The organism is Anaeromassilibacillus sp. Marseille-P3371 (assembly GCF_900169665.1).
GTDB lineage: Bacteria > Bacillota > Clostridia > Oscillospirales > Acutalibacteraceae > Anaeromassilibacillus.
Genome location: NZ_LT835157.1, coordinates 3,285,740 through 3,401,082 on the forward strand (window position 1 = coordinate 3,285,740; position 115,343 = coordinate 3,401,082).

103 protein-coding genes and 3 pseudogenes (1 of these 106 cut by a window edge) are annotated in these 115,343 nt (G+C 50.7%); 48 read left to right on the plus strand and 58 right to left on the minus strand.

The window, feature by feature from the left end:
* The first annotated feature begins 340 nt into the window (after nucleotides 1–340).
* Both B9Y59_RS13835 and B9Y59_RS13840 read left to right on the plus strand, forming a co-directional pair.
* Entirely contained in the window at nucleotides 341–1,126 is a 786-nt protein-coding gene (locus B9Y59_RS13835) for a sulfite exporter TauE/SafE family protein (protein ID WP_085534163.1), read from the plus strand.
* Nucleotides 1,127–1,171: 45 nt separating this feature from the next.
* Nucleotides 1,172–1,723 (plus strand): SPASM domain-containing protein, encoded by a 552-nt coding sequence (locus B9Y59_RS13840; protein ID WP_085534161.1) that lies wholly within the window; start codon nucleotides 1,172–1,174, stop codon nucleotides 1,721–1,723.
* Between the two features lie 691 nt (nucleotides 1,724–2,414).
* Here B9Y59_RS13840 and B9Y59_RS16310 read toward each other — a convergent pair.
* The 7 genes and pseudogenes from B9Y59_RS16310 to B9Y59_RS13875 all read right to left on the minus strand — a co-directional run.
* Nucleotides 2,415–2,520 (minus strand): annotated as a pseudogene (locus B9Y59_RS16310) (YlxR family protein); the annotation flags it as partial.
* A 1,195-nt stretch (nucleotides 2,521–3,715) separates the two neighbouring features.
* A complete protein-coding gene (locus B9Y59_RS16660) occupies nucleotides 3,716–4,042 on the minus strand; it encodes a hypothetical protein (protein ID WP_330395908.1) in 327 nt (108 codons plus the stop codon).
* A gap of 271 nt (nucleotides 4,043–4,313) precedes the next feature.
* Complete coding sequence (locus B9Y59_RS13855) at nucleotides 4,314–5,414, minus strand: aldo/keto reductase (RefSeq protein ID WP_085534180.1); 1,101 nt, start codon at nucleotides 5,412–5,414, stop codon at nucleotides 4,314–4,316.
* Nucleotides 5,415–5,518: 104 nt separating this feature from the next.
* Nucleotides 5,519–6,268 carry an aldo/keto reductase gene (locus B9Y59_RS13860; RefSeq protein WP_085534182.1) on the minus strand — a complete coding sequence of 250 codons (750 nt, stop codon included), beginning with the start codon at nucleotides 6,266–6,268 and terminating at the stop codon, nucleotides 5,519–5,521.
* A 798-nt stretch (nucleotides 6,269–7,066) separates the two neighbouring features.
* Nucleotides 7,067–7,393 (minus strand): hypothetical protein, encoded by a 327-nt coding sequence (locus tag B9Y59_RS16665; protein WP_330395908.1) that lies wholly within the window; start codon nucleotides 7,391–7,393, stop codon nucleotides 7,067–7,069.
* 271 nt (nucleotides 7,394–7,664) lie between these two features.
* Nucleotides 7,665–8,765: an aldo/keto reductase gene (locus tag B9Y59_RS13870; RefSeq protein ID WP_085534180.1), complete on the minus strand. Its 1,101-nt coding sequence runs from the start codon at nucleotides 8,763–8,765 to the stop codon at nucleotides 7,665–7,667.
* 104 nt (nucleotides 8,766–8,869) lie between these two features.
* A complete protein-coding gene (locus B9Y59_RS13875) occupies nucleotides 8,870–10,000 on the minus strand; it encodes an aldo/keto reductase (RefSeq protein WP_085534669.1) in 1,131 nt (376 codons plus the stop codon).
* 256 nt (nucleotides 10,001–10,256) lie between these two features.
* Between B9Y59_RS13875 and B9Y59_RS13880 the strand changes: the two genes are divergently transcribed.
* From B9Y59_RS13880 to B9Y59_RS13895, 4 genes are all read left to right on the plus strand, one after another.
* Nucleotides 10,257–11,609 carry a replication-associated recombination protein A gene (locus B9Y59_RS13880; RefSeq protein WP_085534184.1) on the plus strand — a complete coding sequence of 451 codons (1,353 nt, stop codon included), beginning with the start codon at nucleotides 10,257–10,259 and terminating at the stop codon, nucleotides 11,607–11,609.
* A gap of 742 nt (nucleotides 11,610–12,351) precedes the next feature.
* The gene (locus B9Y59_RS13885) at nucleotides 12,352–13,287 is read left to right on the plus strand and encodes a helix-turn-helix domain-containing protein (protein ID WP_085534186.1); all 936 of its coding nucleotides are present in this window, start codon (nucleotides 12,352–12,354) and stop codon (nucleotides 13,285–13,287) included.
* Between the two features lie 185 nt (nucleotides 13,288–13,472).
* Entirely contained in the window at nucleotides 13,473–13,742 is a 270-nt protein-coding gene (locus tag B9Y59_RS13890) for a DUF6110 family protein (protein WP_085534189.1), read from the plus strand.
* A gap of 82 nt (nucleotides 13,743–13,824) precedes the next feature.
* Entirely contained in the window at nucleotides 13,825–15,900 is a 2,076-nt protein-coding gene (locus B9Y59_RS13895) for a heavy metal translocating P-type ATPase (RefSeq protein WP_085534191.1), read from the plus strand.
* Between the two features lie 227 nt (nucleotides 15,901–16,127).
* Here B9Y59_RS13895 and B9Y59_RS13900 read toward each other — a convergent pair whose 3' ends face one another.
* Nucleotides 16,128–16,367 (minus strand): FeoC-like transcriptional regulator, encoded by a 240-nt coding sequence (locus B9Y59_RS13900; RefSeq protein ID WP_054324526.1) that lies wholly within the window; start codon nucleotides 16,365–16,367, stop codon nucleotides 16,128–16,130.
* Between the two features lie 451 nt (nucleotides 16,368–16,818).
* The gene (locus B9Y59_RS13905) at nucleotides 16,819–17,214 is read right to left on the minus strand and encodes a cation transporter (RefSeq protein ID WP_085534194.1); all 396 of its coding nucleotides are present in this window, start codon (nucleotides 17,212–17,214) and stop codon (nucleotides 16,819–16,821) included.
* Between the two features lie 161 nt (nucleotides 17,215–17,375).
* Between B9Y59_RS13905 and B9Y59_RS16315 the strand changes: the two genes are divergently transcribed.
* From B9Y59_RS16315 to B9Y59_RS13920, 4 genes are all read left to right on the plus strand, one after another.
* Nucleotides 17,376–17,723, plus strand: a complete 348-nt coding sequence (locus tag B9Y59_RS16315; protein WP_242967328.1) for a TetR/AcrR family transcriptional regulator — start codon at nucleotides 17,376–17,378, stop codon at nucleotides 17,721–17,723.
* A 63-nt stretch (nucleotides 17,724–17,786) separates the two neighbouring features.
* The gene (locus B9Y59_RS16320) at nucleotides 17,787–17,990 is read left to right on the plus strand and encodes a hypothetical protein (RefSeq protein WP_242967329.1); all 204 of its coding nucleotides are present in this window, start codon (nucleotides 17,787–17,789) and stop codon (nucleotides 17,988–17,990) included.
* A 198-nt stretch (nucleotides 17,991–18,188) separates the two neighbouring features.
* Nucleotides 18,189–19,979, plus strand: a complete 1,791-nt coding sequence (locus B9Y59_RS13915; RefSeq protein ID WP_085534196.1) for an ABC transporter ATP-binding protein — start codon at nucleotides 18,189–18,191, stop codon at nucleotides 19,977–19,979.
* Complete coding sequence (locus B9Y59_RS13920; protein WP_085534198.1) at nucleotides 19,976–21,742, plus strand: ABC transporter ATP-binding protein; 1,767 nt, start codon at nucleotides 19,976–19,978, stop codon at nucleotides 21,740–21,742. Before B9Y59_RS13915 ends, B9Y59_RS13920 begins: the two co-directional genes overlap by 4 nt.
* Before the next feature lie 446 nt (nucleotides 21,743–22,188).
* Here the strand turns inward: B9Y59_RS13920 and B9Y59_RS13925 are convergent, their stop codons facing one another.
* From B9Y59_RS13925 to B9Y59_RS15915, 4 genes are all read right to left on the minus strand, one after another.
* The gene (locus tag B9Y59_RS13925; RefSeq protein ID WP_085534200.1) at nucleotides 22,189–22,878 is read right to left on the minus strand and encodes a glycoside hydrolase family 2 TIM barrel-domain containing protein; all 690 of its coding nucleotides are present in this window, start codon (nucleotides 22,876–22,878) and stop codon (nucleotides 22,189–22,191) included.
* Nucleotides 22,879–23,566: 688 nt separating this feature from the next.
* Nucleotides 23,567–28,405 (minus strand): beta-galactosidase, LacZ type, encoded by a 4,839-nt coding sequence (locus B9Y59_RS13930; protein WP_085534202.1) that lies wholly within the window; start codon nucleotides 28,403–28,405, stop codon nucleotides 23,567–23,569.
* 111 nt (nucleotides 28,406–28,516) lie between these two features.
* Nucleotides 28,517–34,513 (minus strand): discoidin domain-containing protein, encoded by a 5,997-nt coding sequence (locus tag B9Y59_RS13935; RefSeq protein ID WP_085534205.1) that lies wholly within the window; start codon nucleotides 34,511–34,513, stop codon nucleotides 28,517–28,519.
* Nucleotides 34,510–34,686 carry a hypothetical protein gene (locus tag B9Y59_RS15915; protein ID WP_158089047.1) on the minus strand — a complete coding sequence of 59 codons (177 nt, stop codon included), beginning with the start codon at nucleotides 34,684–34,686 and terminating at the stop codon, nucleotides 34,510–34,512. The genes B9Y59_RS13935 and B9Y59_RS15915 overlap by 4 nt, the downstream gene beginning before the upstream one ends.
* A 310-nt stretch (nucleotides 34,687–34,996) precedes the next feature.
* Here B9Y59_RS15915 and B9Y59_RS13940 point away from each other — a divergent pair, with 310 nt between their 5' ends.
* The 8 genes from B9Y59_RS13940 (at nucleotide 34,997) to B9Y59_RS13970 (ending at nucleotide 40,928) form a co-directional block, all read left to right on the plus strand.
* On the plus strand, nucleotides 34,997–35,416 hold the full coding sequence (locus B9Y59_RS13940) for a MerR family transcriptional regulator (protein WP_054324515.1): 420 nt from the start codon (nucleotides 34,997–34,999) through the stop codon (nucleotides 35,414–35,416).
* 338 nt (nucleotides 35,417–35,754) lie between these two features.
* A complete protein-coding gene (locus B9Y59_RS13945) occupies nucleotides 35,755–36,315 on the plus strand; it encodes a DUF3793 family protein (RefSeq protein WP_054324514.1) in 561 nt (186 codons plus the stop codon).
* Between the two features lie 80 nt (nucleotides 36,316–36,395).
* On the plus strand, nucleotides 36,396–36,803 hold the full coding sequence (locus tag B9Y59_RS13950; protein WP_054324513.1) for a flavodoxin: 408 nt from the start codon (nucleotides 36,396–36,398) through the stop codon (nucleotides 36,801–36,803).
* 458 nt (nucleotides 36,804–37,261) lie between these two features.
* The gene (locus tag B9Y59_RS13955) at nucleotides 37,262–37,552 is read left to right on the plus strand and encodes a FeoA family protein (RefSeq protein ID WP_242967330.1); all 291 of its coding nucleotides are present in this window, start codon (nucleotides 37,262–37,264) and stop codon (nucleotides 37,550–37,552) included.
* A gap of 21 nt (nucleotides 37,553–37,573) precedes the next feature.
* The gene (locus B9Y59_RS13960; protein WP_054324512.1) at nucleotides 37,574–37,798 is read left to right on the plus strand and encodes a FeoA family protein; all 225 of its coding nucleotides are present in this window, start codon (nucleotides 37,574–37,576) and stop codon (nucleotides 37,796–37,798) included.
* Nucleotides 37,799–38,101: 303 nt separating this feature from the next.
* Nucleotides 38,102–40,291 carry a ferrous iron transport protein B gene (gene feoB, locus B9Y59_RS13965; RefSeq protein WP_054324511.1) on the plus strand — a complete coding sequence of 730 codons (2,190 nt, stop codon included), beginning with the start codon at nucleotides 38,102–38,104 and terminating at the stop codon, nucleotides 40,289–40,291.
* A gap of 27 nt (nucleotides 40,292–40,318) precedes the next feature.
* The gene (locus B9Y59_RS15470; protein WP_143255322.1) at nucleotides 40,319–40,495 is read left to right on the plus strand and encodes a FeoB-associated Cys-rich membrane protein; all 177 of its coding nucleotides are present in this window, start codon (nucleotides 40,319–40,321) and stop codon (nucleotides 40,493–40,495) included.
* Nucleotides 40,496–40,538: 43 nt separating this feature from the next.
* Complete coding sequence (locus B9Y59_RS13970) at nucleotides 40,539–40,928, plus strand: metal-dependent transcriptional regulator (protein WP_054324510.1); 390 nt, start codon at nucleotides 40,539–40,541, stop codon at nucleotides 40,926–40,928.
* Between the two features lie 209 nt (nucleotides 40,929–41,137).
* On the opposite strand, the gene B9Y59_RS13975 is transcribed toward B9Y59_RS13970, so the two are convergent.
* The gene (locus tag B9Y59_RS13975) at nucleotides 41,138–42,505 is read right to left on the minus strand and encodes an MATE family efflux transporter (RefSeq protein ID WP_085534207.1); all 1,368 of its coding nucleotides are present in this window, start codon (nucleotides 42,503–42,505) and stop codon (nucleotides 41,138–41,140) included.
* A 326-nt stretch (nucleotides 42,506–42,831) separates the two neighbouring features.
* On the opposite strand from B9Y59_RS13975, the gene B9Y59_RS13980 reads away from it, so the two are divergent.
* The 5 genes and pseudogenes from B9Y59_RS13980 to B9Y59_RS14000 all read left to right on the plus strand — a co-directional run bounded on the left by B9Y59_RS13980 (nucleotide 42,832) and on the right by B9Y59_RS14000 (nucleotide 45,537).
* A complete protein-coding gene (locus tag B9Y59_RS13980; protein ID WP_085534209.1) occupies nucleotides 42,832–43,554 on the plus strand; it encodes a DUF434 domain-containing protein in 723 nt (240 codons plus the stop codon).
* Nucleotides 43,555–43,586: 32 nt separating this feature from the next.
* Nucleotides 43,587–43,796, plus strand: a pseudogene (locus B9Y59_RS16870) (TfoX/Sxy family DNA transformation protein); the annotation flags it as partial.
* Nucleotides 43,797–43,848: 52 nt separating this feature from the next.
* Nucleotides 43,849–44,631 (plus strand): SDR family oxidoreductase, encoded by a 783-nt coding sequence (locus B9Y59_RS13990; protein WP_085534213.1) that lies wholly within the window; start codon nucleotides 43,849–43,851, stop codon nucleotides 44,629–44,631.
* Nucleotides 44,628–44,990 (plus strand): MmcQ/YjbR family DNA-binding protein, encoded by a 363-nt coding sequence (locus B9Y59_RS13995; protein WP_085534215.1) that lies wholly within the window; start codon nucleotides 44,628–44,630, stop codon nucleotides 44,988–44,990. The genes B9Y59_RS13990 and B9Y59_RS13995 overlap by 4 nt, the downstream gene beginning before the upstream one ends.
* A complete protein-coding gene (locus B9Y59_RS14000) occupies nucleotides 44,983–45,537 on the plus strand; it encodes a hypothetical protein (RefSeq protein WP_085534217.1) in 555 nt (184 codons plus the stop codon). Before B9Y59_RS13995 ends, B9Y59_RS14000 begins: the two co-directional genes overlap by 8 nt.
* A gap of 1,113 nt (nucleotides 45,538–46,650) precedes the next feature.
* Here B9Y59_RS14000 and B9Y59_RS16325 read toward each other — a convergent pair.
* From B9Y59_RS16325 to B9Y59_RS14015, 3 genes are all read right to left on the minus strand, one after another.
* The gene (locus B9Y59_RS16325) at nucleotides 46,651–46,968 is read right to left on the minus strand and encodes a GNAT family N-acetyltransferase (protein ID WP_242967331.1); all 318 of its coding nucleotides are present in this window, start codon (nucleotides 46,966–46,968) and stop codon (nucleotides 46,651–46,653) included.
* A gap of 259 nt (nucleotides 46,969–47,227) precedes the next feature.
* Nucleotides 47,228–48,244: a hypothetical protein gene (locus B9Y59_RS14010; protein WP_085534219.1), complete on the minus strand. Its 1,017-nt coding sequence runs from the start codon at nucleotides 48,242–48,244 to the stop codon at nucleotides 47,228–47,230.
* 1,040 nt (nucleotides 48,245–49,284) lie between these two features.
* Nucleotides 49,285–49,821, minus strand: coding sequence for an O-acetyl-ADP-ribose deacetylase (locus B9Y59_RS14015; protein ID WP_054324533.1), 537 nt, complete (start codon nucleotides 49,819–49,821; stop codon nucleotides 49,285–49,287).
* Between the two features lie 211 nt (nucleotides 49,822–50,032).
* On the opposite strand from B9Y59_RS14015, the gene B9Y59_RS14020 reads away from it, so the two are divergent.
* The 3 genes from B9Y59_RS14020 (at nucleotide 50,033) to B9Y59_RS16330 (ending at nucleotide 52,217) form a co-directional block, all read left to right on the plus strand.
* Nucleotides 50,033–50,890 carry a DegV family protein gene (locus tag B9Y59_RS14020; RefSeq protein WP_054324505.1) on the plus strand — a complete coding sequence of 286 codons (858 nt, stop codon included), beginning with the start codon at nucleotides 50,033–50,035 and terminating at the stop codon, nucleotides 50,888–50,890.
* A gap of 329 nt (nucleotides 50,891–51,219) precedes the next feature.
* On the plus strand, nucleotides 51,220–51,543 hold the full coding sequence (locus B9Y59_RS14025) for a PadR family transcriptional regulator (RefSeq protein ID WP_054324504.1): 324 nt from the start codon (nucleotides 51,220–51,222) through the stop codon (nucleotides 51,541–51,543).
* A 17-nt stretch (nucleotides 51,544–51,560) separates the two neighbouring features.
* A complete protein-coding gene (locus B9Y59_RS16330) occupies nucleotides 51,561–52,217 on the plus strand; it encodes a permease prefix domain 1-containing protein (RefSeq protein WP_085534221.1) in 657 nt (218 codons plus the stop codon).
* Between the two features lie 177 nt (nucleotides 52,218–52,394).
* Here the strand turns inward: B9Y59_RS16330 and B9Y59_RS14035 are convergent, their stop codons facing one another.
* Complete coding sequence (locus B9Y59_RS14035) at nucleotides 52,395–52,931, minus strand: O-acetyl-ADP-ribose deacetylase (protein ID WP_054324533.1); 537 nt, start codon at nucleotides 52,929–52,931, stop codon at nucleotides 52,395–52,397.
* A 211-nt stretch (nucleotides 52,932–53,142) separates the two neighbouring features.
* Here B9Y59_RS14035 and B9Y59_RS14040 point away from each other — a divergent pair, with 211 nt between their 5' ends.
* The 3 genes from B9Y59_RS14040 (at nucleotide 53,143) to B9Y59_RS16335 (ending at nucleotide 55,270) form a co-directional block, all read left to right on the plus strand.
* On the plus strand, nucleotides 53,143–54,000 hold the full coding sequence (locus tag B9Y59_RS14040) for a DegV family protein (RefSeq protein WP_054324505.1): 858 nt from the start codon (nucleotides 53,143–53,145) through the stop codon (nucleotides 53,998–54,000).
* A 329-nt stretch (nucleotides 54,001–54,329) separates the two neighbouring features.
* Nucleotides 54,330–54,653 carry a PadR family transcriptional regulator gene (locus tag B9Y59_RS14045; protein WP_054324504.1) on the plus strand — a complete coding sequence of 108 codons (324 nt, stop codon included), beginning with the start codon at nucleotides 54,330–54,332 and terminating at the stop codon, nucleotides 54,651–54,653.
* Nucleotides 54,654–54,670: 17 nt separating this feature from the next.
* Entirely contained in the window at nucleotides 54,671–55,270 is a 600-nt protein-coding gene (locus B9Y59_RS16335; RefSeq protein WP_085534223.1) for a permease prefix domain 1-containing protein, read from the plus strand.
* Nucleotides 55,271–55,332: 62 nt separating this feature from the next.
* Here B9Y59_RS16335 and B9Y59_RS14055 read toward each other — a convergent pair whose 3' ends face one another.
* The gene (locus B9Y59_RS14055) at nucleotides 55,333–55,869 is read right to left on the minus strand and encodes an O-acetyl-ADP-ribose deacetylase (protein ID WP_054324533.1); all 537 of its coding nucleotides are present in this window, start codon (nucleotides 55,867–55,869) and stop codon (nucleotides 55,333–55,335) included.
* Between the two features lie 211 nt (nucleotides 55,870–56,080).
* Here B9Y59_RS14055 and B9Y59_RS14060 point away from each other — a divergent pair, with 211 nt between their 5' ends.
* From B9Y59_RS14060 to B9Y59_RS14085, 6 genes are all read left to right on the plus strand, one after another.
* A complete protein-coding gene (locus tag B9Y59_RS14060; protein WP_054324505.1) occupies nucleotides 56,081–56,938 on the plus strand; it encodes a DegV family protein in 858 nt (285 codons plus the stop codon).
* Between the two features lie 329 nt (nucleotides 56,939–57,267).
* On the plus strand, nucleotides 57,268–57,591 hold the full coding sequence (locus tag B9Y59_RS14065) for a PadR family transcriptional regulator (protein ID WP_054324504.1): 324 nt from the start codon (nucleotides 57,268–57,270) through the stop codon (nucleotides 57,589–57,591).
* Nucleotides 57,592–57,608: 17 nt separating this feature from the next.
* Nucleotides 57,609–58,244: a permease prefix domain 1-containing protein gene (locus B9Y59_RS14070; RefSeq protein ID WP_085534225.1), complete on the plus strand. Its 636-nt coding sequence runs from the start codon at nucleotides 57,609–57,611 to the stop codon at nucleotides 58,242–58,244.
* Nucleotides 58,245–58,249: 5 nt separating this feature from the next.
* On the plus strand, nucleotides 58,250–59,161 hold the full coding sequence (locus tag B9Y59_RS14075) for a DUF4097 family beta strand repeat-containing protein (protein WP_085534227.1): 912 nt from the start codon (nucleotides 58,250–58,252) through the stop codon (nucleotides 59,159–59,161).
* A gap of 150 nt (nucleotides 59,162–59,311) precedes the next feature.
* Nucleotides 59,312–59,677 carry a VOC family protein gene (locus tag B9Y59_RS14080; protein WP_085534229.1) on the plus strand — a complete coding sequence of 122 codons (366 nt, stop codon included), beginning with the start codon at nucleotides 59,312–59,314 and terminating at the stop codon, nucleotides 59,675–59,677.
* Entirely contained in the window at nucleotides 59,674–60,045 is a 372-nt protein-coding gene (locus tag B9Y59_RS14085) for a hypothetical protein (protein ID WP_085534231.1), read from the plus strand. Before B9Y59_RS14080 ends, B9Y59_RS14085 begins: the two co-directional genes overlap by 4 nt.
* 462 nt (nucleotides 60,046–60,507) lie before the next feature.
* Here B9Y59_RS14085 and B9Y59_RS14090 read toward each other — a convergent pair whose 3' ends face one another.
* From B9Y59_RS14090 to B9Y59_RS14105, 4 genes are all read right to left on the minus strand, one after another.
* Nucleotides 60,508–61,302: a DUF975 family protein gene (locus B9Y59_RS14090; RefSeq protein WP_085534233.1), complete on the minus strand. Its 795-nt coding sequence runs from the start codon at nucleotides 61,300–61,302 to the stop codon at nucleotides 60,508–60,510.
* Between the two features lie 121 nt (nucleotides 61,303–61,423).
* Nucleotides 61,424–63,277: a DUF975 family protein gene (locus B9Y59_RS14095; protein ID WP_242967332.1), complete on the minus strand. Its 1,854-nt coding sequence runs from the start codon at nucleotides 63,275–63,277 to the stop codon at nucleotides 61,424–61,426.
* 263 nt (nucleotides 63,278–63,540) lie between these two features.
* Nucleotides 63,541–64,014 (minus strand): hypothetical protein, encoded by a 474-nt coding sequence (locus tag B9Y59_RS14100; protein WP_143255323.1) that lies wholly within the window; start codon nucleotides 64,012–64,014, stop codon nucleotides 63,541–63,543.
* Between the two features lie 5 nt (nucleotides 64,015–64,019).
* Nucleotides 64,020–64,559, minus strand: coding sequence for a hypothetical protein (locus B9Y59_RS14105; protein WP_085534235.1), 540 nt, complete (start codon nucleotides 64,557–64,559; stop codon nucleotides 64,020–64,022).
* A 238-nt stretch (nucleotides 64,560–64,797) separates the two neighbouring features.
* Between B9Y59_RS14105 and B9Y59_RS14110 the strand changes: the two genes are divergently transcribed.
* Nucleotides 64,798–65,493 carry a YczE/YyaS/YitT family protein gene (locus B9Y59_RS14110; protein WP_054324492.1) on the plus strand — a complete coding sequence of 232 codons (696 nt, stop codon included), beginning with the start codon at nucleotides 64,798–64,800 and terminating at the stop codon, nucleotides 65,491–65,493.
* A gap of 752 nt (nucleotides 65,494–66,245) precedes the next feature.
* Here the strand turns inward: B9Y59_RS14110 and ilvC are convergent.
* From ilvC to B9Y59_RS14135, 5 genes are all read right to left on the minus strand, one after another.
* Complete coding sequence (gene ilvC / locus B9Y59_RS14115) at nucleotides 66,246–67,253, minus strand: ketol-acid reductoisomerase (RefSeq protein WP_085534237.1); 1,008 nt, start codon at nucleotides 67,251–67,253, stop codon at nucleotides 66,246–66,248.
* Nucleotides 67,254–67,363: 110 nt separating this feature from the next.
* Nucleotides 67,364–67,864, minus strand: coding sequence for an acetolactate synthase small subunit (gene ilvN / locus B9Y59_RS14120; RefSeq protein WP_054324491.1), 501 nt, complete (start codon nucleotides 67,862–67,864; stop codon nucleotides 67,364–67,366).
* 12 nt (nucleotides 67,865–67,876) lie between these two features.
* The gene (gene ilvB / locus B9Y59_RS14125) at nucleotides 67,877–69,499 is read right to left on the minus strand and encodes a biosynthetic-type acetolactate synthase large subunit (protein WP_085534239.1); all 1,623 of its coding nucleotides are present in this window, start codon (nucleotides 69,497–69,499) and stop codon (nucleotides 67,877–67,879) included.
* Nucleotides 69,500–69,722: 223 nt separating this feature from the next.
* A complete protein-coding gene (locus B9Y59_RS14130; RefSeq protein ID WP_085534241.1) occupies nucleotides 69,723–70,328 on the minus strand; it encodes a hypothetical protein in 606 nt (201 codons plus the stop codon).
* Nucleotides 70,329–70,339: 11 nt separating this feature from the next.
* On the minus strand, nucleotides 70,340–71,818 hold the full coding sequence (locus tag B9Y59_RS14135) for a CARDB domain-containing protein (RefSeq protein ID WP_158089048.1): 1,479 nt from the start codon (nucleotides 71,816–71,818) through the stop codon (nucleotides 70,340–70,342).
* A gap of 505 nt (nucleotides 71,819–72,323) precedes the next feature.
* On the opposite strand from B9Y59_RS14135, the gene B9Y59_RS14140 reads away from it, so the two are divergent.
* The 3 genes from B9Y59_RS14140 (at nucleotide 72,324) to B9Y59_RS14155 (ending at nucleotide 77,645) form a co-directional block, all read left to right on the plus strand.
* Nucleotides 72,324–72,794 (plus strand): sigma-70 family RNA polymerase sigma factor, encoded by a 471-nt coding sequence (locus B9Y59_RS14140; RefSeq protein ID WP_082402253.1) that lies wholly within the window; start codon nucleotides 72,324–72,326, stop codon nucleotides 72,792–72,794.
* Entirely contained in the window at nucleotides 72,791–75,661 is a 2,871-nt protein-coding gene (locus B9Y59_RS14145; protein ID WP_085534245.1) for an LCP family glycopolymer transferase, read from the plus strand. The genes B9Y59_RS14140 and B9Y59_RS14145 overlap by 4 nt, the downstream gene beginning before the upstream one ends.
* Nucleotides 75,662–76,871: 1,210 nt before the next feature.
* The gene (locus B9Y59_RS14155) at nucleotides 76,872–77,645 is read left to right on the plus strand and encodes a YdcF family protein (protein ID WP_054324481.1); all 774 of its coding nucleotides are present in this window, start codon (nucleotides 76,872–76,874) and stop codon (nucleotides 77,643–77,645) included.
* 445 nt (nucleotides 77,646–78,090) lie between these two features.
* Here the strand turns inward: B9Y59_RS14155 and B9Y59_RS14160 are convergent, their stop codons facing one another.
* The 6 genes from B9Y59_RS14160 to B9Y59_RS14185 all read right to left on the minus strand — a co-directional run bounded on the left by B9Y59_RS14160 (nucleotide 78,091) and on the right by B9Y59_RS14185 (nucleotide 81,839).
* The gene (locus tag B9Y59_RS14160) at nucleotides 78,091–78,417 is read right to left on the minus strand and encodes a helix-turn-helix domain-containing protein (protein WP_054324479.1); all 327 of its coding nucleotides are present in this window, start codon (nucleotides 78,415–78,417) and stop codon (nucleotides 78,091–78,093) included.
* 359 nt (nucleotides 78,418–78,776) lie between these two features.
* Nucleotides 78,777–79,316: a rubrerythrin gene (rbr, locus tag B9Y59_RS14165; protein ID WP_054324477.1), complete on the minus strand. Its 540-nt coding sequence runs from the start codon at nucleotides 79,314–79,316 to the stop codon at nucleotides 78,777–78,779.
* Between the two features lie 176 nt (nucleotides 79,317–79,492).
* A complete protein-coding gene (locus B9Y59_RS14170) occupies nucleotides 79,493–79,933 on the minus strand; it encodes a GNAT family N-acetyltransferase (protein WP_054324476.1) in 441 nt (146 codons plus the stop codon).
* Complete coding sequence (gene rsmI, locus B9Y59_RS14175; protein ID WP_085534248.1) at nucleotides 79,914–80,774, minus strand: 16S rRNA (cytidine(1402)-2'-O)-methyltransferase; 861 nt, start codon at nucleotides 80,772–80,774, stop codon at nucleotides 79,914–79,916. Before rsmI ends, B9Y59_RS14170 begins: the two co-directional genes overlap by 20 nt.
* The gene (locus B9Y59_RS14180) at nucleotides 80,771–81,529 is read right to left on the minus strand and encodes a tRNA1(Val) (adenine(37)-N6)-methyltransferase (RefSeq protein WP_085534250.1); all 759 of its coding nucleotides are present in this window, start codon (nucleotides 81,527–81,529) and stop codon (nucleotides 80,771–80,773) included. The genes rsmI and B9Y59_RS14180 overlap by 4 nt, the downstream gene beginning before the upstream one ends.
* 139 nt (nucleotides 81,530–81,668) lie before the next feature.
* Nucleotides 81,669–81,839: a DUF362 domain-containing protein gene (locus tag B9Y59_RS14185; RefSeq protein ID WP_054324474.1), complete on the minus strand. Its 171-nt coding sequence runs from the start codon at nucleotides 81,837–81,839 to the stop codon at nucleotides 81,669–81,671.
* Between the two features lie 89 nt (nucleotides 81,840–81,928).
* On the opposite strand from B9Y59_RS14185, the gene B9Y59_RS14190 reads away from it, so the two are divergent.
* Nucleotides 81,929–82,225: a hypothetical protein gene (locus tag B9Y59_RS14190; RefSeq protein ID WP_085534252.1), complete on the plus strand. Its 297-nt coding sequence runs from the start codon at nucleotides 81,929–81,931 to the stop codon at nucleotides 82,223–82,225.
* Between the two features lie 198 nt (nucleotides 82,226–82,423).
* Here B9Y59_RS14190 and B9Y59_RS14195 read toward each other — a convergent pair whose 3' ends face one another.
* From B9Y59_RS14195 to B9Y59_RS14215, 5 genes and pseudogenes are all read right to left on the minus strand, one after another.
* Nucleotides 82,424–82,759: a hypothetical protein gene (locus B9Y59_RS14195; RefSeq protein ID WP_082402251.1), complete on the minus strand. Its 336-nt coding sequence runs from the start codon at nucleotides 82,757–82,759 to the stop codon at nucleotides 82,424–82,426.
* A gap of 1,011 nt (nucleotides 82,760–83,770) precedes the next feature.
* A pseudogene (locus B9Y59_RS16340) lies at nucleotides 83,771–84,631 on the minus strand (PSP1 domain-containing protein); the annotation flags it as partial.
* 62 nt (nucleotides 84,632–84,693) lie between these two features.
* On the minus strand, nucleotides 84,694–85,572 hold the full coding sequence (locus B9Y59_RS14205) for a DNA polymerase III subunit (RefSeq protein WP_085534258.1): 879 nt from the start codon (nucleotides 85,570–85,572) through the stop codon (nucleotides 84,694–84,696).
* Nucleotides 85,569–85,892, minus strand: a complete 324-nt coding sequence (locus tag B9Y59_RS14210; protein WP_085534260.1) for a cyclic-di-AMP receptor — start codon at nucleotides 85,890–85,892, stop codon at nucleotides 85,569–85,571. The genes B9Y59_RS14205 and B9Y59_RS14210 overlap by 4 nt, the downstream gene beginning before the upstream one ends.
* A 185-nt stretch (nucleotides 85,893–86,077) precedes the next feature.
* Nucleotides 86,078–87,430 (minus strand): aminotransferase class I/II-fold pyridoxal phosphate-dependent enzyme, encoded by a 1,353-nt coding sequence (locus B9Y59_RS14215; protein ID WP_085534263.1) that lies wholly within the window; start codon nucleotides 87,428–87,430, stop codon nucleotides 86,078–86,080.
* Nucleotides 87,431–87,647: 217 nt separating this feature from the next.
* Here B9Y59_RS14215 and B9Y59_RS14220 point away from each other — a divergent pair, with 217 nt between their 5' ends.
* The 3 genes from B9Y59_RS14220 (at nucleotide 87,648) to B9Y59_RS14230 (ending at nucleotide 90,372) form a co-directional block, all read left to right on the plus strand.
* On the plus strand, nucleotides 87,648–88,919 hold the full coding sequence (locus B9Y59_RS14220) for an amidase domain-containing protein (RefSeq protein WP_085534265.1): 1,272 nt from the start codon (nucleotides 87,648–87,650) through the stop codon (nucleotides 88,917–88,919).
* A 174-nt stretch (nucleotides 88,920–89,093) separates the two neighbouring features.
* Nucleotides 89,094–89,672: a hypothetical protein gene (locus B9Y59_RS14225; protein WP_085534267.1), complete on the plus strand. Its 579-nt coding sequence runs from the start codon at nucleotides 89,094–89,096 to the stop codon at nucleotides 89,670–89,672.
* A gap of 142 nt (nucleotides 89,673–89,814) precedes the next feature.
* Nucleotides 89,815–90,372, plus strand: a complete 558-nt coding sequence (locus B9Y59_RS14230; protein ID WP_143255324.1) for a hypothetical protein — start codon at nucleotides 89,815–89,817, stop codon at nucleotides 90,370–90,372.
* 368 nt (nucleotides 90,373–90,740) lie between these two features.
* On the opposite strand, the gene B9Y59_RS15480 is transcribed toward B9Y59_RS14230, so the two are convergent.
* The gene (locus tag B9Y59_RS15480; RefSeq protein ID WP_143255325.1) at nucleotides 90,741–90,950 is read right to left on the minus strand and encodes a hypothetical protein; all 210 of its coding nucleotides are present in this window, start codon (nucleotides 90,948–90,950) and stop codon (nucleotides 90,741–90,743) included.
* A 672-nt stretch (nucleotides 90,951–91,622) separates the two neighbouring features.
* On the opposite strand from B9Y59_RS15480, the gene B9Y59_RS14240 reads away from it, so the two are divergent.
* The gene (locus B9Y59_RS14240; RefSeq protein ID WP_085534273.1) at nucleotides 91,623–91,952 is read left to right on the plus strand and encodes a DUF2500 family protein; all 330 of its coding nucleotides are present in this window, start codon (nucleotides 91,623–91,625) and stop codon (nucleotides 91,950–91,952) included.
* Between the two features lie 227 nt (nucleotides 91,953–92,179).
* Here the strand turns inward: B9Y59_RS14240 and B9Y59_RS14245 are convergent, their stop codons facing one another.
* From B9Y59_RS14245 to B9Y59_RS14255, 3 genes are all read right to left on the minus strand, one after another.
* On the minus strand, nucleotides 92,180–93,106 hold the full coding sequence (locus B9Y59_RS14245; protein WP_085534275.1) for a DUF7916 family protein: 927 nt from the start codon (nucleotides 93,104–93,106) through the stop codon (nucleotides 92,180–92,182).
* A gap of 111 nt (nucleotides 93,107–93,217) precedes the next feature.
* A complete protein-coding gene (locus tag B9Y59_RS14250; RefSeq protein ID WP_085534277.1) occupies nucleotides 93,218–94,912 on the minus strand; it encodes a phospho-sugar mutase in 1,695 nt (564 codons plus the stop codon).
* A gap of 226 nt (nucleotides 94,913–95,138) precedes the next feature.
* Nucleotides 95,139–95,606, minus strand: a complete 468-nt coding sequence (locus tag B9Y59_RS14255; protein ID WP_085534673.1) for a YfcE family phosphodiesterase — start codon at nucleotides 95,604–95,606, stop codon at nucleotides 95,139–95,141.
* A 146-nt stretch (nucleotides 95,607–95,752) separates the two neighbouring features.
* Here B9Y59_RS14255 and B9Y59_RS14260 point away from each other — a divergent pair, with 146 nt between their 5' ends.
* The 3 genes from B9Y59_RS14260 to B9Y59_RS14270 all read left to right on the plus strand — a co-directional run bounded on the left by B9Y59_RS14260 (nucleotide 95,753) and on the right by B9Y59_RS14270 (nucleotide 97,192).
* Complete coding sequence (locus B9Y59_RS14260) at nucleotides 95,753–95,932, plus strand: hypothetical protein (RefSeq protein WP_085534279.1); 180 nt, start codon at nucleotides 95,753–95,755, stop codon at nucleotides 95,930–95,932.
* Between the two features lie 55 nt (nucleotides 95,933–95,987).
* The gene (locus B9Y59_RS14265) at nucleotides 95,988–96,371 is read left to right on the plus strand and encodes a hypothetical protein (RefSeq protein WP_085534281.1); all 384 of its coding nucleotides are present in this window, start codon (nucleotides 95,988–95,990) and stop codon (nucleotides 96,369–96,371) included.
* Between the two features lie 275 nt (nucleotides 96,372–96,646).
* Entirely contained in the window at nucleotides 96,647–97,192 is a 546-nt protein-coding gene (locus B9Y59_RS14270; protein WP_054324801.1) for a RodZ family helix-turn-helix domain-containing protein, read from the plus strand.
* 162 nt (nucleotides 97,193–97,354) lie between these two features.
* Here the strand turns inward: B9Y59_RS14270 and B9Y59_RS14275 are convergent, their stop codons facing one another.
* The 3 genes from B9Y59_RS14275 to proB are packed head-to-tail and all read right to left on the minus strand — an operon-like array spanning nucleotide 97,355 to nucleotide 100,449.
* Nucleotides 97,355–98,329, minus strand: a complete 975-nt coding sequence (locus tag B9Y59_RS14275) for a hypothetical protein (RefSeq protein ID WP_085534283.1) — start codon at nucleotides 98,327–98,329, stop codon at nucleotides 97,355–97,357.
* A 34-nt stretch (nucleotides 98,330–98,363) separates the two neighbouring features.
* Nucleotides 98,364–99,608 carry a glutamate-5-semialdehyde dehydrogenase gene (locus B9Y59_RS14280; RefSeq protein WP_085534285.1) on the minus strand — a complete coding sequence of 415 codons (1,245 nt, stop codon included), beginning with the start codon at nucleotides 99,606–99,608 and terminating at the stop codon, nucleotides 98,364–98,366.
* A 40-nt stretch (nucleotides 99,609–99,648) separates the two neighbouring features.
* Nucleotides 99,649–100,449 (minus strand): glutamate 5-kinase, encoded by an 801-nt coding sequence (proB, locus tag B9Y59_RS14285; protein WP_054324803.1) that lies wholly within the window; start codon nucleotides 100,447–100,449, stop codon nucleotides 99,649–99,651.
* Nucleotides 100,450–100,868: 419 nt separating this feature from the next.
* On the opposite strand from proB, the gene B9Y59_RS14290 reads away from it, so the two are divergent.
* On the plus strand, nucleotides 100,869–102,164 hold the full coding sequence (locus tag B9Y59_RS14290; protein WP_054324804.1) for a cation:proton antiporter: 1,296 nt from the start codon (nucleotides 100,869–100,871) through the stop codon (nucleotides 102,162–102,164).
* Nucleotides 102,165–102,517: 353 nt separating this feature from the next.
* On the opposite strand, the gene mscL is transcribed toward B9Y59_RS14290, so the two are convergent.
* From mscL to B9Y59_RS14350, 12 genes are all read right to left on the minus strand, one after another.
* Nucleotides 102,518–102,931 carry a large conductance mechanosensitive channel protein MscL gene (mscL, locus tag B9Y59_RS14295; protein ID WP_054324805.1) on the minus strand — a complete coding sequence of 138 codons (414 nt, stop codon included), beginning with the start codon at nucleotides 102,929–102,931 and terminating at the stop codon, nucleotides 102,518–102,520.
* 631 nt (nucleotides 102,932–103,562) lie between these two features.
* Nucleotides 103,563–105,407, minus strand: a complete 1,845-nt coding sequence (locus tag B9Y59_RS14300) for a TasA family protein (RefSeq protein WP_085534287.1) — start codon at nucleotides 105,405–105,407, stop codon at nucleotides 103,563–103,565.
* Complete coding sequence (locus tag B9Y59_RS16875) at nucleotides 105,350–106,078, minus strand: IS3 family transposase (protein ID WP_085534290.1); 729 nt, start codon at nucleotides 106,076–106,078, stop codon at nucleotides 105,350–105,352. The genes B9Y59_RS14300 and B9Y59_RS16875 overlap by 58 nt, the downstream gene beginning before the upstream one ends.
* Nucleotides 105,966–108,200, minus strand: coding sequence for a polyribonucleotide nucleotidyltransferase (locus tag B9Y59_RS14310; RefSeq protein WP_082402290.1), 2,235 nt, complete (start codon nucleotides 108,198–108,200; stop codon nucleotides 105,966–105,968). Before B9Y59_RS14310 ends, B9Y59_RS16875 begins: the two co-directional genes overlap by 113 nt.
* A 151-nt stretch (nucleotides 108,201–108,351) precedes the next feature.
* Nucleotides 108,352–108,507: a hypothetical protein gene (locus B9Y59_RS15925; RefSeq protein ID WP_153802359.1), complete on the minus strand. Its 156-nt coding sequence runs from the start codon at nucleotides 108,505–108,507 to the stop codon at nucleotides 108,352–108,354.
* Nucleotides 108,508–108,535: 28 nt separating this feature from the next.
* Nucleotides 108,536–108,799: a 30S ribosomal protein S15 gene (gene rpsO / locus B9Y59_RS14315; protein ID WP_054324809.1), complete on the minus strand. Its 264-nt coding sequence runs from the start codon at nucleotides 108,797–108,799 to the stop codon at nucleotides 108,536–108,538.
* 158 nt (nucleotides 108,800–108,957) lie between these two features.
* Nucleotides 108,958–109,884 carry a riboflavin biosynthesis protein RibF gene (gene ribF / locus B9Y59_RS14320; RefSeq protein ID WP_085534292.1) on the minus strand — a complete coding sequence of 309 codons (927 nt, stop codon included), beginning with the start codon at nucleotides 109,882–109,884 and terminating at the stop codon, nucleotides 108,958–108,960.
* Nucleotides 109,885–109,982: 98 nt separating this feature from the next.
* On the minus strand, nucleotides 109,983–110,885 hold the full coding sequence (truB, locus tag B9Y59_RS14325) for a tRNA pseudouridine(55) synthase TruB (protein WP_085534294.1): 903 nt from the start codon (nucleotides 110,883–110,885) through the stop codon (nucleotides 109,983–109,985).
* On the minus strand, nucleotides 110,882–111,850 hold the full coding sequence (locus B9Y59_RS14330) for a DHH family phosphoesterase (protein ID WP_054324812.1): 969 nt from the start codon (nucleotides 111,848–111,850) through the stop codon (nucleotides 110,882–110,884). Before B9Y59_RS14330 ends, truB begins: the two co-directional genes overlap by 4 nt.
* 296 nt (nucleotides 111,851–112,146) lie before the next feature.
* On the minus strand, nucleotides 112,147–112,518 hold the full coding sequence (gene rbfA / locus B9Y59_RS14340; RefSeq protein ID WP_054324814.1) for a 30S ribosome-binding factor RbfA: 372 nt from the start codon (nucleotides 112,516–112,518) through the stop codon (nucleotides 112,147–112,149).
* A gap of 70 nt (nucleotides 112,519–112,588) precedes the next feature.
* Nucleotides 112,589–115,177, minus strand: coding sequence for a translation initiation factor IF-2 (gene infB, locus B9Y59_RS14345; RefSeq protein WP_085534296.1), 2,589 nt, complete (start codon nucleotides 115,175–115,177; stop codon nucleotides 112,589–112,591).
* A gap of 15 nt (nucleotides 115,178–115,192) precedes the next feature.
* Nucleotides 115,193–115,343: the 3' end of a L7Ae/L30e/S12e/Gadd45 family ribosomal protein gene (locus tag B9Y59_RS14350; protein WP_054324815.1), read on the minus strand. The gene runs 185 nt beyond the window's last position; 151 of the gene's 336 nt are visible here — the last part of the coding sequence; its start codon lies off the right edge, out of view; the stop codon is at nucleotides 115,193–115,195.

Sequence of the window (115,343 nt, forward strand, 5' to 3'; positions counted from 1 at the left end):
CCTTGGATGTGGTCCCCTTTGGGTACCGCCAGCACCGCGAGGTGATTGATGCAGTCCGGTTTGACCGTCCGCCAACCAGTACAGGTGCGGACGGCTTGTATACGATAGAGATGGTTGAGCAGATTTTACAGTCGGCTCGGACCATCGTGGGGTAATCGGAAGCGCGCAGGTCCAAGAAAGAGGGCCTACAGGGACATCTGTGGTTGGCATAGCAGACAGATAAGGACCTTGATGAAAAAGAGACCTGCGCGCTCCGCATGACACAAGGCGAAGCGGTTTCGCCTTGAACTTCCATAGGTTTCCGAAGGCGTTACAGCTTGACCGCCTTTGAGGAGAGACGATGGATGGTATCTATTTTCTGGTTGCTTTTTTAGCCAGCGTTTTAGGAAAGATCTGCGGCATGGGTGGAGGCGTGATGATCAAGCCGGTGTTGGATGCATGCCATACAGCCAGCGTTGCAGCCATTAATTTTTACTCAGGTTGTACCGTGTTGGGGATGAGCTGCTGGTCCGTCGGCAAGGCTGCTTGGAGGCGGGACAATCTACTGGATTTCCGCGTTTCCGTGCCTTTGGCCGCCGGAGCTGCCCTGGGAGGCCTATTGGGAAAAGAGATCTACTGCCAGCTGGCCAGCCTATATACAGACGCAGAGGTGATCGGCGGCGTACAGGCACTGTTCCTTTTTTTAGCAACCTTGGGGACTCTGCTCTACACCATCACAAAGGACCGCTTTCCCGCAAAACGGGTCCGGCATTGGTCCCTTTGCGTTGCCGTTGGATTGGGCTTGGGAATCCTGGGTTCATTTTTGGGAATTGGCGGAGGTCCGTTCAATATGGCTGTTTTGTATTACTTTTTTTCCATGTCCACAAAGACAGCCGCTCAGAACAGCCTATTTGTTATTTTAATCAGTCAAGGAGCGGGGACGCTCAAAACAATTCTAGCCGGGGATGTCCCGGACATCTTAATCCCCATTCTGGTTGGGATGATTCTGTGCGGGGTTGCCGGCAGCGAAGTGGGAGGTAGGCTGAACCGCAGGTTAAGCGAGGAGAATGTCACCAGGTTGTTTCAATGGTCCATGGTTCTTGTTTTAGGGATCAACCTATATAATATGTTCCGCTTCTTTGGATAGCTGCAAGCGATACCTGCCGGGAAGGAACTTCTTGGATGGCCGACTGTGGTTTGCTTTCGATCTCCAGCAGATGAACCGAGGGGGCTGCATCCCTGGTCGCTTACTTCGGAACGGTATGCACAGTATCTAAAGGATGCCTTTGATCTTTGGTACCAGCAGATCAAGAAAGGAGCGCGGCAATTCCACCAATACTTCGATAATCTATTGTTGATTTTGGATGGACAACCTCCACAAGTCTGTGCAATGGGAGGTCAATGTAGCCTGCAGTATGTGGTCGAAGCGGATGGAAGTGTCTATCCCTGTGATTTTTACATGCTGGATCACTATAAGCTGGGTAATTTCCTGACCGACACCCTGGAACAAATCGACCGGCAGCGGGAACAGCTCCGCTTTGTCGAACAGAGCCAATACCAGCCGGAGGAATGCCGGCAATGCCGTTGGTTTTCGCTCTGTCGGGGCGGGTGCCGTCGGGACCGGGATTTTTTTTCGGATGGTCTAGGCAAAAACTATCTTTGCGATGCCTACAAGTCCTTTTTTGAATATGCGTATCCGCGTTTGCTAGAGGTCTATTCTCGGCTGCTGTATTTTTCAAGATAAGCGGGCGCCAGCGCGATATATGGACGCCACGGGCAAGAATGTTACAGCAGATTGCAGAGCACATTCAAAGCCGGCGGAAACAGATCATGGGCTGGACCGGACGATGCGCGAAGGATGTGCAGGCCCATTCATGAACAGCAAGGAACAAATTGTTGCAAGTGGCAGATGTGCCGGCGCCTTCAGGTCCGGATAAAACCAGAGAACTTTGCCCACATATGCCAACCCGCCAGCTCTGTGCATTTTTCAAAGAAAAGCAGGCACTAAAAACCACCATAGAATCAGAACCCCCAGTTCGGTCTTGTACTGAACTGGGGGTTTATCATTCAGGGCAGCCACAGGCCGCAGGTGATTGAACTAGTAAACATACTCGTCCAGCCGTTTGGGAACATTCCTGCATTCTCTAAGTCGAGGGCAAGGCGTAACTCTCCTTGCTTCAACCATTTAACGCTTCCATAATTGTATGATCGGTTGGAGTTCCTGCTCGAGACATGGAGCGTCATATGCCATAATGGCCGTGAGCCTTAACGAAGGCCGGTGAGGCGTAAACAAAGCCCCGGCCGGTGTATAAGTCTCTCTGGGGCATCTGCTTCTCCTTTTTCCAGCAAGTTGTTTAGGCTTCTTGAGGCAGTCGAAATAGGAATATCACACAGTACCGCCTTGGCTCGGTGTTGCCTGGCATGTAAGAACCTTAGGGAAATCTCGCCTTCCGGCGAACGGACCACCTGGACCAGTTCTTTTTTCGGCTTGCTTTCTCCGCATCCTGCACACATACGCAGGGGGATTCGCTTTTGATGCATTTGCACATACCGCCCTTCCCGACTGTGATTTCTTAAACATACGCTGATGAATCTATATGAAAACAACCGCGGCTTGGGGAGGGATTCCCCAGCGCTATTGTTAAATGGATCGATCCACAATGTCCATTCCTCATTTTTATTCCGTTTTTAAAGATAGTCATGTCGGATACTACGAATCCAACAGGGTGGTTGACATTCCAGTTTCCTGCTATTACGTGGGGATCGAACATGTTCTTACCATCCTTTTTATATGGGTGTTTTTCCGCCTGTGAACGGATACGGTCCTGTTTGCAGCATGTATGGGCAAAATTATGAGAAAGCATCCAGTTGCATCAAATACGCCTTGTGCCAACATGTGATGTCCGTGAGAAGGGTGCTCCTTGTGTTGTTCTTCCATTAACCTTGGTAGCAGAAGCCTATGATACTCATATGTATTCGGTTTATCCTTCGGGTTCTCCACTTGTCATAACCAGCTGGATGGACAGGCATCCATTGCAAAGAGGTGAAACCAGGGATTTGGTTCTTAATCTTTCTACGCTTTCGAACCCTTGCCCTATCCGATAACGTGTTTGCTTACACCAGCCCCTTTCGCTTGCAATCCTTTTTTACCGTTCCTTTTCAACTCTCAATTTGACGTCTATGAGCCCTAGCCGCTCTATTGTAAGATCTTCACTGGGATGTAAAACAGAGAAAGGATTTCCTGGACGTCCCTTATGCTCAAATGAGGATTTACCTTCTATAAACTTTTCACTCAGTAGCAAACCACGCTGCAATCTGCGTCATCCCTCTTCTCCAATGGTTTCACTGAAACATGTTCATCCATATGCCTATGGACAATTTCCGCTCTCTCTTCTGGCGTCCATACGCTTTTATCCTATCCCTTTTTCACTGTATCCCGCTCTCTTATGAATCGTTTATTCCGAAATGAGGGAGACATCCTGGGAGTCCAGTCCCCCTTTATCTACAGATTCATGCGACGGACGATTTCCCGTCTATAAAAAGAACTCTATCCCCGACAAATTGCCGGGGATAGAGTTCTTTATTATCAAACGTTCTTGTGAAGAGGGTCACCCGAGCATTGTGTTTTTAAACGCTCCTTTTCCTCGAGAACGTTCGGGTGGGGACTTTCCAAAGCTGGTACTCTCCTTCCTTCGGGGCGACGGACACCTTTTGTGGTTCTTCTTTTGTTTCCCTTTTAGGCCGTACGTTGGCCGTTCATCCTCTGGGCGGACATCTGCGGTTGTTTAAACCGTACCAAACCAGTCCGGTTTAACGCCACCACGACGGCCGGGATAAGAATCCGCTGAATTACAATCCCGGGAATTGCATTCAAAAATGCACCCATTAGGAACATCCGCCAAGTAAAACCTTCGCTGGTAATCCCCAAGAACGCCATCTGAGCAATACCCCAGACAATCCTGCCAGCCAACATGGCGGCAACCAAACAGCGATAAAGTGCAATTACACCCTGCCAGCGGGAAAGTCCGTACACCAGCCCATAGGTCATTCGTTCAAATGCCATCGCAACTCCCGTAGGGAATAAAACCGGCGCGCCAAAGAGCGCATAACGCATCAACTGTCATTCCATATTGCCATCCGCAGATCAGGCCGCATAAGAAAACCGGGATATACATCGGAAGGAGCATGTTCCCAACCTGTGGAATTTACCCGATCAAAAACGGCAGCACCAATCCGATAGCAAGGAACAACGCTGCCAAAGTCACATTTTTTGTCGTCAGCCTGATCAATGTATTCCTTCCCTTGGAAAGGCTGTTTTGAATCTTACTTTCCAGCTATTCCCTCCCGCCAAAATAGGAACGAATGTCCTGCATTCTCCGTACCTGGCCCACATGGAAGGGGCAACGGGAGTCACAGTGGCCACACGCAATACAATCGGATGCTGTCTTTTCCAGATGGATATAGTGGTCTCTTGCCAATGTATCCCCCGCCTGCGCTAAGTCATAATATTTGTTGATGAGTCCGACATCCAACCCTGCTGGACACGGCTGACAATGGTTGCAATACACGCAAATTCCTGCCGCGTCATGCGGGGTAAACGTTCCCAAAATGGAGTAATCTCTTTCCTCTGGCGCCGCATTCAGAAATCCCAAAATGCGGTGCAGGTCGTTTTCATTACGCACGCCCGGCAGTACGGTCAATACGCCCGGTTTATCTAGCGCATACTGTATGCACTGGTATTCTGTCAACGCACGCTGAAAGGGAGACGTCTTTTCGTTCAGAAGTTGGCCCCCGCTGAACGCTTTCATCACGGAAATCCCCACCCCTTCCGCTTCACAGCGGCGGTACAGGGCCATCCGTTCATCCACACTGCCGATGGCAAACTCCCCGTGCCGGTAATCATAGGCAGGATTGATACTGAACATCATCATATCAATCAGACCAGTATCCAATACCATATTGGCAATCTTCGGCGTATGTGTAGAAAGCCCGAGGTGATGTACGACCCCCTCCTCTTTCAACTTCTGTAGAAACGTCCAGGTTCCTGCTGCACACACCTTCTCCCAATCTGCTGCTTCATCGATGCAGTGAATAAAACCAAAGTCGATATAATCGGTTTGTAGCGCCTTTAACTGCCAGTCCACCGACCGCTTGATCGTGTCCAGGTTCAGTGTCCAGCCGTACTTTCCGCTTCGATAATCCGCCCCAAAGTGAATTTGAAAGTAGACGTTTTCCCGGCAGCCAGCAACCGCTCTTCCATAGGCTGGGAAAGGTACTGCATCCGATGCCGCCATATCGAAATAATTGACACCGTTTTCAATCGCCAAACGTACAATCCTTTCAATTTCCGCTTCTCCAGCTGGTCCCAACGAACTGTTTCCCAGCCCAATGATGCTGATTTTCTCTCCACCATGTGGCAACTTGCGATATTCCATACGATTTCCTCCTCATCACAGCTCTCATTCGGTCCTCTTCGCTCTTATCTGTATACCGATTCCTCTTGGGGCGCCGCTTTGTATATACCCCCATCAAATTCCCTTTATCCCAATTCCTTCGCAAAACTGGCCATTGCCGCCGATATTTCAATCTGTTGGGGACAGACGGCCTCACAGCTCCGGCATGCGATACAGGCGCTGGGCCATTTATTCTGTGCAATTGCAGATAGTGCCATGGGTGCAATAAAACCACCCTCTGTGAAGTGGTGTTCGTTATACAGAGCAAGCAGGGATGGAATGTCCAATCCCTGCGGACAATGGCTGACACAATAGTGGCAGGCTGTACAGGGGAGTATGTTCTTCCTCACCATAGTATCTGCAATGCACAGCAATGCCTTCATCTCCTGGGGATTCAACGGTTTTTCTTCCTCAAACGTGCGGATATTTTCCTGCATCTGTTCCAGGTTGGACATGCCGGAGAGCACCATCGTCACACTGGGAATCGATTGTAGGAACCGAAATGCCCAGGCCGGGACAGGTTCCTCCGGGCGAAGATTGTGGAGTTTTTCGGTATCTTCTTTGGACAATGTAACCAATCGGCCGCCGCGCAAGGGCTCCATCACCCACACAGGGATGCCAAATTCCCGCAAAAGTTCCACTTTTGCTTGGGCATCCTGAAATTTCCAATCAAGGTAATTCAACTGAATCTGCCCAAATTCCATATCCGCCCCATATGCATGCAAAAAACGCTTCATCACGCCATAGCTGCCGTGTGCGGAAAANGTTGCATCAAATACGCCTTGTGCCAACATGTGATGTCCGTGAGAAGGGTGCTCCTTGTGTTGTTCTTCCATTAACCTTGGTAGCAGAAGCCTATGATACTCATATGTATTCGGTTTATCCTTCGGGTTCTCCACTTGTCATAACCAGCTGGATGGACAGGCATCCATTGCAAAGAGGTGAAACCAGGGATTTGGTTCTTAATCTTTCTACGCTTTCGAACCCTTGCCCTATCCGATAACGTGTTTGCTTACACCAGCCCCTTTCGCTTGCAATCCTTTTTTACCGTTCCTTTTCAACTCTCAATTTGACGTCTATGAGCCCTAGCCGCTCTATTGTAAGATCTTCACTGGGATGTAAAACAGAGAAAGGATTTCCTGGACGTCCCTTATGCTCAAATGAGGATTTACCTTCTATAAACTTTTCACTCAGTAGCAAACCACGCTGCAATCTGCGTCATCCCTCTTCTCCAATGGTTTCACTGAAACATGTTCATCCATATGCCTATGGACAATTTCCGCTCTCTCTTCTGGCGTCCATACGCTTTTATCCTATCCCTTTTTCACTGTATCCCGCTCTCTTATGAATCGTTTATTCCGAAATGAGGGAGACATCCTGGGAGTCCAGTCCCCCTTTATCTACAGATTCATGCGACGGACGATTTCCCGTCTATAAAAAGAACTCTATCCCCGACAAATTGCCGGGGATAGAGTTCTTTATTATCAAACGTTCTTGTGAAGAGGGTCACCCGAGCATTGTGTTTTTAAACGCTCCTTTTCCTCGAGAACGTTCGGGTGGGGACTTTCCAAAGCTGGTACTCTCCTTCCTTCGGGGCGACGGACACCTTTTGTGGTTCTTCTTTTGTTTCCCTTTTAGGCCGTACGTTGGCCGTTCATCCTCTGGGCGGACATCTGCGGTTGTTTAAACCGTACCAAACCAGTCCGGTTTAACGCCACCACGACGGCCGGGATAAGAATCCGCTGAATTACAATCCCGGGAATTGCATTCAAAAATGCACCCATTAGGAACATCCGCCAAGTAAAACCTTCGCTGGTAATCCCCAAGAACGCCATCTGAGCAATACCCCAGACAATCCTGCCAGCCAACATGGCGGCAACCAAACAGCGATAAAGTGCAATTACACCCTGCCAGCGGGAAAGTCCGTACACCAGCCCATAGGTCATTCGTTCAAATGCCATCGCAACTCCCGTAGGGAATAAAACCGGCGCGCCAAAGAGCGCATAACGCATCAACTGTCATTCCATATTGCCATCCGCAGATCAGGCCGCATAAGAAAACCGGGATATACATCGGAAGGAGCATGTTCCCAACCTGTGGAATTTACCCGATCAAAAACGGCAGCACCAATCCGATAGCAAGGAACAACGCTGCCAAAGTCACATTTTTTGTCGTCAGCCTGATCAATGTATTCCTTCCCTTGGAAAGGCTGTTTTGAATCTTACTTTCCAGCTATTCCCTCCCGCCAAAATAGGAACGAATGTCCTGCATTCTCCGTACCTGGCCCACATGGAAGGGGCAACGGGAGTCACAGTGGCCACACGCAATACAATCGGATGCTGTCTTTTCCAGATGGATATAGTGGTCTCTTGCCAATGTATCCCCCGCCTGCGCTAAGTCATAATATTTGTTGATGAGTCCGACATCCAACCCTGCTGGACACGGCTGACAATGGTTGCAATACACGCAAATTCCTGCCGCGTCATGCGGGGTAAACGTTCCCAAAATGGAGTAATCTCTTTCCTCTGGCGCCGCATTCAGAAATCCCAAAATGCGGTGCAGGTCGTTTTCATTACGCACGCCCGGCAGTACGGTCAATACGCCCGGTTTATCTAGCGCATACTGTATGCACTGGTATTCTGTCAACGCACGCTGAAAGGGAGACGTCTTTTCGTTCAGAAGTTGGCCCCCGCTGAACGCTTTCATCACGGAAATCCCCACCCCTTCCGCTTCACAGCGGCGGTACAGGGCCATCCGTTCATCCACACTGCCGATGGCAAACTCCCCGTGCCGGTAATCATAGGCAGGATTGATACTGAACATCATCATATCAATCAGACCAGTATCCAATACCATATTGGCAATCTTCGGCGTATGTGTAGAAAGCCCGAGGTGATGTACGACCCCCTCCTCTTTCAACTTCTGTAGAAACGTCCAGGTTCCTGCTGCACACACCTTCTCCCAATCTGCTGCTTCATCGATGCAGTGAATAAAACCAAAGTCGATATAATCGGTTTGTAGCGCCTTTAACTGCCAGTCCACCGACCGCTTGATCGTGTCCAGGTTCAGTGTCCAGCCGTACTTTCCGCTTCGATAATCCGCCCCAAAGTGAATTTGAAAGTAGACGTTTTCCCGGCAGCCAGCAACCGCTCTTCCATAGGCTGGGAAAGGTACTGCATCCGATGCCGCCATATCGAAATAATTGACACCGTTTTCAATCGCCAAACGTACAATCCTTTCAATTTCCGCTTCTCCAGCTGGTCCCAACGAACTGTTTCCCAGCCCAATGATGCTGATTTTCTCTCCACCATGTGGCAACTTGCGATATTCCATACGATTTCCTCCTCATCACAGCTCTCATTCGGTCCTCTTCGCTCTTATCTGTATACCGATTCCTCTTGGGGCGCCGCTTTGTATATACCCCCATCAAATTCCCTTTATCCCAATTCCTTCGCAAAACTGGCCATTGCCGCCGATATTTCAATCTGTTGGGGACAGACGGCCTCACAGCTCCGGCATGCGATACAGGCGCTGGGCCATTTATTCTGTGCAATTGCAGATAGTGCCATGGGTGCAATAAAACCACCCTCTGTGAAGTGGTGTTCGTTATACAGAGCAAGCAGGGATGGAATGTCCAATCCCTGCGGACAATGGCTGACACAATAGTGGCAGGCTGTACAGGGGAGTATGTTCTTCCTCACCATAGTATCTGCAATGCACAGCAATGCCTTCATCTCCTGGGGATTCAACGGTTTTTCTTCCTCAAACGTGCGGATATTTTCCTGCATCTGTTCCAGGTTGGACATGCCGGAGAGCACCATCGTCACACTGGGAATCGATTGTAGGAACCGAAATGCCCAGGCCGGGACAGGTTCCTCCGGGCGAAGATTGTGGAGTTTTTCGGTATCTTCTTTGGACAATGTAACCAATCGGCCGCCGCGCAAGGGCTCCATCACCCACACAGGGATGCCAAATTCCCGCAAAAGTTCCACTTTTGCTTGGGCATCCTGAAATTTCCAATCAAGGTAATTCAACTGAATCTGCCCAAATTCCATATCCGCCCCATATGCATGCAAAAAACGCTTCATCACGCCATAGCTGCCGTGTGCGGAAAACCCTAAGTGGCGGATTCGCCCAGCCTGTTTTTGTTTCATCAGATACGCAAAGATCCCGTATTTCGGATTTAAATATGCGTCAATATTCATTTCACAAACATTGTGGAATAGATAGAAGTCAAAATAGTCCACACCACATTTTTCTAACTGCTTTTCAAAGATTTCTTCCACTTTATCCATATTGGCTAGGTCATAACCCGGAAATTTGCTTGCTAAGAAATAGCTCTCCCGCGGATATTTCTGTAAGAGGCGCCCCAGCACCAACTCCGATTGGCCGTTGTGATAACCCCACGCTGTGTCATAATAGTTGATCCCGCTCTCCATAGCGTACGCCACCATCTGTTCCGCTGCCGCCTCATCGATTCGGGAATCGTCGCCATCGATCACGGGCAGGCGCATTGCGCCCATGCCGAGGGCAGAGAGTTTCCATCCCTGAAAGCTCTTATATAGCATCATCCACCCACTCCTTTTCCATCCAGCCGGCAGAAACCTTCTGTTTCCACCCTCTAATGTTGCCCCGATTATACCCCTTGGAGTGCACTCTAAGTCAAGTATTTTAGGCCATCTTTTAAAGATAAATTCTGTTTTCCTCACATGTACACCATATTATAAGGTTTTGTCTCATTTCGCTCTTTAAGCGAAACTTTGTTCTTGTTCTTTTTTACCCGAAGTGGTAGAATAGAAAAAACCGATTCGATGGAGGCACCCTATGGAACAGCAGACCTTATTTGAAAAGCAAGGCATGGACCGCCCCTTGGCCAGCCGCATGCGGCCGCATACTCTGGAGGAATTTGTCGGACAAGAACACCTACTGGGACCGGGTAAAATTTTACGGCAGCTGATCGACCAGGACCGCATTTCCTCCATGATTTTCTGGGGTCCTCCTGGGGTGGGAAAGACCACTCTGGCACGCATCATTGCCGGGCGGACACATGCCAATTTTATTGACTTCAGCGCAGTGACCAGCGGTATCAAGGAAATTCGGGAAGTGATGCAACGGGCTGAGGAAAACCGGCGTTTTGGGGAACGGACGATTCTGTTTGTGGATGAAATCCATCGCTTCAATAAAGCACAACAAGATGCCTTCCTCCCATTCGTGGAGCGTGGCAGCATTGTACTGATCGGCGCCACCACGGAAAACCCTTCCTTTGAGGTCAATTCGGCGTTGCTTTCCCGCTGCAAGGTATTCGTTCTACAAGCGCTAACCACGCAAAACTTGGAGGTCCTCCTTCGCCATGCACTGGAGGACACCCGCGGGTTTGGAGGGGAATCCATATCCATCTCAGAAGAGTTGTTGTCGGCAATCGCCCATTTTGCGAATGGCGACGCGCGCACGGCTTTAAACACCCTGGAAATGGCGGTCTTAAATGGGGAACGCACATCCGAAGGTGTAACCGTAGAGGCGGACATTTTGAGGCAATGCCTCTCAAGGAAGTCCTTGCTTTATGACAAAAATGGGGAGGAACACTATAACCTGATCTCTGCACTGCATAAATCCATGCGAAACAGCGACCCGGATGCTGCCATCTACTGGTTAGCTCGTATGCTGGAAGGCGGGGAGGACCCGCTTTATATCGCGCGGCGGCTGATCCGCTTTGCCAGCGAAGATGTGGGAATGGCCGACAGCCGTGCCATTGAAGTCGCTACAGCCGTTTATCAGGCGTGCCATTTTATTGGGATGCCGGAATGTTCCGTCCATTTGACCCATGCGGTAACGTACCTCTCCCTCGCGCCAAAGTCGAATTCGTTGTATATGGCTTATGAATCCGCCAAACGGGATGCACTGGAAAGATTGGATGAACCTGTCCCCCTCCAAATTCGCAACGCCCCTACCCGTCTGATGAAGGACCTTCACTATGGGCAAGGGTACCAATACGCCCACGATACAGAGGAAAAACTCACTTCCATGCAATGCCTTCCAGATTCTTTGGAAGGACGGACTTACTATATCCCAACCACACAGGGTTCTGAAGCGCGTGTACAGGAACGCCTACGACAAATCAAACAGTGGCGGGAACAAAAACGTCGGGAGGAAGAAGCGGGCGGCGATGGAACCAAGTGAATAGGATGGATTTTTCTTGCCAGCGCCGCGACCGGCTGTTCTGAGAAAAGCAACTGTCCTCCAAAAAGGATTGTTTACAGGGCTCCAAAAGTAAGCGCACGCTCTGATACAAAGCGCTCTGGACACCCCAACCCTGGCCGGTTGGTTAAATACATGCGCTTTTTAGCCGGATACTCGGATTGTCCTTCCATTGACTTCCCATCGCGTTTTTATCGTTTCTTCCTTGGATTTGCTGAAATGACAAGGCAACCATTTGAAAATCATCGATGGGGCAAAGAAAGTTACATGAATGTTGTTATCCAAATACAGGCCGTATCTGGCCACAAACAGTTCGATTTTCAGGGGTTCAATCCAGGAGATCTCCACGCGCTACGGAGCATTTGGTTTCGGAAATCTTTTCAGGTCTTACGTTTTGCCTTGCCGGGCGGGACTGCCTCTGGTTTGTCAGCCTTTGGGCCGTATGTTTTGTTTTCAAGGTTTTTGTGCACTTCATAGGGTTACAGGAAGAAAGATTTTCCTCCTATTATTGACAAATAAATCCTGTCTTTGGTATGATAAGAAAAGATTATGCCATAGCAAAAGCTGCTCTGATGGAGCGGCTTTTTTCGAACCATAAGTTAGCTAAGGCTAACTTATGGTAATTTTTCTTTCATCGAAGGGGATACCCACCCTTTCGTGCATAAACAGGTTCCGTTCCTTCTTCACTTTTTCTGCCCAGAAATAACAAGGGAGGTGCATCCACATGCTTGCTGAATATTCCGACGCATGGGCTAGTTCGCAAATGTACTCAGAAGAAATATACCGTTGTTCCCCCACAATCGGAGTGATTGTCCGGGAGTATTGTCTGGCCCAATATGAAGCCTCATACCCCGCGGGGATGCAGCCTGCACACCTTGAAGGGATCTTTTGTCAATCCGGCCAGCTTCAGGTGACAACCGCACAGGGAACCGTGACGACTGTGGAGGCCGGAGAACTTCTACTGGTCACTGATGCCGCTGCGGTCCGTAACTTTTCTTTTGACCGCGGCTGTTTTCGTTGCATCGCTGCTTTTTTTGACCATTCTGCCGCAGGGGAGTCCTTTGCGCGTGCCTGCGCACTGCTATCAGGAAGCCCCCTGCATTTGGAACAGGTGCAGGCATTGCTCAACGCTCACGATGGATGTACCGTAATCCGGAACACCACTTGGGGCGCCTCCTGCCTGGCATCCCTCTGCCAGCTTTCCAAGGAGCAGCGGGGCGCTTACTTTCTTCTGAAACTTTGGGAATTGTTCTATCTATTGTGTAGCTGGCAGGCTGCGGGAACCGTTCCCCACGAAACCGGATACTGCGACCATTATCAGGCAGACGTTGTCCGTAGCGTTCATGACTATATGCTGGCTCATTTTGACCAACATCTGACGGTACAGGAACTCGCCCGGCGGTTTCAACTGTCCCCGACCTTTCTGAAAAACTGTTTTCGCCGTCTTTATGGAACCCCTATCCACGCCTACCTCAAGCATTATCGTTTACAAACAGCAGCCCGTCTGCTGTGCACAACCTCTGAAAGCGTGTTGGCCGTGGCATCCTCTGTGGGTTATACTGGTACCAGCCAATTCGGGACTGCTTTTAAAGAGTACTACCACATGACTCCGGCACAATACCGAAGGTTATATCATCAAAAAAATGTCCAAAACCGGTGAGTTTTGTCTATTTCCGGCGGCAATTTCAGATAGACTGTGTTATATTTGAATTTCAAATGAATGCCGTGCGCTAGGAGGTGTCCAATTTGAAGCAGCACAAATTCTGGGCTTGGGGCGCTGTCATCTGTATGGTGATGGTTATCATCACAGGCTATCGGCACAAATAATACTGGAGGAATTGCCTTATGAACATTTATCAAAAGATCGCATTATTCGTGGGCGGCGCACTGTTTGGCTCCGCCGGTATCAAACTGCTGAGCAGCAAGGATGCCAAAAAAGCCTATACCCACGCCACGGCAGCAGCACTGCGCGTCAAGGAATCCGTAATGGGTACCGTTACTTCGGTTCAGGAGAATGCGGCGGACATTCTGGCCGCAGCTAAGGATATCAACGAGCAGCGCGCTGCACAGGAAGAGATTGTGGAAGATACGTCCACGGAAGCAACTGAGGCTTGATGCGGGCAAATCTGCTGTCCGTTCTATAACAAATAAAAGAGGGTCGCGGTTGCGGCCCTCTTTTCCTTGTCGGAGGTCAACTATGAAATTTCAAATTATGCATGAAAGCAGTGGGCGCATGCGTATCCGCTGCTGCCAAAATCGGATGACATTGGAACAGGCGGATCTCCTGGAAGCATACCTTCAGCATATCACTGGAGTGCGGCAGGCGGTGGTCCATGAACGGACCTGCTGTGCTGTTATTTATTATCAAGACACCCGTGCGGATCTGCTGCAACAGATCAGCCGCTTCTCCTATGACGCCGAGAGCATCGCCGATCTCGCTCCTCTGCACAGCGGCCGGGCACTCAACCGCGCTTACGAGGAAAAATTGGTGGGGCGGGTTGTCTTTAAGGCCATCCGTTCCCTCTTTTTTCCCGCACCTTTGCGAATCGCCTACACGCTGTGCCGGTCGATTCCCTATCTCCTTCGCGGTATCAAATGTCTTTTCCAGGGAAAGATGCGCGTGGAACTGTTGGATGGGCTATCTATTGGAATCTCCATGATCCGCCGCGATTTTTCGACTGCCAGTTCGGTAATGTTTTTGCTGGGACTTGGCGAGCTCTTGGAAGAGTGGACCCACAAAAAGTCTGTGGATGATCTGGCCCGCTGCATGTCTTTGAACATTGACCGCGTGTGGCTTAAGACATCTTCCGGGGAAATTCTGGTACCCTTAAATCAAGTTAAGGCCGGCGACCGCATTTCCGTGCGTATGGGTGGTCTGATCCCCTTAGACAGTACCATCGAAGAAGGCGAAGTAATGGTCAATCAGGCATCCCTCACCGGAGAATCCATTCCTGTCCCGAAACGTCCCGGCACAGCCGTCTACGCCGGCACTGTGGTGGAAGAGGGCGAGTGTGTGCTCCGTGTGACCCAACAATCCGGAGAAAGCCGTTACGATAAAATTGTTGCCATGATTGAGCAGTCTGAAAAACTGAAATCTGCTGCGGAAAGCAAGGCATCCAATTTGGCCGATAAGCTGGTGCCCTATACCCTGTTTGGGAGTGTCCTGGCCTATTTATGGACCCGGAACGTCACCCGCGCGTTGTCTGTTCTGATGGTCGATTTCTCCTGTGCGTTGAAGCTGGCCATGCCCTTGGCTGTGCTTTCCGCCATGCGTGAAGCCAGCAGTTATCATGTAACTGTGAAGGGCGGAAAGTACTTGGAGGCCGTCGCCAAAGCGGATACAATTGTCTTTGATAAAACCGGTACTCTGACCTACGCCTGCCCGGTCGTCTCAGAGGTGATTCCCTTTGGCGGCCACAGCGAGGAGGATATGCTCCGGTTGGCGGCCTGCCTGGAAGAGCATTTCCCCCATTCTATGGCCAACGCTGTGGTACAGGCTGCCCGAGATCGCGGCCTTTCCCACGAGGAAATGCATTCCCAGGTGGAATATTTGGTGGCCCACGGAATCGCCAGTACGGTCGGAAATGAACGTGTGGTGATCGGCAGCGCACATTTTGTCTTTGAAGACGAGGCGTGTGCCATTCCGAATGGCGACCAACCGCGCTTTGGCGCGCTTCCAGAGCAGTACTCCCATCTGTACCTTGCCATTGGCGGACAGCTGGCCGCTGTCATTTGTATTTCCGATCCCCTTCGTACAGAGGCTGAAGCGGTCATCAATGCCCTGCGCCGCCTGGGGATTCAAAAAACCGTTATGCTCACCGGAGACAGTGAGCGAACCGCAGCAGCCATTGCCGCCCAAGTCGGTGTGGACGAATACCATTCCGAGGTCCTTCCTGAGGACAAAGCTCGATTTGTAGAAGCAGAGCGTGCACAGGGGCACACGGTGATCATGCTGGGCGACGGCATCAACGATTCCCCTGCGCTATCCGCTGCAGATGTAGGCATTGCCATCAGCGACGGTGCAGCAATTGCACGGGAAATCGCCGATATTACAATCGCAGCCGACGACTTGTTCGAACTGGTCAACCTGCGTATGATTGCTAGCAGCCTGATGCGCCGGATTCAATCGAACTACCGCTTTGTCATTGGATTCAACGGCGGTTTGATCGGTCTCGGTGTTGCAGGCGTCCTTCCTCCTGCGACCTCAGCCATGCTGCACAATCTGTCTACATTGGGCGTCAGCCTGCGCAGCATGACCAATCTGCTGGAATAAAAAAACACCGGCAACCGCTTCCAAAACATCTCATAAGTCAAGCAACGCGCTTTTTCAGGAAATGTTGCCTGCACAATGCACACAGAATACCATTGAGTATGGTTCTTTCGAAGATACCTGGCTGTCGCCCGAAAATGGCAGACGGACAAACGGCGTCCCTCCCTTTCAAAAGGTAGATGGACGCCGTTTGTCCGTCTTTCTTCATTTCTTACTCGACTTGGTTCCCGTTACAGTTCCTCCTGGGGAAGCTTTACCAGTTCGAACGAGGGGGTATGATGCCCATGCGAACCACAATGCCCACAACCTTTGCACTGGGGTCCACAGCCGCATGTCTTTCGAAGATAACCATCGTACTCCAAGGATTCCACCTGCTTTTGGACCTCTTCTTGCGGTTTTTGCAAGGAATCTGCCAGATCCTTTACGGACCAGGCGCGGCCCTCCTCCAACAGTTCCATGAGTTTATCCATCTTATTCACCCCCTCGTGCATTGAATAAATTCCTATCCAAAATAAGGCCATCTCTAAAAGAACGTATAAAACCATCTACATTTTGCGCTTCACCGTCCTTAAATCGCCTCTGTGTATTCAAACGTCGCATCCCATCTATTCCATCTAGGCACGATTCCCGTCTAAGCCGAGGAACTATATCACCCCTATAAGGACTTGATACCATCCAGCCCCTTAGAAGCACTGTATCACTCATTTTTGCATCGCTTGTCCTGTCACCCGTAAACAGGTCCCATCTTTTTGGCCAAGCCCGGTTCCTTTTTAGGTGCCTGTATAACCAGCTGTTCTACTCAATACTGGAAGCGTTACCCTTTACTCTCCCCACAAAGCAGGAGATTCGTATTTTGCTACAGTATGCAAGATAAAAGATGCACAAAAGTTAGCTAAAGCTAACTTTTGTGCATAAAAATTTCTATTTCTCTTCACGCGCTTCTGACTGTCCCGGTTGTACCGAAAGGACCAGATACCCTGCCTTTTGGACCACCTCGCGTAAGGTATCCTCTGAAAGTACCTGCTTTGTCCGTACAATGGCCTTTCGAGAATCAAGATCCACCTGGGCCCAAACACCATCCAAGTTGTTGAGCGCATTTTCTACCCGCCTCACACAGTTTGAACATGTCATCCCATCAATCGTCAGAACCGTTTCATACGGATAATGGCTTTTATCCCGATCCGCCACCTTCACCTTCTTGACGGGCGGTTCATGTTCGCCACAACAGCCACCCCCTTGACGAAGTTTCCGGACATAGCTATAGACACCATAAATACATGCCAATGCCAGTAAGACCGGAATAATAATGTTGACCATTTCTAAAGCCCCCTCAGTTAGTCTCTGCTAATTAAAGTAGCACAAAAAACCTATTCTGTCAATGTGGCTTCGCCGCCTTTATCCCTTGACAAAACAGAAATCAAAGCTACAATGAATAGTGAAACGGGATCTATACCGGTTGCCACCGCAGGGAGGGTTTTGTGCCAAGGGATAAAAGCGCCAGCTTTGCCAGAATTGTCCCCGCAGCAAAAGCTGAATTCCTGAAAAAAGGGTTTGCAAAAGCTTCCATGCGATCCATCGCGGAAGCTGCTGGAATGACATCGGCTGGATTATATCGCCATTTTGCAGATAAAGAGGCCGTGTTCGCCTCCTTGGTAGAACCATTGCTCTCTAAATTGGACCAAGTTTACCAAACCATCAAGGAACGGGACTATGAGCTGTTGGTTGTGAAACAGCTGGACGAAATGTGGGCTAGTAATGCAGAAGTGATCTATTTCCTCGATTTGATTTATGACCATTTCGATGCGTTTAAATTGTTGCTCTGCTGATCTTCCGAAACCAAATACGAAAACTTTATCCATGATTTCGTCGTTTTGGAGCAAAAAGAGACCGTGCAGTTCATGGAAGCAGCGCGCAAATGCGGCGTACCCGTCCGTACGATCGATGAACGGGAGCTTCACCTCCTTCTCAGTGCATATTCCACGGCTCTGTTTGAAGTGGTCGTGCACGATTTTACGAAGGAAGAGGCAGCACACTACCTGACTACGCTTCGTCAGTTTTTCTATCCGGGTTGGAGAACGGTCTTGGGGCTCTGAAGAGCCTCTCTTTTTTCGCCCTTTGTTAGCTGTAGCTAACTATCAACATTCTTTTTTGTGAAATGGTTTGTATGCCGATATTTTTTTGCTTTTTAGTTAGCTATCGCTAACTTAAAATTCTTTGAGGGTCTGTTTCTTTCCCAATCTGCGGTTCTATGTCCAACCGGAATTTATTTCATTAAGGAGGCGTTATTCCCCATGAACAAAAAAAAGCAGAGCAGCTTGTCCCGCCTGCTGGGTTATGCAGGCGGGCACAAGAAGCTGACCATCTTGGGCTGTACCCTGTCCGGGGTGTCGGCGGCCCTTTCACTGATGCCCTATGTATGTATCTGGCTTGCTGTACAGGGGGCCTTCCGTGCTTTTCCTTCACTTTCACAGGCCACTGGACTCGAGCGGTTTGGCTGGATGGCAGTCGCATTTGCCGGTGCCAGCATACTCGTCTATTTTGGGGCCTTGATGTGTACCCATCTCGCCGCGTTCCATACCGCTCGAAATATGCGGCGGACCGCCATCGATCACGCGGTCGACCTCCCTCTCGGCTTTTTTTCCAGCAATCAGACCGGCCGTCTGCGCAAGATCATCGACGACAATGCCGGGATGACTGAAACCCTATTGGCTCACGAACTTCCCGACCTAGTGGGAGCGATCGTCACCCCTGTTGTTGCCCTCGTATTGCTTTTTGTGTTCGACTGGCGGATGGGATTGGTTTGTTTGATTCCTATGATCGTTTCCATCTGGCTGATGACGTTGATGATGGGTGGAAAAAATGCGAAATTTTTCGAACGCTATCAGATTCAGTTAGAAAATATGAGCAGCGAAGCAGTGGAGTATATCCGCGGAATCCCTGTCGTCAAAGTCTTTCAGCAAACCGTTCATTCCTTTAAAAACTTCTATCAAGCGATCATGTCCTATAAGGAACTGGCCTCCGGTTATGCGATGAGTTGCCGGACCCCCTTGGTTTGGTTTACCACGGTTTTAAACGGCACCTTCCTTTTGCTTATCCCTATGGGGATGCTCATGACCGCTGCAGCCGGTGGAGATGGCTGGGATGTTCTGTTAAACATGATTTTTTATATCCTCTTTGCTCCGGCCTGTGGTGGCATGATGAACCGCATTATGTACGCTTCGCAGGCTCTGATGGAAGCCGACGAGGCGATTCGTAAGCTCAACCTGATTCTGGAACAGAAGCCTTTGGCCGAACCGGCACATCCTCAGTCTCCAAGCGGGCACAGCGTTGTGTTCAAGAACGTGACCTTTACCTATCCTGGCGCGGACCGGCCTGCGCTTCAACACGTGAGCTTTACGGTTCCTGAGGGGGCGACAGTCGCCTTAGTGGGCCCTTCTGGCGGAGGTAAAACCACCGCGGCTACACTGATCCCCCGGTTTTGGGACGCACAAGAAGGTTCTGTTCAGGTGGGCGGCGTGGATGTCCGGCAGATTTCCACCCGCGATTTGATGGCTCAAGTAGCCTTTGTTTTTCAGGATACGCGCTTGTTTAAGGCCAGCCTCCTGGAAAATATCCGGGCGGCCCGGCCTTCAGCCAGCCGGGAGGAGGCTTTGCAGGCTGCTCATGCAGCCCAATGCGACGATATTCTCGAGAAGTTGCCCGACGGTATCGATACCGTCGTCGGTGCAAAAGGGGTCTACCTGTCCGGGGGCGAACAGCAACGCATTGCTTTGGCGCGTGCCATTTTAAAGGATGCACCAATCGTCTTGTTGGACGAAGCGACTGCTTTTGCTGATCCTGAAAATGAGTATCAGATTCAGAAGGCCTTTGAATCTTTGACCCGCGGAAAAACAGTGTTGATGGTTGCTCACCGCCTTTCCACCATTCAAAATGCCGATCAGATTCTTGTGCTCTCCGAAGGCCAAATCTTACAGAGCGGTACCCATCAGCAACTTCTGGAGCAAAAGGGATTATATGCACAAATGTGGCAGAATTATCAGACCTCTGCCCAATGGAAGGTTGGAAAGGAGGCTGTGCAATGATTCGGAAATTGCAACACATCTTCGCTCTATCGGAACAAGGGACAAAGGACCTGGTCAGCGGTGTATTTTGGTGTACGGTCTGCAATTTATCCCTTATGGCGCCGGTTGGTCTCCTGTTCTTTGTCTTACAGACCATGATTGCTGCTTTGACAGAAGGGACCGATCCCTCTTCGGGTGTGTGGGGATACACCCTTGGCGCCCTGATCATTCTTGTGTTCATCTTTTTGTTCCATTGGAAGGAATACGCCAAAACATATACGGGCACCTATGAAGAGAGTGCCAACCGCCGGGTTCGCCTTGCAGAAAAGCTCCGCGCACTCCCCCTCTCCTTTTTTGGAAACCGGGACCTGGCTGACTTGACCAATACCATCATGTCCGACTGCTCCAGCCTGGAACAATCCTTTTCCCATTACATTCCCCAGCTGATTGCTACCTGTTTTTCCACGGCGCTCATCGCCATCGGTCTTTTGTCTATGGACTGGCGCTTGGGATTGGCGGTGTTGTGGGTACTTCCTGTTGCACTCATTCTTGCTGTGGGTTCCAAGTTCCTACAAGACAAATTTGGAACACGCAGCATTCTTGCCAAACGTGCGGCCTCTGATGGAATTCAAGAATGTCTGGAAACCATCCGTGACATCAAGGCATGCAATCAAAAGGAACACTACCTAGAGAGTGTACACGCCAAGATTGATGGCGTTGAATCTGCTGCAATTCGTGCTGAGTTGACTACAGGCGTGTTTATCACATCCGCCCAAGCGATTCTTCGTCTAGGGTTGGCAACGACCGTCCTCGTGGGCGCACATCTGCTAATTACAGGCGGTGTGGATCTTCTGACCTATCTTGTCTTTTTGATCGCCGCGGCACGGTTCTATGATCCCATGGCATTGGCGTTGCAAAACCTGGCCGCTACCTTTAGTGCAAAACTGCAGATCGAACGTATGCGTCAAATCGAGGAACAACCCGTACAAACCGGTTCCAATACTTGTACTCCCAACGGGTATGACATCCAATTTGACCATGTTTCTTTCTCTTACCATTCGGATGAAGGTGTTCTGTCCGACGTATCTTTTACGGCTAAGCAAGGGGAGGTCACTGCGCTTGTCGGGCCCTCTGGCGGTGGTAAGTCGACAGCCGCCAAATTGGCAGCACGCTTCTGGGATGTCAATTCTGGAACCATTACTCTGGGAGGCATTGATGTGACCCGTGTGGAGCCAGAAGCTCTGCTAAACTATTACGCAATTGTCTTTCAAGATGTGGTCCTTTTCCGCGATACCATCATGGAAAACATCCGTTTAGGACGGCGCGAGGCGACCGATCAAGAAGTATTGGAAGCAGCCCGCGCTGCACAATGCGACGAATTCATCCGTAAGCTTCCGCAGGGATACCAAACCGTCATCGGAGAAAATGGTTCTACTTTGTCCGGAGGCGAACGGCAGCGCATCTCCATCGCGCGGGCACTTCTAAAGGATGCTCCTGTAATTTTGCTGGATGAAGCGACAGCTTCTCTGGATGTTGAAAATGAGAGTGCTGTTCAAGCGGCCCTTTCCCGCCTAGTACAAAATAAGACGGTGTTGATTATCGCTCATCGTATGCGTACGGTAGCCCATGCGGACCACATTGTTGTCTTGAAAGATGGGAAAGTCGCTGAACAGGGCACCCCTGCCCAATTGATGGAACAAAAAGGATTATACCATCACATGGTGCAACTACAAAAGGAGAGCGCTTCCTGGCAACTGAATGAGCGGCCATCGTCTCGATTATGACATTTTGTTTCCAGCTGGCATCATCTCATGTTTGTGAACGGTATTCCCGGTTCAAACATCGGATTTCTCCAACCTTAAATAAAGACTTTAGAATTTATTGACTTTATATCAAAAGCTCTTGAGTTTGTTACAAGTGTAACAAAGCCCAAGGGCTTTTTGAATTCTTTCACACTTTCTTAAATGGTATATCCTGTAAACCTTTTGAAAAATCATTATAAATTTCAGTACTCTCCTATTTACAACGTTAAGGCCAGGGTTATAAGTGTGCGGCGGCTTTGAGAGAAAGCCCCGGTAGGATGGAAAGACGATGGACAGCTTCCTTATAAAGCTTCGTCCTTACGGGATACATTTCCCTTTGAAGGGAGCAAACAATCAATACGGAGGAACGCCCTATGTTGCCTAGTATCTTTTGTAAAAACCCGCTTGACAATTTGTTTGGTGAGTCCTTAAGGAAAGACTAGTCGAGTACACACAACCCATTGAGTGTGGTAATCCTGCCAACACCTGATAAAGACGCCTGCATCCGCCCACCAGCAGTCTTCTTTTGTAGTGAAACGGATATTCAGGAAGCACTCCTCGCCGGGCTGTAGGTCAACTGGCGCAGTATAGCCTTCCAGAGTGATGTCCACCGTCTCTTGCGGAGGAACATCCACGGACTGCGTATGTCTTGCAATGGACTCTCCATCGCGGATCAATTCCCAGGTCATGTCGTATTCGTTTGCATTGGTATCGATGTATTCATTGTCGATGGTAATAACGCCCGCTTCCAGATCCTTTGCCGTCATCTGGAAGGACTGGTAAACCTTCTTGACCTCATACATGGCCGGGTGAATGGTGCGGTCCGGCGCAATAATGCCATTGACGCAGAAATTATTTTTGCCGGTGTAGACATCCCAGTCGCCGTCATATGCCCAATAGGTCTTGCCGGGCTCCGTGCCGGGAATCTGGGTGTTGATCGACTGATCCGCCCAGTCCCAAATCCAACCGCCCTGGAGGTTCGGATACTTGCGGATGATGTCCCAATAGTCCTTCAAAGCGCCTGTACTGTTGCCCATCGAATGGTCATATTCGCACATGACATACGGGGATTTGCCGCTCTTACCTTTCTTTTCCACGTCCGTGTAAGCGGGATACATATTCGACTCCAAAGGAAGTGTGTAACGTCAAGGAGTGGGACGGCTCTTACGAGGCTGTTATCGATCTGCCAGGACGGAAGGAAAGAGAGGTCTATGTATCCCCGCAGAATGGTTATTCGACGATCTGTGTGGCCAAGGAATTGGATAAGAATGAAGTCGGACGTTATAGGCTATCAGGGACATTATAGCGGCGTATACCGCGGCGGTTATTCTATGGGCGATATATCTGACGGAGGCAGTCCATATAAATATCCGGACGGTATTTTGAGGCTCTCCGTCCCGAAGGCAATGCCCAAAGTTTCGGAATTCCCGGAATCACAGTGCAATTCAACAAACAGTCCTTTACGCATACATAAAGCCAGTCACAACCACCGGCGAACGTCTAAAGAGGCTGGGAACTTTATTCCCGCTTGCATCCCTACTCCACAGCCCGTAAACAGGCAGTGGCGGTTCTAACGGCAACCTTCTATCATCAAAAGGTTGTTGCCAGCGGCTTGCTTCGCTCGATGCTTGAAGCGAAGGCTTTTTTACGGGAACCTTCCACCGGTTCTTCTGGAAGATCTAACCAACAGAAGGGGATACCTCCGCAGAATAGTCTGCGAGGGTATCCCCTTCTTATATATGTACTATATGTACATTTCTTCCGGTCTGCCCCTACAGGAAAAGTCCTTTGGGTATGACCACTTTTTTACTGCATCGCTTTCTTGATGAGGAACAAATCATGGGCATCCAGCGCCCCATCCCCATTCATGTCTGCACTGAGCAACTCAATTTGTTCGAAGGAACGATTTCCTACAATGGCTTCACGCATAAGCTGCACATCGGACTCATTTACAATGCCATCCGGGTTGATATCGCCCAGAAGCGCCACGCTCATGCGGTCCTCTTCGGTGCCGTTCACACGCAGGATCACGATGTAGCCGGAGACCAGCGTCGAACCCTCGTCGATGGAGCCGCCGGTCGCCTCCATAAATTCCAATGTACCGCCTTCTACGGGCTTGAGCATTGCTGCGATGTCCTCGGTCGTCGCTCCTGCCGGGACATTGTAGAGGATCTTGGTATCGCCGTCGGTTGTAATCTTTGCATCCGAATCCTCTGCAACTTCAAACTGCGGTTTTGATGGTTCTGTGCTTTCGACCAGCAATTTTGCGTCCGCCCAAACGGTATTGCAGCGGCCGTTGTTGCCCGTGGTCAGTTCGGCAAGCAGGGTCAGCTTTGTCACGCCTGTCACATCGACGTCGACATACTGCGCATTGGTGTTCTTTCCCTTTATCTCATCGGAAGCAAAGATCTCCTTTCCATCGGCCAGGACGCGGAAAACAACGCCCTTTACGTCCTGCGCACGGTCTTTGTCTTCGATTCCTACCCAAGCCTGGAAACGTGTCGCATTGAGTCCGGTCAAATCATAGACCACCTCGGAGGCGGCATGAGCCGCCAAACCTTTGTCAAACGCAGTCTTGACACCGTCGGGATATACCGTGATCTTACCACCCTGCAGGTTGGCATCCTTGGTAAAGTTCCCATAGCCGACCTTTGCGGATTCTTCCTCGACATCGGAGAGATAGAGCTCCGAGCCTTCGGCGCGCACCTTGACCTTCGCATCAGCCCAGACCGTCTGGCAGTTGCCGTTCGAGCTGGTAGTCAAATCGGCAAGCAGGGTCAGCGTGCTTGCGCCGCTGATGTCCACATCGACATATTCCGCGTTGCTTCCGCTTCCCTTCATCTCCTTGGAGACGAACTTCTCTTCGCCGTCGACCAACACGCGGAACTTCACACCGCGCACCTTGTTGTTGCGGTTGACTCCGTCGATGCCGACCCACGCCTGGAAGCGCTCTGCATCGAGACCGGACAAATCGTAAACGACCTTGGAGGCGGCGTGGGCGGTGATGCCCTTGTCGTAGGAGACCTTGGAGCCATCCTGATAGACGCTGATCTTGTCACCATCCAGGTTGGCGTCCTTGGTAAAGGTTCCATAGCCGACTTCTGCGGAGGTTTCCTCTAAATCGGAAAGATAAACATACTCATTGAAGATAAAGTCCACCGTGTAGACACGCTGATACCCACTCGCACTGGTGGCTGTTACCGTCGCCTGTCCTGGAACCGCATCCGCCTGCTGAATTTCGATGGTTACATCATCGTTTGCCGCGGTTGCTGTAACCTGTGGGATTCCTGCGGACGGGCTCTTGCGGGAAGTATAGGTGAGAATATCGCTGTTAAATCCATCAATGGATTCGCCGTCAATCTGGATGTCCGTAACCAAGGTGGTGTTGTCCGGCAGATTGACTTTGCTTTCCTGCATCAGCTGTTCGGTAGACGCATTGCTGATCGGCTTCATACGGAACTGATAGGTGTAAGAACGGTCGGTCGGCAATGTATACTGCTCCAGTGTCTCTGGGCCACAGCTTCCGCTGCCCAGACCCATCTGATACTGGTCGATCGTGACAACCGTATTCTCGGTTCCTTCCATGTTGTACGGATGTTTTGCCTGTTCCATATCCTCCTGGGTATAGTGCAGGGCGCTGACTTCGATCACATCCTGCGCATCAAAGAGCAGGCCATTTCCGGATTCATTGGTAATCGCCAGCCAGCGGGTGTCCGTCTTATTGCCAGTCTCCTGCGGCTTGACAAAATCGGTATACTGTTCGCTGACCGTGCTATCGTATACGCCGATGTCATAGCCCCACTTGCGGTCCCAGTAACTGTCGGATTCGCCGCGGCCATACCACTGCATATTCTCGTAACCCGCGGGCATCTGCAAACGCATACCGACGCGCAGCAGGTTATTCATGGAGCTGTTCGGCATCAGAGTACTGCGTACAATCACATTACCGTCCGAATAGATGGTAAAGGTGGAAGCATACTGCGAATCTGCCGCCGACGGCATCGTCATATTCACCGTGACAATGACCTTCTTTTCCTCCTGGAACACGCTGAAACCGGTGACCTTTGCGTCTTTCACTGCATTCTGCCACTTCGCGTCGTGGGAGGTCTTGGCATCGTTGTCCGTGATGGCACGCCAGAAGTTCGGCTCCAGCGGCTCTGCCAGCAGTTCTTCGCCGTTGGCGACATAGGAAGTAAGCTTGCCGCTTTCCTTGTCAAAAACAACGCGGAAGGCATCATTTTCAATGGTGAGCGTCGTATCGGTATCCTGTACCTGCCCCTCGGTAAACGCCGGCATATTGCTCTCGTCCAATTCGGGCAGATTGTCCTCCTGGACATCGTATGCAAACTGTTCGGTTGCGACCTCGTGGCCTGCATCCGCCCACCAGCAGTCTTCTTTTGTAGTGAAACGGATATTCAGGAAGCACTCCTCGCCGGGCTGTAGGTTAGCCGGCGCAGTATAGCCTTCCAGGGTGATGTCCACCGTCTCTTGCGGAGGAACATCCACGGACTGAGTATTGTGCGCAACAGGTTTGCCATCGCGGATCAATTCCCAGGTCATGTCGTATTCGTTTGCATTGGTATCGATGTATTCATTGTCGATGGTAATAACGCCCGCCTCCAGATCCTTTGCCGTCATCTGGAAGGACTGGTAAACCTTCTTGACTTCATACATGGCCGGATGAATGGTACGGTCCGGCGCAATAATGCCATTGACGCAGAAATTGTTTTTGCCGGTGTAGACATCCCAGTCGCCGTCATAAGCCCAATAGGTCTCGCCGGGCTCCGCGCCGGGAATCTGGGTGTTGATCGACTGGTCCGCCCAGTCCCAAATCCAACCGCCCTGGAGGTTCGGATACTTACGGATGATGTCCCAATAGTCCTTCAAAGCGCCTGTGCTGTTGCCCATCGAATGGTCATATTCGCACATGACATACGGGGATTTGCCGCTCTTACCTTTCTTTTCCACGTCCGTGTAAGCGGGATACATATTCGACTCCATGTCGACATATTCGCTGTCGTTCCAGCCCTGGTAGTGGATCAGGCGAGTCGGGTCGTTTTCATCAAAATATTGGAGCATGCCTTCCAGGGACTTGCCCGTGCCCACCTCGTTGCCAGGGGACCACATCAGAATGCAGGGATAGTTTTTATCGCGCTCCAACATGCTGACTGCACGCTCTTTACAAGCGACTACGTAACCAGGAATATCGCCGGGCACACCGGGGTTCAGCCGGCGGCCATTGTGAGACTCATTGTTCGCCTCATCCATCACATAGATACCGTATTTGTCGCACAACTCATAGAAATACGGGTCGTCCGGATAGTGCGAAGTACGCACGGAATTCAAATTGTACTGCTTGAGCAACTTGATGTCCGCTTCCATCTCCTCACGGGAAAGGTGGCGGCCGGTTTCAGGCGACATCTCGCCGCGGTTTACACCCTTGAAATAAACCGGTTCCCCATTCAAAACCATCTGTGCATTGTTGGTATCATCATTGATAATCCCAAACTCACGGAAACCGACGTTGACCGCTGTGCTCTCCACCTCTTCGCCGCCACGCATAAGCGAAATGGTCATGCGGTAGAGGTTCGGATGCTCTGCATTCCACTTGAGCGGGTTCTCAAAATGGCCCGTCAGGTTGACAACCGCCTTATGATCTTCAAAAGCAGGCGCATCCGCTGTCATCGGGTCACCCACAGGGTTCCCTTCCGCATCGTAGAGCTGGGCCTCTACCGTAAGGCCCGCTGTATCCGCATCTTCAAAGCTGCGCAGCTCCACCTCCGTGTTCAGATCCGCATCCACATATTCGTCGTCCAGATCAGTGACAACGGTAAAGTCGCGAATCTCGACGTCGTCCTTGGAGAACAGATACACATCGCGGTAAATACCGGACAGACGAATGCCGTCCTGGTTCTCAATCCAGCTGCCGTCGCTCCAACGGAACACCTCCACTGTCACGACATTTTCCGCACCCTCTGTGAAATCGAGTGCATCGGTGATGTTAAATTCCTGCCGGGCAGTCATGTCCTCGCCATAGCCGATCTTCTGGCCATTGACGTATAGATACATGGCGTCCTCGACGCCCTCAAAGGTGATAAATACCTGACGTCCCTGCCATGCGGAGACATCCGGCAGAACCTTGCGATAGGTGCCGACGGGGTTAAAGTTGGTCGGCGCTTCGCCGGTCTTGATGTTCTTGTCCTTGGAATTATACTTCCAAGGGTAATCCTGGTTGGCATAGATGGGTTCATCGTATTTGAAACTGCCATCCTCATTTTTCACAGTCTGCCAACTCAGCGGTACTGTGATGTCATCCCAGCCGCTGTCGTCATAATCAGCGTCTGCAAAGGCGCCGTCCTTCTGGCTAATTCGGTCGGCAGGTTTTTCTGCCCAACTAAATTTCCAGTCGTCGCCGTTGAGCAGCTTGTAATAAGCCGACTGCGCCGGGTCATTCTCCTGAGCCTTTTCCTCGGTCTCGTACGGATAGGCCGTGGCGCGGGCGGGTTCCCGGTTTACCTGGACTACTTCCGGCTGCCCGTTCCACTCGCTGCTGTCATCGGACAGCACAGCGAATGCCGAAATGCCCGCAGCCGACAGGGAAATCGCGCCTGCCAAAATGCCGGCAACCAATTTCTTTAGTTTCATAAGGCTTCTCCTTTCACTCCATGCAACTCAAGTCGCTAAAATCTCCCGGAAGGGCGCGCGCAACGCGCGCCCTTGGGGAATTTTATCAATACTGTCACCGAATCATGCGTTTTAACCGATGGTGACAACGCAATGACGAACCGGGTTCTGTCCGGGCAAAGTGGTGTAGACGCCCGTGCTCTCGCCTGGTTTTCCGGTTGCATAGACGCGGAAGTAATAATCATTGCCGATCTGCGCAATAAATTGCGTCTTGAGCACACTGCCATTGCCCACGGTGAAGCTCGGCATTACATTTGAGCCGTTCAGTACCGTCATCTTGAAGCAATATGCGCTGCCTCTGGTCAATGTGAACGGCATCGTCGTATCGCAACGAACCGATGTCTGCTCTGCGACGGACTGCGCTGCGTTGACAACCGGATTGGCTGTGGCAGTTCCGGAAGCTCCATATGTGTTGCTGCTATTGCTGGAGGAGGAACCCTTCCCGCTGTTCTGTGTTTTCTTCTTGAGGTTCTTTTCTGCCAAGAGCGCTGCATCCTGTGCGGCTACCAATTCCTCCGGCGTTGCATTGGACTTATCCAAAACCGCTGCCAGATTCTTTTTCGCCGCCGTGAACGCTGCTGCGCTGGATGCGGTATAGCCGCTCAAATCCTTGGACTCCATACGGTTGAGAAGTGCCTCAAGTTCCGCACGGCTGGGAATCTTGCGCAGGTTCGCCATTGCTTCTGTCAGGGCCTTCGCCGCAGCGTCAACTTCTTCCTGCGTTGCATCCCGATCAATATCCCGCGCAGCATTCAAAGCACCAATAAATTCCTGCTTGCCGTCGTCGAGATACGCATCCAGATGGTTTTCGATCCCTTCTGCCTTCGCAAGCGCCGTATCAAGCGCCGTGCGGTCGGCCGTTCCGGCCAGATGCATCAACGCATCATAGAGCGCTTGGCACGCCTTGTCCACATCGTTCTGCACCGCGTTGTCGTCATTAGACGTTTTGATGGCCTCGTCGAGCGCTGTCTGGAGAGCCGCCCAAGTGTCCGACGTATAGTCGTTTTCGTCCAGCGTTTCTGCCAGAGCAATCAGATCGTCCAGCCTGGTCTTGTCGCCCGGCTCAAATTCCAGGTAGTGCAGGGCGTCCATAAGGGCGCTCCAAGCCTCGTTGATCGCATCCTGTGTGGCTGCCGGGTCTTCGTTGACCTCATTTGCCTTATCAAACGCTTTCTGGAACTTCTCCTGTACTGCCGGTACCAGATTGTCGGTATCGCCTGCATCGATACGCTCCTGTGCATAATCGATCACAGCCTGCAAGGTCAGCTTGCTGACCGTTTCAAAGGCAAAGGTGAGGGTTGGGTTCAGGGTATCCATGCTGCCTGTATACCGATAGGAGCCGCTGCCGATGATCTCCGGCTCGCCGCCGTTGACCGTTACCGCACGGAAGGTTCTGCCTTCCACAGCCGGTGTAAAGTCGAATACGAGTTCCTCGCCATTTGCAACATCCTCCAGGGTATAAACGCCAAGCAGGTTTGCGATGGTCTGCTCTTCCCCGTCGATCCAGAGTTTGGCATCCTTGCCGCTAAAGGTTACCGTCAGATCAGCCGTCTCCGGCGCCGTCTGGCCCACGTGAACCGTCGCCTGCTGGAGCGCGCTGCCGATGTCGTTTCCGCTGATATTCAGAACAACAACATTGCCGATTTCAATGTCGTAATCCCCTTCTCCTGCCGCTTCGTCCACCTTAAAGGTTGCAGTGAACAGGCTGCTTGTATCAACCGGCAGTCCATTTTCCAGATCGCCGTCGTAAAGAATCGAAACTTTGTGTTCATCGTTATGGATACCGACTGTCAAGTTGCCGTCGATGTTTTCATTTGGAGTCACTTCCTCACAGGTCAGTCCCTCCGGATAGGTGAGATCCATCTGTATAATACCAACTGGCTCCACCAGTTCGCCAAGGCCGCTTATGGAGTGCGTAACGGCGAACTCGCTGCCCGGTGCTACCGTTTCCGGCGCAGTCAGGCCCATTGTAATGGTCTGCTCCGGAACTTCCTTTACATTTACAACGATGGAAGCCTTCACATCCTCGCTGTTCTTGACACCAGGAATCATGGTCAAGGTACCGGTGAGGGTCTGCTCGCCAGCGGAATCTGCCTTATAGCCATCCTCATCCCAGACAACTGGGAGTTTTGTAGAGAGATCGCCTTCGAGGTTTGCAAGAACTTCCTTCGGGAGTTCCAAGTCCTCAAACGCTGTGCCGGTAAATGCGTCTACCGCCGCCAACTCTTCCACACCTGTGACCAGCTTACCATTCTCTTCGCGCCCAGTGGAGTTGATCCAGAAGCCCTCTGTGCTGCCTGCCGGGAGGGAAATGCGCACATAGCGGGCCAGACCGGAGACTGCATCACTGGTCAAAGTCAAAGCCTCGCTGCCATCCATATGGTCCACTGCGGTCGTCCAGTTCACACCATCCACCGAAAGGTCGATGGTATAACGATGGGACTGTTCGCTGGTCCAGGACAGCTGTACATTGCTCATGTTGTACAGACCGCCCGCATCAAAGTACCACCAGGGGGACTCATCGTCCGGAGACGGAATCCAGTATTTGGCCGGGTCTCCGTCGTTGCCATAGGCCGGGTCACTGCCCTCTGCGCTGGAACTCGCATAGGAAGGAACACCATAATCCAAGCGGGTTTCTTCCGCCGCCTCAGCGCCGTAGGCATAGAACTCGGCGATCTCCGTCCAGTCCTTTGTTCCGTCGCCCGCATACAGGTTGTAAACGCGGAGGTAGCGGGCCTGCGTATCGACCTGGAGGGACGCCATCTTGTCCGGACCGCTGTAGTTCGCTACATCCGTCCAACGGTTGCCGTCCATAGAACTCTGGAGAGTAAAGGTATGCATCAAAGTGCCGTTGCCCCAGACAAAGTCCACATCCACCTGGTTGATCTGATAGACCTCGCCGAGGTCCACCTGCCAGTTGGCGGCACCCATGGCCGCATTGGTCCAGTAGGTGCTCGGATCACCATCTACTGCAGCGGAAGCCGGATGGCCGGCGCCTTCCTTGCTGGCGGTTGCATCCTTTCCAGCCGCTACGTTTGCATTGGTGCTTTCTCCTGTACCCTTGACCTCCAAAATACAGGGCCAAATGTTGGATGCCGGGCAATTCACATAAACGCGCACATACCGGCATTCCTGGTTGATTTCCTCCGTTACGCGCTGGACATTTTCGGTGTTGTTGCTGCGGTCTACGACCACATCTTCCTGCGTGATGTCCGGGCTATCGGAGACAGCAATCTGATATTTATAATCCGTGTTCATCTCAAAGAGAATTTCCACACTCTCGAGTTTGTAGGTGTCGCCCATGTCCACCTGCCACCAGTGCGGCCCCACAGAGTCGTCGCTGGAATCGGTGACCTTTGCACACCACTTGGTGGTTTCGTCGCCGTCATTGGCGCGTTCCGCCGCTTCTACTCCCAGCTGGCTGCTGGTGTTCTCACTGCTTGCGCTGGCAGGCTTGTTCAAGAACAAGTTTCCGGTCTCTACAGGCTTCACATAGTCCGCCTCGTCTGCATCGCCGCCTTCGGGAACTTCCGGCAAGCCTTCTACAGTCTCGGTCGGAATGGTGAGCGTCGCTGTGGTAAGGCCGTTCGAAGTTGCAGTCAGGGTAATATCGCCCGATCCGCGCTTGCTGCGCACCCAGATTCCCATCTGGCCGCCCAACATGGTGACCGTCTTAGTTTCCTGGCCTTCGTCGACCTCTGCTTTGTCGCCAATCACGAGGCCGGGGCCATCCACCGAGAAGGTGACGGCGTTATCCGCTGTATTGACCACAGTACCATTTGCGTCCTTTACATCGACCCACACCAGCTTGGCGGTACTGCCGTCCAGCTTGAGAGGCTCGTCATTTTCCGCCTGAAGGGTAATCTGCGTCGCCTCTTCAGGAGCACGGCGGACATATTCCGCTGCTTTCTGGCCGTCGATGTAGCCTACCGCTGTGATGGTTCCCTCGCCCGGCGTATAATCGCTGAGATCAAAGGTAAACGGCGGGTGCTTGAGGTTTTCTGTGCTGATATATTTTCCTGCTCCGGAAGCCGGGTGATCCTTCGGGTTTCCGTCGCCATGCGGTCCCCACATCTGCGTGTCGGGCGTCTGTTTACCAATGGATTTTCCATTGACAAAAAGCTCTACCTCATCGCAGTTGCTGAACACACGAACCTGATCTGGGGAATCGGAGGCCCATGTATTCGCCACAAAGACCATCGGGCCGCTCTCGATGCCGTATTCGCTCAGATCGACATCGGCGTCGCGCTGGCTCTGGACAAAGTATGCGCTGAATTTCGGGATGCGGTAGATGTCCACAATCCCGCAATAGGTCAGGTCGGTTGTATCAAAGCCTGCATAGTCGGCATACTGCCAGTAGGCATACGCGCCGCCCCAATCAAAGCTGCGGTTGAGCGCCATGGATTCCTGGAGATTGTCGCACTGAATCAGCATGCCCTCGTCGCCGCCCTTGAACTTTGTGTGCGCCGGTTCACGGGTCACACGGGTGGAAGAGGTGTAGCCGCCGTAGTTCCAATCACCGTATTCACTGACGATGACAGGCTTGTCGCTATAGGTCGCTGCATCGCCGATTACATTGGCCTGCGGAGTCCCTACGCCCATGTCGAAGACATTCCAGTATTTCCATCCTCCGGTGTAAATGCGGGAATCTCCATCTGTCGGGTATTCTTCATGGGAAATGCGCTGCATTTCCTTTGCCCACGCCTCATTGTAACCACTCTCATTGAGGCTCGGCTCCCATGCGACGATGGAGCAGTAGTTGCGGTTGGTATGGAACATGTCGCGCAGTTCCTGATAAGTAGCATTCTTGAAACTGTCGGTGTTGTAAAACTGCTGCCAGCCGGAGAGGCAGTCGATCACAGCCACACCGTACTTGTCGCACGCCGCATAAAACGCCGGGGAATGTGGATAGTGCGACATCCGAATGAAATCAAAGCCCCATTCCTTCAGACGGCGAACGTCCTCAAAGATGGAGTCGTCGGACTGGGCATTGCCGAGCATTCCGATCTCAGAATGCATATTGGTGCCGTTGAGCTCCACATACTCGCCGTTGATATAGCAGCCGTCGCGTTTCCACTCCACCTTGCGGATGCCATAAGTGGTTTCCAAGGAATCACGGACCGTATCGCCGGTCAGGACCGTGGTGCGCACCGTATAAAGCTCCGGCGTATTGATGGACCACAAGCGCGGATTTTCCACAACCAGTTTTTGGACGAACGCATGGCTCTCGCCTGCGGCAATCGTAGTGGTATCCTCTTTTGTGGCAACCACGCCGCCATCTTCATCCACAATTTCCGTCTTGACCGTGGTGTCCTGTGCCTGTTCTCCCTCATTCTTGACGTCGGTCTGCGCCTGAACGGTCGCGCTCTCTTTGGTGACAGAAGGCGCTGTCAAGAAGATTCCGCCGCCCGCTGTTTTGTTTTCATAAACCGCATCGCTCACATGCAGTGGGTCCATGGCTGTGAGGTATACGTTCCGATACAGGCCGCCAAAGTATTGGAAGTCCGGATTGTTTTTACCAGGGTTAAAGGCTGCGTTCGGACGCGTATCGATGCGCACTGCGATTACGTTCTCTTCCCCATAAGCAACCTTATCTGTGAGGTCGAAAACAAATGCAGTATATCCGCCCTGATGGGTTCCAACCTTTTCCCCATTTACCCACACCTCTGCCGCCTGCATCGCAGCTTCAAAGGTTATGTAGAGCTTTTTGCCCTGCATTTCCTCGGGAATGGTGAAATGCTTACGATACCAGAAGACCCCCAGATCCTCCTGGTAGTAGTTATCGGGGGTATAATGAATGGTGCTATGCGGCAGATTTACATAGAGCCAATCTTCGTCGTCGAAGTCGGCTGCATCTGCGCCGGTAACATCTCCTTCATAATACCGCCAGTCGTTGTTAAAATTGATTGTTTCTCTTCCAGGCTCTGCCGCGGAGTTGGACAACGTTACACCATCGCCCTCTCCTAGGTCGGCCGCCCAAGCGTAGACGCCCGGCCCTGCGAACACGGTTCCGAGAACCATCAAAGTCGCCAGCAGACAGGCGGTCCACTTTTGCCATGCTGTTTTCATACTTCTTCTCCTTCCATATTAAACCTCATGGATTTCGATTGATTTTTTTGAAATCTCCCTCCTTTCTTTTGAATCAAAAACAAAGGCGCTGCAAAGCGATAATCTTCACTTTGCGCACCGCTTACGCCACTTGATTTCGCAAAGTTTTTCCATATTTCGAAGAATTCTACCAATCAGTAATGCTCTTTAAACAACAGAAATATCGATCACTATGCTCAAAACCTTTGCACATCTTCATGTTAATCCTTATAATAAATAGCGACTTATGAATAATCCATACAAAATTCTTAGACAAGCTATCGAATTTATTTTCAGTTTGTTCCAACGAAACAAATCTCCATATTTACGAGCAAATTGTCCATATTATGGAACTTAACCTGTTGGCCAAAGCCCCTCTTTTCTGCTTCCTGTATCTTTACAAAAGGTCCCTCTTTAACGTATACTGGGAACCGATCATCATCGATATAGGATAAGGAGGCTGCCATGCAATCTTATACAATAAAAGAAGTCTCTCAGATGTTTCAGCTCCCTGCTTCCACATTGCGTTACTACGAGGATATGGGCATTCTGACTGACATCGCCCGGACGGAAAGCGGGCAGCGCATCTACCTTCAAAAGCACATCAACCGTCTTCGGACGATCTGTTGCTTCAAGCGCACGGGTATGTCCATTTCTCAGCTGCAAGAGTTCTTTTCCTACGAAGAGGAAGAGCCCCAGCACATCGGCGATATTCTCCACCTGTTACAGGAGCAAAAGATCCGCGTGGAAGAACAATTGGCAAAAATGCAGCAGGATCTCAAGCATGTCGAACGTAAGCTCGCCTACTACCGGGATATTCAAGCGGCAATCGAGCAGGGGATTCCACTTCCCCGTTGGGATTCCTATCGCGATCGGATCTTTTGAAATGGCTAAGAACGGCTTTGGAAAGCCATTTTTGGGCTTTTTCCCATCTTATTCACAGCTAACATGCAGCAAACTACTTGACATTCCGAAATGTGGATGATACTATAGAACCACGGTTAGCACATGCTAATCAAAACAACATTCCGATGAAAACGATTATTTCCCGTTTCATCGGTGGGTTCATTGGTGGTTTGTTTTGATACCAAAAATCAATCAAACATGCCAACGGCACCGTATCTTACAGAGTGGCGCGAATCAATGGAAACCTCTCCTAAAACGCGCTTTCTTTTTCAGCTATCAGTTAGCTGCAACTAACCAACTTTTCGGGAGGGAAGCCCATGGCGGACACGGTTGAATCCATGCTGGCGCGCAATTGCGCACCCGTTCTTGCGGGAATTAAGCCGTCGAACCTGTTTTCCTGCCCCGCCTCTTGCGGTATACAGCTTACCGCTTATCGAGGCTTACTGGAATCCAAGGGCATTCGGACCTTTTCCGTTTGCGCGTGCGGATCACGCACATTGACATTGGTTTACCGTGAAAGATTATTGAGACAACAGCTTAACCGTGCAGATGTTCAGGATTGCCTGCGGCGGTTTGGGTATCCCGTCTCGAAAGGGTTAGGTTCCATGCTCGCCTGGTTGCAACATCGGGTCCGCATGGAAAAAGGTTTTCCTCACGAGATCGGCTGTTTCCTTGGATATCCCATGGAAGACGTAGCCGGTTTTATCCGGGAAAAGGGCCGTAATTGCAAGTGTTGCGGTATGTGGAAAGTATACGGCGATGAGGAATATGCAAAATATTTGTTTGAAAAATACGAGCAGTGCTCGCGAATGTTTTGCGAACATCTCAAGCAGGGAATCTCTTTTCAACGCATACTTGCTGCTCTTCCTGCGGCATAAAGGATGATTATTTCCAACTTACCCGCGCGGGCGGAGAAAATTAGGTCTCGCAGCGTCGCGCAAATCAGGAGGTTTTTGATATGAGTAAAACAGCAGTAATCTATTGGACGGGCACTGGAAACACAGAGGCTATGGCAAATGCAATTGCAGCCGGCATTGGGGAGGCCGATGTTCTGTCGGTTTCGGAGGCGGATGCTTCCGCCGTTGCACAGTATGAAAAGATTGCGTTTGGTTGCCCGGCGATGGGCGACGAAGTCTTGGAAGAGGGCGAATTTGAGCCTTTCTTCGCCGAAGTGGAAGGCAGCCTTTCCGGTAAGAAGGTTGCACTGTTCGGCTCCTATGGTTGGGGCGACGGGCAGTGGATGCGCGATTGGCAGGACCGTGTGTCCGGCGACGGCGCACAACTTTTTGAGGAAGGCCTGATGGCCAACGGTGCACCCGACGAGGCCGAATGTGAGGAATTCGGCAAACGTTTTGCTGCTTTTTAATTGGGTTTCTCTTTGTATCCCATTTTCGGATAGCTGCCGGATGCATAAGCATCCGGTTCAGCTTCCTCTTAACCTTGTTATCAAGAGTCATCACTAATTGCTTATAGGGTACTCCATACGGGACGACTGCCGGATGCCAGTCGCATCCGGCGTGACGTCTCCCCCTACAGTATTATTACATTGCTTACAAGGTACTCCATACAGATATTTTCTTCCTTAGTCGCAGAGGCCCGGCGGATTCGCCGGGCCCTTTGCTTTTCTCCAACCGGTTTGTAAAATGAGCCCCAGACTTTGGCGCCTTTGCTGCAATCTGGGAAAAATTCTATAAACCTATTGACAAACACAAGTTAGCTGGTGTAAACTAGTATCCGCAGAAAAGGGATTAGCTCTCGCTAACCCCTAATAAAACACACAAAAGTTAGCCATATCTAACTTTTTTCTAAAAAGGAGTGACGGATATGTTTGCAAAAGAAGCTGTCCTGCGTACGGCTGCTCAGGAAACATCCGAACCGACCAGCGGCCCCCAGGTCATGTTGATGCCGTTGGCCATGGCGGAAGCAGGCAAGACCGTTGAGGTACATGCCATCCGCGGCAAAGACGAAGTCCGCCGGTTCTTGCATAACCTCGGATTTGCAGAAGGAGCACAGGTTTCTGTCGTCTCTGAACTGAACGGCAACATGATCGTCAATGTGAAAGGGACCCGGGTGGCAATCAGCAAATCGATGGCCAGCCGTATTCTTACAGCCTGATTTCTTTTAGGAGGGAACATCATGAGAACATTGAAGGAAGCAAAGTGTGGTGAGACCGTTTCCGTGGCGAAGCTGACCGGCGAAGGTGCTCTCAAGCGCCGCATCATGGATATGGGCATCACAAAGGGAACACAGATCTATGTGCGCAAGGTTGCGCCTCTTGGCGACCCGGTTGAGATCAACGTACGCGGCTACGAACTCTCAATCCGCAAGAGCGAGGCAGAAAACATCTGCTTAGAGGCGTAAAATCCCCATGTGCCGCCCCCTTTTACCGGGCGGTTTCCTTGGCGTCCTTCGGAGGGAGAGCCCCTTTCAGGTGCTGTAATCTGCTGGGCGTCTTTCCACCCCTGACGGGCTGCGGACTTTATCAAAAGAGTATTTCTGCCGCATAGATCCTGCATCGAATCCATTCTTTGCGGTTGTGTGCGGCAGAAGAGGACTGGTCTGGAAGAATGTATCTCATCCGGCCTTTTCTTGTCGAAGACTCAATTGTTTAAAGCACCCGCAAGTTAGCCACAACTAACAATTGTATCGAGGAGGAACATCGGAATGGAAATGAAAATCGCGCTTGCCGGTAACCCGAACTGCGGCAAGACCACCATGTTCAATGATTTGACCGGCAGCAGCCAGTACGTTGGTAACTGGCCGGGCGTTACGGTCGAAAAGAAAGAGGGAAAACTCCGTGGGCATAAGGATGTCATCATCACGGACTTGCCGGGTATTTATTCCCTTTCCCCTTATACGTTGGAAGAAGTCGTAAGCCGCGACTACCTGCTCAATGAGCAGCCCGACGCCATCATCAATCTGGTGGACGGAACCAACTTGGAGCGTAACCTTTATTTGACAACGCAGATTTTGGAGCTTGGGATTCCTGTGGTCATCGCGCTGAACATGATCGACCTGGTGAAAAAGAATGGAGACAAGATCGACATTCAAAAGCTCTCCGCCGCTCTGGGTTGCGAAGTCGTTGAGACCAGCGCACTCAAGGGAACCGGTTCCATGGAAGCTGCCCAGCGCGCGATTGCGTTGGCTAAGGCCAAGAAGGCAGCTGTTCCGAAGCACGAGTTTTCCAAGACGGTTGAGGAAGCCCTCGACCATGTAGCAAACGCAGTCCATGGCCAGGTCCCTGTGGCACATGAGCGTTGGTATGCGGTAAAACTGTTCGAGCGCGATGAGCGCGTAAATGCACAGTGCAAACTCAGCCCGCAGACCAAGGAGTCTTTGGAAGCAGCGATCTCCTCGGTTGAGAAGGAACTGGACGATGACAGCGAGAGCATCATCACGAATGAGCGCTATGCATACATTGCAAAGCTCATGAAAAATTGCGTACATAAGAAGCGCTCGGGCCTGACGGTCAGCGACAAGATTGACCGCGTTGTTACAAACCGCTGGGCGGCTCTGCCGATCTTTATCGCGGTGATGTTTATTGTTTATTATGTGTCTGTTACCACAGTCGGCACCATCGTAACCGACTTTACAAACGACACCTTATTCGGCGAGTGGATTCAGCCCACGGTGGGCAGCTGGCTGGAAGCAGCCGGTGCTGCGGACTGGCTCAACGGCCTGATTGTCGATGGTATCATCGGCGGTGTGGGCGCCGTCCTTGGCTTTGTCCCACAGATGTTCATCCTGTTCTTCTTCCTGTCGGTTTTGGAAGACTGTGGTTATATGGCGCGTGTTGCATTCATCATGGACCGTATTTTCCGCAAGTTTGGCCTCTCCGGCAAGAGCTTTATTCCTATGTTGATCGCTTCCGGCTGCGGCGTGCCGGGTGTTATGGCCACTAAGACCATTGAAAATGAAAAAGATCGCCGTATGACCATTATGACCACGACCTTTATCCCCTGCGGCGCAAAACTGCCGATCATTGCCCTCATGTTTGGCGCCATGTTCGGCACAGAACAGGGCGGTTGGGTCGCTCCTCTGTTCTATTTCCTTGGCGTTGCGGCTGTCATCATCTCCGGTATCATGCTGAAAAAGACCAAAATGTTTGCCGGCGATCCGGCTCCGTTTGTGATGGAGCTGCCGCAGTACCATGCCCCCGCTCCGAAGAGCGTGTTGATTCATATGTTGGAGCGCTGCAAGGCGTTTATCGTAAAAGCTGGTACCGTTATCTTCGTTGCTTGCGGCGTGATCTGGTTCCTCAGCAACTTTGGCTGGGCAAGCGGCGGCGCGGCATTTGGCCTGTTGGATATGGAAGACACCACTGTGAACCAGATGGACTTCAGTATCTTGGCTTACATTGGCAATGCCGTTGCATGGATTTTTGCACCGCTCGGCTTTGGCAACTGGCAGGCAACGGTCGCTTCGATCTCCGGCCTTGTGGCAAAGGAGAACGTGGTCAGCACCTTCGGCGTACTCTTCGGTTTGGCGGATGCCGGCGAAGACGATCCAGGCCTGTGGACCGCTGTTGCCAACATGTTGCCGACTCTCAGCACTAAGCTTTCGTTCTTGGCGTTCAACCTGCTCTGCGCACCGTGCTTTGCGGCTATTGGCGCCATTAAGCGTGAAATGGCAAGCGCAAAGTGGACGGCTTTCGCTATTGGCTATCAGTGCGTATTTGCCTATTGTGTAGCCCTGATGATCTATCAGTTCGGTATGTTGTTCTCCGGCGCTGGCTTCACGGTTGGCACTGTGGCAGCAATCATTCTTCTGGTATTGACCCTCTTCCTGCTGTTCCGTCCGGACCCGAACCGTACAGCAGAGCTCAAGCGCCGTTCGGCTGCTGCAAACGCCTAATGCTCTTCTAAGAAAGGAGAGACTTTTATGGTAACCTTTCTCATTGCAACGGTGCTCGCGGTCCTTTTTGGACTTGCAATTCGTTATTTGGTGAAACACGGTACCTGCGATTGTGGCAGCAAGGGTGGTTGCAGTGGAAGCTGTAGCAATTGCCCGCACTGCTGCCATTCCGTAGAGCCTACTCAAAAGCATCAAGTGAATTGATGAGGCCCGCTGTTCAGTCCGTATCAAGAAAGGAGCATCTCCATTGCTCTCTTCAGGAAAAAAACGTTATCTTTTTATCATTCATGAGTTGGGCCAAAATGGAAACGCGGTCCACTCAAAGGACATCGCCTCTTCGCTTTCCGTCAAACAGCCCAGTGTTTCGAAAATGCTCAATTCCCTGGCAGAAGATGGATTGATCGAAAAGGAATACTACGGTGCTGCAACCTTCACGCCTGAAGGTGCGCGCCTTTCCAACAAGCTTTACACCGATTATCTCCTGCTGTTTTCTTTCTTTCGGAATCAGTTGGGATTGTCCGAGCAGGATTCCCGCCATGACGCGATCGTTTGTCTGTGCGACCTGTCCGACGCCGGTGTACAACGCATGGCTTCCGCCGTGCTGGACTGTGAAAGGTCCGAACAAATCCAATCATAAGTCATTCCCAATCCTATATATGTGATCCAAAAAGGAGCCGCACGGAGATTCCCGTGCGGCTCCTTTTCTGATACAATACAACTCTTCATCCTTCCACGTTCCCTGCGTTCGGTTCTTAGAAGCGGAAAAGCACAGCCCTCGCATTTTAGGTCCTGGGTACTCCTTGAAATTCCATCTACCGGATATAACCGAATCCCCCTGAACCCCCTTTAAACAGGCTGTCCGCCCTCCTTCAAAAGCGTTTGCTTTTGCCTGCGGTTTTGCAGCAGAAAATATCCCACACACAAAGCGATCTGTACCAGAGAGGAGGCAGGGGTCGCTAAACCAATATGAAATAGTGAAACGTTTGCCATCCGGCTGACCAAATAGGAGATTGGAATACGCACGCCAAATGCGCCGATGATTCCCTGGATCATAACAAATACAGTTCTCCCACACCCGTTAAAATACCCCATAAAGCAGAACAGGAAGGAGGTCAACATGCAGTCCAAAGCATAGGCTTTTAAGTAATCCGCCGCAGCCAAAATAACCTCTGGGTCGCGGGCAAAGAGCGAGGATAGGAGATCCCCGTGGAAAAAGGATAGATACGCCATAAGCAGTCCTGCCAAAACCGACGTGGATACCCCGCAAAAGAGCGCCCTTTTGGCGCGATCCGGCCGGTTGGCGCCGATGTTTTGCGCGACAAAGGCGGACATCGACTGCATGTATGCGGAAGATACCAGCATAATAAACGCGCAGAGCTTCTCAGCCACACCAACCCCCGCAGAAGCCACCACTCCCAATGTATTGACAATGGCAATGATAACCAGAAACGAAATATTTACCAGCAGGTCTTGGAGGGCAATCGGAGCGCCTAGGCAGACGATTCTTCCGATTCGCCGTCCGTCAAAACGGATGTCTTTCTTTGATAAAACAAACGGCAACTCACGTTTTCGGATGATTAAGATAGACAACAACACGCTGATTGCCTGCGCCAAAATCGTCGCTAAAGCGGCACCCGCTACCCCCATATGGAATCCTGCAACAAACAGTACATCCCCGACGATATTCAGCACACAGGCAATCGCTACAGTGATCAACGGCATCTTGGAATCTCCGATTCCTCGAAAAATACTGCCCAGGACATTGTATGCCACGATAAAAACGGTCCCTGCGGAACAGATTTGTACATAGGTAACTGTTCGGGAAAACGCCTCCTCTGGCGCCTGCATGACAACCGCCAGAGGATTGGCTGCCAGAAGCATCACAGCCGTAATACACACTGCCAGGGCAGCAAACAGGCAAATGCCGCTGCCAATCGCTTTTCCCGCCTCATCCGGCCGTTTTTCTCCAATTTTCTGGCCAGTCAGGATGGTGATCCCCATTGCCAACCCGGTAATCATGACCGTAATGGACTGCATGATCTGGCTCCCTGTGGAGACCGCCGATACGTCTGCCGCAGTCCCGAATTGGCCGACAACCAGAAGGTCCACTGCTCCATACATCGCCTGCAAAAAGAGTGCTAACAGCACCGGTAAGGCGAAACGAATCAGCGGTGACAAAATTTTTCCTTCTGTAAAGTTGTGGTTTCCCTTCATGAAATCCCCCCGTGCTATAAAACTCCTTCATTTTTTCTTAGAGACTTGGAAATACACAAAAAAGCCGGATAAAATACCGGGCGGCACCCGACATCTTATCCGGCTTTGCAATTGCGATCACAAGCCCTCCGATGAACCGTTTTTACCTTACCATGTACCCCCAAAAATGTCAAGTCCTCATGGCTTATAAAGGGCTTCTCCCTCGCATATTCCCTCTGTTTTCGCCCGTAAACTGTTCCTATAAAGCAAGCGCTTGACATTCCCTAGAAATGCCGTTAAGCTAAACATAGATACCCCCGGCTCCGGCCGGGAAAGGGGGGACCGTCATGTCCGAATGTGTGCGACGCGGGTTTGTCCCGACGGACGCCCGCGATTTCCAGGGCGCCTCCCTGTGTTTGCTTCAAAAAGCCCAGACGGATGTCGCTTATCTCCTGGACCGTGGATACGATGTGGAGCGGGCCACCACTTTTGTTGGAGACCGGTTTCAATTTTCTTCTCGGCAGCGCATGGCGCTGATTCGCGCCACCTCCTCTCACCATGATGTCATGCTGCGCCAGGAAAAGTTATTCTCTGGGCCCTTACAGGGAAAAACGCTCTGGATCGATGGGTTCAATACCATCATTCCATTGGAAGCTGCTCTCTCCGGTTCCACGGTTTTGCTTTGTATGGATGGTTCTGCACGCGACCTTTGCGGCCTACACGGAAGCTATCGTCTGATCGATAAGACCGACTCGGCCATTTCGCTGCTTCTCGATGCTTTGGCCTGTCTCCAACCGGACCGCTCTGTCCTTGTGTTGGATGCGCCTGTCTCCAACTCGGGCCGGCTGAGCCAACGCCTCGTGGCGCGTGCCCAGGAGCGAAACCTTCCGTTAGAGCCTCTGTTGGTTCCCAATGCAGATGCTCTTTTGTGGGACAAGGACTGCGTTGCCACTGGGGACGCAATCATCCTCAACCGCTGCCGCGGCTGGGTGAATCTGTGCCGTACGATCATCGAAACCGCCCTGCCGGATTTCACCTTTACTGATTTGTCCGGTAGGACAGCCTCATAACGGAGGGCATCGTTTTGAGAGAACTTGCAAAATTGCCGAATACCGGCACGGCCATCGAATCGCAACTGGAACCGGTAGGAATCTCTACACCGGAGGCTCTACGTTCAGTTGGAGGCCGGAGATCTTGGCAGCGGCCGTATTCAAACCATCGATTCATCCGCTATTACAACCGCCTCTGTGCGCTGAAAGGCACTCTGCGCGATATTCGCGCCTGGTATGACTTGGAGAGGCCTGTCGAAGAAGCCTTAAAGTCCTTTATCCGGACCATAAAAAACCATGATTGGGGAGGATTCTATGAATACAACACGTTGTGTCTGTGTAGTAACAGGAGGAGCGAACGGGATCGGCCGCTGTATCGCAGAATCGTTCGCCTCCGACGGTGCCTTTGTCGCCGTCATAGACATGGATCGGGAAGCTGGGGAACTGCTTACACAGCGGTTTGACGGCCTTGTGTTTTATTTCCCAGGCGATGTCGCCGAAAAGGCCACTCTAGACCGGTTTGCTACAGAAGTTTTGAAACGCTTTGGCGCTGTGGATGTCCTGGTCAACAACGCCTGTCTGAGTCGCAAAGGCATCCTCTCAAACTGCTCTTATGACGATTTTCTCTATGTACAACAGGTTGGTGTAGCGGCGCCCTATTATCTGACAAACTTGTTCCGTGATCATTTTACTCCGGGCGCCTCTGTGATAAATATCGCCTCCACGCGGGCATTTATGTCCCAGGCCGATACAGAGAGTTACACGGCAGCGAAAGGGGGCATTTCTGCACTCACCCACGCCCTGAGTGTCAGCCTTGCCGGACATGTGCGGGTCAATTCGATTAGCCCTGGATGGATTGAGACCGCTCCCTACCATGAACCTTCTGCCGGGCCGGTTCATTCCAGGGAAGACCAGCTGCAACATCCTGTAGGGCGTGTAGGAACGCCCCTGGACATCGCATCCGCTGTGCGATTCCTATGTAGTGAAGATGCTTCGTTTATCACAGGACAAAATTTGACCATCGACGGTGGTATGACCACGCAGATGATCTACCACGGAGACTGCGGCTGGGTGTACCGCCCGGGAGGCACACGATGACTCGCCAGGAACTGTTGGATCTCTGTCTCACCTTTCCGGACACCTATGAGGACGCCCCCTTTGACGATCCAAATTGGACGGTTGTCCGGCATCGGGCAAATCGCAAATGCTTTGCGATGCTCTTTGAACGAGAGGGAAAACTGTGCATCAATTTAAAATGTGAACCCATGCAGGCAGAATTTTTCCGCAGGGTCTATGTGGGCGTTACACCGGGATACCACATGAACAAGGAACATTGGAACACGGTTTTACCGGATTCGGATGTTCCTACGGATACATTCTATGCCATGATTCGGGAAAGTTACGACCGGACAAGGCCCAAGACCCGCCGCGCCAGAAAGGAGACGCCACATGAATGAATGGGAGACGATGCAGCGCGCAAAAATGTACATTCACAAGCTCGCAGGCGGTATCGACCCGCTCACCGACCGGCCCCTTCCAGAGGATACCGTCCTGAATCAGCCGCGCTTAGCGCGATGCTTTTCCTATGTAGAAATACTGATTGAGCGCGCTATGCAACAGGAAATTCGCTCCGTTAAGGCACGTCGGAAAAACTTGCCTCCATTTTTCCTAACCCCGGAACAAAAACAAAAGGTTCTTCTGGTGCATGAGCCCATTCCTATCTCAAAGTTTGCAGAGGCCCTCAACGCAGCAGCCGACCTAGAATGTGTACAGAAGATAAAAGCGACCGATTTGACCAAGTGGCTGGTACAAAAAGGGCTTTTACAGGAAGTCGTCCGCAACGATAAGCGCCATAAGGAACCAACTGCCAATGGGAGAGCGATCGGGATCACATCGGAATGGCGCGAGGCCCTAACAACCGGTGCACACTATTTGAGTATTCTTTACCGTTATGAGGCCCAGCAGTTTCTTCTGGACAACCTGGATTCCATCCCTGCCGAATAAAGGATCTCGTAATCCCGCTATAAGCGTTAAATGGCCCACTCTGATCGAAAAGAAGCGATGTAAAAATGTGTCCCTTGTCGGGCCGCTTCTACATCGCTTTTTTATTTTGGCTGCTCGTTCGCGAGCCGGTAGGACGCCCGTCGTCTCTTCGATAGAATGAAGCACAAACCATTCCAGGACTCTTTCTATAAGCCAACGATTTCTTCTGGTCAATCTGAATTCTACCCTTGCCGGATATTTGGCTTTGTAATCCACTATAAACGTTAATAGTTCACTCTGATCGAAAAGAAGCGATGTAAAAAAGTGTCCCTTGTTGGGCCGCTTCTACATCGCTTTTTTATTTTGGCTGCTCGTTCGCGAACCGGTAGGACGCCCGTCGTCTCTTCGATAGAATGAAGCACAAACCATTCCAGGACTCTTTCTATAAGCCAACGATTTCTTCTGGTCAATCTGAATTCTATCCTTGCCGGATATTTGGCCTTGTAATCCCGCTATAAGCGTTAATAGTTCACTCTGATCGAAAAGAAGCGATGTAAAAGGCGTTCCTTGTCGAACTGCTTCTACATCGCTTTTTTATTTTGGCTGCTCGTTCGCGAACCGGTAGGACGCCCGTCGTCTCTTCGATAGAATGAAGCACAAACCATTTCAGGACTCTTTCTATAAGCCAATGATTTCTTCTGGTCAATCTGAATTCTATCCTTGCCGGATATTTGGCCTTGTAATCCCGCTATAAGCGTTAATAGTTCACTCTGATCGAAAAGAAGCGATGTAAAAAAGTGTCCCTTGTTGGGCCGCTTCTACATCGCTTTTTTATTTTGTTTGCCTATTCACGAACCAGCAAAATTTCTGCCGTCTCTTCGATAAAATGGTCCGGATACCGGTTCCCGTATTCTTTATATACACATTGCTCATATCCGTCGAAATTCCGCTGGTACATGCGAAATATGACCAGCCGGTCTTTAGGCTTCCACTGTTTTTCATAGGAACAACAATATTTCATGTCAAGTTTCCGTATGACTGTCCCACTTTGCAGGTTTTCTACATCGCGTGTAGCTGTGATATAGGGAATACCTTCCCTTTAAAGCTGCTCCAACACAGCTCAGCCAGCTTCTGTCACAGTCCCCTTATTCCAATATATGTTCTTTGAATCGCATATCCCCAGTCATAGCTGCTATTAGCCTTTCTATACCCGATTACCAAACCACCCGGTTTTAAGCAAATAGCATAGATGCAGCTACCTTCCGTTGGGTTGCATCTCAAACACTCTTTTCGCAAATACTCCCGCGCTTCCTCCAACGTTTGCAGAAGAAACATCGGTAAAAAACGGTTGACTTCCTCATCCTGCAATAGGACAAAAATGGCTTCTACACCATCCTCTGTGCACGCCCGTAAGCGAAGGCGCTCTGTTTCCAAGGATGGAATGATTTTCATGACTTGTCCTTCTTGTATGTATGTTTGACCCTGAACCCTATCTCTGTTCCCTTATATCAAAATCTTTTCTGATTGATGCGATGGAGCATGTACCCCTTTTAATCTATTTTGCGCATTGCAAAATCGCTAGAGGGCTGCCCTTTCGCGGAAGGTTCCCCAGCAGAACCAAGTTATCCTTTAAAAACATCTCGGATACATCTCTCTTAGTATCCTCGCGTCCTTGCAAGATTATCCCCATTCATCGCATGCACATGAAACGTTAGCAAAAAGTTTCTTCCCTCACATCCGCTTCTTCAAAGTAAAGAAATAACTCTGCGGGAATTTTCGAGGTGTCCGGTGGGACGGCTGTCTGCAACACGCAGCTTTTTAGCGGAAGATGATGCGCTCCAAATAGGCGGCTTGGCTTTGAGCACACCCCGATGCAGCCGGAACATCCTTTTTGCTTTTTCGGGCGTGATTGCAAATATTGTTTGGAGTAGAATTGCAAGTCGATCTCCTTGTTACATTCGTATTCAAGGCAGACATAGCGCATATCCCTTGGACAGTTTTCCTCCAACACTTTATAAAAATGGCTCTTTATCTGCTGAACTTCTGCTGGGGATATCCCCTGTGTGTATTTTGGGTCACGAAGCTGGTTTTCCACATCCTCCCATACATCAACTAGGGAGACATCATTTATATAGCATTGCACCTCATCCCCCTGATGATCTAAGAAGTGGAAAGAACGGCTTTTCCCGACCGTCAAAGTGAGTGTCTTTTCAAGAAAATGCGGAATCCGTTTCGGCTCGTATTGGAGGGTTACCGGCATATTCGGCTCATATTCCGGCAATTTTTTTACACCGGCGACATCCAATGTTACCAGCTGCAGGTTCTCCCAATCTTCCTTTTTGAGCCATCGGGGAATTTTCCATCCCGCGGTCATCAGGTCTAAAAACAATTGGATTGTTCCATAATCCTGTAAACCATATTTCATGGGACTGGCAGTACCGCCCTGTATATGCAAGCTTTCCCCACCCAATTGGACACTGCAGCAGTGTAAATACCGGGAACATATCTCTTGTGGCTCTTTTAAGATGCTTCTTTGATTCCGAACGCCTCTTCTCCGATATTTAGAAAGCTCCGTTTCCCGATATGCCTCCAAAATATAGAGCTTCGCTTCATCGGCCAACGTCATACCCAGAATATAATCGTTGTAGCTCTCACGTTCTATGGTTTTGCCAATCACAAGGAGCTCCTGCCATTTTTGGTACATCTCTTCTAAAGATAAAAAGTTCATCTGTATTTCTCCTCTTTGGTCCGAATGGCCCGTCCCGAATTCCTCAAAAATCCCTGTTTTTGAGTATACCAACCGGTACGACATATTCCTTTTTCTTGGACGTCTCAAATGAGAACACATCCGGCTACTGTGGCTCTCTTCTGAATAAAAGGTGGACAGACCGCTGTCAAGTAGGACTCTGAGCGAGCGATAGCGGTAATGTTCAGCCGCCACAAGTCCTCCTTTTATTTTGCCCTACGGCGTAGTACAACCCCGAATTCTCCGCAACAGACAATTGAGCCCATTCATCGTATTGAAGGCGGAGAACACATCCGCCTAAACTTCGCTCTCTAAACCTACAATGGGGCTATGTTTGTGCTTTGCGACACCGATACCAGCAGAAACCATAACAGCACCTCTGGCGGTAAATTCGCGTTATTGCATCCACAGCACCGTACTTTAGTAGCCTTGTTCCTCATAAACCGTCTGGTTGGAACGGATTCATAAAACATAATGGGCTGGAATCTTTCTGGGGTCATCCTGTAATAGGAAGCACTCCCCCTAAACCTACAATGAGGCTATGTTTGTGCTTTGCGACACCGATACCAGCAGAAACCATAACAGCACCTCTGGCGGTAAATTCGCGTTACTACATCCACAGCACCGTACTTTAGTAGCCTTGTTCCTCATAAACCGTCTGGTTGGAACGGATTCATAAAGCATAATGGGCTGGAATCTTTCTGGGGTCATCCTATAATAGGAAGCGATCCCCTCCACCTACAATGGGGCTATGTTTGTGCTTTGCGACATTGATACCAACAGAACCCATAACTGTACCCCTGGCGGTAAATTCGCGTTACTACATCCACAGCACCGTACTTTAGTAGCCTTGTTCCTCATAAACCGTCTGGTTGGAACGGATTCATAAAGCATAATGGGCTGGAATCTTTCTAGGGTCATCCTATAATAGGAAGCGATCCCCTCCACTGCATCCTCTAACATGTGGCACAGTCCTTGGAGAGGAACTCTAACCACCACTTTGTCTACAAAGAGGTTCGTTCCTATTCGTTGGGGATTAAAGCGGCGTTCTTTTCTGCCAGTTTCAAGGCAGCGTCATAGGCTGCTTTTGTCCGGTCGTCAAAGCACACCATCTCTACAGATACAATCCTTGTTTTGCCCTTTCCATATTGCAGGATTGTACGCACAGCGATTTCAGCCGCTTGCTCCAACGGAAAATGGTAGACTCCCGTACTGATGGACGGAAAAGCGATGGTCCGGCAGCCATTGCTCTCTGCCAGTTCCAAGCAAGAACGGTAACAGCTTTCCAACCGTTCTGCCTCATGGCTCGTTCCTCCCCGCCAGATCGGTCCGGGCGTGTGGATGATATAGCGTGCTGGAAGGCGGTATCCCCCTGTAATTTTGGCTTTTCCAGTTTCACATCCGTGCAAAGTGCGGCATTCCTCCAAAAGTTCCGGGCCAGCCGCACGATGGATGGCTCCATCCACTCCGCCTCCTCCAAGCAAGGTTGTATTAGCGGCATTGACAATCGCATCGACCTTTCGAACTGTGATGTCCCCTCGCACAATTTGCAAATTCATGTGGTCCGCTCCTTCCGTCGTTTTTTCCATTGTATCCTTTCTCTGTATAAAAAGCAAACGTCCTTTTTATTTCCATATTGAAAAGGGCAACGAAACGCGGTATCATAAAAGCAATCACCGGGATGCCCGGATTTTGAAACTTTTTGGACACACCGATTGGGCGGTGTGATTCTGTTTGGACAGCTATACAGGCTATACGGGAGGAGAAAGCATGGCCAATAAAATCATTCTCAGCGCAGACAGCACCTGTGACCTGAGTCCGGAACTGAAAGAGCGCTATCAAGTGCAGTATTTTCCCTATCACATCATACTCGGCGGGCAACAATATATGGATGGCGTGGATATTCAGCCAGAGGACCTCTATCTCGCCTACCGGGAGAAAAAGCAGCTTCCTAAAACCGCCGCAATCAGCTCGATGGAGTTCTACGAATATTTTAAGCAATGGGTCGAAGAAGGCTACGAAGTCATCCATATCAACTTGGGATCTGCGCTCTCTGCTGCCCATCAAAATTGCCGGTTGGCGGCCCAAGAGTTGGGACATGTTTACGTCATCGACTCGTGCAGCCTGTCCACCGGTATGGGCCTGTTGGTGATCGAAGCAGGCCGGCGTATCTCCCATGGTATGCCCGCTGAACAAATCTACCAGGAGGTTTCGGCCCTTGCCACTCACTCACATGCCAGCTTTATTCTAGATACCTTGGAATTTATGCACGCCGGAGGACGATGTTCCGCTGTGACGGCACTCGGCGCCAATTTATTGCGTTTAAAACCCTGTATTGAGGTAAACAATTTGCGCGGTGGCGCCATGAATGTGGGCAAAAAATACCGTGGAAATCTGGAAAAAGTCCTGCCTCAATATACGCGGGACAAGTTGGCGGACCGGGCAGACCTGGTGCTGGATCGGGTCTTTATCACCCATTCTGGCATCTCTGAGAAGTATATTGATCTGGTCCGCAATACGATACAGGAAGTTGCAGATTTCCGAGAAATCTGCGTCACAAGGGCCAGCTGTACCATCTCCTGCCACTGTGGACCCAATACATTGGGAGTTCTCTTCCTTACCAAATAAACTGGTTTTGGAGGGCGTCCTAAAGTTACGAATCTTTCGATTTATAGGAAAGTGAAATCCTTTCTTTAAGCAAAAATAGCGGTATTTAAAAAACGAGAGTATCCTTAAGTCATTTCATGATTTTGGGCCCATCCTCTCCGTTTATCGAAAAACCCATACTGGTCTAATGACCAGTATGGGTTTTTCGATAAACGACTCTTCGGCTTTACTGAGGATCTTTTATTGCAATGCCTGACCATATGAACCCTACGAAAGTTTTTATTTTTAACATACCTTGACAGGCGAGGTATATTGTATTATATTATAACTCAGAAAGGATGTGAACTGGATTGTCCATCACAGCCGACATGATCCGCGGGCACACGGACACAATTATTTTAAGGCAGCTGATCGAAAAGGACAGCTATGGGTATGAAATCAACAAGGCGGTCCAAGAAAAGACCGGCAATCAGTACGAGCTCAAGGAGGCCACTCTTTATACGGCCTTCCGGCGGCTGGAACAGGCGGGGCTCATTCTCTCTTATTGGGGAGATGAGACAACAGGCGCCCGGCGTCGTTATTACACCATTACAGAAGAAGGGCGTGCCCAGTATCAGGCCGCTATCGCAGAATGGGCGCACACGAAGGACCTGATCGACAAATTGATTTTGTGAAAGGAAGACTACCACCTATGATTGACCGTATTCGTGTCTATTTGGAACATGCTTTTGCAAATTCTCCCAAAACGCGCCGGATGGAGGATCTCCGCGAAGAATTATTCTCCAATCTCGTTGAAAAGTATAACGACCGCCTCCGCCAGGGGATGTCTGAAGAGGACGCATATAATGCGGTCATCCGGAGTATTGGCGATATCGATGAGCTGATTGACAGCGCGCGGGGCCCCTCCCCTCTTGAACCGGTTCCAGCGCATGAATCCCGCATACGTGCATTATGTACGGCAATTGCCGTTGCCCTGTATATCATGAGCCCGTTTCTAGTGATCCTATTCCCTGGAACATGGGGGATTGGAGGAATGTTCCTTTTTATCGCTGCGGCGACAGGACTGCTTATTTACAATGGCATGACGAAGCCACATTATTCCCGTGCAGACGATACCATTGTGGAAGAATTTAAGGAATGGCACGTCAAAAATGGCCGCCAACGCGATGCATTGAATGCGTTTAAAGGGGCTTATTGGAGCATTGNGGGGTCATCCTATAATAGGAAGCGATCCCCTCCACCTACAATGGGGCTATGTTTGTGCTTTGCGACATTGATACCAACAGAACCCATAACTGTACCCCTGGCGGTAAATTCGCGTTACTACATCCACAGCACCGTACTTTAGTAGCCTTGTTCCTCATAAACCGTCTGGTTGGAACGGATTCATAAAGCATAATGGGCTGGAATCTTTCTAGGGTCATCCTATAATAGGAAGCGATCCCCTCCACTGCATCCTCTAACATGTGGCACAGTCCTTGGAGAGGAACTCTAACCACCACTTTGTCTACAAAGAGGTTCGTTCCTATTCGTTGGGGATTAAAGCGGCGTTCTTTTCTGCCAGTTTCAAGGCAGCGTCATAGGCTGCTTTTGTCCGGTCGTCAAAGCACACCATCTCTACAGATACAATCCTTGTTTTGCCCTTTCCATATTGCAGGATTGTACGCACAGCGATTTCAGCCGCTTGCTCCAACGGAAAATGGTAGACTCCCGTACTGATGGACGGAAAAGCGATGGTCCGGCAGCCATTGCTCTCTGCCAGTTCCAAGCAAGAACGGTAACAGCTTTCCAACCGTTCTGCCTCATGGCTCGTTCCTCCCCGCCAGATCGGTCCGGGCGTGTGGATGATATAGCGTGCTGGAAGGCGGTATCCCCCTGTAATTTTGGCTTTTCCAGTTTCACATCCGTGCAAAGTGCGGCATTCCTCCAAAAGTTCCGGGCCAGCCGCACGATGGATGGCTCCATCCACTCCGCCTCCTCCAAGCAAGGTTGTATTAGCGGCATTGACAATCGCATCGACCTTTCGAACTGTGATGTCCCCTCGCACAATTTGCAAATTCATGTGGTCCGCTCCTTCCGTCGTTTTTTCCATTGTATCCTTTCTCTGTATAAAAAGCAAACGTCCTTTTTATTTCCATATTGAAAAGGGCAACGAAACGCGGTATCATAAAAGCAATCACCGGGATGCCCGGATTTTGAAACTTTTTGGACACACCGATTGGGCGGTGTGATTCTGTTTGGACAGCTATACAGGCTATACGGGAGGAGAAAGCATGGCCAATAAAATCATTCTCAGCGCAGACAGCACCTGTGACCTGAGTCCGGAACTGAAAGAGCGCTATCAAGTGCAGTATTTTCCCTATCACATCATACTCGGCGGGCAACAATATATGGATGGCGTGGATATTCAGCCAGAGGACCTCTATCTCGCCTACCGGGAGAAAAAGCAGCTTCCTAAAACCGCCGCAATCAGCTCGATGGAGTTCTACGAATATTTTAAGCAATGGGTCGAAGAAGGCTACGAAGTCATCCATATCAACTTGGGATCTGCGCTCTCTGCTGCCCATCAAAATTGCCGGTTGGCGGCCCAAGAGTTGGGACATGTTTACGTCATCGACTCGTGCAGCCTGTCCACCGGTATGGGCCTGTTGGTGATCGAAGCAGGCCGGCGTATCTCCCATGGTATGCCCGCTGAACAAATCTACCAGGAGGTTTCGGCCCTTGCCACTCACTCACATGCCAGCTTTATTCTAGATACCTTGGAATTTATGCACGCCGGAGGACGATGTTCCGCTGTGACGGCACTCGGCGCCAATTTATTGCGTTTAAAACCCTGTATTGAGGTAAACAATTTGCGCGGTGGCGCCATGAATGTGGGCAAAAAATACCGTGGAAATCTGGAAAAAGTCCTGCCTCAATATACGCGGGACAAGTTGGCGGACCGGGCAGACCTGGTGCTGGATCGGGTCTTTATCACCCATTCTGGCATCTCTGAGAAGTATATTGATCTGGTCCGCAATACGATACAGGAAGTTGCAGATTTCCGAGAAATCTGCGTCACAAGGGCCAGCTGTACCATCTCCTGCCACTGTGGACCCAATACATTGGGAGTTCTCTTCCTTACCAAATAAACTGGTTTTGGAGGGCGTCCTAAAGTTACGAATCTTTCGATTTATAGGAAAGTGAAATCCTTTCTTTAAGCAAAAATAGCGGTATTTAAAAAACGAGAGTATCCTTAAGTCATTTCATGATTTTGGGCCCATCCTCTCCGTTTATCGAAAAACCCATACTGGTCTAATGACCAGTATGGGTTTTTCGATAAACGACTCTTCGGCTTTACTGAGGATCTTTTATTGCAATGCCTGACCATATGAACCCTACGAAAGTTTTTATTTTTAACATACCTTGACAGGCGAGGTATATTGTATTATATTATAACTCAGAAAGGATGTGAACTGGATTGTCCATCACAGCCGACATGATCCGCGGGCACACGGACACAATTATTTTAAGGCAGCTGATCGAAAAGGACAGCTATGGGTATGAAATCAACAAGGCGGTCCAAGAAAAGACCGGCAATCAGTACGAGCTCAAGGAGGCCACTCTTTATACGGCCTTCCGGCGGCTGGAACAGGCGGGGCTCATTCTCTCTTATTGGGGAGATGAGACAACAGGCGCCCGGCGTCGTTATTACACCATTACAGAAGAAGGGCGTGCCCAGTATCAGGCCGCTATCGCAGAATGGGCGCACACGAAGGACCTGATCGACAAATTGATTTTGTGAAAGGAAGACTACCACCTATGATTGACCGTATTCGTGTCTATTTGGAACATGCTTTTGCAAATTCTCCCAAAACGCGCCGGATGGAGGATCTCCGCGAAGAATTATTCTCCAATCTCGTTGAAAAGTATAACGACCGCCTCCGCCAGGGGATGTCTGAAGAGGACGCATATAATGCGGTCATCCGGAGTATTGGCGATATCGATGAGCTGATTGACAGCGCGCGGGGCCCCTCCCCTCTTGAACCGGTTCCAGCGCATGAATCCCGCATACGTGCATTATGTACGGCAATTGCCGTTGCCCTGTATATCATGAGCCCGTTTCTAGTGATCCTATTCCCTGGAACATGGGGGATTGGAGGAATGTTCCTTTTTATCGCTGCGGCGACAGGACTGCTTATTTACAATGGCATGACGAAGCCACATTATTCCCGTGCAGACGATACCATTGTGGAAGAATTTAAGGAATGGCACGTCAAAAATGGCCGCCAACGCGATGCATTGAATGCGTTTAAAGGGGCTTATTGGAGCATTGTGGTTGCAATTTATTTGCTCGTCAGCTTTATCTTCCGAATTTGGAGCTTTTCNATAGGAAGCGATCCCCTCCACTGCATCCTCTAACATGTGGCACAGTCCTTGGAGAGGAACTCTAACCACCACTTTGTCTACAAAGAGGTTCGTTCCTATTCGTTGGGGATTAAAGCGGCGTTCTTTTCTGCCAGTTTCAAGGCAGCGTCATAGGCTGCTTTTGTCCGGTCGTCAAAGCACACCATCTCTACAGATACAATCCTTGTTTTGCCCTTTCCATATTGCAGGATTGTACGCACAGCGATTTCAGCCGCTTGCTCCAACGGAAAATGGTAGACTCCCGTACTGATGGACGGAAAAGCGATGGTCCGGCAGCCATTGCTCTCTGCCAGTTCCAAGCAAGAACGGTAACAGCTTTCCAACCGTTCTGCCTCATGGCTCGTTCCTCCCCGCCAGATCGGTCCGGGCGTGTGGATGATATAGCGTGCTGGAAGGCGGTATCCCCCTGTAATTTTGGCTTTTCCAGTTTCACATCCGTGCAAAGTGCGGCATTCCTCCAAAAGTTCCGGGCCAGCCGCACGATGGATGGCTCCATCCACTCCGCCTCCTCCAAGCAAGGTTGTATTAGCGGCATTGACAATCGCATCGACCTTTCGAACTGTGATGTCCCCTCGCACAATTTGCAAATTCATGTGGTCCGCTCCTTCCGTCGTTTTTTCCATTGTATCCTTTCTCTGTATAAAAAGCAAACGTCCTTTTTATTTCCATATTGAAAAGGGCAACGAAACGCGGTATCATAAAAGCAATCACCGGGATGCCCGGATTTTGAAACTTTTTGGACACACCGATTGGGCGGTGTGATTCTGTTTGGACAGCTATACAGGCTATACGGGAGGAGAAAGCATGGCCAATAAAATCATTCTCAGCGCAGACAGCACCTGTGACCTGAGTCCGGAACTGAAAGAGCGCTATCAAGTGCAGTATTTTCCCTATCACATCATACTCGGCGGGCAACAATATATGGATGGCGTGGATATTCAGCCAGAGGACCTCTATCTCGCCTACCGGGAGAAAAAGCAGCTTCCTAAAACCGCCGCAATCAGCTCGATGGAGTTCTACGAATATTTTAAGCAATGGGTCGAAGAAGGCTACGAAGTCATCCATATCAACTTGGGATCTGCGCTCTCTGCTGCCCATCAAAATTGCCGGTTGGCGGCCCAAGAGTTGGGACATGTTTACGTCATCGACTCGTGCAGCCTGTCCACCGGTATGGGCCTGTTGGTGATCGAAGCAGGCCGGCGTATCTCCCATGGTATGCCCGCTGAACAAATCTACCAGGAGGTTTCGGCCCTTGCCACTCACTCACATGCCAGCTTTATTCTAGATACCTTGGAATTTATGCACGCCGGAGGACGATGTTCCGCTGTGACGGCACTCGGCGCCAATTTATTGCGTTTAAAACCCTGTATTGAGGTAAACAATTTGCGCGGTGGCGCCATGAATGTGGGCAAAAAATACCGTGGAAATCTGGAAAAAGTCCTGCCTCAATATACGCGGGACAAGTTGGCGGACCGGGCAGACCTGGTGCTGGATCGGGTCTTTATCACCCATTCTGGCATCTCTGAGAAGTATATTGATCTGGTCCGCAATACGATACAGGAAGTTGCAGATTTCCGAGAAATCTGCGTCACAAGGGCCAGCTGTACCATCTCCTGCCACTGTGGACCCAATACATTGGGAGTTCTCTTCCTTACCAAATAAACTGGTTTTGGAGGGCGTCCTAAAGTTACGAATCTTTCGATTTATAGGAAAGTGAAATCCTTTCTTTAAGCAAAAATAGCGGTATTTAAAAAACGAGAGTATCCTTAAGTCATTTCATGATTTTGGGCCCATCCTCTCCGTTTATCGAAAAACCCATACTGGTCTAATGACCAGTATGGGTTTTTCGATAAACGACTCTTCGGCTTTACTGAGGATCTTTTATTGCAATGCCTGACCATATGAACCCTACGAAAGTTTTTATTTTTAACATACCTTGACAGGCGAGGTATATTGTATTATATTATAACTCAGAAAGGATGTGAACTGGATTGTCCATCACAGCCGACATGATCCGCGGGCACACGGACACAATTATTTTAAGGCAGCTGATCGAAAAGGACAGCTATGGGTATGAAATCAACAAGGCGGTCCAAGAAAAGACCGGCAATCAGTACGAGCTCAAGGAGGCCACTCTTTATACGGCCTTCCGGCGGCTGGAACAGGCGGGGCTCATTCTCTCTTATTGGGGAGATGAGACAACAGGCGCCCGGCGTCGTTATTACACCATTACAGAAGAAGGGCGTGCCCAGTATCAGGCCGCTATCGCAGAATGGGCGCACACGAAGGACCTGATCGACAAATTGATTTTGTGAAAGGAAGACTACCACCTATGATTGACCGTATTCGTGTCTATTTGGAACATGCTTTTGCAAATTCTCCCAAAACGCGCCGGATGGAGGATCTCCGCGAAGAATTATTCTCCAATCTCGTTGAAAAGTATAACGACCGCCTCCGCCAGGGGATGTCTGAAGAGGACGCATATAATGCGGTCATCCGGAGTATTGGCGATATCGATGAGCTGATTGACAGCGCGCGGGGCCCCTCCCCTCTTGAACCGGTTCCAGCGCATGAATCCCGCATACGTGCATTATGTACGGCAATTGCCGTTGCCCTGTATATCATGAGCCCGTTTCTAGTGATCCTATTCCCTGGAACATGGGGGATTGGAGGAATGTTCCTTTTTATCGCTGCGGCGACAGGACTGCTTATTTACAATGGCATGACGAAGCCACATTATTCCCGTGCAGACGATACCATTGTGGAAGAATTTAAGGAATGGCACGTCAAAAATGGCCGCCAACGCGATGCATTGAATGCGTTTAAAGGGGCTTATTGGAGCATTGTGGTTGCAATTTATTTGCTCGTCAGCTTTATCTTCCGAATTTGGAGCTTTTCTTGGATTCTCTTTATCATGGCTGGCGCAGTAGAAAACATTATCAAAGGTATCTTTGCCCTCAGGAGGTAAACGAAATGAGCCGAACAACCGCAAAAATTTATATTGGGGTTTGGAGTGCCGTACTGTTGCTCTTTACCGCGCTGTTTGGTTATCTGTGGTACAATGGCGGCTGGACGGGACTCTCCCTCCACTTTGGTTGGAGCAACCATTCCACCTATCAACAGGTCCATGAGCAAACATTTACTGAACCAATCCAAACGCTGGCACTCGATTGGAAGGGCGGCGATGTATCGGTTTTTTCCACCAGCGGTAAAGAGATAAAAATTGTACAGAAGGCTGTGAAAAACACGCCGGAGGACCAGTTCTTTCAGGCATCCATCGAGGATGACGCCCTGGTCGTTTCCAACGGCAAAATCGTCGCGGGCCTGCCGATTGGGCCTTTTCCATTCTCCATCGGCTCGGACCTGGAGGTTTATCTGCCGGAACGGATCTATGAAACACTTCAATTGGACACCACAGGCGGCGACATCTTTTTCCAACCCTTGGAAGTAAAGGACCTTGTCGTACATACCAACTCCGGGGATGTAAGCCTGGGAGGGGACTTCGAAAAGCTGGATTTTTCTTCTAACAGTGGCGATTTGCTCTGCCGCGATGTCACGGTCAAACAACTTATTTCACAGACCACTAGCGGCGATATACAGGCCTCCGGCAGTTTCGCCCGCATTCAGGCCACCAGCACATCGGGCGATATCTCTCTGCGGACCAGCCAGATGATTACTGAAGCGGCGATCCAGTCTACTTCCGGTGACGTTGTGCTTTTCATTCCGGAAAATGATGGTTTTACCGCCCAGCTAAACAGTTCGACCGGCGATTTCATCTGTGCCTTTCCGGACTTTCACGGCGGCGATACCTATCGCTATAAGGACGGAAGTGCGAAAATCCAGTTGAACACCACAAGCGGCGATGCTTGCTTGCTCTATGCCTAACGAAAAACCATTTTTCTGAACCCGCCCTTCCCTTTTAAAGGGTTCGACACCTTGCGCCGAGGATTATCCCAATTTATTCGAATTAGGAATCATAATTCATCAAAATCATGGCATGCTTAGAGAGAAATTAAGAAATGGGAGGAATGGATTGTGAAGTCCACCTTTTTACATGTCAACCGGAATGTCTTTGATCTGCAAAAGAGCCTGGCTTTCTACGATAGGGCGCTTGGCTTAAAGGAATGCCGCCGAATGGAAGCGCCAGACGGCTCCTTTATTCTTGTCTATCTCTCAGACGGAGCTACACCGTTTGAATTGGAGTTGACCTGGCTGCGTGACCGCAGCCAACCCTATAACCTCGGGGACAATGAGATTCACCTGGCTGTGCAGGTAGAGGATAAAACAGCAGCACATGCCCTGCACGAGGAAATGGGATGTATCTGTTTCGAAAACCGTGAAATGGATCTCTATTTCATCAACGACCCCGACGGTTACTGGATTGAAATCTTGGACCGTTGAGCCAAGAAGTAATTCAAGGGGATCTTCAAGTCGGCGACCAAATTCAAGTAGCCGAACCTTATTGTGTGGTGGATCTATACGGCGTTGACACGGTCAAAATGGATGTGGGCACTCCCACCCTGTATGCCCCATCCAAACCTGGGAAAGAATACCTGTTCTTTTTTGATGAGCCTTCGGACTATAAAGAGTACGGGGAAACGTATTTCCCCTTGTGGCGCGAATATGGCCGCTACCTCGTCTTACCTACCAGTCTTTTTTCCGATCCGGACATGGACGGCATGGCAAACGAAGAATTAAATTTAGGTGAAGGGGATGCCACTGATTATAAAAAAGCCTACCGGCAGGTCATGAATTATTTTATGAAGTAGCGAGAGTTTCCCCAGTTCCGTATTCTGATTATTCCGCGCAAACAAAGAGGGCGCTTCTAAATTACGGATTTTTTAGATTCATAGGAAAGGAGTATCCTCTTTCTGGTTGGAAAAATGTCTGCGTTCCTAAAAAAACGAGGGCACCAAAAAGTCATGAAAGGACTTTTTGCTGCCCTCGTTTCATTTAAAAAGCCCCCTTTCCATATTCGCAATAGGGGCCATCCTACCGTTTTTGAGTAACCAACTTATCGTTTTTACTTCTATACAACGGTTCATTCGTATATGGCCGCCCGCGCATCCTACCGTGTCTCGGCGGTCCATCTTTACGATCTGCTTCACTTGCCTGTATTCGGTATATGCCAACACGGCAGTCCATCTTAGGATCTCTATTGTCTATTTTATGCCGGATGTTCTCTCTTCCGTCCTATCCCCTATTGGGAAAACCGGTCTATTCGTATTCTCTTACATAAAAACAGAAGGCGGCGGGCCAAATGGATTTTCCCCTCCTGGGGTATGAAATACTAGACCCAGTTCTTCCGGTTGAACCATTCCGGTCTGTATAGCGCGGTCTCTAAGATAAATGTACAGCTCGGCTTTGGTCGCCTCGTAATAAGGATTCACAAAGAAAACACCAATTCCCAAGCAAAGTCCGCCCAGTAGATACCACCCTATAAAGGATAACTCCAATAAAAAAATGTTTAACTTTTCACCATCCGTCATCGCCCGGCTAATCGACCGCGCACGCGCTCCTGGAATATTGGGATTATCGGACAGGATATACGGCACCATATAATACTGATACGTCTTATAGATTCCCGGAATCAGCAGCAACAGCGACCACAGAAAAATAAACAGTTCTGTGACAAACATTGCAACAACAGAATTTCCATATCCGTTCCGGAATCCACTGAACAGGGTCTCAACGTGTGTCTCACCAAAATGATTCTGCACAAAATAACGTGCTTCACCAATCCGAAGAATATTTATCACAAAGATGGAGAGCAGCAAACCAAAGACGGTCAGCGGAACCACCCACGTGCGAAGAACATCCAAGAAAACAATCTGGGGATAAGCAGCATCATAGGAACGGAACAGCGATTGATAAGAATCATATTGATTTAGAAAATTGCTGATTGTATCTCCCAAATTCGCAATCCCTGTCAACAGTCCCGCCAGTAAAGCCACCACGAATGCCCGCCAGTAACGTCCCGTCAGAGCAATCTTTGCATTGGATTTTAGAATTTGTCTGCTCCACATAACGCATCCTCTTCTTTCTCCATGAAATTCTCCCGTTGTCTCTCTATCCTTGTGGAAAACCTTTCCTAGAGTCTATAATACTCCGAAATATCCCGATACTTTTCTCAGGAAATATGTTCCTTTAAAGAGCAGTCGGTGTAGGCGGCTCTCCATGCGAGTAAGGCTCTCCAGATCTACTTTTGCCCTCCTGCACGGACTCCGGCGCACTCGTCCCCGAAGGCAAGGGGCTCTCCGGTGCGGATGTATCTGAACTGGTTCCTTTCGCTCCTTCTGATACATCGACCACATTTTGGGTATCCATCTGGGTATTTACATGCTCCGCCGGGTTCACCGGCGCGCCCATATCTTCAAATGATTCACTGCTTCCCGGAACCGGCGGTTGGGCCGCCTGGGATTCCGGCGACGGCACGCCGTATGATGGCGGCGGAGAAACTGGATTTTGCGCTATATCCGGCACATCCGTATGCGTCATGGGCGGCACCGGCGCGCCTGTATTTCCGAACGACTCTCTATTTCCCGGAACCGGCGGTTGGGCCGCCTGGGATTCCGGCGACGGCACGCCGTATGGGGACGGCGGAGAAACTGGATTTTGCGCTATATCCGGCACATCCGTATGCGTCATGGGCGGCACCGGCGCACCCATATTTCCGAACGACTCCCTGCTTCCCGGAACCGGCGGCTGGGCCGCTTGGGATTCCGGCGACGGCACGCCGTACGGTGGCGGCGGGGGAACCAAATTTCCCGGATATGGGGAAGCGTTCCTCCCATAAGGGGCCTGCGGCCGGTCAAACGGATTCTGAGAGGTTCCTTGAAATACCCCATTAGGCGTATATTCCTGTACAGGTCCCTGGGTTGGAACAGATGAACCTGGGTAAACAGGCGGCACAGTTCCATATGGAGAATTGGGGCCTGCCTGTGACATTTTCTGGTACATCACGTAGGTGGTATCCTTCTGTTGGGGTGGCATCCCATAAGGCGGTATCGGCGGATTCGTATAAAGATTTAATTCCCTTGGATCGATCAGACCGTTCTGGATTGCCCTCTCCCGCAGAAAAATATACAATTCTGCTCTCGTGGCCTCATAATAGGGATTTACAAACAGGTGGCCCAACCCTAAACAAAGTGCACCGAGCAAATACCAGCCAATAAAAGACAGATCGAGAACAAAGATGGAACCCTTTTCCCCATTTGTGAGCATCGTGCTGAGTTGGCGCGCCCGTGTCCCCTTGAGCTGTGGATTATCTGCCAATAAGTACTTTACAAAGCCGTACTGATACGATTTGATCACATAAGGGATCAGCAGCAACAAGCTCAGCATCATCAACAGCACCATCATATAAACGCCATTCAGAATCGCAATCAAACTGACGATTACAATCACAAACAAGATATAAAGCCACAGGTCGATGAGCAAATCGGTGGTAAACATCGCTCCCGTAGCAGTAAGGTATCCTGCCCGAAAAGCGCTAAAAAGATGTTCAAACCGGCTGTCTCCAAAGCGATTGTGCACAAAATAACGACACTTACCCATATCAACCGGATTGCTGACAAAAACACGAAAAGCTGTTCCAAAGCCAAAGGCAAGCACACCGATTAACAACAATACAGAGACAATTGCTCCACCATACGGTCCAAAATCATCCCATACATGATTATCGTAGTACTCATATGGCTCATGGTAGCCTGGTCCAAAATTATGTCCATACGGATAACTGTAATAGGGGTCCTCCCACGGGTCCATATAACCGCCGTAATCGCCGTAATAATCGTAGTAATATGAATCGTCATAACCATCGATCTGCTGTTCCACCCGCGACGCGGCATCTTCGACCTGGCCCAAACTCCAGGGATTCATCCCTCCCGTGAACAGATGGCCAGCCAAAATACTCGCAACCAACGCTACGGCAAAAGCCAACCAATAACGTCCGCGCAAAGCAGTCTTTGCATTGGACTTTAAAATCCTGCGATCCCACATAACTAAGCCCTCCTATTCGCCTTTCCCCGGTTACACACCGCCCCGGCGCCCTTTAAAACGAAATGGCAAAATTCTTTTTTCGCCTAAATAACCACAATGATAAATTCATTATAAACGCTTTCGACCGGATTCGCAAGAACGAATATCCGCCTTCAAATGGCCTAATAAAGGAAGCCTTGCTTATGGGTATGCCTATTGAAATGGGAATAGACAACCAAAATGCCGCATCCGGTGATTTCTTTACCGAATGCGGCAACTTCTCGTCAGCCTTTTACATCTTTCAGCTTTAACCGCCTGCGCTCTATCCGCGCTATGCGGGAAAACTTCCCCTCAGCCTTTTCTGTGACAGCGACAACGCCCCGCACCGCGCGGGTTGTCGCCACTAACAACGCCTCTTTTTCCAGCTGGCGCTGTTGATTTTTCCAAGCCTCGTTGTGTCTTGCGATGCTCTGGTGTACCGCTTCATATTTGCTGGTACGCATTGCCGCCTTCCGGATCTGCACGGCACTCCGATCTGCGGGAGATTGGGAATGTGTCTTCAAAAGGGGCCTTGCGGGCATTTCATCCTGAACACGGACGACCGTCAGATCTTTATTCACCTCATAAACCTTTCCATCCTCGCCGGTCATGACGAGTTTCGCCGTCTGACCGGAACGGACTGTAGGGGTCGCTTTAATCCCATTTTCCCCCAACGTTTTTTGTAAAAGCTCTCGATTTACTTTCTTATGCTTAATCATTGTATTCACTCTTTCTCAATCAGCCGCTTACTGACAATGGTCTCCTGGTTAAACACGCAGACCTGTGTTTCTACGTAAGAAAGTTGCAATTGGTCAAAGTCCGGCGTACGCTTGAAATCTAAATAGGGTTGCTCTGGCAAGTGAAAAGTCCCTATCATCAGATCCAAATGATATTGTTTATGCAGATAATCACAAAATGCGCAACGGAGCCTTTTAAAGCTATTCCGCTCCACACGCATTTTCTCTGTCAAATAGGCGATCACCTGCGCGTACTCCTCTACAAACCACCGGTAGTCGTCCAACTTGCGCAAGTCCAGTGTGAAACCCGCGGTCTCAATGGCACATTCCAAAACCGCCGGTTCGTGTACCTCTTCTCCAAATTTTTTGGTCGGCCTCGTCGTCCACCACTGCGCCAACGAGCGATCCAAATAAAAGTATACCCCATTTCCCAGCCAATGTTCATCGTTTGCTTTCACCAGAAATGAATGATCTAATATCTTTTTCGCCCGTTCCCGATCTGTTCCATGGTATGCTAAAAACCTCATATTTTTCACATCCCCACGTTTATCCCCGTCCATTATAACACACTTTTGAGGGTTCTGTCACGGGTCGCGTCATACGGCACTTTCTTTGTTATACACGTGTGAGATTTACTTTTTATCCAAAAATTACCGAATAACTTTGTCACAAACTCTCTTGACTTCCATCTCCGCTCTGTATAAAATGAGCACGAACATTTTCTTATGAAATAAATATTGCGTTTTAACGAAAGGAAATTTCGCTATGAATCCATCTAAAAAACGATTAGGACGCCGGGCAATGATGATGGTCGTCGGTATCCTCTTGATCGGTATCAGTGTGGGACTCTTCCGCCTAGCCGCATTTGGCGTAGACCCCTTTTCCTGTATGAATATGGGGATCAGTGGGTTTTTACATATGAGTTTCGGCAATTGGCAGCTGATCGCAAACATCCTTCTACTTGGTGTGGTGTTTTTTACCATTCGCTCCTGTATCGGGTTGGGTACCGTCATCAATATGGTGTTCGTGGGATACCTTGCAGACTTTGTCTGTTGGCTGGCGCAACAAGCAGGATTGGAATTCCCGCTTGCTTTGCGCGTGGTTCTACTCCTTCTCGGCACTGTGATGACCTGTGCAGGCGCCAGCATATATATGGCTGCAGATCTTGGCATTGCTCCATACGATGCTGCCGCTTATGTTCTTTTGAAAGCAATCAAGAACCGCATTGCGTTCCGCTGGGCACGCATTACAACGGATGTTGTCTGTGTAGCCGTTGGCACGATTTTCTGCCTGATTGCACAGAATGAACTCTCGGCGATTGTGGGTATCGGCACCATTATCACCGCCTTTTTAACGGGTCCCTTGATCCAGTTTTTCCGCACACACCTCGCAGAACCCATGTTAGGTCAAACAGGAAAAGGCACGGGTTCCAATCGCTCTCCCGTTCAAGAAAGTGCCTAAAGAGGGAACGAAGGCCACCCTGGCAAGTTCGATGTGTTTTTACATGATGGGCGATCGAAAGGCTTGCACGGTTTGAAAGAATCAGGTTGGTTCGCCGCATTTTCCTATAAATATAGGCAAATGTATGCAGGAATTATCTGAATAATCTGCCTTACTTACCTTTGTAGGCAAATTCAGCTGACTATCATGGTAGCTTTCATCTGCGAACTATGCTATATCCAATTAAAGGGTATCTACTTGGCAGATTGTTCTCCGTTGGTCCCACAGGCGTCTCCAGGGGCATGGATTGATTTATGAGAGTTTCCTCTTTATCCATATACTTTTGGAACAAATCCTTCTTTATAAAATGGCTGTCCCAAATAGCTTCGCCCGCACGGCTTGGTTCTTTTTATCTTCTAATTTTAATGTACTCCCATAAACCGCTGTCCATTGGTGCCGGTCATTTTGTTATCAAACACACAACATATGAAATAGAATACAAATAGGGCGCCCTATCTCCCGGCCGACTGGCCAAATCAGGGCGCCCTTGCTTTATTTATGTGTAGACAGCTGCTCTGTACAGCGCTTGCGCTTTTCAATTGATCGGGAACGACCGCCCTTTGTCTAAACAATGCAGCGGACATCCCCTCCAACAATCCTATATAGTCTCTAAATAGAAATGTGAATCGTCAAAAACGGTTCTCTCCTATCTAACGTCCACTACCTGCTTTCTACAGGCTCAGGGGTTGGACATATGTATCGAAGCCTAGCGCTTAGTCAGCGTACTTGTTCTCGCTGTTCCAAGAATACATCTTGCGCAACTCCTTGCCCACAGCCTCAAGCTGGTGAGATGCCTCAATGCGACGGCATGCATTGAAATGTGCACGGCCGTTCTTGTTCTCGGCAATCCAACGGCTAGCAAAAGTGCCGTCCTGAATCTCGGAGAGAACCTTCTTCATTTCTTTCTTGGTGTCCTCCGTGATGATGCGCTTGCCAATCTCATAATCGCCATACTCCGCGGTATCAGAGATCGAATAACGCATCATGGAGAAGCCGCCGCTATAAATCAGGTCGACGATCAGCTTCATCTCATGGATGCACTCAAAGTACGCGTTCTCCGGCGCATAGCCCGCCTCGACCAGCGTCTCAAAACCCGCCTTCATCAACGCGCAGACGCCGCCGCAGAGGACGCACTGCTCGCCGAACAGGTCTGTTTCCGTCTCAATCTTAAAGGTGGTCTCCATAATGGCCGCACGTGCGCCGCCCAGTCCGGCACCATAAGCCAGAGCGATGTCCAGGCAATGGCCGGAGGCATCCTGATACACAGCCACCAAGCACGGCGTTCCCTTCCCCTCCTGGAACTCGCTGCGGACCGTATGGCCCGGCGCCTTCGGGGCAATCATAAATACGTCGACATTCTTCGGCGGAACGATCTGGCCGAAATGGATGTTAAAGCCATGTGCAAATGCCAGTGCTTTTCCCTCGGTCAGGTACGGCTCGATGTCCTTCTTATACATATCCGCTTGGCGCTCGTCCGGGATCAGGATCATAATCACGTCGGACGCCTTGGTGGCCTCCGGAACGGTCATAACCGTTAAGCCAGCCTTTTCTGCTCTCTCACGGCTTTTGCTGCCCTCATACAGACCGACAACAACATCGACGCCGCTTTCCTTCAGGTTCAGCGCATGCGCATGTCCCTGGCTGCCGTAACCGATAATCGCAACTTTTTTGCCCTTCAGAACGTTGATGTCGCAATCGGCTTCATAATAAATCTTTGGCATAATACATTTCCTCCTTGCCGTTCGCCGGCAATAAATTTATTTGGCTACCGGGGGATGGACCCGGCAGAAGTTTGGAACAGGCCGGTTACGGCCTGGCAGACTATCAACTGTCAGTTTCCCTTACGGCGGGCCACAGCGGACCCCTTTTCAATCGCAAGCGCGCCTGCGCGCACGATCTCTTTGATGCCATATGGCTTTAAAAGGCTAATCAGTGTCTCGGTGCGCTCCACACTGTCGGTAAATTGTAGGGTCAGGCAGTCCGTGGCAACGTCCACGATCTGCGCATTCATCAGCTCTGCGATCTTCATGACCTCCGCGCGCTGTTGTGCATTACTACTCACCTTAATCAGCGACAGATAACAGCTGTAGAAGGAACCCGGCTGAAGCACACGCACTTTAATGACCGGAATCACCTTGTTCAACTGTTTTTCCACCTGTTCTACAATGTGCTCGTCGCCGTTGACAACAATCGTAATACGGGAAATCGTGTGATCCTCTGTCTCACCCACGGCGAGGCTGTCTATATTGAATCCACGGCGCGCAAACAGGCCGGAAACCTTGTACAGCACGCCGGGCTGGTTCTCTACCAGAATCGAAATGGTATATTGCATGGCGGTCCCTCCTTATATGGATGGTGTTTCCGGATCGACGTTGCACACCAGGATAAACGCCCGGTTGCTTTGTAGCATGTGTTGAGCCAGCTCTTTGGCCTGCGCATTATTCTCTGCGCGCGCCGCCTCGATGCCGTAGGACTCCGCGAGCTTGACAAAATCTGGGTTGCCGTTCTCCAAAATTGTCCCAATGTGCCGGCAACCATACAACTTATCCTGGAATTCACGCACCATGCCGAGGCGCTGGTTTTCCATCACAATGATCTTGACATCCACATCGTTTTGAATCAACGTGCCCAACTCGCACATACACATCTGGAACGAACCGTCGCCGCAGACTGCCGCCACCTGCCGGTGGGGTTTGGCGATCTTCGCGCCGATAGCCGCAGGTACGGAATACCCCATGGTTCCTAAACCGCCGGAGGTCAGGAACCGGCCCTCTTTCACATTGAAATTGCGCGCAGCCCAGATCTGGTTCTGTCCGACATCCGCAACCAGAATTGCGTCATCCTTCATCATCGCAGAGAGATCCCGGATGAACACCCGCGGCTCCACGCAGTCCTCTCGCGCTTCGCCGCGCGGCGGATATTTCGCCTTTAATCCAAACACCCGGTCAATCCATTCCTGCGACACAGTGTTCTCCACCTTTGCCGCCAAGTCCGAGAGCACCAAACGGATGTCTCCCACAATCGGAATGTGGGCCGTCATATTTTTTCCGATTTCTGCCGGATCAATGTCGATGTGGATAATCTTGGCCTTTTCCGCCAAACTCTCCGGCGCCGCAACCGCACGGTCGCCCACACGTGCGCCGCATAGAATCACCAGGTCCGCCTCGCTCATGGCCTTGTTGGCGCTGGTGCGGCCGTGCGAACCGATCATCCCCAGATAATAAGGGCTGTCCATCGGCATAACGCCGATGCCCATCATCGTGGCAGCCACCGGAATTCCACTGTTGCGGGCAAACGCGATCATTTCCTCGCGCGCACCGGCCGACACGACCCCGCCGCCACAGCAAATCACCGGACGTTCTGCCTCTTTAATGGCCTGTAACGCCTTTTTGATCTGCATCGGGTGCCCCTGTGTGCGGGGCTTATATCCAATAATATCCGCCTTTGCGGGATAGTTGAACGACTCCACCTCCTGAAGCTGAATGTCCGTGGGGACGTCGATCAATACAGGCCCCGGGCGGCCCGTCGTTGCAATGTGAAACGCTTCTTTAAAGATGCGGGGCAAACTCGCCGCATCCTTCACCAGATACGAATGCTTTGTGAACGGCTGACAGGCGCCCGTGATGTCCGCCTCCTGGAACACATCGCGCCCCAACAGCCAGGAATTCACCTGCCCGGTAATCGCAATCAGCGGTATGGAATCCATGTAGGCCGTCGCAATACCAGTAATCAAATTGGTGGCGCCGGGGCCGGAAGTCGCAACGCAAACGCCCGGCTTGCCGCTGGCACGGGCATAGCCGTTGGCCATATGCGCAGCATTCTGTTCCTGCCGCACCAACACATGCTTTATATCTGTTTTGGTGATATAATCGTAGAAAGGGCAGATCGCTGCACCCGGATAACCGAACAAATAGGAAACGCCTTCGTTTTGCAGGCATTTCACCATGATTTCCGCTCCGCTAATCATAGGGCCACTCCTTCTCTATACAAAACTGCATCCAACGCCGGCCAGTTCCCGGCGGCAGCATTCGCATTTCTTGTCGCTTTTATTATTTAACTTATTATAGTATTGTTCGGTTTTTCCGTCAAGAGAAAGGTGTGAAGGATTCCTGTTGGGAAATACAGCGAGGAATGGAACATTCTTCAAAAAATGCCCGGCGGATGGTTCATCCGCCGGGCTGCAAGCTGCGTTATTCGCTCATATATTTCTCGATCACATCTTTGTAAAGATGCCGGTAAAAGGAAGAATCCCCTGTATCCAGATTCAGTTCTTCGTTGGTCATGTCGTCTATGTCGGCCGCCGAACACGTCCCGGGGGCTACCACCGGGTACCGCCCCTTTTCTCCGCAAATAGGAGTATACGTATCTTTCCAACGTTTGCTGTTTTTCGGAGGATTGTCAAAGAACATCAGGTACTCCTTGCCCACTTCTGAAGGAAGATAATTTCCAAAATGTACAAGCGTCTTTTGGCCGTCGGACTCATCGATGTAATATTCCTCACCTACTTGAATGACATCCCCCACTTCAAAATCGCCTTTATACACTTTGGTAATTTCAAAGGAGGAAATCGTCGCGCCATAGAGCGTTATACTTTCATCCCCTTGTAAATCCTCTCTTGGATCGTCATAGAACTTTCCCTGTACAATCTGTTTGGACAAGTCCTCCAGTTCTTCCAAAGACCCCGCATCAAAGAGCAGGTCTTCTTGAATACTCCTCGTTTGCATTTTCTGGCCGCAACCAGAACATGCTGCGGTTACAAATAGCACCATCATGATAACCGATATACATTTCTTCATGAAAATCCCCCCTACTTCTCATATTTATGAATCATGTTATATTCGTCGTGCTCTGTAATCTCATGCGACACATAGTCCGAATCTTTCGTTTTCCACATGATCGCCTTATCTCCACATGTAGGATGCGCTAGGCCTAGCGCATGTCCAAATTCATGTGTTATCGTTTTCATTTGGCCTTTCTCTGATTGGTTCATGAATGTAGCTGTGTTCAAATATATTTTAGCTTGAACATAATTACTATCATCACCACTAAGATCGGTGACCTGTGTCGGTTCGCCAAATAATCCTTCTTTGTACACTTCCGTATAGCCTAAAGTGTTTGTATGCATCTTTTCATAGGCATAGACATGAAGTTCTACTCCATCCATCATATAATCTTCATCCATGGTACTTGTACTATGGCGGACCTTATCAAAGGAAACTTCACGGCTTATTCCATTCCAGGCTTGAATCGCTTTTGTAAATTGTGATGATGAAATTGCATAGTCTTGCTCGCAATATTCCAATGCTGACGGGTGGATCTGGACTTCCAACTGACTGGCATCCTCCCATCTCCCTGCCCAGTCTTCTAAATCATACGTAATCTCAATCATTCTTGCAGCGCTATTGTCCGATGGATCAATGTCTCCGCTAACCTGATTCGGATCGACTACTATGCCCAAATTGACATCCTGTTTTCTGTCGAATATGAGTTGGATGGATAAGTTCGCAATTTTTCCCGCTGGAAAATCAATTGTTTGGTATCCAAGCGTCTTGACCCCATTCAGAATATATACTGGAACTTGATAAGCATTTAAAGTCCCTAAATTAGCGATTCGCGCCTCAAATTCATGATTTTTATTCGACTCTAACGCATCGCCTTCCGGGGATTCCAAAGATAATACACGCAGGGAAACACAATCTTCCCACCGAAAAGACCGGCTTACTGTATTGTTTGCTGTATTGGTCTCTGTTACCCCATCGGGGAGCCAAACCGACACCAACACAGTATGTGTTCCACCGACTTTACTGGTAAAGTTCAAATTCAGTGTAACGGCATTATTGGGATTCATGGTAACACTGACTGCTTTTGAGGTCATCAAGTTTCCATCCATATATACAGAATAATGAAAACCCGTAATCTGGGTAGAACCGCGATTTACAATGTCAGCTGAAATTTGGACACTGGTCATATTCGGGAACGGCTCCGTGTTATTTGGCGCTCGAAGATTTAAAACTGCCAAATCCGTCCCCGTAGTATTTGCCGTATAAGCCTGCAAATGGTAAGAATCCTTTACGCCGCCCTCCCATTCTTGAATGGTTGTCTCATCCAAGTTAGGAAGTGCCTCTTCATACAACTCTTCTGACAGTTCCTCTTCAGAAACAGAAAAATCAACCATTTTCGCAGAATTTTCGAGCTCTGGCTCTTGGCTGGTTGACGGATTCCCCTCGTGAATTTGATCGGATTTCCCCGCGTTTTCCGCAAACGCCTGCCCAGTTATGGCAAGCATAAATACGGCACATACGGGCCAGGCCATTATCTTTTGCGAAACATTTTTCTCAGTTTTTAAATCTTTCCATATATTGTCTTAAACTATTTAAAGATTCCCATTAGAACCACCTCTGTAAAAAATCTATATATTAACAACGATATTTTCTAAATAGAAGTAGACCATTTTTTTGCAAAAATTATGTGATATTTTTTCACCTTTGACTACTAATATATTTTTCTGATAGTTTATTGACTCTTCCTCAAATCTAATAAGAACAACTGTATGCTCAATACATTTAATAAAAACAAACCGCCGCAGAAATCCATTCCGCGGCGGTTCGTATTTTGTTACAGGCCCTTCCTATAGAGTAAAACATCAAGCGCATCGCAGATTTCCGCCGTGGTGGCCTCCTTTGATAAATCCTGGCCAGCGCTCTATGAAACGGTATAAATACCCGTAAATTTTTCCCATTTGCAAGGAAATCCCTTCCTCGGTGGTATTATAGGTGAGAGGGGTGAAGGACGTGCGAACGAACGCAGAAATTGAGCGCGTGGTGGACGAATACGCCACTATGCTGCTGCGCGTAGCATATTCTCAACTGAATAATCGAGCGGAAGCGGAGGACGCCGTGCAGGAAGTCCTCCTGAAATACATCGAAAAAGCGCCTACCTTCCAAAGCGAGGAGCACGAAAAGGCCTGGCTGCTCCGCGTGACCATCAATCACTGTAAAAACCATCTGGCTTCCGCATGGTTCCGAAAACGAGCGGATTTAGACGAAGGGATTCCTGCATTGGATAGCGCAGAGCTCGAAGTGGTCACTGCGGTTGCCGCCCTTCCGGTCAAATATCGCGCAGTGGTCCACTTATATTATTTTGAGGGCTACTCCACCAAAGAGATCGCAGATATCCTGCACAGCCGGCCTAATACGGTTTCGTCCCGTCTCAGCCGTGCGCGTGCATTGCTGGCGAAAGCCTTAAAGGAGGAAATCGTATGAAGCAGGAATACCAATCCGCCTATCGGAAGCTGCACGCGGACCAAGCTTTCCGCGATCGCCTGATACACACTCTGGAAGGACATGACGAACCCCGGCGCGTACGGCCGCGCTGGCTGGTCCCCGCTGCATTAGCAGCCTGCCTGATCGTCCTCTTTGGGCTCGGCGTACCCACTTTACAGCGCGTCTTGCAACCGATCGAAAGCACGTCCAGTGTGCCGTCCTCCAATGAGGGCGCCATCCTCGGCAGCGATGGGCTCTATCGCGACAGTCAGATCAAAAATATTCTGTGCCTGTGCACGGATGACAACGGTGACGGCAATGCGTTGATGCTTCTCTCGATCGATCATCGAAATGGAAGCCTTAAACTCAGCAGTTTTCTCCCCAGTTTAAAGGTCAAGGCAGCAGACAATACAGAACAAATTCTCTCCGCCCTCTTCCAAAAGGAAGAAAATGGGGACGAAGCCGTTTCACTGATTCAACAGAATTTTGGTCTGGCTGTGGATGGCTATATCTGGATGGATTCCAGTGCTGTAGAAGCTGCCATTGACGCTATGGGCGGCGTAACCTTGGAGCTTTCCGAAGAAGAAGCTCGTTACTTTGCCCTGAGCAGTTCCTTAGAGATCTCTTTGGGTGGTGGTTTTGCCGCAGGAGAGTACACATTGACCGGCCCACAGGCGCTGTTTTTTGGACGCCTGCACATAGGCTCCGATTACGACCGCATGCTCCGGCAACAAAAGGTGGCGGAGGCCATCTTAAAACAGATTTGGGAGGATTCATCCAGCGCTTCTGAGCTCTTGGAGGCGCTGATTCCAAAGGTGCGGACCAATTTAAACCTGCCAACTGTATTGGACATCCTTTCTTCCATGGATACTTTCCCAGGAAATTTCTTCTCTACGCACGATGTACCGGACCACGACCCGGATGATTTGTTTGGAGGGGAATCGAGCGACCTGCGAACGCTCTCGCAAGAGCTGATTGCCTTTGTCTACGGGAGTGCTGTACAACAAAGCGGTGTTGTGCGCGGTGAGGATGGCCTCTATCGCGATACACAGGTAACCAATCTTCTGTTGTGGGTAGGCGCTAAGGACAACACGGCGGACTGCGTGATGTTGATTTCCTTAGACTCCGCAGACGAGGCTGTCCGTCTGGTGAATTTTGTGCCGGAACTCGCCGTTCAGGTTCCCATCTCAGGAGAACAACCGATCGGGAAAGTTGGCATGGAGGCCGGTAGCGGCTCCCTTTTGCGTACGGCTGTAGAGGAATCCTTTGGCGTGGCAATTGACGGCTATATTCGTGTGGACTATGAACAGGCCGTACAGGTTATCAATGAAAGCGGCGGGGTCCCTTTGCTTCATCCACTGGAAACGGAACCGCTTCTACCCTCAACCAGTCAACATTATTTCGTCGATCCCCAAGCCCCTGACTTCTCCCTTTTAACTGGGCAAGAGGTCTTTGAATACTTGGATTTGTGGGAGGAGGCTGGCATCTCTACTAATCTCGATTTGATGATGAAGCAGGAAGAAGTCTTGGGCGCCCTTCTGCATCAGATGCGGCAGTTGGATACTGAAAAACGCCGCTCACTGACCAACCTCATCGACACAGATCTCACCGATGAGCAACTGACTGTTTTTTTTGAATCCATCCCTTCCGGTCTGGACTCCGAACAAGACCGAACAATCGAGATGGATGTCCGCCGGATTCCCGTGGATTTCACAGCCCAGACAGCGGATAGGGATATTCTCTATGCCGACCTCTCCACCTGTGCCAGAGGGCTTGCCGAATTCCTCTATGACGACCTGCCAGAGGAGCAGCAGCCAAATGTGGTGGATGGAATTTCTCCTACCGTTGGGAATTCCAACGCAAACTTGGCAAATGGCGGAATTGCTGTGGACGGAGAGGACGGTAGTATTTATTACATCAACTTTGCGGACAACAACCGCATTTACCGTTGGGACGCACAGCACAACACACAGACCGCTCTGACCGATGGTCCGTGTCTCTACCTAAATATCTTTCATGGAGACTTATACTATATTAATATGTCCGACGGAGGTATTTACTGCCTCCCATCCAAGTGGAATCTGACCATTCCGATCTCTTTGGATGACCAGCCGCACAGCGACTTGATCGTAACGGATGCATATCTCTACTATATGCGTGGTGGTGAAATCTATCAGCGTGAAACACGTCCCGTGACGGATGGTTCCAACCTCGGCGCAGAGGCACAGCTTCCCCGTGTGGACGGCGACCTGCTGGGATTACAATGGGGGGATGGAAAACTCTATTACTTCGTACGTACAGAGGCAACCGGGCCGGACGGCAGTCAAAAAATCGCTATGTGCCACGACGACACCCTGGATTGTCTCTTCTCCAACGGCACAGAGGAAGACCAGCCATATGTGCTGGATGGTTCCACCCTGTACTATGCAGCGAGCGGTGCTATTCACCGTATAACAGCAGATGGGACGGACGCCACACTGTTCGATGTCTCCGATTTGGTAACATCCCAGATGGCAGAACAGCCCGACGGAACCATCCTCAACCTCCCCGCAGTCTCGCCCAGCGTGGAGGCGCTTTGGGTGCAGGGAGACACGATGTATCTCTCTACCAACAGCCAGCTATACTGCGTGGACTTGAAGGCATTGTCTCTTCAAACAGAGAAAAAGGCCTCCATTCAAGTCCTTCCTGCAGCTGGTTCTATATGGAATCTGTGCCTTGCTGGAGAATACCTTTACTACACAGGCGACGGAGGCTTCTCCGATACATCCGGTTATCCCTGGCAAACTTGGCGTATCTCGATCAGTGGCACTCCTGTGGTTGAGAGCAACCTTCTCCCTTCCTCCCCATCGACAGAATGGGCTCCTTGACGGGCAATCACACATTCTACGGCAATGCAATTCCCTATCGGCTGATTACGAATCAGCCATCCTACCGACTGAGTTATTCCAGCGTACCTCCGTGAGATCCCGTCCCCACCGTATCCGGATTGTTCCCCTGTCCCAAAATCGACCCTTTCAAATCTACCGCCCTTAGCGGCAGCCAGCGCCGATCGATTAAAACATTCGGGAAAGAGAAAGCCCTGTAAGTATATACTTTGTAAAGAATCGAAAATTAGCCATGGAGAGGATTTTCGGGCAGAAAAAAGACATGTGCGGGCAAAATCCATCCATTTGAACGAACTTGCTGCCGCTTCTTTCTCAAAAAGGGCCGTTTGATTTGTTTCCTGTGATATAATCATTCCAATACCATAGTTGCCATCGATTTTCAAAAGCTAGTTCTAAAAGGAATTGCTAATTACCGATCATTGCATGTGTAAAATCGTATCCTTTCGTTAGAAACTAGGCTAAGGAGAGAGTTTCATCGATCGTTACGGGGCTGTGATCCCTATTTAAAAAGCCGCTGGACATGTCCAAAGGGGTGGCCTGTAGGCACTGAAGTGGCTTACAGGCCGACTGATCGCTCCGGATATGTCCCAGCGGCTTTTTATTTTTCTCCCAATTTTCGGGTAAATCCAACGAAATGTAGTTTTATTCATCAGGGGAACCGAATAGAGAACTATTTTCCAAAATAAGAGAACCTTTCGTTTATCAAGTATCGTCACTTGGCTAAACCGTTCCATACTCATCCCGGATACCTTTGATCTCGTTCTCTTCGATGAACGGGCATCACTTGCACTATCCTAACCAGTTTGTAAAACTCCTGTATTTTCCAATACGCCCCGGCACAAGCTCCTATACAAATAGCAGCGATGAATATTGCTGTTTCAACCTTGTGCTTTTTGCAATATGGTACAAATCTCGAAGCCTGCTCGTCCTGCCTCTCCAACAATTCCGGCTTGCCGGTGTGGCTCATCTTGAAGCAATCTGTTACAATATCATTCAAATCCCCTATGTTTTCTCATTTTCCAAGGTGATTGCGACGAAAGGATACGCAAGTTTATGGCTGTGTATATCTATTGTATAGATGATCTTTAGCCTCTTGATATTCAATGCTTTATACCGAGAACACAAAATCGAATTGGAATTTATTTTTCACATGATTTTTTAATTATTATTTGACAATACGGGAGGATTTCCCATGAAAAGGACTTGCAGAGAAAGCGTTCTCTCTTTCTTGGCTTTTGGGGCCGGGGTCGGCCTTTGTATATGGTTTTGTATTCCTCTATTTTGGGGCGTCTTTCATGTGGGGAACGGGGGCGGAATTCTCTTCAGCCTATTCCTGATAGCCGGCAGTATCTGGTATGTACCCCTGCGGAACCGCATGGAGCGCTCAAAGCACGCTCGTGCTTTCCGCCTTTTCCGCAGAATCAGTTGGACAGGCCTGGCAATCTGTGCCGCGTGGGCAATTTTCTTGACAGGCTGTATGCTATGGCCAGTCCCCGCCCCATCGGGGGAGGGCACTGTGGTGATTTTGGGGTGTAAAGACGGCAGCGCTGCACTACAGACGCGCATCGATACCGCTGCGGATTATCTGAACGCCCATCCGGATACCGTTGCAGTGGCCAGCGGTGGACTGGGTGCAAAAGAATGGCGGTCTGAAGCCGAGGCCATTCGCAGCGGCTTGGAACAGCGCGGCATCTCTTCTGAGCGTGTCTACTTGGAAGATCAAAGCACCAACACAAAGGAAAATTTAGCATATACCTGTGAGATTCTCAAATCGCAATCGCTTAACCCAACTATCATCATTGTCACTGAGCGCTATCATATGTTCCGCGCACTACAGATTGCACAGGAACACAGGGTAACCGCATACGCCGTACCGGCAAAAACGCCCTGGTATATTCTATCCGCCAGCTACGGCCGCGAATTGCTTGCACTGACAAAATTTTATCTGTTCCCTTGGCTTTCATAAAAACACGGCTTTTGCTGCATAATTATGAACTTTTTCCTGTATGAAAATCTACATTTAATGTGAATATTATTCACCTATCATCTCTTATAAAAAGGAACATATTCTGCCACAATCCAGTAAAATTCGTATGATTTATTTCCCTTAATTTGCCACAAATTTTGCCGCATCTTGCGCATAAAAGCAGACCGCGATAAAATAAATGCGCTTTTATCCGCATGCGCTGAAAGCCTTGGAATGAAACCAGGGTATATAAAGCGCCCGCCCAAGGCCCTTCCGCGCGGGGCTTTCGCGCCGGTGAAAGCAGCGATTTGGGTCCGACTGGAGAGGAAAACATTCGGCAACAACGGGTGACCGTTCTCGTCCGGTGTTCCAGTCGGGCCCTGTGGCGCATGCGGCGGAATCCTCCCGAGCCTAGGAATGGGATTCCACCGCAGGCTTTTTCATTTTATGACCGTTTTTTGATAGAGAGTTCCCGGTTGGACAGCTTAAACTCTGTGACGAGTGTATCCATGACCTCCTGAATCACTGCGCTTTGGCGCGGTGTCAGGCCCTCCAACACAATGGTAGTCCGGTTGTCCAGGCCTAGCAGGTAATCAGCAGAAACGCGATACAGCAGGGCCAGCTCTGCGAGCACATTGACCGAAGGAAAAGAAATGTTGTTTTCGTAACTGGATATTGCAGCTCTAGTTATCCCCAGCCTTTGGGCCACCTGCGATTGCGATAAATTCTGTTTTTCACGCAGTTGCCTGAGCCTTAGGCCAAAGTCATACACTACACATCACACCTTCGATGTAATTGTAGTATATCTATGTCAAATAATATTTGCAAAATACATAAAGAAGCGCTTCTAAAAATTGACAAACTTGTCAAACTGTGATACGTTTATGGTTGCAGGGGAAAAGATGAAGCAGGGATGGCCTGGGCCGCGCCTGAGAGCCGCTGCCCACATCGAAAAAGAGGCAAGGATTCTCTTCCGGATTTTCGTCCCCACAGCGGGTATTCTATGTAGCTCTCAGTCCAGGAATCTTATGTATATTCGCGCATCCACAAGCGGTATTTTCATTTTTTCCTGATTGCAAAAGCCGCCCCATGCTAAATAGCATGGGGCGGCTTTCTTTTGTATACAAGCGATCAATAGTTGACCGCACGGCGCTCAAAATAGGCTTGTGGATGTTTACACGCCGGGCAAACCGCGGGGGCCGACTTCCCGATGTGAATATAACCACAATTGCGGCAAACCCATACCGTCTCCTCACCAGCCTTGAATACAATGTCCTCCTTGATGTTCTGTGCAAGCTTCCGATAGCGCTCTTCATGCGCTTTCTCGATGCCTGCCACCAGGCGCATCTGTGCAGCCAATGCAGTGAATCCCTCTTCCTCAGCGACGTCTGCGAAGTTCTTATACATTTCAGTCCACTCATAATTTTCGCCGGTCGCTGCATCCTCCAGATTCTCCAGCGTTGTACCAATTCCGCCGTCGTGCAGGGCTTTAAACCACAGCTCTGCATGCTCCTTCTCGTTGCGTGCAGTCTCCTCAAAAATTGCTGCAATCTGCTCGTACCCCTCTTTTCTCGCCTTGGACGCATAGAACGTGTACTTGTTGCGAGCCTGCGATTCTCCCGCAAATGCTGCCATCAAATTTGCTTCTGTTCTGCTACCTTTTAACTCCATCGTTTTTTCCTCCTGTCTAAGTACCCAATATATTTCAGCCCCGTTCCATACGCGGGCCTGATTGCAATAAAACTCGGGACATAGATAGTCTGCCATCTCTTACCATCTATTATACATGGACATTTCCATAGAATCAATCGGAAAATCCAGTCGAATTTTAGAGAAAAAACATATATTCAAAGAGATCTTTTCAAATATTCCATATCCACACATTGAATTCCATTCTCATAAATAGGTTCCGGATAGAAATCCACAAAAAAATTTGCAACCTTATGGGAAGGGACAAATCCAAATCGTCGGTAATATGGGAGCATCTGCATCGAAGTGCCGACATACATCGTTCGATATCGCTGCGCGTAAGTAGAAAAAAGGAACTGAAGCATTTGCCCTGCATAACCGCGCCTTTGCAAAGGCTCAGCTGTGGCCAGATTTTTCAACTCACATGCATCCGGTCCATACTCCACCACCACGGCCACACAAGCTGCCACACCATCCGCATAGAGTACAAACAAATCGCCCTGGTCCAGATATTTCCCCACCATATCCTTGCTGGGGTCCGCCAATAAGAACAGCGGCATAAAAGCATCTTTGCGCTGCTCAACCTTCATGATCTCCATATCCCTTGCTTTCTCCTTGATGCAGAATGGCGCGATAGATGTCGCGCTTGGCCAGACCGCTCTCTCCTGCCGCCTGTTTTGCTGCCTCGGACGGTGTCAAACCTTGCTCCAGTTTTTCTTGAGCCAGCGCCACCGCCTCTTCCAAGGTATAGATTGCTGCCTCTGGTGCTGAGGCCCCCTCGATCACAAGCACGATTTCTCCCTTAAACGGATCATCCTTGCTGCGCTTCACAGCTTGCGCCAGGGTTGTCCGTACGACTTCCTCATGAATTTTGGTCAGTTCCCGAACAATCGCAATACGCCGGTCCCCCCAAACGTCCAGCATGTCCCGAAGGGTTGCGTAAAGCTTGTGTGGCGCTTCGTAGAAAACCATGGTGCGGCGCTCTGTTTTGACCTCCTCCAGATGGTCCCGACGGCTCTTTTTATTGACGCTCAAAAAGCCTTCAAAGGTAAACCGCCCCGTCGGAAGCCCGGAGATTGCCAGCGCAGAAACGACTGCACTGGGCCCCGGCACCACAAGGACCGGTATTCCCCGTTCGGCACACTGGGCCACTAACAATTCCCCGGGGTCGGAAATGGCGGGCATTCCTGCGTCTGACACCAGGGCACAACTCTCGCCTGCCTCTAACCGGGCCAGAATCTTCTCCCCGTGGTCGCGCTTATTGTGCTTGAAGTAACTGACCAGGGGCTTTTTTACGCCGAAGTGGTTCAGTAACTTCAGCGTGACGCGCGTGTCTTCTGCCGCGATAAAGTCTACTGTTGCCAACGTTTCTATGGCGCGTGGGGAAAAATCCGATAGATTTCCAATCGGTGTGCCGACAACATAGAGTGTTCCCGTCATACATGTCCCTCCTTATAAGAACCGTAAATCTGCAACATCTTCGAAGAGAAACCACCTGCGCCATCCTCCACCAAGAGCACCGGCTCCACGCGAAGGCTGGGCCTTCCGCCACGCACGGCCTGCAGCAGGAACAAAAACGGAGCCTTGTCCGGCCGCTGCTGCACAAAACACAGCCGTTTCGGCTCCAATCCTGCATGTCGAAGGTCTTCCATGGCGCCGGCGAGCCGTTCTGGGCGTAAACAGAAACAAAAACGCCCACCCCACCGCAACTGATATGCAGCCGCGGCAGCAATTTCTGCAAAGGTACAGGTTCCCTCATGCCGCGCAATCGAAAGGCCCTCTTGGGGATTTTTGATCCCTGTACCCTCCGGTTTATAAGGAGGATTGCAGGCGACCAGATCAAGCCCGCGGGGCGGATGTAAATAGGGTAACGCTTTTATATCATGATGTACGATACAAATGGTATCTTTCAACTGATTTCTTTCCACGGATTGCGACGCCAGCTCGCAAGCATCGCTCTGTATCTCAACCCCATAAATTTTTTCAGGCATAAAGCCTTCTCCGGACTGCGCCTTTACACACCAGATCAACGGAATGGCACCGCAACCCGTACCGAAGTCTGCACAGATTTCCCCTCTTTTCGGTGCAGAAAACCACGCAAGCAAAACCGTATCTGTATTAAATCGATGCGTAGAAGAGACGAGCACAGAGACTTTAGAAGAAAGAGGTTCCCAGTGGGGAGAGGTATTGGCCAAGGGAGGCCCTCCTTTCTGATTTCAAAAAATATATAACAAGATTCGTCCCGCTTACTTCAAAGCAAGCGGCATCTTGTTCAAAACGCAAAAAAGGCGAAGCGCATTGGACGCTTCGCCTTTCAGCTTTCTGACGAATGAATTATGCCTGAGCAGGAGCGCCAACTGGGCAAACTTCTGCACATGCGCCACACTCGGTGCAGGTGTCGGGATCGATCACAAACTTGCCGTCTCCCTCAGAGATCGCGTTAACAGGGCAGCCCGCAGCACATGCGCCACAGGAAATGCACTCATCACTAATTGCGTATGCCAAAGGTAACACCTCCATTAAGTTTTACAAGCCTATTTTAACACAGAATACCAAAAAAGCAACAGTTTATTGGTGGTTTGGGAAAATTTTCATTGGCTTCCATCGGCCACTTTGTCGATATTCCAGAGAACTTCTGTGAAGAAACAATTACCGCTGAAATAGCAAAACCGGGAGAAAAAAGGCGTACCTCCTTACTCTCTGGCACAATCCAACTCCACCGGCTTCTCCTCATTTGTCCATTTCAAATGGCGCCAAGGGGTGGAACCTCCGACAACCTTCTCGGAAAGCATCCCTTGCGTTTTTTTATCGAAAAAAGACAGACAATGGAGTATATTCGCATAAGTACAGTATCTATCAGTAAAACAGCGGAAGAAAATTACAACAAATGAAAGAGCCCCATCTATCGACTTATAAAGAGAAATACAGCGTTTAAAAAATGACACTTAAAATAGAATGTCATTTCTTTCGATATAAAACCGAAGTGTACGTCTGCTGGTGTAGAGTTTTGCTTACAAGGCATCGCCGAAAGCTTCTTTCTGTTTTCCGGGAACCTCTTGCCGGTTCGTCTCTTATTTTCACCCTTTCTCTTATAGATGTACTTTTCTACGAATCAGCATGGAAGCCATTCCGATCATCAAATAGATTGCCGCATATCCCCAAAAGGCCGGATCTCCCATGTCAAAAAAGCACCACGCGCCAAATAAAAACAGAATGGCATTCGCGGCTGGAAATCCCCACATTTTCGAAATGTTTCCTCCCGCAAAAGTGCCTGCCACCGCCGAATACGCCGGATTGACGGCAAACAACAACAGGATTCCAAAAAACAGTCCCGCATCGCTAGGGGCAAAAGCGGCCACACATCCAGGCAGCACGATCATAACAAAGACGGAAGCCAACAGCCAAATCCACCATTTTCTTTTCATATATAACCATTTCTTTCTGTCGCGCTGCGAGGTGCAAAAAATGCTGCAACGTAGTGCCTCGGGCGCAACAATACTGTAATTGTTCGAATCATCTTGAGGAAACAGGTACACTCCTGAGCACGCGGATGGAAACGAGTGCAATATGGATGGCCCCCCTTACTGTCCCCCATTCCAAATACATGCTGCCGTCCTTTCACACATCCAGCTGCTGTAGAAGCAGCAGCCACGGCTTTTTCACCCCAAGATGATCTGGCGGCCGTTCCATCTACCGCTTAGATGTTAAGCACGCCTGCGATTTTCACCCGTTTTCAGGGAATTGATTTTGTGGGCCTTCTTCGAGACCATACTCCATTTATACAGCCTCAAACTTTTTTCTCCTTTGGATTCCCTTTGAAAATAAGACCGTTGGGCTAAAACGATGCCTGTCTCCTCGGACGCAAACAAGCCTTTGTCCCAAAAGCTTAGACCCCTGCGGTCCTTTCATCCCCTAAGCACAACCGCCTTCTCCGATCGAGAGGAATCAAAAGGGCCGCCTTGCAGAGTATCCAGCAATGCAGCCCTTCACAATTATTCAGATGGTTTGTCCGTACTCGATTCGGCCTCTTTCGCCCTTTCCGGGGCCTCTGCTACAAGGGGCTTTGGAGGCTCAACTGGGCGGTGCTCCCGCGGTTGTCCTCCACGAGACGCCCGATGCATTCCTTTCGGCGCGCCGGTTGGGTGCTCACTTCCACCGCGCCCCTGCTGTGGAGGACGCCCCTCACTCATGGACTTCGAAACTTCTCCTGCCGCGCGCTGCGGACGCCCTTCCTTCTTTTGCGGACGTTCACGGCGCTCGGTTGTCCGGTTGTTCTGCTGCGCGGGACGTTTTTCACGGTCCTTCGGCGACTGCTCCCGGCGTACCACAGTATTTGGGTCCCGCTGTGGCCGCCGATCCGCCGTGCGTTCCTTTTGCTCGGATTTTTCCGGCTTTTCCTCCTCCAGATCCAGGACGCCTTCCACTTCGAGAAGCTCCTCATCGTCCTCTATATCCGCTTCTGGCTCCTTCTTTTCCATGCCGCCCTTTCCACGCAACAGTTTAACCTGTTTCACCTGGAAAGTCTGTGGCGCAGCCTCTGGAGCGGAATCCAAACGAACCTGCAAGTTGCCCGTGATAATATTTTGGTCCACTACCACGCCCTTGCCCGCCGGGGTCATTACCACAGAGTTCACCGACGGCGTACGGCGCAAAAGATCCGCATACGCCTCCTGCTCATATTTCAGACAACACATCAGCCGCCCGCAAGTACCGGAAATCTTCACAGGGTTGAGCGACAGGCCCTGTTCCTTTGCCATCTTGATGGACACGGGCTGGAATCCGCTTAAAAAAGAGGAGCAGCAAAATGGCCTGCCGCAAATTCCGAGTCCTCCCAACATTTTGGCTTCATCGCGCACACCGATTTGCCGCAATTCAATGCGGGTTCGGAAAACAGACGCCAAGTCTTTGACGAGTTCTCGGAAATCCACACGCCCGTCCGCTGTAAAGTAAAACAAGATTTTGCTGTTGTCAAATGTGTATTCCACATCGACCAGCTTCATCTCCAATTTATGTGCGGCAATTTTCTTGACACAGATGTCAAAAGCGGTCTTCTCCTTGATGGAGTTTTCCGCCACTTTTTTCATATCGTCCTTCGTTGCAAGCCGGATGAGTTTTTTCAGCGGTTGGACAATATCCTCCTCCGCAATCTCCCTGCGCTCCATTGCAACCTCGCCGCACTCCACGCCGCGTGCGGTCTCGACGATCACATTGTCACCGATTTTTATTTCGTACTCTTCCGGGTCAAAGTAATACACCTTACCCATATTTTTAAAACGAACGCCAATTACTTCAGCCATATACAACCTCCCAACCATCGCGGGACCGATGGCTTTCTTTTCCGAATTAGGATGCCCAATTTTTATACATTTCGCCCGTGGGCGGCGGTTCGTATACGGGCGCAAAAGGTCGTCACCAACAGTGCTGCGTTGGCATTCTGGTTCTGTGCCTTCTGCGCGCCCTGAACATATTCCAAAAGACGCATCAACTGGCCGCGTGTCAATGCATGCGCCAACGCTTCGGCGTCCTCTGGTTGGTGCGAAAGACATGAAGTCCCGCCGGCGCGCAAAACACACGCATCGCGGAACAACAAAGCAAGCTGCTGCAAAACACGGCGAAACCGCTCCTTATCTTTTATCAGCGGTGCAGTCAGCTCCAATAGCATGACTTCCCCCGAGGCCGGAATTGCCTGGGAAATCGCCGCAGTAAGCGCCAAGTCAGTATCGGACGGCTGTTCCTCCCCTTCCAAAGTGAAGATCTGCGCACGCGAACGCACCGTTGGCAGGAGCTTTACCGCTGAAGTCACGGTCAGAATAAACATTACCCGTTCCGGCGGCTCTTCAAACACTTTCAAAAGGGCATTCTGCGCCTGCTCCGACATCGCCTCCGCTCCTTCCAAAAGGAATACGCGAAGCGGCGCTTCATTGGGCTTAATATAGGCGTCGGAACGGATTTGCCGCACCGTGTCCACATGGAAAGAGCGCGCTGCTGTTCCACCGCCTGCAATGGTAATGTCCGGGTGGGCGCCTGCCGCTGCCTTCATGCAGCCGGAACAGCGCCCACAGGGCCGTTCCCCTTCCCCCGTACACACCGCTGCTTTGGCGATCCACCGCGCCAGTCCCGCCTTTCCAGAGCCTGCCGGGCCCTCCAAGATCATCGCATGCGGTAGGCGGGATTCCGCAAAAGCCCGCGAAAGGCTTTGCTTGACCCCCTCACTACAGCTAATTCCTTCAAAATTCATACCTTTTCAAAGCGATCCACGTCGAGCACGAAGATGGTCGCGCCGCCGACTGTAACTTCAATCGGCACAGAGGTGTACAGCCCTGCATCCATCGTGGAGGTGCTGGGTACAATCTGTGTACGCCTGCTGCTCTGTTTCCGGATGATGTCGATGACCTTCTCGACTTGATCGTCCTCCACACCGGAGATAAACGTCGTATTGCCAGCCATCAAAAAACCGCCTGTAGTCGCTAATTTTGTGACAGAGAATCCCTCCTGTGTCAACGCAGAAGAGACCATGCTGCTATCATCCTTACTCACAATTGCAAGTACCAGTTTCATCGAAAATCCCTCCGTTGATTCTGGCCAACCCAAACGGGCGGCCCATGTGGCAAGGTTATTCCTAAAACTCTGCCGATATGTTCTCTTTGACCGCTTCTGAACCTTGCGGTTTCAAAATGCATGCCAATCGCCCACTGTGGGCAAGTGAATCCTTTCTGTACCTAAGTATGCAGAAAGTTTCTTTCTTATTTTAGCACTTTTATGGATGAAAAGCCATAGGCGCGCAAAAAGTCCATCGCGTCTTTTGTAATTTCCTCTCCCGGCATTACAACGGGCACCCCCGGTGGGCACGGACATGCCGGTTCTGCTGCAATCCTCCCAGCGCTTTCTTCCAGATAAATCCATTCGGACGGGGCCAATACGGCCTCCCGAAGAGAAATCCGCGCAGGAGGGAGGGGCGGTATCCCGATTGTATGGGGAACAGGCTTCCTCTCCAGCCCCCTAGGAAGCGGAACCGCCTTCCTCGCCTCGCGGTCTGCCAACAGACGAATCCCGATTTCCAACCGTTCAAAATCCCGCTCCCTGTTAAATGGCGTAACAATCAACACAACAAACTGGCTATCCGCATATTCCGGCTCGCAGCCCGCATGCCGGAGGATCTCCGCCGCCTCCAGCCCGGACAATTCCACGGAGGAAGCGTCCAACGTAATGCGCGTTGGGTCCCAGCGGCGCGGATCTTCCCACCAGCCCATTCCGGGAACATGTAGCCCGGATTTCTCCGCCTGCTTTTTAAGTTCACGCACTCGGGACTGTAAATGACAAAACTCCGCCCGGCCATGCTCTTCCAGCCATGCCCGGCACCAGTCCAATGAGGCCATGATCGGATAGGACGGGCTGGTCGAACCAAACAGGGCCATTGCATTCTTTGCGTCACGAACAAACCGTTCGTCCGCAATGTTCAACCAGGCGCCTCCGGTCAAGACATTGAGCGTCTTGTGCGCCGAACAGGCGGTCATGGAGGCCCCCAGCGCAATTGGATGCAGGACGGGCTCCGTGAAGAAGAGGTGCGCGCCGTGGGCATTGTCCACAAGCAAGGGGATTCCCTGTTCCCGGCATGCCGCGGCAATCGCAGGGATGTCTGCCAACTCCCCGTAATAATTGGGACTGGTCATGTAGACCGCCCGCGCATCGGGGTGCAAGGCGACCGCATCCGCGAGTTCCTCTGGAAGAGCCCAGACGGGTTCCAGGCCCAACAGTGCCATGGCGTTCACCGCGGAGCGGTGCACCACACGCCCACACAGGATCTTCCCCCCGTTTGGCGCGGCCAGGCGCAGCATCGCCTGAATACAAAGGGAACACCCTCCTGCGGAGAACAACGTCCGCTTTGTGCCAAAGAGCCGCGATGCAGCCTGCTCCGCGCGCAGAATGGGCCCTTCGGCCTCAAAAAGGCTGTCGGTATCCGGCAATTCTGTAAAATCGAGCGTTAAAAGGTCGTCCGGCAATGCAGCTGGATTGTTTTTATGTCCGGGTGTATGGAAGGCCGCGCGGTGCAGGGCGCGGTGCTCCATTAATGCGGTGTAAAGAGGCGTTTCAGACATGGGATGGGTCCTTTCTCATAGATTGTAACATCTTATATTTGTTATAAATAATTACATTTTCGTAATATAAAAAGTTTTTGTCCTCATTTTGTTTTCCTGATCGTTGTTAATATATAGAAAAATTTTTATACTTTTGATGAAGGGTGGTGCATTCCATTGAGATCGTGTAGCAAAATAGAATTCATTAAAATTATCATATTTGAAAGGAGTAATTATAATGAAAACTAAAAGAATATCGTCTAAATGGATTGCTCTGCTTTGTGCTTTTTCACTTTTCTTTTCTAGTACAGGTATTTTGTCCACAATTGCAAAAGCGGAAGAAAATGATTATACCAAAATACAACAGGTCATCCATTCCTATTTCGATTCTCTTTATTCCTCATTGGTTTCTGGTAAAGCAGAAAATACCAGTACTATTTTAGGAGATACGGCACTAGCATCTATTCCACAAAAAATTATTGAGAAAAGGACTCTAATAGCAACTACCTTAAATGATCCTATCGATTCCTATGATGTCGAAATCACCTTTAATAATTTGGATGTCCAAGATAACTATGCATTGGCAGAGATATGGAAGTATGCTGAATACCATTATGTCCACGCCTCCGATGACCTACTTTCCGCTGAGGGCTGTCCTTATTCAATACTTTTGCAAAAAACAGACGGAAAATGGGAAATTATGGCCATGACTTCAGAAAGCGACATCGATTTGAGAGAAGTACAAGATGCACTAAACATACCTACGAATCTATCCCTTCGGGCACAAAAGACTTCTATTACACAGGAAATGGTTGACAACTATTTCTCTCAAAGCGCGGCGTGTATTCGCGAAGTGGCAAAAACGCCTAAAGTATCCGTTTCTATCATGCCAAATAATCAGAAACGTTCTCCCTATCTATACCCCTTCAACGGGCAACGTGCTCAAAAATATGCTCGACAATTTGCAAATGAAAAAAACGACATGACCGCTGATGAAAAAATTTTTAATGAATATAGTGCTGATTGTACTAATTTCGTTTCACAATGTCTCTGGGCCGGATATGGCGGTTGGTTTGATACACAGACCGTCGCATATAACCGTAACCGTGTCATTAATGAGGCCAGAATGGTTCCTGGGTCCTGGACGGGAAGCGTTTATAATCAATCAAATAACAGCACATACTCATGGATAAACGTTGATGGCCTATATAACTTTTTAGTTGGATCTCATACATATGGTCCTGTAATCGATACATCAAACATTCAATCTGGCCCTACATCTAGTTTTAATTGGAGTACAGTCGGTTATTGTGACATACTTCAATTTAACCAAGATGGTAGTGACTGGGGACATTCTGCGTTTGTTACAAATGTTGAAGATACTTCTAGTGGGAGACGAGTGTATATTTGTGCACACAGTGCAAACTTACGCGATGAAAGTGTTACCCGTTTCTCTACTTGGGCAAAAACCCGTGATTTAAAAGTTCTATCCGCTACCTTTAATCAATAATCTTTCTTATGGCAAGCACTGTTTTTCACAACAAATATCGTTTGATATGTTGTCTACAAATAAAGGAGGGCGGCCGCCTTGAAAAAGTTTTGTGTTTTCTTACTATCCCTATCCTTTTTCATCTTCTTAGCCTCCTGTAACTCCAATGGGCCAAGCAATGAAAGGACGTCAGACGTGGCAGAGTTTGACCCTCTCCTCTTCCCGAACCATTTAGAACAGGCTCCCGCCGCCAATAACAATGAAACAGCATCTGTAACGATCGATGGGATCACCTATCAAATGGTTGCCGAATTGCTCCCTATGAAGGGACCCCTCCATAAAGCTCCTGTGATGCAGGATGACGCTTATTATTTTATGTGGAACGGCCAAATTTTAGATGCAGACCAATACTACAGCTTAACGGCCACCATCACCATTCAAAATTCCACCGATCAACCCTTTGGTTACAGCTTTGCTTTCTCACACGCTCAACTGCAAACCGGAACCGGGCTAACGCAAAAAAGCAATCCTCCGGATCTATCCTTAAACGTGGTCCCGCCACATTACTGCGCAGACGTCATTTTGGAATATCCGGTTGCAAAAGGGCCGGGACTGGAAGAAATCACGATAACCTTCCCACATATGGATTATAATCAAATATTCTGGGAGGACTACCGAAGTCTGGAACAAGCGCAACTCTCGCCGGAAGAGCTGGCGAACAAATACCAAGATCATATGACGCCCATTGCCTTGACCGCAGCAATTGCTGGATGAACGCTCCCCGCTTGTCCACGCTTTTACGCTTTTGATCGAAAAGCGCGGCTATCTACACATAAAGAATTTGGAGGGAAAAGCGCGGTTCCTTTGTGGGGTGCAAGTTTCGCCTCATCAAAATTTTACTGGGATGGATTTGCCTATGGAACCCAACAAAACCGGATGTTTTGCACATCCTAAAATTTTCTTGGGGTTCGTTCTGTTGATCGTTGCGGCAACAGCCATCTTCCTAACAACCCGGCCGGAAGAGACCCCCTACTCCTTCTTCTCGGACAGCTTTGGCCTGGCCTTGCCAGATCACACGGAGGTCCTGTTCGAAGAAGATACCTATGGCTCTATGGGCGACGGATACCGGCTTTATGCCTTTTCGCTCCCGCCCGGCGAACGGGACGCTTTCCTCTCCCAGGGCGCTATGGCGCGCTGGTCCCCCCTCCCGCTGCCGGAGGACGTTGCGCAGTCCTTGCGGCAACGGGTGCAGGCCATCGGTTCGCTCTCCGGCAAAGAACTGGCAAGGAACCTCTTTGGCGAGAACGGGAACCGGCAGGGCTTCTACTGCATCCTTTCCTCGTGGTATAAACAGCCTGGGGCCGTGCTGAACCATGCGCATTTTGACCAAGATATCCCCTTGTTTCAAAACATCGTCGTGGGGATGGTCGATTTGCAGGACAACGCCATCTATTATTATTCCTGGAATCAGTAAAAATAGGGCTATCCCCATTTCAAATGATTCATGAGAAAAAAACTCCGCTTTCTCGCAAAGGCCGCCCGCCTTTCCGACGGTCTTTCGGAACTCCCGCCCCGCAATCCAAGTACAGACTACAAGAGTTGCATATCAAAAAAGCACATCTGGACAGCGCTTCCGGACGGTTTTCCCGCCAGGAGCGCTATTTTCATTATTAAATCCAACGCCCGGCTTAACAGAGAAAGGCGATAGCGCTTTCATGCAATCGCATTCCTGTCAACTGAAAAGTGGCCTATCCGCCCATATGACGGACAGCTCCTTCCTTGCAAAATGCCTATTTCTCTCCACAGGACTTCCCCTTCCGAGCAAGAAAGCAAAATTTCCAGCTACCTGCCCATGTAGGCCTCGCCGTAGGCGCGTCCCGACCGGAGGTCCGCCTGCTTCCATAGGACTTCCCCTTCCGGGCAAGAAAGCAAAATCCCCAGCCGTCTGCCCATATAGTCCTCGCCGTAGGCGCGTCCCGACCGGAGGTCCGCCTGCTTCCATAGGACTTCCCCTTCCGGGCAAGAAAGCAAAATCCCCAGCCGTCTGCCCATATAGCCCTCGCCGTAGGCGCATCCCGACCGGAGGTCCGCCTGCTTCCATAGGACTTCCCCTTCCGAGCAAGAAAGCAAAATTTCCAGCTACCTGCCCATGTAGTCCCCGCCGTAGGCGCGTCCCGACCGGAGGTCCGCCTGCTTTCACAGGATTTCCGCTTCCGAGCAAGAAAGCAAAATTTTCAGCTACCTGCCCGCTTAGACCTCGCCGTAGGCGCGTCCCGACCGGAGGTCCGCCTGCTTCCACAGGACTTCCCCTCCCGAGCAGAAAGCAAAATCCCCAGCCGTCTGCCCATATAGCTCTCACCGTAGGCGCGTCCCGACCGGAGGTCCGCGAAAGACGCTGTGCGTCCGCATTCTGACCGGGGATCTGCGTCGAGACATGACGCGGCCCTTTTTTCAATATAAATGGGAATACGGGACGATGGACATTGTGCGTGAGAATTTATCACATGTGTCCCTTTTCGTCAAAATTCTTCGTTGTTAATGAACAAAAGAAAATTTTGAGCCAAAAACAACGACGCCTATTTTCGTTTGTACAACCGGCGGCCAACGGGGGTTACACCGCCGCCGTTCTGTTGTGGAACCCGTCCCGCTTTTTTCAATGTCCCATCGTCATAAAACTGCCGCCACATGCGGTAAAAACGTCAGACGTCCTCAGGAGGGGAATCCATGAATCCATTCGGAATCTTTGTTTGCATTTTATGGGGAACCGTCGCCCTTTTCAGCGTCCTCTCGTTTGTCATGGTTGTACATAACAACCGCCGGAACCTCAAACGCGCACAGGCTGTGGTCATCGAAAAAAACACCGCCCCCTCCGGCCTCACCCATACAGCGCGCGCCTCGGATGTAAAAACGGACTATATCATCCTGTTCTCCATCGGCGGGGAAACCCGTTCCCTGTTTGCCGGGCAAGCGCTCTATACGGATTTACAGGTGGGTGACCAGGGTACTCTTTCCTACCGGGATGGCCGGGTGGTCGGATTCACGCGCGCGGCGTAAGCGGACGCCCGCATAGAGCGTAACCGACTCTTTTCCTCGCATCGTATATACCCTGGAAGATTTCCCGAAGAAACCATTTTTTCTTGTTCGCCGTCTGCGAAACAGGCCCACAGGTTTCCCAAGAGCTTCTAAATAGGAGTCAGAATTCTTATTGAGCGGTCGGGATCTCATTTCCTGTAGTTGCGAAAGCAGAGACAGCACTTTGGTCCGCCGCCTCTATTTGATTCTTACCGGTTGATCGAGCGCGCCATGCGGCGGTAAGTGTGGCGAATTCCCTTGATTGCAGAGGAATAGGCCATGATATTCTCCGGCAGCGCCATGCCGATATAGCCCGCATCGCCCAGATGATGCATATCGGTACCGGTCATCTTGCACATGAGGGCAATCTGCCGGATGGTCTGCTGGTCCGCGCCCTCCTGGGACGTCCCCACCGCGGTGAGCGTCAACAAGCCCAGGGAATGCGCATAGCTGACAAGCTCTCGGATATATTCCATGGTCACGCCCGGCACCGTCCCCGGCGCGGGCAGAAGGATCACATCGGCGCCCGCGTCGGCGAATTCGGAAATATCTTCGCGGGTGATGATCCCGCGCCCCGCTTCAGACAGGATGCCCGATGCGTGCATCTTGCCCGCAACCAGAATTACCTTGTCCCCCAGTTCCGGCGCAATGGCTGCAAGGGATTCTGTGATTGCTTTGTTTTGGACACCGATCCCCGGATTCCCCGTCAAGACGAGCATATCCGCCCCCATGGCGGCAGCCGTCTTCGCATTTTGTAGGCTGGCTTTGCGGCCGTTTGTCAAGCTCCAGATGTCCTCATCCGAGCCCGCCGAAAAGGACTGTTCCGCCGGTTCCAAGTTGACCGCAACCAAGCGGCCCGTCAAACGCTTGATTTCCCGGATGGTGTCCTTCGGTTCAACCTTCGGGAGACCCCAAATTTGGGGCTCGATCACATCGAACATGTTCAGAATGACCACGTCCGCGCCCATGGCACAGACGAACTCCGCGTTGGTGATGTTTCCCAACATAGGCTGTACTGCGCCGATTGTTTCACACGCCAGTATGCGGCCCTCGCTCATGGCAATCGACTTTAAAATCTGGTCTTTATTCATGGTCTCCAGATCGGTGGTATTACAATCCAAAAGCCGTTTTAACATGCTTAATTCCTCCTAACAACAGGAGGCGGATGTCCCCATCCGCCTCCTTCTTTTATATTCTTTATCTGTTCCGCTTTTACAATCGAGTGGCAAATCCTAGAACATCCGAGATCAAATGCCGAGCAACGGCTTGATCGCCGCTTCCAGCTTTCCGACAACCTCTTCTGATGCCGCCTGGTCTGCGCCCTTGGCAGACAGATAGATCTTGATCTTCGGTTCCGTGCCGGACGGACGGACAATCACTTTACTGCCATTTTCCAGCCGGTATTCCAGCACATTGGATTTCGGCAGGGTGATTTCGCTCTCTGTACCGCCGTCGTAGCGCTTGCTCGCTTCATAATCGGACCAGCCGGAGACCTGATACCCCGCGATCTCCGCCGGCGCATTGGCGCGCAACGTATCCATGATGCGGTTCATGGTCTTCATGCCGTCCTCTCCCTCAAAGGCGAAGTTCAACAGGCCGTTCTTATAATAGCCGTGCTTTGCATACAGCTCGTTCATCGCGTCGACCAAAGTCTTGCCCTGCTGCTTGTAGTAGTATGCCATCTGGCAGATCAACATACTCGCGTCCACCGCGTCCTTGTCGCGCACATAACCGCCGGAGAGGTAGCCATAGCTCTCCTCAAAGCCGAAGATATAGCGCTCCGGATGTCCCGCCGCCTCCAAAGAAGCGATCTGATCCCCGATATATTTGAAGCCTGTCAGTACGCGGCGCATTTCAATGCCGTAGGATTTGGCCACCGCGTCCGCCATGTCCGTGCTTACAATCGTGGTGACGGCCACCGGGTCCTTGGGCATCTTCCCGTTTTTGATGCGCGCCTGTGCAATGAAATCGAGAAGAAGCACGCCCACCTCATTGCCGCTCATCAGCACATATTCGCCATTCTGATTGACGGCGATGCCGCAACGGTCGCAGTCCGGATCGGTTGCAACCAACAGGTCGGCCTGTACCTTCTCCGAGAGCTCCAAGCCCTTCTGCAGGGCCTCTTTGACCTCTGGATTCGGGAACGGGCAGGTGGTGAAATGGCCGTCCGGCATCTCCTGCTCCGGTACGACGGTCACGTCGTCCACGCCGATCATGTCGAGGATGCGCGTCACGCAGACGCGGCCGGAACCGTTCAACGGGGTATAGACCACTTTCAATCCTTTGCAGGGCTCCGGGATGACGCTCTGGTTTAACACCTCCTGCAAGAAGGCATTGATGACCTCATCTTTAATATAGCTGATACGGCCTTCCTTTACGCCGTCCTCAAAGCTCATGCGTTTTACGCCTTCAAAGACATCCGTCTTGGCAATCGCATCGGAAACTTCCTTGGCCATTTCGCTGGTGATCTGGCAGCCGTCGCTGCCGTAGACCTTATATCCATTGTATTTTGCGGGGTTATGGCTCGCTGTGACGCACACACCCGCATCGCACTTCAGATAGCGCGTGGCAAAAGAGAGGGTCGGCACTGGGGAAAGCCACGGATAAATGTGGGCATGAATGCCGTTTGCCGCCAAAACCGCCGCTGTCTCCTTCGCAAACACATCGGACTTGATACGGCTGTCATAGGCGATCGCCACATTTGCATTGCGCACATGCGCATTCAGGTAATCCGCGAGGCCCTGGGTGGCCTTGCGCACAATATAGACGTTCATGCGGTTGGTGCCCGCGCCGATCACACCGCGCAAGCCCGCCGTACCGAAATCCAGGTTGCAATAGAACCGGTCGTTGATCTCTTCCGGCTGGTCGCGGATCGCCTCAAGCTCCGCCGTCAAATCGGGGTCATCCAACTTCTGGGCCAGCCATCTTTCGTATTCACTCATCCTATAATCCCCTTTCATTTTGTAAAGCTCTATCTATGTTTCCCGCTCCCGCGGGGGATTTATTGGTTTCTACGTATAGAGTACCATGTGTTTTTGCCGCTGTCAACCAGCATACTGTCGAGATTGTCCTTGATGAAATATCCCCAAAAGGCCCTCTCGTACAGGGACCGATTGAAACCAATCGTCCCATTTAAACAAGCTCTTTTCCTTTCAATATTATAACCCTTCATCCAATCGGGATAATATTTGTCACAATCCCCGCAGGGGTAATGTCGATGATCCCGTACGTTCCCAAGCTTCCGTGCAGGCTTCCCGGATTCAAAATATACAGGCCCTCGTCATATTCTGCTAAGGCCTGATGCGTATGTCCAAACAGCACGATGTCTGCCTTTTTTTCTCGGGCTGCACAGCAAATATTATACAATCCGTATTTTACATTATACACATGCCCATGCGTATAAAAAAGTTTCTTTCCCTCCAAAGTGATCTCTCCCTCAACCGGCAGGTCACACCCCCAATCACAGTTGCCACGAACCTGTAAAAACGTTTTCTCGGGAAATTTTGCTTTAACCATTTCTGCTTCGTCCGCGCCGTCGCCCAGATGAATGACCACCTCGGCCTTCGGCTGGCGGAGCACCGCTTGTTCCAGTGAATACTGGTCCCTATGGGTGTCCGATACTACTAAGATTCGCATATAAATTCTTTCCCTTCCCTGTAAGATATTCCCGGACATGCCGAACCGCATTCCGATTTCTTTCATATACTATCTTATACCGACATATATTATTGATGACCAATCAAACAATATCCGCATGTCATCAAAAAAGGAGTGGTCGAACGATGGCAGTCAATCCGCCAAATGCTGAGCAGGCCAACATGCTCAACAATCTATTAAAAAGCCTCAGCCCCGCTGACACAGCGAAACTAAACCAGATCTTAAACGACAAGGAAGCTACCAACCGCGTGCTGAGCACCCCACAAGCGCAGGAGCTCCTGAAAAAACTGACCGGTAAGGGCTGAACCGCCCAGAATTCCCGCGCAAGCCGTACGGCCCATCCAGAAAGGAGGTACCGCGATGGATGACTTAACCGGAAAGATCAGCGAACTGCTGCAAAATCCAGCCATAGCGAGCCTTCTCAGCCAGTTCGGCGCGCCGCAGGGAGATACGCCGGAAGCGCAGCCACAGAGCGCCCCGCCCCCGCAGCCATCCGCCGCGCCGCAACCGCCCGCACAGGGAAACCCGCTTGCAGGTTTAGGATTGGACGGCGATATGCTTCAAACCGTTATGAAACTCGCACCGCTGCTCTCCAGTATGAATCAGGAGGACGACAGCACCCGATTTCTACACGCATTGCGGCCCATGCTCAGTGACGAACGCCAGACAAAACTGGACCAGGCAACCAAAATTCTACAGCTCATGCGCATGTTGCCCATTCTGCGCAGCCAAGGTATTCTCTAGCAACAGGTTTTCCCCGTTTTCTGGACGGTCTGGGCCTCTGGACCGAAAAGCGCTTTATATGCGTCTTTTTCCTGTCGGTTTGTCCTATACCCAAACCTAACCTACAAAATACGTGTCCTCTGTAACCTGCGGAAAACCGGCTAGCCCAAATGCTGTCGAGCGGCCAATATGCAATTGTATGAACCCCATGTATTCCGATCGTCCACAGGCCATCGTTTTTGCACACTGTGCAAACCCCTGTGGAACGACGACGCGCGTCCTTTGGAGGTGGTGAGATGGCGATCAACGACAGCGAGATGAACCGGATGCAACAGGATGCCATCCGCCGTGTTCGCGAAATGCAGGCGCGCGCTATGCAGTACCAATCCGGCACACAGCCGGAACCGCGCCGCAGCGATACGCATCCCCAACAAGTGCAACAGCGGCAGCCTTCCCCGCCTGCCCGCAATGGTTCTGTAGAGCGGCGGGAAGCAACAAATTCACACAGCCAACACCCTACGCCGCGTCAAGGGTCGGCGTCGCATACAGAATCTACGCCACACACACAGCCGGATTCTTCCAATCCTCACACGGCTTCAGAACCGGCCCCTTCTGGACGAGAAACTGCGAATGCCGGCCAGCACCCGGCGCAGGTTCCCCGGCCACAGCAGACGGCCTCCATCCCGCCAGCCATGGTGCGGCCGGCCAATCCCGTGACCGACATCTTTCAAATGCTGTTTCGGGAAAGCGACCGGACGCTCCTTCTTGCTCTGATTTTAATTCTCAGTGAGGAAAAATCTGATCCCGGTCTGCTGTTTGCACTTCTGTATATTGCACTGTGACCTTGCGTCATGGCAACCGCCAGAGGGTGTCCCCAAACTACGAATCTTTGGATTCATAGGAAAGGGGCATCCTCTTTCTGTTTGGAAAAACATCTGCGTTTCTAAAAAAAGAGGGTATCCTTCCGTCATTTCATGACTTTTGGGACGCCCTCTTTCGTACACTCATTCCTCTTCCAACGACCGGATTGCTGAGATATAGTATTGCTGTGTGGAGGAGTCCATAGTCAACTCGTACTCCATATACTTGGTAGGCGTAGGTCCCTCGATGGTACTACTGGTCTGATTTCGCCATTCGTCGCTTGGGGATACATAACCCACGCGCAGATAGACCTTTCCACCGTTTTTGTTTTCGCTCTCCGTATAAGGGGTATAGCTGCTGTCAGAGCTGTACAGTGCCACATGGAATTCATTTTGAACCGAATCGTACTCAAAAAAAGTCTCTTCGGCCGGAGTTTTGGGCTGTAATTGGCAATCGGGGCCGAATAGTTCCCGGCAGGCATCCACTACATCTCCCAGAGGAACCAACGCGCGGCCAGCCTCATCGTACTCGGTATAGTTTGTCCCGTTGTTCGCCGTAATGGTTTTCCACAGGGATGCGTTCAGAATGAAATCTTCGTCCGCTTCCTCGATGGATTCGAATGGGGCGGGGTCCTGCATAACCACTGGCGTCAGGAACGTGTCATACTCGCGCAACTGGGAATCGTCCGTCATCGTGGTGTAAATACGGTTGCCAATGGTCCCGGCGATAAATACCACGCCCACCAGCGCCAGCAGAAGAACCAAAGCGCCCACTGCAACCCCATACCGCCTGCGCCCCTTCCGGCGTACAGGCTGTTCTGGCACCGAAGGAATCGTGTTCTCTTCCTCCGGCTCGGGCGCCCATTTTGTCAACAATGCGTCATCCTCGTCCGCATCCGGATAGAAATCATCGATCTCCGTCGCATCGTCCTCTGTCGGAGAAACCGTCGGCCGTTCTGTAAAGGCTTCGCGGTAATCGGCCGTAAAGTCGGCAATCTTTTCCCTGCGCCGTTTTCCCGCCACAGGTAGCTTTTCCTGCTCCGTCCCCTCAGTTGATACCCCTTCCGGTTTTGGGTTCTTTCGCGCCCGGTTTTTTCGATTTTCCAGTTTATTATTCATGAATCCTCTCCGTATAATCGCCTATTTTATGTACTTATCGGATTTGACCATCCCCTGTGATGATAAACTTGGTGGAGGTCAACTCCCGCACTCCCATCGGACCGCGGGCATGCAATTTTTGGGTAGAAATCCCGATCTCGGCGCCACAACCGAACTCACCGCCATCTGTAAAGCGGGTCGAAGCATTGACATAGACCGCCGCTGAATCCACCCGCTCTGTAAACGCACGGGCATTCGTATAGTCATTGGTGATGATCGCGTCGCTGTGTCCGGATGAGTATCGGGCAATGTGTACGAGGGCATCTTCAAAGGAATCCACCACCTTGACCGCCAGGATGTAGTCAAGGTACTCACAGCTCCAATCCTCCTCCTGCGCGGGAAGTACAGCATCCCCCAAAATTTCACATGTCCGTTTGCAACCGCGCAGTTCCACTTTCTTCTCGTCCAGACGTGCCTTAATGGCAGGCAACGCTTTCTCGGCAATGTCCCTATGGACCAACAGTTTCTCCATCGCATTGCAGACCGACGGGCGGGAAGTCTTTGCGTTAAATATAATGTTGACTGCCATATCGATGTCTGCGGACGCGTCTACAAAGACATGGCAGTTGCCCACGCCGGTCTGAATCACCGGCACATGGGAATTTTCCACTACGGAACGAATCAGCCCCGCTCCGCCGCGCGGGATCAAAACGTCAAGATAATCGGTCAACCCCATCATCTCGATAGAAGACGCGCGCGTGGTATCCTGTACCAGTTGGATACAATCCGCGGGCAATCCCGCATCTTCCACTGCATTTCGCATCACTTCTGCCACCGCGGTGTTCGAATGAATTGCCTCTTTTCCTCCGCGCAGAATCACAGCATTACCCGCCTTTAGACAGAGGGCTGCCGCATCCGCTGTCACGTTGGGCCGGGCCTCATAGATGATCCCGATCACCCCGAGGGGTACCCGCACGCGCTGAATTTGTAGTCCATTGGGGCGGACAAATCCGTTTACAACCTGCCCCACCGGATCTTCCTGGGCGGCCACCCCACGCACGCCTTGCGCCATCCCCGCGATGCGCGCTGATGAGAGCGCCAGCCGGTCCAACAGGCTTTCACGCATCCCGCTTTCACGTGCCGCGCAGAGATCCTTTTCATTTGCCGCGAGAATTTCTGCCTCATGTGCTTCGATGGCATCCGCCATTTTCATAAGAGCTGCATCTTTTTTTGCTCCGGCCACTGCCAGAGCCCGCGATGCCTCTTTTGCCTTTTGCCCCATTTGCTCCAAAATGGTCATCCAGTCCACCTCTTTTTCCGGGACGAAGCCCAATTTTATTTTACTGTTTTCCTGTGCCGAAAACTGTCCCAATCTGCTCGCCATCGAAAAGATGGTACAGGTTTTTCGGGTTCGCTCCGCTCATCACACAACAGCAAATACCCGCCTCATTGGCGATGGCAGCTGCGCTCACCTTGGTCCGCATTCCTCCTGTGCCCCGGTTGGAACCTGTCCCACCCGCCAATGCAACAACCTCCGGCGTGACCTCCCGCACAAACGGAATTCGTTTCGCATTGGAGTCCGCACGCGGGTTCGCATCATACAGACCGTCAATGTCGGTCAAAATCACCAATAGATCCGCGTCGGTCAATTTGGCCACAATCGCCGAGAGCGTATCGTTGTCACCGATTTGCATGCCGACCAACTCGTCCACTGCGACGGTATCATTCTCATTGACAACCGGGATGATCTGCATCCCAATCAGTTCCTGGAATGTATTGACAACATTTTGCTTGCTATGCGGATTGGAAACAACATCCCCGGTCAGTAGCACCTGGGCCACCGTGCGGTTGTATTCTCCGAAAAACTTGTCGTACATGAACATCAGCTCACACTGCCCGACAGCAGCAAGGGCTTGTTTTTTTTCCGTCTCCTGCGGGCGTTCTGTCAAACCCAACTTTCCAACCCCAACGCCGATCGCTCCGGAAGTCACCAGAATGATCTCCCTACCGGAGTTTTGCAGGTCGCTAAGTACCTTACACAGGGATTCCATTCGCCGTAAATTGATCTTTCCATTTTCATAAGTCAGGGTAGAGGTCCCTACCTTGATGACCACTCGCTTTGCCTGTGTGATTGCCGACATACGATTCTGTCCTCTTTTCCCTCAAGTTTTCCCGTGGATTTATACCAGTCGTGCCGTCGTTTCATCCGATTCAGATCTGGCAACGGGAAGCGTCTATTCTCTTCCCAATTGTAGAGCCACATCACGGGCAATAGCCCTTATTCCTTTGAACGGCGTGAGATTATTATACCATGTCCGTTGACAAGAATAAAGCCAGATTTCGACACGGGTGCCTGTTTTACCCAAAATCCTAATGCAATTTTAACATCATCCTATGACAATCGAGGAACAAGTTGTAACCGGTTGGTATCCTGGTTGAAAAATTTACAATTCCATCAAAATATTTGTCGATTCGCCATATTGTCAAGCTTTTTGATTCGGGATATAATCTATATTCAATAAAAGATATGACAAAATTATGAAGGAAAGAGGCACGACAAATGGAAGGGTATGGCTTTCTGTTCGATTTAGCACTGATTCTTCTCAGCACAAAACTGTTTGGCCTGGTCACCCGCAAGTTTAAGATGCCGCAGGTTGTCGGCGCGCTGGCTGCCGGTTTGATCCTGGGTCCGGCTATGTTAAATGTGTTGCAGGAGACGGACTTCATCACCAAGTTGTCCGAGGTGGGCGTCATCGTTCTGATGTTTACCGCGGGTTTGGAAACCGATATTCAAGAACTGAAAAACACGGGCAAGGCGTCTTTTGTTATCGCGTTGATCGGTGTTCTGGTTCCACTCGGCGGTGGATTCGCTTTGGCACACTTCTTTAACAATGAGGCGATTGCTGGCCCCGGGGCCAATATTTTCCTGCAAAACATCTTTATTGGTATCATTTTGACCGCCACTTCTGTCAGCATTTCCGTGGAAACCCTCAAGGAAATGGGAAAATTAAACACCCGTGCAGGCAATGCGATTTTGGGCGCGGCGATCATTGACGACATTCTCGGCATTGTCGCTTTGACAGTGGTCACCAGTCTGGCCGATTCGAGCGTGAACATCGTCGTTGTTTTGCTCAAAATTGTCGCTTTCTTCATTGTATCCGCTGGCGGCGGTTTCCTGTTTTACGTATTGTTCAAGAAATTCCAGGCGCGTTATCAGAAGGATATGCGGCGGTTTGTCATCCTGGCTTTTGTGTTCTGCTTGCTTCTGTCCTACTGTGCAGAACAGTTTTTCGGTGTGGCAGACATTACAGGCGCTTTTATCGCCGGTATGGTTATTTCGAACACAGAGCACAGCAAATACATTGCGGCGCGATTTGAAACCCTTTCCTATATCTTCCTTTCCCCGATCTTCTTTGCAAGTATCGGCTTAAAGGTATCTTTGCCGGACATGACGGGTTCCATCATTCTGTTCTCTGTCTTGTTGGTTATCGTCGCAATCCTGACCAAAATCGTTGGCTGTGGATTCGGCGCAAAGATGTGTAAATTCACGAACCATGAATCCATACAGATTGGCGCCGGCATGGTTTCCCGTGGTGAGGTTGCCTTGATCGTTGCCACGAAGGGCGCTGCTTTGGGACTGATGTCTTCGGTGTTCTTTGGCCCCGTAATCATCATGGTGGTTGCCACGACGATTGTCGCGCCCATTCTGTTGAAGCTTGCTTTCCGTAACGATAAGGGAGGGGATACACCTGTTCCCCCTGAAGACCAGCTAAAGACAAACTACCAAGTCCTAACTAGCAACAGTATGGAGCTTGGTTCGGACATGGACTCCATACGGTTAACACAGAACGCTTGATTGTCCTGTTAGGCCAAACAAGCATTTATGAATTATCTGAGGGTATCCCAAAAGTCACGAAATGACTTTCGGATACCCTTGTTTTTTGGAAACTTAGATTTTTTCTAAACAGAAAGAGGAGCCCCTTTCCTATGAATCCAAAGATTCGTAGTTTTTGGTCCCCTCTCTTCTTTTATTTGATCTCTATTTTCCGGGTTTTCTTGTTTGAAAATTGCACTTTCAATAGATATTTCTTCCTACAAAGTCGAAACGCTCTATTCCTGCATCACATGCAATGTAAGGAATAGGGCGTTTTCTTCTCCCAGTAGCCCCCTGGTAGGCAACCGTATTTGTTATGTAACCTTTTGATCGACTTATTTGCTCTCTATTTCCACTGCGAGTTCCGAAGTGCAGTGTGGGCACCGCGTCGCGTCGATTGCAATCTCCGTTTTACAGTAAGGGCATTTTTTCACTGTCACAGCAGGCACTTCTTCTTTTTTATGTCCCAAGGTTATCAGTTTGTTGATTCCCTTCAGCAGACAGAACAATACAAATGCCATGATAAGGAAATTGACCAGCGATGAAAGAAATGCAGAAGCAAAGCCTGCTACATCCTGCAACGTATACGTTTGTCCGCCGGTCACCAGGTTCAAAATAGGATTGATAAAATTGTCTGTCAATGAGGTTACAATTCCGGAAAAGGCGCTGCCAATGATAACACCGACAGCCATGTCCATCATGTTTCCCCGCAATGCAAAGGTTTTAAATTCCTGTATAAATTTTTTCATCGCTTAATCCTCCCTTTAATTTTTTACAATATAGCATAGAAAGGATAAAAGGAAAAGAGCCTTCTCGCATTTTGTCAGATAGTAAACAATATTGTAATAATTGCTTAATCTCAGCTGCTATTAAAAACATCAAACAAAAACAATCTCTTATCGAACCACAGGGGGCTGCACACGCCCTTCTGCTGTTCATGTGTTTATATCATAAAAATCTTTAAACATACAGATTAGCTTAATAACGATAGGGATACCCTACCTTTTCGGGTGACTGTCTCTATTAAAAGCATTCATTAGTATATTAGCAAGAGGGACAACCTGCCTTTTGCGATGACTGTCCCTATTAAAAATATTCATTAGTCAATTAGTGAGAGGAATCATCCATCATTTTACAGCTGCCGTTTGACCACAGTTATCCCTATTATCAATATCCGTTTGTTTATTTGTAATGGGGATATATCAAATGACAGTCCCCACCAAATTGCAGGGTATCCCTGTCACTACTATGATTTTGAATATTTTTCAATTTCACATTCCGTACAATCCATAATATTTATAAGAAAAAGGGGCAGATATAGCAATCTGTCCCTTTTCTGGTTTGTATTAAGAATAAGCCCTGTCTTTTTTCAATGCCTTGTTACGAAAAGGTAACGGTTTTCTCTTCACCATTTACCCATCCTGCACCAAGGCAAGCAGTCGGCCAGCTCGCTGAATTGGGCTTATAACCAAGGATCAACCGCTTGGCATAAGCATCCGAATCTTTTTTCAATTCAGAATCCAAAATATGTACCGTGACATTCAAATCTTCAACCGTACAATTGCTTATTTGGTCACTTGCCGAGCCTTGATAACCAACAATTCCACCAACCGATTTTGTAGGCTCCCCTTCCTTTCCGCCTTTTACAGAGCCGCCGGATACCGTACAGTTTCTAACGGCTGCACCATTATTGGTCTGGCCAACAATCACGCCTACTTTTCCATCATAAGAGTTTCCTTCCGACGTGCACCCCCACACTTCGGGAGCCTGTACATTTAAATTACAAATAACACCGCTTCCTTCTACGCCTGTGTCTTTCACAACACGGCCAAAAAGCCCTACCTGCTGCTTTGAATCGGTTATTTTCAGTCCGGTAATGGTGAAATTCTGCCCATCCAAACTACCCTTAAACATTTCGCACTGTGTTTGAGACGCCGTCCGTCCAATCGGCATCCAACCCATTTCCTCAGTCCAACCCTGCTCAACCCAAGTCGCGCCATAATAACCGGTCAGATCGATGTCACGGCCAAGTTTATAGTGGGCATCCAAATGGTTGCGCACATTGTCCAACTGGCGGGCATTCATGATGATATATGGATTTTGTTGCGTCCCATCGCCATCATCGAATTCTTTGCTGGGATCATCCACATATGTATCTTCTACCGTAAAAGTTGCCGCTGTATCGTTCGCTTGATAAGTAACCTTACCCTCTGGTGACAAGCTTACTGTGTAAGTTTCATCCGCATCTGTCAGACGAAACCCAGTCCCCTCCAACTCACTGGCAAGCGGTTTCAGGACAACCTCGCCTGGCTTTTCCTGGATAACCCGTTCTACCTCTTTGACAGGTTTGCCATCCGCCAGCTCATAGCGGACTTTGACCGTTGCTTCCACCGTGCTTTCCGGCTCGCTCCAATCCGGCATCGCCGTCATGGTCGCTCCTTCGTCCACCTGTCCCGCATTCACATATAGAGCTCCGTGGAAGTGTTTCCCTTGGCACTCATTGCCGACCGTCTGTGGCAACCACGCGGCCAATATATAAGAAGTTTTCCCTCCCGCAGGGAGAACCTCCGGGACCACATAATCAAACGGTTTTCCATTCTTCCACAGGGTCACCGTCCCATCGGAAACTTCATCGTTCTTCTGGGCCGCCGCATCGTCGGCCTCCTCTAGAACCGGCGTCAGTACATAACCGTTATCCGTGAGCTCTGTTTGATAAAGCTGGACATGCAAAAACTCCCGAAGATCGTTTTGACAGGCAATTTCAGGCTCGTCCTCATCAACCTTTACACCGCCATGTCCATTATCAACAAGGTTGGGAATTTTATCCCCATACGGCAGATCGGAACCCTCGTCCTTTTTCTGCTCGCGAACCGCCAACTTCACCTGCATCGGCAGCGAGCCTCTGTTTTCCACATTCACCTGAAAGAAATACAAAGGATTTCCTGCAAATCCATCCTCATTCTTATTGGTAATAACACCATTCTCGTCCATCTGAAATTCGTCGCGGAGCTGCTCAATGGTTAGCGGACGAAGATTGGTAAAATTCAGGGGAACCGTTTCATCCGTATGATCGACCACCAATTCTACATCCAAAATCCCCGACTGGAAATTGGCGCTTGTCTGCTCTGTATCCATGAACCATGCAAAGGTCCCGCTTCCCAACACGGTCAACACAAGCAGAAACGAGACAACCGATAAAACAAGATGATTTTTAATCTTGCCCATCCTCTCACACTCCTTCTGCAAATACCATCCCCACCCATATAGAGGATAATATTATTCATCATTATTATACGACATTCCAATCTACCGTTACAAGTGCTAAATCGAAGTATCCATAAAAAAATTGCAAAAAGTTTTCCTAGTCCTAGATATTTCGGAAAATGCTTCCCTTTTTCTGTCCCCTGTAAGAAGAGAGCCAATCCCCCTAGCAATTGAACGGTTCCAGAAGGAAAAGACAGAAATAAAACGGCCAAACGTAGGATAACGGCGAATTGAGCAAACAGGCGCCGCTTTTCAAAAAGAGAGCGCTTCGTGCTGAGTGGAATGGACTCGTTGTTATAAATAGTGATGTATTCATCAATGAACGTCTGTACTTCAAGGATGGTCTCAGGCTTGTAAATGCGAATGCATTCGGATTTGAGAATGGAAAAGAAATTTTTGGCCATGGCATGTCGTATGGACTGGCCCGTCTCGACATGGACGGAGTAATGCCGTATTGTAACGCACGAATCAAAAAGCATCCGTCCAGGGCTTTCCTGAACGGATGCTTGAAAAACAAATTTATTTGTTGGGCTTCTTATTGGTGTTTGCAATAAAACCATTGCTCGCGCGCGGGCGGTCGTCTCTGCGGTGGAAGTGGCCGCCATCGCGGCGTTCTGGGCGGCGCGGGGCATCCGAAATGGTATTCTCCGGCACCATTCCCTCCACTTCAATCAACGCATCCCGGCGGGACAAGTTCAACCGGCCCTTGTCGTCGATCTCTAAAACCTTGACCATGACTTCATCGCCCACATTGACGACATCCGTCACCTTCTCTGTGCGCTTTACATCCAGTCGGGAAATGTGAACGAGGCCCTCCTTGCCGGGTGCAATCTCTACGAATGCACCGAAATCCATGATGCGCGTAACTTTTCCGTTATAGAACGCGCCGGGCTCCGGATCGTTGACAATTGTGTCGACAATCGTCAGTGCACGCTGGCAGTTATCCTTATCCAGGCCGGAAATAAAGACATGACCGTCCTCTTCCACATCCATCTTGACATCGCACTCTGCGCAGATCTTCTGAATAACTTTGCCGCCAGAGCCGATCACCTCACGGATCTTGTCCACCGGGATTACGGTGCTCATCATCTTCGGAGCATACTTGGAGAGCTCCTCGCGCGGCTGCGGAATGCACTTGAGGATGATCTCGTCAATGATATAGTTGCGCGCCTTGTGGGTTTTTTCCAATGCTTCCTTCACCATCTCGGGGGTTAGGCCGCTGATCTTCAGGTCCATCTGGATGGCGGTGATGCCCTCCTTGGTGCCTGCAACTTTGAAGTCCATATCGCCGAAGAAGTCCTCTACGCCCTGGATGTCCACCATAGTCATCCAGCGCTCGCCCTCGGTGATGAGCCCACAGGAAATACCGGCCACCGGCGCCTTAATCGGCACACCAGCCGCCATCAACGCCAGAGTGGAACCGCAGATCGAAGCCTGAGAGGTCGAACCGTTGGAGGAAAGCACTTCGGAGACCAGGCGGTATGCATATGGGAATTCCTCCACCGGCGGGATTACCGGAACCAGTGCGCGCTCTGCCAGCGCACCGTGGCCGATTTCACGGCGGCCCGGACCGCGGCTGGGCTTTGTCTCACCCACAGAGTAGGACGGGAAATTATACTGATGGATATAGCGCTTGAACTCTTCCTCGTCGATGCCATCCAGCATCTGCTGGTCGCTCACCGGGCCGAGTGTGGCCACCGTGAGTACCTGTGTTTGCCCGCGGGTAAACATCCCGGAACCATGTACACGCGGCAACAGATCGACTTCTGCTGCAAGCGGGCGCATCTGGTCCATCTGGCGGCCATCCACGCGCTTCTGTTCGTCCAACAGCCAGCGGCGTACAATATATTTCTGTGTGCGATACATACACTCCTCGATCTTTGCCTCCTGCTCCGGGTAGATCGGGTCAAATTTCTCGTGTACTTTTTCATAGATGGGCTTCAGGCGCTCATCGCGGACATTCTTGTCATCCGTATCAAGGGCGTACTTTACATCCTCCATCGCAAAATCCTTGATGGCGGCGAGCATCTCTTCATCCGGCTCATTGCTCGGATAGCTGAACTTCTCCTTGCCGATCTCCTTCTGGATGCCCTTGATAAACTCGATGATCTTCTGGTTGGCCTCATGGCCCGCCATAATGCCGTTATACATCTCTTCGTCGGTGACAATCTTCGCCCCCGCCTCGATCATTGCGATGCGCTCATCCGTAGAGGCAACCGTGACTGCCATCCGGCTCTTTTCACGCTGCTCTGCCGTCGGGTTGATGATATATTCGCCGTCGATCATTCCGACCGATACGCCCGAAATCGGGCCGTTCCACGGAATATCGGAGATAGTCAGCGCGATGGAGGTACCCACCATGGCAGCGATTTCCGGCTGGCAATCGTGGTCTACGCTCATCACCGTGCAGACAACCGATACATCGTTGCGCATATCCTTGGGGAACAGCGGACGGATGGGGCGGTCAATCACACGGGAGGTCAAAATTGCCTTATCGCTCGGGCGGCCTTCCCGCTTTAGGAAAGAACCGGGAATCTTGCCGACCGCATAGAGCTTTTCCTCAAAGTCAACCGAAAGCGGGAAGAAATCCACGCCTTCACGCGGTTTGGCCGAAGCTGTAACGGCAACATGCACCACTGTTTCGCCATAACGAACCAAACATTCGCCATTGGCAAGCTGCGCCATCTTGCCCGTTTCAATCACCAGCGGGCGTCCCGCAAAATCCGTCTCAAACGTTCTAAAATTTTCAAACATCTTGTCTCCTCCTAGAATCAGAAATCCATTTTTCACTCGTCATTTCCTGCAACCCCATTGGTTTTGCGGACAAAGCACCGGGCACCACCGCTCAAATCCCTGGCCTGCAAGATCTTTTCTTCCGGTTGCGCCTCTTTGGGAGGAAACAGGTTTAGCAATGAAACCAGCCCCGCGCCGGGCGCGGCGTTCGTTTCACGGCTAAGTCCTGTACTTCCCATTTTGAGGTCTGGGCCATCACCGGCAGTCCAGCGGGCGCTTTTTCAGCAGCGCCCACCACCGCCTGAACGTGCAGAAGGGCAGACGGCACGATGCCGCCTGCCCCAGCCAAACTTTTCTTATTTGCGGATGCCCAACTTGGCAATAATCGCACGATAGCGCTCAATGTCCACACGCATGAGGTAATTGAGCAGGTTTCTTCTCTGGCCAACCATCTTCAACAGGCCGCGGCGGGAATGATGGTCCTTCTGATGGATCTTCAGATGTGCCGTCAAGTCGTTAATTCTCTTGGTCAGAACTGCGATCTGGACTTCCGGAGAACCGGTGTCGCCCTCGTGCATCGCATACTCTTGGATAATCGCTGTTTTTTCTTCTTTCAGCATGTACCTTTCCACCTTTTCTAAAAATTGGGGAACAATCCCCGTTTCATGCGCCCATACTCACAGAAGCAGGCCGGTGGTATACCCGACCGGGCTTACCCCTGCAACCGGGAATAGGGTAGCCATATCTTTTCCCCAACACTGGGGCAAAACTAAGGGTATTATAGCATGGGGATTCCCTTTTGTAAATATGCGGCAATCATCTTTTTTGCGGTTTCCGCGTTTTCCAAAATGTTTTTCTGCAATTCGGCAATCCCGCTGAATTTGACCTCTGGCCGGATAAAATCAATCAAATCCACCCGGATGTTCTCGCCATAGAGCTCTTCTCCGTGGTAGTCCGGAATCCAGGTCTCGCTCAGGGGGGCGTCTGCACCGACCGTCGGCTTGACGCCGACATTTGTCACCCCGTAATAATCGCCGTCGTTTAAACGGACCAATGAGGCGTACACGCCAAAGCGCGGCAACACAAAGCCCTCCGTAAAGACCTGGTTGATTGTGGGCGTCCCCATGGTGCGGCCCAATTGCCGGCCGCGCACAATCTCAAAGTCAAAACCAAAGGGTCTGCCCAGCAGCCGCTCCGCTGCTGCCACGTCGCCCTGTGCAACAAGCGCACGGATACGGGTGGAACTGACCGGTTCTCCATCCACCTCCACCGCAGGTACAATCTCGCAGATGATGCCGCGTTCCTCACAGAGTGCTTTCAGCGTTTCTGCTTTGCCTGCACCTTTGTACCCAAAAGTGAAATTGAACCCGCAACAGACTTTCTTCGCGTGACAGACTCCCACCAAAACCTCATCTACAAACTGTTCCGGACTCATGGTCCGAATGGATGCAAAACGCAGGGAATAGACCTGTTGGACGCCCATTTGTTCAAGCAGACGAAGCTTCTGGCGCTTTGTAACCAGTTGCCCACCGGACTTGCCCCCCAGCTCTTCAAGCGGGTCCGCGAAGGTCAGTACGGAAGGCGCCAAACCAGGAGCACGGGCCGCATCGATCACACGCCGGTGTCCCAGATGCAGGCCGTCAAAACAGCCGAGCGCAACCGCGGCCCGCGGCGCCCCCGGGGTTAGATCATGGTATACTTTCATATATTTGTTCCTTTTGTCGTTCTGTCTATCCGGATTTTGCCGCAATCGACGGCCTTTGGGGTCTTCTGGACCACACGGCCCGCACCGATAAACCGCCGTCAAACAAACAACTTCAGTATTTTCAACGTATTCTGCCCGCGATCCACGACCCCCAGCCCTAAAAACACCTGCTCAGGGCTGTACACCCGCACCCGCAGGCCGTCCGGAGGGTTCTGCCTTGCCAATGCAGTGCGTTCCAGACCCAGGCAACCTCCATTGCGGAAGCGAACCGCCTGGGCGGCAGACACACGCAATGCCGGTCGCTCCGAAAAAAGCTGATCCACCGGGAGCACCCGAGCCTCTAACTGCCCCGTTTCAGCCAGCGCGCGCACGGCCTCCAACGGAACCGCATCCGCAAGGGAAAAACCACACGCTGATGTGCGCCGTAACGCAGTCATAACGCCAAATGTCCCGAGCGCCTGCCCAATATCCGCGCAAAGCGTACGAATATAAGTCCCTTTGGAACAACGTACTTCCAGAATCCCTGTCTGAGCAGTTTCATCAAAACGCACGCATTCCAGCCTTTCAATGGTAACTGGACGTTTTTCCCGCTCGACTGTGACACCTTGGCGGGCAAGTTCATACAACCGCTTGCCATCCTTGCGCACAGCGGAATACATCGGAGGTTCCTGAAGAATATTTCCACGGAAAAGAGAAAGTGAAGCCAGGAGAGCTGCTTCCGTCGTGCGTGTCCCACTCCTGGCGAGAACCTCCCCAGTGGAGTCCTGGGTATCGGTGGCGTAACCAAGGGCAAATTCTGCACGGTATTCCTTACTGGTATCCTCCAGCAGGGATGCCGCCCGTGTAGCCTTTCCCAGAAGGACCGGCAAGACGCCGGTGGCCATGGGATCTAATGTGCCAGTATGACCGGTCTTTTCTCTCCCCGCGAGGCGGCGCACCACGGAAACCACGTCAAAAGATGTAAAGTCCGCCGGTTTATCCACAACAAGGACGCCGTTCACTGGCCGTCCCCCTTGCCTTGATCCAGATAATCACCGATTGCCGCGACGATCCGCTCTGTGGCCAATTCTGCAGGCCCGGCCAGGGTACATCCTGCTGCACAGGCATGTCCACCGCCGTCAAATAACGCACAGATCTGCGCCGCATTGACGGGTTCCTGCGTGCGCAGAGAAACCTTATATTCACCGCTCTTTTTTTCACGCAGGGTCACCCCGACGAGCACCCCTTCAATCTGTCGCGGGATTGCTGCCAGTCCTTCCAAATCATCTTCACAAGCGCCGGACTCGGCGATCATCTCCCTCATGATGTATACGACGGCGCACCGGTCGTCCAAATAAAATTTCATAGAATCCAACACCCGGCGCTCCATCTCGAGGCGGGCACGGGTCTTGGTATCGAACATCTCCCGGTTGATGGCAGCCGCGTCAATCCCCGTCTCCATCATACAGGCCGCGATACGGTATGTGCGCGGTGTGGCATTGGTGTATTTGAAACATCCGGTATCCGTTGTGATCCCCGTATAAATGGCTTCCGCAATCTCCGGCGTGATTTTTGCACCCAACTTGGTGATCAGTGCATAAATGATCTCCGTGGTAGCGGCCGCCGTACTGTCCACGTAGGTATATGTCGCAAAAGTACGGTTTCCCGCATGATGGTCAATACAAAGGTCGACATGTCCCTCGTATTCCTCCCGAATGGGCTCTCCCAACAGATCGATATCCGCGACATCTACGGCTACAACCGTCTTTGGTTCAAATTCCTGTTTCTTAACGCCACGGAACATAAAGGCATATTTTGCACTGATCGCATGGCGGCAGCGCGTCTTTACGCGCTTTCCCATGCTTTGTAGGGCCATACAAAGCGCGGCGGCAGAGCCAAACGTATCCCCATCCGGGAACTGATGGCTCAAAATGACGATGTCGTCCGCACGGCGCAGAAATTCTGCCACGTCATCCAGGCTGATCATCGTTTGCTACACTCCCCTCTCGGTTTGCAGATGTTTCCATCCGCCCATTTCCATGATACACTCTTTGCCCTGCGGGTTTGTGCCGGGCAACAGGCAGCACAATGTGCGGCCGTACGTTGCCCTTCCTCTGACAATCGCCCCAAAACAAAGGTGTTTAAAACGCTTGTAGCGGGGACGTGCGGGGATTCTTCCAAATCCCCGCCGGGAAATTCCACAGGAATTCCCGGGCGCGGTCTTTTAGACCGCGCACACGTCCCCGCCGCCCCGCGTTCCCCCCGGGGTTCCCCGGCAGTTTGTTAGGTTTCTTTCCCCTGTCCGTCCTCTCTCGAAGCTGGCAGGTCGTTTAAAATTCTCGAAATATTTGCGCTGTATTCAATGGAGTCCGTGGCCTTGAAATGCATCTCCGGCACATGGCGCAAGCGCAAGCGCTGCCCCAATTCCCTCCGGATGTAACCAGAGGCAGATTTCAACCCCACTATCGCCTGCTTGGCGTGATCAATGCCCTCCATCGCGCTGATATAGACGGTACAATACGAGAGGTCGCTCGACACATCCACGCGTACAATGCTAATCAGCCCCTGTACCCGTGGGTCCTTGAGCTCTCGGAAAATAGCCGTGAGCTCTCTGCGGATGTCCTCCGTCGTCCGTCCCATTCTATGGCTTGGCATATCGTTTCACCTCCGCGGCCTCAGCACACCTGTGCGCCCCCGGCCGTCCTGGATCGCCGGGAATCCTCGGTCAATCCTCTTTGTATTCTTCCATTGTGAAGGCTTCCAATACGTCGCCCTCTTTGACGTCGTTAAATTTCTCCAGCGTCATACCGAAGTCATAGCCATCGGCCACTTCCTTCACATCGTCCTTAAACCGCTTCAGGGACGACACTTTGTCCTCTGCGATTACGATGCCGTCGCGCACCACGCGGATGTCGGCGGTGCGGGTGATTTTGCCGCTGGTGACATGGCCGCCGATAACGGTGCCGACATTGGAGATCTTGTAAACCTGGCGGCATTCGCCGCGGCCCAGCTGGACCTCACGGAACTTCGGAGCCAACATGCCCTTCATCGCGGACTCCATCTCTTCAATGCAATCGTAAATAATGCGGTACAGGCGCATATCCACGCCGCTGCGTTTTGCATTGTCCTCGGCCACCGGATCGGGACGCACATTAAAGCCCACAATAATGGCATTCGATGCATTCGCCAACATGACATCGGACTCGTTGATGGCGCCGACGCCGCCGTGAATAACCTTGACGCGCACTTCGTCATTGGAGAGCTTCTCCAACGACTGGCGCACTGCCTCCACAGAGCCCTGCACATCCGCTTTGACAATGATCTGCAGTTCCTTCATCTCGCCCTGCTGCATCTGGTCGAAGAGGTTATCCAACGTGACTTTGGTCTGCGAATTGAACATCTCTTCCTTCTGCTCATTGCGGCGCTGTTCCACCAGTTCGCGGGCCAGGCGCTCGTCGGAGACGGCGTTCATGGTGTCGCCGCCCGTGGGCACGTCGTCCAGGCCGGTGATCTCCACCGGAACGGACGGCCCCGCCTCATTGATGCGGTTTCCGTTTTCGTCCGTCATCGCACGGACACGCCCCACTGCAGTTCCTGCGACAATAATATCGCCCGTGCGCAGGGTACCGTTCTGTACCAGAACGGTAGCGATCGGACCGCGGCCCTTATCCAAACGCGCTTCTACGACGGTGCCCTTGGCTGCTCGGTCCGGGTTGGCCTTGAGTTCCTTCAAATCGGCCACCAGGGTAATCATTTCCAGAAGGTCGTCGATTCCCTCTTTCTTCTTAGCGGACACGCGGATGCACGGCGTCTCGCCGCCCCACTCCTCCGGAACCAATTCGTACTCCGTGAGCTGCTGGAGCACATGGTCCGGGTTGGCGCCCGGCTTATCCATCTTATTGATGGCGACGATGATCGAAACATTTGCCGCCTTTGCGTGGTGGATTGCCTCGATCGTCTGCGGCATGATGCCGTCGTCCGCCGCGACAACCAGGACCGCGATGTCCGTCACCTGTGCGCCGCGGGCGCGCATCGTGGTAAACGCCGCATGTCCCGGTGTATCCAGGAAGGTGATATCACGGTCGCCGATCTTGACGCGGTAAGCGCCGATGTGCTGCGTGATGCCGCCCGCCTCGGTGTCCGTTACATGCGCATGGCGAATGGCGTCGAGCAGGGACGTCTTTCCGTGGTCCACGTGTCCCATCACCACCACGACTGGCGCACGCGGGACCAGATTGGCCTCGTCGTCCTCACTGTCGTCGATGATACGCTCTTCAATCGTAACAACGACTTCTTTTTCTACCTTTGCATGGAACTCCATGGCGATCAGGGAAGCCGTGTCAAAATCAACGGTATCGTTGACGGTTGCAAACACGCCGTTCGCCATCAGCTTTTTGATGACCTCCGCCGCAGTCGCCTTCAACCGAAGAGCCAGCTCGTTGACTGTGATCTCCTCCGGTATGGTGACCGTGATCGGCTTCGCCTTGCGCTCCATCGCAATGCGGCGCAAACGTTCCGCCTCCGTCTCGCGGCGGGCGTTGCGCGGCTTGCCGCGATACTGGCTGCTGCGCTGGGTGATCTTCTGCTTTTGCACAATGTTCTCCGTCCGGACCTTCTCCGAGGCCAGGCGGTCGTACTTCTCGTTGTATTTATCCAATTCCACATGGGAAGCGCGCGTATCGACCAGGCGGCCTTCCCCGCGCTTCACATTGGTGGTGTTCGGTGCGCCGGTCTGCATCGGACGCGGAGGCGGAATGGGTGCACCGGGCTTTTTCTGCTGTTGTTGCTGCGGAGCGGGGCGAACCGGCGTGATCTTCCCCGGCTTTACAGCCGGGCGGCGCGGCGCATTTCCCTGTTGTTGCCCTTGCTGCTGACCCTGCTGGCCTCCATTCTGCTGTGGAGCAGGACGGACCGGCGTAATCTTTCCCGGCTTCACGGCAGGACGGCGCGGCGCATTGCCTTGCTGTCCCTGTGCGCCTCCATTCTGCTGGGGCGCTTTCGCCGGAGCCGCCTGATTCCGGTTCGGCTGCGGCTGTGCCGGGTGGGCGGGCGCCGTGGGCTGTTGCGGTGCCGCGGGCTCCTGCTCGGCCGTCACGGTCACTGCCGGCTCCTTCTGATCGGCAAAATAAGCGTCAAAGCTCTCCACGCGGTTCTTCTGCGTGAACTCCTCGAAAACGACATCCAACTCGTTTTCTGTCAACGCCGTCATATGTTTTTTGGTCTCGCCCGTGTATTTTTGTAAGGTGTCGATGACCTCTTTATTGGGGAGTCCCAGGTCCTTTGCCACCTCGTGAACGCGATATTTAATCATCATATACGAAATTCCTCCTCATTTCACCACTTGTTCGCCGGTTTCGGCTTCACATAGCTCGTGCAGTTTTTTTGCGAACCCTGCGTCATTCACTGCAACAACTCCGGTTCGCTTTCCAAGAGCCATGCTGATTTCATCCATGGTGCACGCCGTTTTCAAGACGTCCACC

Bases quoted from the DNA above. Each gene is read 5' to 3' on its own strand.
- B9Y59_RS13960 (WP_054324512.1), top strand. From the start codon at position 37,574: ATGAGAACATTGAAGGAAGCAAAGTGTGGTGAGACCGTTTCCGTGGCG.
- B9Y59_RS14240 (WP_085534273.1), top strand. From the start codon at position 91,623: ATGAATCCATTCGGAATCTTTGTTTGCATTTTATGGGGAACCGTCGCC.
- B9Y59_RS14330 (WP_054324812.1), bottom strand. From the start codon at position 111,850: ATGATCAGCCTGGATGACGTGGCAGAATTTCTGCGCCGTGCGGACGAC.
- ilvC (WP_085534237.1), bottom strand. From the start codon at position 67,253: ATGCCAAAGATTTATTATGAAGCCGATTGCGACATCAACGTTCTGAAG.
- B9Y59_RS14300 (WP_085534287.1), bottom strand. From the start codon at position 105,407: ATGGGCAAGATTAAAAATCATCTTGTTTTATCGGTTGTCTCGTTTCTG.
- B9Y59_RS14105 (WP_085534235.1), bottom strand. From the start codon at position 64,559: ATGAGGTTTTTAGCATACCATGGAACAGATCGGGAACGGGCGAAAAAG.
- B9Y59_RS14130 (WP_085534241.1), bottom strand. From the start codon at position 70,328: ATGAAGAAATGTATATCGGTTATCATGATGGTGCTATTTGTAACCGCA.
- B9Y59_RS14270 (WP_054324801.1), top strand. From the start codon at position 96,647: ATGGCGATCAACGACAGCGAGATGAACCGGATGCAACAGGATGCCATC.
- B9Y59_RS15480 (WP_143255325.1), bottom strand. From the start codon at position 90,950: ATGGGCAGACGGCTGGGGATTTTGCTTTCTTGCCCGGAAGGGGAAGTC.
- B9Y59_RS14210 (WP_085534260.1), bottom strand. From the start codon at position 85,892: ATGAAACTGGTACTTGCAATTGTGAGTAAGGATGATAGCAGCATGGTC.
- B9Y59_RS13885 (WP_085534186.1), top strand. From the start codon at position 12,352: ATGCTTGCTGAATATTCCGACGCATGGGCTAGTTCGCAAATGTACTCA.
- B9Y59_RS14265 (WP_085534281.1), top strand. From the start codon at position 95,988: ATGGATGACTTAACCGGAAAGATCAGCGAACTGCTGCAAAATCCAGCC.
- B9Y59_RS14070 (WP_085534225.1), top strand. From the start codon at position 57,609: ATGATTGACCGTATTCGTGTCTATTTGGAACATGCTTTTGCAAATTCT.
- B9Y59_RS16325 (WP_242967331.1), bottom strand. From the start codon at position 46,968: ATGAAAATCATTCCATCCTTGGAAACAGAGCGCCTTCGCTTACGGGCG.
- B9Y59_RS14155 (WP_054324481.1), top strand. From the start codon at position 76,872: ATGAAAAGGACTTGCAGAGAAAGCGTTCTCTCTTTCTTGGCTTTTGGG.
- infB (WP_085534296.1), bottom strand. From the start codon at position 115,177: ATGATGATTAAATATCGCGTTCACGAGGTGGCAAAGGACCTGGGACTC.
- B9Y59_RS14280 (WP_085534285.1), bottom strand. From the start codon at position 99,608: ATGACCATTTTGGAGCAAATGGGGCAAAAGGCAAAAGAGGCATCGCGG.
- B9Y59_RS16665 (WP_330395908.1), bottom strand. From the start codon at position 7,393: ATGGCATTTGAACGAATGACCTATGGGCTGGTGTACGGACTTTCCCGC.
- B9Y59_RS14015 (WP_054324533.1), bottom strand. From the start codon at position 49,821: ATGAATTTGCAAATTGTGCGAGGGGACATCACAGTTCGAAAGGTCGAT.
- B9Y59_RS13855 (WP_085534180.1), bottom strand. From the start codon at position 5,414: ATGGAATATCGCAAGTTGCCACATGGTGGAGAGAAAATCAGCATCATT.
- B9Y59_RS13835 (WP_085534163.1), top strand. From the start codon at position 341: ATGGATGGTATCTATTTTCTGGTTGCTTTTTTAGCCAGCGTTTTAGGA.
- rsmI (WP_085534248.1), bottom strand. From the start codon at position 80,774: ATGACGGGAACACTCTATGTTGTCGGCACACCGATTGGAAATCTATCG.
- B9Y59_RS14095 (WP_242967332.1), bottom strand. From the start codon at position 63,277: ATGTGGGATCGCAGGATTTTAAAGTCCAATGCAAAGACTGCTTTGCGC.
- B9Y59_RS14255 (WP_085534673.1), bottom strand. From the start codon at position 95,606: ATGCGAATCTTAGTAGTATCGGACACCCATAGGGACCAGTATTCACTG.
- B9Y59_RS13880 (WP_085534184.1), top strand. From the start codon at position 10,257: ATGGAACAGCAGACCTTATTTGAAAAGCAAGGCATGGACCGCCCCTTG.
- B9Y59_RS13920 (WP_085534198.1), top strand. From the start codon at position 19,976: ATGATTCGGAAATTGCAACACATCTTCGCTCTATCGGAACAAGGGACA.
- ribF (WP_085534292.1), bottom strand. From the start codon at position 109,884: ATGAAAGTATACCATGATCTAACCCCGGGGGCGCCGCGGGCCGCGGTT.
- B9Y59_RS13980 (WP_085534209.1), top strand. From the start codon at position 42,832: ATGTCCGAATGTGTGCGACGCGGGTTTGTCCCGACGGACGCCCGCGAT.
- B9Y59_RS13930 (WP_085534202.1), bottom strand. From the start codon at position 28,405: ATGAAACTAAAGAAATTGGTTGCCGGCATTTTGGCAGGCGCGATTTCC.
- rpsO (WP_054324809.1), bottom strand. From the start codon at position 108,799: ATGCTGAAAGAAGAAAAAACAGCGATTATCCAAGAGTATGCGATGCAC.
- B9Y59_RS13905 (WP_085534194.1), bottom strand. From the start codon at position 17,214: ATGGTCAACATTATTATTCCGGTCTTACTGGCATTGGCATGTATTTAT.
- B9Y59_RS13995 (WP_085534215.1), top strand. From the start codon at position 44,628: ATGACTCGCCAGGAACTGTTGGATCTCTGTCTCACCTTTCCGGACACC.
- B9Y59_RS14100 (WP_143255323.1), bottom strand. From the start codon at position 64,014: ATGATTAAGCATAAGAAAGTAAATCGAGAGCTTTTACAAAAAACGTTG.
- B9Y59_RS14075 (WP_085534227.1), top strand. From the start codon at position 58,250: ATGAGCCGAACAACCGCAAAAATTTATATTGGGGTTTGGAGTGCCGTA.
- B9Y59_RS13875 (WP_085534669.1), bottom strand. From the start codon at position 10,000: ATGCTATATAAGAGCTTTCAGGGATGGAAACTCTCTGCCCTCGGCATG.
- B9Y59_RS13990 (WP_085534213.1), top strand. From the start codon at position 43,849: ATGAATACAACACGTTGTGTCTGTGTAGTAACAGGAGGAGCGAACGGG.
- B9Y59_RS16875 (WP_085534290.1), bottom strand. From the start codon at position 106,078: ATGCCCCGCGCCGCCCAGAACGCCGCGATGGCGGCCACTTCCACCGCA.
- B9Y59_RS13955 (WP_242967330.1), top strand. From the start codon at position 37,262: ATGTTTGCAAAAGAAGCTGTCCTGCGTACGGCTGCTCAGGAAACATCC.
- B9Y59_RS13975 (WP_085534207.1), bottom strand. From the start codon at position 42,505: ATGAAGGGAAACCACAACTTTACAGAAGGAAAAATTTTGTCACCGCTG.
- B9Y59_RS13890 (WP_085534189.1), top strand. From the start codon at position 13,473: ATGAACATTTATCAAAAGATCGCATTATTCGTGGGCGGCGCACTGTTT.
- feoB (WP_054324511.1), top strand. From the start codon at position 38,102: ATGGAAATGAAAATCGCGCTTGCCGGTAACCCGAACTGCGGCAAGACC.
- B9Y59_RS14055 (WP_054324533.1), bottom strand. From the start codon at position 55,869: ATGAATTTGCAAATTGTGCGAGGGGACATCACAGTTCGAAAGGTCGAT.
- B9Y59_RS14040 (WP_054324505.1), top strand. From the start codon at position 53,143: ATGGCCAATAAAATCATTCTCAGCGCAGACAGCACCTGTGACCTGAGT.
- B9Y59_RS13950 (WP_054324513.1), top strand. From the start codon at position 36,396: ATGAGTAAAACAGCAGTAATCTATTGGACGGGCACTGGAAACACAGAG.
- B9Y59_RS14260 (WP_085534279.1), top strand. From the start codon at position 95,753: ATGGCAGTCAATCCGCCAAATGCTGAGCAGGCCAACATGCTCAACAAT.
- B9Y59_RS14145 (WP_085534245.1), top strand. From the start codon at position 72,791: ATGAAGCAGGAATACCAATCCGCCTATCGGAAGCTGCACGCGGACCAA.
- rbfA (WP_054324814.1), bottom strand. From the start codon at position 112,518: ATGCCAAGCCATAGAATGGGACGGACGACGGAGGACATCCGCAGAGAG.
- B9Y59_RS14275 (WP_085534283.1), bottom strand. From the start codon at position 98,329: ATGAATAATAAACTGGAAAATCGAAAAAACCGGGCGCGAAAGAACCCA.
- B9Y59_RS14205 (WP_085534258.1), bottom strand. From the start codon at position 85,572: ATGAATTTTGAAGGAATTAGCTGTAGTGAGGGGGTCAAGCAAAGCCTT.
- B9Y59_RS14035 (WP_054324533.1), bottom strand. From the start codon at position 52,931: ATGAATTTGCAAATTGTGCGAGGGGACATCACAGTTCGAAAGGTCGAT.
- B9Y59_RS14010 (WP_085534219.1), bottom strand. From the start codon at position 48,244: ATGAACTTTTTATCTTTAGAAGAGATGTACCAAAAATGGCAGGAGCTC.
- B9Y59_RS14135 (WP_158089048.1), bottom strand. From the start codon at position 71,818: ATGCTTGCCATAACTGGGCAGGCGTTTGCGGAAAACGCGGGGAAATCC.
- B9Y59_RS14195 (WP_082402251.1), bottom strand. From the start codon at position 82,759: ATGAAAAGAAAATGGTGGATTTGGCTGTTGGCTTCCGTCTTTGTTATG.
- B9Y59_RS14000 (WP_085534217.1), top strand. From the start codon at position 44,983: ATGAATGAATGGGAGACGATGCAGCGCGCAAAAATGTACATTCACAAG.
- B9Y59_RS14245 (WP_085534275.1), bottom strand. From the start codon at position 93,106: ATGTTAAAACGGCTTTTGGATTGTAATACCACCGATCTGGAGACCATG.
- ilvN (WP_054324491.1), bottom strand. From the start codon at position 67,864: ATGCAATATACCATTTCGATTCTGGTAGAGAACCAGCCCGGCGTGCTG.
- mscL (WP_054324805.1), bottom strand. From the start codon at position 102,931: ATGAAAAAATTTATACAGGAATTTAAAACCTTTGCATTGCGGGGAAAC.
- B9Y59_RS13915 (WP_085534196.1), top strand. From the start codon at position 18,189: ATGAACAAAAAAAAGCAGAGCAGCTTGTCCCGCCTGCTGGGTTATGCA.
- B9Y59_RS13895 (WP_085534191.1), top strand. From the start codon at position 13,825: ATGAAATTTCAAATTATGCATGAAAGCAGTGGGCGCATGCGTATCCGC.
- B9Y59_RS13940 (WP_054324515.1), top strand. From the start codon at position 34,997: ATGCAATCTTATACAATAAAAGAAGTCTCTCAGATGTTTCAGCTCCCT.
- B9Y59_RS14170 (WP_054324476.1), bottom strand. From the start codon at position 79,933: ATGGAGATCATGAAGGTTGAGCAGCGCAAAGATGCTTTTATGCCGCTG.
- B9Y59_RS14060 (WP_054324505.1), top strand. From the start codon at position 56,081: ATGGCCAATAAAATCATTCTCAGCGCAGACAGCACCTGTGACCTGAGT.
- ilvB (WP_085534239.1), bottom strand. From the start codon at position 69,499: ATGATTAGCGGAGCGGAAATCATGGTGAAATGCCTGCAAAACGAAGGC.
- B9Y59_RS14215 (WP_085534263.1), bottom strand. From the start codon at position 87,430: ATGTCTGAAACGCCTCTTTACACCGCATTAATGGAGCACCGCGCCCTG.
- B9Y59_RS13900 (WP_054324526.1), bottom strand. From the start codon at position 16,367: ATGGATAAACTCATGGAACTGTTGGAGGAGGGCCGCGCCTGGTCCGTA.
- B9Y59_RS14290 (WP_054324804.1), top strand. From the start codon at position 100,869: ATGGAAGGGTATGGCTTTCTGTTCGATTTAGCACTGATTCTTCTCAGC.
- B9Y59_RS14110 (WP_054324492.1), top strand. From the start codon at position 64,798: ATGAATCCATCTAAAAAACGATTAGGACGCCGGGCAATGATGATGGTC.
- proB (WP_054324803.1), bottom strand. From the start codon at position 100,449: ATGTCGGCAATCACACAGGCAAAGCGAGTGGTCATCAAGGTAGGGACC.
- B9Y59_RS14310 (WP_082402290.1), bottom strand. From the start codon at position 108,200: ATGTTTGAAAATTTTAGAACGTTTGAGACGGATTTTGCGGGACGCCCG.
- B9Y59_RS14090 (WP_085534233.1), bottom strand. From the start codon at position 61,302: ATGTGGAGCAGACAAATTCTAAAATCCAATGCAAAGATTGCTCTGACG.
- B9Y59_RS14230 (WP_143255324.1), top strand. From the start codon at position 89,815: ATGGAACCCAACAAAACCGGATGTTTTGCACATCCTAAAATTTTCTTG.
- B9Y59_RS16660 (WP_330395908.1), bottom strand. From the start codon at position 4,042: ATGGCATTTGAACGAATGACCTATGGGCTGGTGTACGGACTTTCCCGC.
- B9Y59_RS15470 (WP_143255322.1), top strand. From the start codon at position 40,319: ATGGTAACCTTTCTCATTGCAACGGTGCTCGCGGTCCTTTTTGGACTT.
- B9Y59_RS14250 (WP_085534277.1), bottom strand. From the start codon at position 94,912: ATGAGTGAATACGAAAGATGGCTGGCCCAGAAGTTGGATGACCCCGAT.
- B9Y59_RS13870 (WP_085534180.1), bottom strand. From the start codon at position 8,765: ATGGAATATCGCAAGTTGCCACATGGTGGAGAGAAAATCAGCATCATT.
- B9Y59_RS14020 (WP_054324505.1), top strand. From the start codon at position 50,033: ATGGCCAATAAAATCATTCTCAGCGCAGACAGCACCTGTGACCTGAGT.
- B9Y59_RS14220 (WP_085534265.1), top strand. From the start codon at position 87,648: ATGAAAACTAAAAGAATATCGTCTAAATGGATTGCTCTGCTTTGTGCT.
- B9Y59_RS13925 (WP_085534200.1), bottom strand. From the start codon at position 22,878: ATGTATCCCGCTTACACGGACGTGGAAAAGAAAGGTAAGAGCGGCAAA.
- B9Y59_RS13935 (WP_085534205.1), bottom strand. From the start codon at position 34,513: ATGAAAACAGCATGGCAAAAGTGGACCGCCTGTCTGCTGGCGACTTTG.
- B9Y59_RS13945 (WP_054324514.1), top strand. From the start codon at position 35,755: ATGGCGGACACGGTTGAATCCATGCTGGCGCGCAATTGCGCACCCGTT.
- rbr (WP_054324477.1), bottom strand. From the start codon at position 79,316: ATGGAGTTAAAAGGTAGCAGAACAGAAGCAAATTTGATGGCAGCATTT.